Below are 113986 nucleotides of genomic sequence, written 5' to 3'. Positions count from 1 at the left end.
TCGATATTGAATTTGAACATTGCAGCTCACAGGATGTTAGGCGCTGATGGCGCGTTTAAACTTAAGCATATCGTGCCAAACAAGCGCTTTTTGCGCAGGCTTGTTCAGCAAATGAGAGGGATTCAATGTGGCGAAGGCTTGGGCACCGTGCCCATCAATCTCAACCGCATGGGCCTGACCACGCAGCCGCAAAATGCTGCCCTTTTGGTCGAGCACCAAATGGGCGGCCTGTTCGCCAAGGCAAAGGATAAATTTCGGCTTGATCAACCCAACCTGCCGCTGGAAGAAGGGCAGGCAAATGTCTCGCTCAATCGGGGAGGGGCGACGGTCGCCCGCCGGACGCCAAGGCAAAACATTGGTGCGATAGACTGTGCTATAATCCAACTGGATGGCGGCAAGGATACGTTCCAGCAATGCCCCTTCCGCTCCTTGGAAGGGCAGGCCTGCCATATCATCCTGTTTGCGCGGCGCACCGCCCACAACCATAATATTTGCGTCGGATGGGCCTTCGCCAAATACCAGCTTATCAGCATGACGTTTCAGGGGACAGGCATCAAAATTGGCCAATGCGTCGCGCAGCTCGTCTAAACTTGCAGCGGCTTGTGCAGTTTTTGCGGCCACTTCAATTTCCGCTTTGCCCACCATATTTTGCTGCCGCACAATAGGCTTATTCTCTTCCTGCTCCAGCAGTGGATTGGCAATCACATCTGGTCCGCCACTTGCCGGGCGAGAGGTGCCAGTGGCTGCGGGCGCAGCAACTGGTGAAGAAGATTGCGCACCTTGGGTAACTTGAGGCATGGGCGGCGATTTCGGCGCGGCGAAGCGATCAACCGCTTCCTCTTCAACCGCAAGATCAACCCCCATCGCATCATACCATTCCAGCAAGCCGGCAAGGCTGGCCATATCGGCATCCAAATAGGCAGCGCCGGGCACAGGCGCAAAAGCACCTTTTTCAGCGTCCTCATTTGGCGGTGGGGTTGTTTCACTCATGTTTTAGTCTTAGCGCATGATTGCATCTGCGCCTAGCGCCTCACACTGGAAATTGAACGAATTTTTTACGCGAAAAATTCTGCGCACATCCTTGCGCCGCAGCCATAAAATCGCCAATCTATGGTTTATATCTAGCTTTGACCGAATCCAAATCAATTAAGGGCTACCCCAAACGTGATGAATTGTTCAAAAAAACTACAACATCTTCTTTTGTCTTCCACAATGGTGTTGGGATTAACCGGTTTTGCCCAAGCTCAAGACACAACCAATGTCGAACAATTCTCGCTCTATCATCCCTCGATTTCCGGCAGCTATCTTGCAGGGCGAGGTGCATTTGAAGATCGGGAGAATGACCTTGCAGCGTCTTACTTTTTAGATGCGCTGGAGGCGGATTGGGGCAATATCGCACTGCTGGACCGCGCCTTTGTGGCGCTTGTTTCTGCCGGGCGCGTGGAAGAAGCCGAAATGGTGGCCAAGCAACTTTTGAGCGTTGAACCCGACAATGAGCTGGCGCGCATTGCTGTTGGCGTGGTGGCGCTGAAAGAGCGACGCTATGCCTCTGCCCGCAAAACACTGGAAGGCATGTCCAAAGATTCGCTGTTTGGCATTATGGGCAATGTGGTCTGGTCTTGGGCAGTGGAAGAAGAACTTGGCGGCAAAGCGGCTGTTGATAATTTGGAGCCAATCAGCCAACCCGGCTTTAAAAACTTCCTCACCTTCCAAGCGGCTTTGATGGCAGATTTGTCTGGTGACGTGAAACTGGCCGAAAATCTTTATGCCGAGGCTTATGAGGCGGATCCATTTGTGTTCCGTATTGTTGAAGCCTATGCCCGCTTCCTTGGCAATCAAGGCAAATATGATGAGGCGATGGACGTGATCCAACGCTATCATGATCGTGGCCTGACCCATGTGAACATTGATGAAGTTGAAGCGCTGATCACGCAAAAGAAACGCCCGGGCCGCATGGCCGACAATGTGCAGCAAGGGGCGGCGGAAACATTGCGCGGCCTTTCCTCTGCGCTGTCACGCGAGCAAGCGTCCGACATTTCAATTGTGCTTATGCGCCTTGCACGTTTCTTGCACCCAAAATCAGATTTGATCACATTCTCTATCGCGGATTTGATGGATCGGGCGGAGCGGTTTGAAACCGCCAACGCGCTTTATGGTCAGGTGCATCGCAACTCACCATTGCATGGCCAAGCCTTGGTGCGCACTGCTGAGAATTTGCAGGAAATTGGTGATATTGACGAAGCAATCCGCAAATTGTCGAACTTAGCCAACACCATGCCAGACAATTTGACCGCTGTAATTGCGTTGGGCGACGCATTGCGCCGCGACAAGCGCTACACAGAAGCGGCAGTGGCTTATGATAAGGCGCTGGAAATGACGGGCGGCACCCGTACCATCGATTGGCACCTATATTATGTGCGCGGCATTGCCCATGAACGCGATGGCGAATGGGAAAAAGCGGAAAGCGATTTCCTGAAAGCGCTGGAGCTGAACCCTGATCAACCGCAAGTGCTGAACTATCTCGGCTATAGCTGGGTGGACCAAAAGCTTGAACTTAAACGCGCGCTGGAAATGATTGAGAAAGCCGTGGCCCTGCGCCCGGAAGATGGATACATCGTCGACAGTCTCGGCTGGGCTTATTATCGTTTGGAGCGCTTCGAAGAAGCGACGGAAACACTTGAGCGTGCAGCACGATTGAGCCCGAGCGACCCAACCATCAACGACCATTTGGGCGACGCCTATTGGCAAGTTGATCGCAAGCGTGAAGCGCGTTTCCAATGGTCAATTGCCTTGGAATTGACGGATGAGGATGATGGTGATCTGGCAGAGAAAATTCAGCAAAAGCTGGATGGCAATTTGACTGATCTCAAGCGCGTGGCCGAATTGAGCAATTAAACCATGAATGCTGAATGGCAGGAGCCAGCGCCCGCCAAGATCAACTTGGCATTGCACATTGTTGGCCAGCGCACCAATGGCTATCACGAGTTGGAAAGCTTGTGCGTGTTCACCGAACTTTGCGATGAGCTGACGGCCACGCCATCAGATCATGATGAGTTGGTGCTGACGGGACCATTTGGCAAGGTGCTGCGTGGCGAACGGTCAAATATCGTATTAAAAGCGCTTTCGCTCTTCCGGCAAAATTATCCAAATGTGTTGCCTGATGGGCTGCGCATTGTGCTGGACAAAGCCCTGCCTGTTGCGGCGGGCATTGGCGGCGGCTCCGCTGATGCGGCGGCCATGTTGCGGTTGGCCAATCATATTTCCGGGCTTGAGTTAAAGCTGGAAGATATGATGGACATGGCGTTGGAGCTGGGCGCGGATGTGCCCATGTGCCTTCTGTCGCGCACATCTTTTGTAGACGGTGTGGGCGAAAATCTGGATCCGATGCCAGATTTCCCAAAGCTTCAATTGGTGCTCGCCAATCCCGGAAAACCTGTTTCCACCGCTGATATTTTCCGCAAATTGACGGAAAAAGAAAACCCGCCCTTAGTGCGCGATGCGGCAGATTACCGCCACATCACCGCAATCACCATGTGGCTGGAAGGCACACGGAACGATTTGCAAAAGCCTGCCATTCAGTTTTTGCCAGAAATTGGCGATATGTTGATGGACCTTGGCGAGCAAAAAGGGTGCTTGCTGTCGCGCATGTCTGGCTCAGGTGCAACAATTTTCGGCATGTTTGGCACAGCAGGCGAGGCGATGTTGGCCGCGCAAGCCTTTAGGAAGAAATGGCCGAATGCTTGGGTGGCTCAATCGGCCACGCTGTAAGGTCTAGTAAGCGCGTTCAACGCAATAATCAGCAACATCAATCAAAATGCGACAGCCGGGCAAATCGGCAAATGCACTCAAATGCGCTTTTGCGGCATCTGCATGCTCGCGGGCACGCATTAGCGCTTCTTCAAGCGCGTTGGTGCTGTGCAAAATTTCAACAACTTTCGCCACCGTTTCAGCGCTGGCATCTGCATCGCCCAAATGCTGCTTGATAAAGGCACAATCTGCCTCATCAGCATTTTTCAGCGCATGCAAAATCGGCAAGGTCATTTTGCCTTCGCGCAAATCATCGCCCACATTTTTGCCAATGGTACCGCTGGCACCGCCATAATCAAGCACATCGTCCACAAGCTGGAAGGCAATGCCCAATTCTGCGCCAAATTCTTTCAACGCCTTGCGTTGTTCTTCGCTCGCCCCGCCTGCCATCGCGCCAACTTCCGTGGCTGCTTCAAACAGGGCTGCAGTTTTGGCTTTGATCACCGCGAAATATTCATCGACTTGAGTGCTCAAGTCATTGGCTTTGGACAATTGGAACACTTCACCTTCCGCAATAATGGCAGCGGCTTGAGACAAGACGCCCAGCGCATCCACATCGCGGGTTTCAACCATCATCATAAAGGCTTGGCCGAGCAAAAAGTCGCCCACCAAAACAGAGGCTGCATTGCCCCACACCATGCGGGCGGCCAATTTGCCACGACGTTTGGAGCTTTCATCCACAACATCATCATGCAGCAAGGTGGCCGTGTGCATAAATTCAACAGCGGCGGCATAATTAATGTGGTGGGTGTTTTCAGGGCTGAACAAACGCGCTGCCGCAACAGTGAGCATGGGGCGCAAGCGCTTGCCGCCAGCATCAATCAGATATGATGCGATTTCAGGGACCATTTCAACGCGGCTGCCAACACGGGCCAACAACATTTCATTGACGGCTTCCATGTCTTTGCGGGTAAATTCGATCAGCTCTTCAACCACATCTTTTGGATTGATCTGATCAGCCATTGCCTGCGCACCACTCATTTTTCGCCCCATGGACAAATGTCCCAATTCGCTTAATCGAATTTTTGCTGTAATCTTGTGCCAAACTCAAGAAAGCTTGTTGCTCAACGTCGGACAAGATAACCCTATTCGATATCAAGATTCATTATATGTGCTTATGTCCGTAGACCACCCGCAAGGGAAAGTAAAACAACATTGTGTCACATCCGATGCTTTTTTAGGCGGTAAACTCAATGTTTGCCAACCCGAAAAAGGCTTTCGGGCGGGGGTAGATAGCGTATTATTGGGCGCTGCGGTGGATGATGCGCCGCGCACATTGCTTGAATTGGGCGCGGGCGTTGGCGTTGCCGCCATGACGGCGCTTACTTATTGCCCCGCACTATCCACAGCACTTTTAGCCGAATTTGACCCGGAAATCGTGTCCATCGGTCAGCAAAATCTGTTGGACAATCATTATATTGAACGGGCCAGATATGCGGTGATCGACATTATGTCGTCAGGCCCAGAGCGCGTGGCGCATGGTATGGTGCAAGACCATTTCGACAGCGTGATCGCCAATCCACCATATTTTGACGAAAAAACAGTTTCCTTACCTAACGACAATTATGGCAAGCGTGCCCACGCCCATGGCATAGATTGTTTGGAACGTTGGGTGAAAGCAGCGGTGAGCTGCGCGCGGGCAGGGGGCGAGGTGATCTTTATCCATCGCGCCGCCGAATTGCAGAAGCTGATGAAATATTATGATCGACGCTTGGGCAATATCACTATTTTGCCCATCGTTTCCCGGCCCGGTCAGCAGGCAAACCGCGTGCTGGTGCGTGGATATAAGGGCTCAAAAGCGCCTTGCAAACTCTTGTCGCCGCTCTCATTACATGGCAGCGAGGGGCGCGAATTTACGCCCCAATTGCAAGCCATTTTAATGGGAAAAGACAAATTGCACTGGTAGTTTGCAAAATTCATCCTACATTGTGTGCAAACATAGCGATTAATGCGCCTTCGCGCGAATAGGACTTATATGCACGACGACACATTCGACAAAATTAAAGCACCTTGGCACGCACGGCTTTTGGGCCGTGACAATGTGCAAATCCCTGTGGTGCGATTGTCTGGCACGATTGAAGCCAGTCAAAAGCCAGATCGGATCAATATCGCCAATGTCGCGCCTGTGCTCAAACGCGCCTTTAAAATCAAGCAAGCGCCTGCGGTGGCCATCATCATCAACTCGCCCGGCGGCTCGCCTGTTCAATCGCGTTTGGTGGCCAAATATATTCGTGACCTTGCCGCGGAAAAAGACAAGAAGGTCTTGGTTTTTATTGAAGATGTGGCCGCATCAGGTGGTTACTTTATCGCCTGTGCTGGCGATGAAATCATTGCCGATCCAAGTTCCATCGTTGGTTCAATCGGCGTGATTTCCGCAACATTTGGATTTGTGGACGCCATTGAAAAATTGGGCGTAAGTCGCCGCGTTTACACTGCGGGCGAGAACAAATCGACGCTCGACCCATTTTTGCCAGAAGATCCCAAAGATGTAGAGCGCCTCAAAAAGTTGCAGCTAGATGTGCATGAAGTGTTCAAGGACTATGTGAAAGAGCGCCGGGGCGACAAGCTGGACTTGGCAAAAGATGGTTTGTTCTCTGGCGAGTTTTGGACCGCCAAAAGCGCCATCGAATTTGGCCTGGTTGACGCGTTGGGCGACTTATATGAAACTTTGAAAAAGCGTTATGGCAAAAAGGTCAAGCTGGTCAAAATTGAAGAAAAGCGCGGACTTTTCTCTATGCCGCGTGTTCCCTTTCTGGGCGGGCAGATCGGTCAGCAATCTTTGAGCGATGACATGCTTTCTACGCTAAAGGCGCAGGCCCACTGGTCGCGCTTCGGACTATAGAGGTCAATCTTGTTTTTACGTGTTGCCGTTTTCGTTTTGCTGGTGGTGCTGGTCTATTACGGCATCAAATCCATCCGCAACAGCTTTAAACAGCATTTTGATGAAGTGGACGCCCAGAAGAAGGCGCGTGATCAATCTGATCGCGCGCGGGGCAACATTGTTGAACTTGAAAAAGACAAAAAAACCGGCGTCTATCGCCCGAAAGACAAAAAAGACTAACGCATTTGTGGGAACTGCACTTGTTTTGTAACTAACTTGCGCGCTCAATTTTGAAAAAGCCCCGTAATAGAGGCGAGAGCGCATGCACAGCAAACACCTGCAATTTACCGACCACCCAAATCGCGCCCAAGCATTGGGCGAAATTCACGCCCGACCAGTGCAACCCCTGGGGCCTGAAGGCCGATTGCGCCGCGTTGCGACATATTTCGGGCGGGAGCCAGGCCGCCATGATCAGATGCGCGAAGAATTCGCCTCATGGTGCCACAAAAATCAAATCAAACCGCAATTCATGACTGATCGCCAAGCGCGCTATCAGGTGGATGATTATGATGTGACATGGCAATTGCACTCTGAACATGTGTCGATTACTTGGATGCCCGAAAATGTGCCGGACGATCCATGGCCCCAAAATATTGGGCTGGAAGCGATCACCGCTGCCAAACTGCTGGTCACTACGCGGGTGGATTTGATCAATGCAGACACAATCCACCAAACCGCGCTGGAAGGGTTTCGCCGCGCCAGCCTGTCTTACGCCAAGGTGGAAGAGGGCATGGCCGAAATCGCGACTGATTTCCTGCCCGATCAGGACGGCTTTACCCGGATCGAATTTGCGGGCGCGGGCATCACAGATGTGCGGCGCGGCGTGATTGCACGCTATTTGCTGGAAGTGGAAACATTCAGGTCGTTGGCGTTGGTAGCGCTGCCCGTTGCGCAGGACATTGGGCCGCGTGTGGACAATGTTGAACGCGGTTTGGAAAACATCCTCAAGCGGCTCAACAGTGAAACCGACTCCCAAATCAACGAAGAATTATTGACTGAGTTGAACAAGCTGGCGCTGGAAACGGCTCATTTTCATGGCGAAACAAACACGCTATTCGCGGCCAGCTACTCCTACGATCAATTGGTGCGGCACAGGCTGGGGCTTTTGGAAGAAAAGCGAATGACGGGCCATACAAATATGGCGCGCTATCTGAGCAACAGAATGGACCCAGCAATGGCGACCTGCGCGGCGCTGCAAAATCGGCTGAATGCATTGACCGATCGGCTGACGCGCGCAACCGAATTGCTGAACACCAAAGTGTCCATCGAGATTCACAAGCAGAACCAAGATGCATTGAAGGCGATTTCAGATACGTCGGTGAGCCAATATAAGCTGCAAACCACAGTTGAGGGCCTGTCGACCATTGCGATCACCTATTATGCATTGGGCGTCATCGGCTATATTTTGGCGGGTCTGCACATTGAGGGTATGCCCTCAAAAACCATCATGCTGGCCATCGCGGCACCTTTTGTGCTGGCGCTGACATGGCTGGCCATGCGCCATATTCGCCAGCTGCACAGCAAGCATTAACCTGCGTGCGCAAAATTAGTTTGCCGCAACGGCCACCTGCCGCTTGATAAATCAGCAAGGCGCAATTAGGTTGCAGCCCGATTATACCTATTCAGCGATTAGATCGCGGTTCTGCCAAAGGTCAGTTTTATGAGCGAACAAAACGTGCCAGCCCATTTGGACCCAAAACAGTCTTTTCAAGGGCTGATTTTGACATTGCAAAATTTCTGGGCCGCCCAAGGCTGTGTGATTTTGCAACCTTATGACATGGAAATGGGGGCGGGTACGTTCCACCCGGCAACAACTTTGCGCTCTTTAGGGCCAAAGCCTTGGCGCGCAGCTTATGTGCAGCCATGTCGTCGCCCAACCGATGGCCGCTATGGTGAAAACCCAAACCGCTTGCAGCATTATTACCAGTTTCAAGTTTTGCTCAAGCCAAGCCCGGAAAATCTGCAAGAGCTTTATTTGCAATCGCTTTACGCCATCGGCATCGATCCTAAGCTACATGATTTGCGCTTTGTGGAAGATGACTGGGAAAGCCCAACGCTCGGTGCGTGGGGCCTTGGCTGGGAATGCTGGTGCGATGGCATGGAAGTAAGCCAATTCACCTATTTCCAACAAGTGGCAGGCTTCGAATGTTCACCTGTTTCTGGCGAGCTGACCTATGGCTTGGAGCGGATTGCCTGTTATTTGCAGGACGTAGACAGCATCATGGAATTGAACTTCAATGGTCGCCAAGGCGATGAAAAGGTCACTTATGCTGATGTGTTCCTGCAAGCAGAGCAGGAATTCTCGCGCTACAACTTTGAGCAGGCCAACACTGAAATGTTGTTCCAGCACTTTAAGGATGCGGAAGCGGAATGCCGCGCCATTCTTGAAGCGGGCGACAACGGCAATCAGCACCAAATGGCTATGCCAGCCTATGAACAATGCATCAAAGCTTCGCACGTCTTCAACTTGCTGGATGCGCGTGGTGTGATTTCGGTGACCGAACGGCAAAGCTACATCTTGCGCGTACGTGAGCTGGCGAAGGCGTGCGGTGGCGCTTGGTTGAACACTGAAGCGGGCGGTGCTTAAAGCTTGAACTGAGGGGCATTGCGCCCTATATCAAGGCGGCAAACTATAGGAGCCTTGATATGTCCAAGAAGTACAGCAAGGTGCCGATTAAGCCCAAAAATGTGGCCGCAAAGGCTTTGGGTGAAAAGCAATTTGGCGCCAAAGTGATTGAGCAAAAACAGAAATATTCACGCAAAGTGAAGTTTAAAAAAGGGCGATTTGAGAATGATCAGTCGCCCTTTTATTTTGCCCATATGGACGCATCTGGATTTTCGTGTAATGTTTGCGCTTAGATGTTGAAAGACATGAAAAATTTGGCAAATGCCAAGCGGTAAGGCGGGAGAGGGATATGGAAATTTTACTGGTAATCTTGGCGTTGGCAGCTGGCCTCGTTTTCTATGGCATCACGGCTTACAACAATTTGGTCAAGCTGCGCCAATTGGTGCGCGAAGGCTGGTCTGGCATTGATGTACAATTGAAGCGCCGTGCAGATTTGATCCCCAACTTGCTCGAAACCGTGAAGGGTTATGTGACCCATGAACGCGAAACGCTGGAAGCGGTAACCCAAGCCCGTGCAGCAGTGCAGGGCGCTGGAGACGCGTCGCCGCAAGAGCGCGGTCGGCTGGAAGGTATGCTTTCAGGCGCGCTGGGTCGTTTGTTTGCTGTGGCAGAGGATTATCCTGAGCTTAAAGCAGATAGCTCTTTCATCGAATTTCAAGAAGCATTGCAGCAGGTGGAAGAAGAAATCCAACTCGCCCGCCGCTACTATAATGGCACGGTGCGCAATTTGAATGTGAGCGTTGAAAGCTTCCCATCTAACATTGTCGCCAATATGTTCAGCTTCAGCCAAGAAGAGTATTTTGAGCTTGAAAATGAAACGGATCGCGCTGTCCCGAATGTTTCTTTCTAACCGACTTTTTGCTGACCTCAACAAGCTGTTGATGGTTGTGATGGCGAGCCTTGCGCTCGCCATGCCCGCTTTGGCGGCAGAGCGCATCACCTCCTACGCTGTGAATATAAATGTGCAGCAAAATGGTGAACTTGCGATCACCGAAAATATCACAGTGCGCGCCGAGGGCGACCAGATTAGACGCGGTATCTTCCGCGACATTCCAACCGTGCTGGTGGATGATCAGGGGCGCAAAGTGCGCAGCTCTATTTATGATTTGTCCGTAAAACGCGATGGCAATGCCGAGAACTTCTCCATCTCCGGCATTGATAATGGCAAGCGTATTTATATCGGCCATGAAGATGTATTTCTCAACACCGGTTTCTACACCTATGAGCTGAAATATAAGATGGATCGACAGATCCGTTTTAAGGAAGAGCATCAAGAACTTTATTTCAACGCCATCGGCCAGTTCTGGGCGTTTCCCATTGATCGCGCAGTGGTGCGCGTGCAACTGCCAAGCGGCACAAATGTGCTGAACACAACGGCCTTTAGCGGCCGTTATGGCGAAGATAAGCAGGATGTAGACATCCGAACAAATGAAGATGGCGACATCATTTTTAGCGCAACCCGTGCGCTTAGCTATTATGAAGGTTTGACCATCGCCGTTGCCATGGAAAATGGCACCATCGCCCGCCCAGAAGGTATGACAGCCTTTTTATATATGCTGTCTGATATGCGGGGCCAGATTTTCCCGCCCATCATTGCGATCTTTGTTCTTTTGTACAACGTGATTGCTTGGGCCCGCGTGGGTCGCGATCCGGCCAAGGGCACCATTGTGCCGCTCTTTTATCCGCCAAAGGGGTTCTCACCCGCGCTTGTGCATTATGTGCATCACTATGGGTGGCATAAGGCGGGATGGCCTGCCTATATCGCAGCGCTGATCTCGCTGGCCGTAAAAGGACTGGTCGTGATCGGTGAGAATGGCGAGAAAAACACGACCGTCACCGTGACCAATGCCACAACCCCATCTTTGCCGCCTGGCGAAATGCGCCTATTTAACTGGCTGCGGTCTAAAGGCGAAATCGAGATCGATAAAGACATTGGGGAAAGCCTGCACGACAATCATAATGAAGTGCTGGAGATTATCGAAGACGAAAACCGCCGCACTTATTTCAATCACAATGTCGGCTATATCGCTTTTGGCGTGGTATTCTCGGCCTTGTCGATCTTTGGCATGGTGTTCTTCGAAATCATCGACTTTATTTGGCTACCCATCGCCGTGGCGCTGGCTGCGTTGACCATGACAACAACCGCCGGCATTTCGCATCTGATCAAAGCGCGATCCATGTTTGCATGGGCGCGCGCTTTCGTGTTTGCGGCATTGGTGGGCAACTTTATTCCAATTCTGTTCACCACCACCGGGCTTTGGGCAACCTTGCAAGAAGCTTGGGGCAGCGGGAACCTGCAAGATGCACTCTTGGCTTGGCGCGGCGATGTGGCCGTGGTCGCGGTGCTGTCGATCGTGGCGGTCAACGCCATTTTCGCTGTGCTGATGCGCGCGCCTACAATCCAAGGACGCAAGGTGATGGACCAGATTGAAGGGTTCAAAATGTATTTGGAAACCGCTGAAAAAGAGCGGCTAAATCTGAATGATGAACCTGAGTTGGACAAGCGGCGATTTGAAGCCATTTTGCCCTATGCCATCGCCTTGGGCGTTGAAAAACCGTGGGCGGAGCACTTTCAAAATGAAATGCAACGCGTTGCTGCCAAAACAGGCGAAAAAGCCGATGTGCATTTGGGCTGGTATAGCGGCAGACGCTTCACGGCCAATCGCTTGGCCTCCAGCCTGTCTAAAACCACAGCCGCAATTAGCACAGCGATGATTGCTGCAAAGCCTCAATCATCGTCATCATCAGGCTTTTCGTCTGGCGGTGGCTTTTCCGGCGGCGGCGGCGGTGGCGGCGGTGGTGGCGGCTGGTAAGCCAGCCCCAACCACGGATTAGCCATGGACAAGGCTGGTTAAGCCCGTTATCAAGTCGACACATAAATCACCACCTAACTCACAAGCGATCATCAATATGCCTGAACTTTTGCTTGAACTGTTTTCAGAAGAAATCCCGGCTGGCCAACAGCGCCGCGCGGCTGAAAATTTGAAAAAACTGATCACCGACCAATTGGTGGAAAAGGGCGTGTTGTATGAAGGCGCAGTGGCCCACGCAACGCCACGCCGCTTGACCGTGCATATCGCTGGCCTGCCCAAGGCGTCGCAGGATGTGAAAACTGAACGCAAAGGCCCACGCACCGACGCGCCGGAAAAGGCCATTGAAGGCTTTTTGCGCGCCGCAGGCTTGAACTCAGTTGATGAAGCGCAAGTGCAAAGCGACCCGAAAAAGGGCGACTTTTATGTGGCTGTGATCGAGAAAAAGGGGGAGTTGACCACTGATATTCTTGCCGATTTGCTGCCTGGCACAATCGAGAAATTCCCTTGGCCAAAATCCATGCGCTGGGGTTCTGGCAAGTTGAACTGGATCCGCCCGCTGCGTGCGATTACGGCGACCTTTGGCCATGAAGGTGAAGACCCTGAAATCATCAGCTTTGAAGTTGATGGTTTGAAGTCAGGCGACACAACATATGGCCACCGCTTTATGGCGCCAGAAGCCATCAAAGTGCGCCGTTTCGATGATTACGCCCATGCGCTGGAACAGAATAAAGTTGTGCTGGACTTTGAGCGTCGGAAAGAAATGATCCGCGCCGATGCAGCCAATCTCGCCTTTGCGCAAAATCTCAATGTAATTGAAGATGAAGGCTTGTTGGACGAAGTGGCAGGGCTTGTGGAATGGCCACAAACCATGATGGGCCGCTTCGACGAGAAGTTTCTCTCGCTGCCAGAAGAAGTGGTGATCACCGCGATCCGCGCCCACCAAAAATGCTTCTGCTTGCGCGATGGCGCCACTGGCAAGCTGGCCAACCATTTCATTTTGGTGTCAAACCTTGAAGCAGAAGATGGCGGCAAAACCATTGTGGGCGGTAATGAGCGCGTGATCAAAGCGCGTTTGTCAGACGCGAAATTCTTCTACGACACCGATTTGAATGTGCCGCTAGAAAGCCGCTTGTCGAAACTCGACAATATGGTGTTCCACGAAAAGCTGGGCACCCAAAGCGCGCGCGTTGAGCGTTTGGTGACTTTGAGTGAGGCCATTGCCAAGCAAATCAATGCATCAACCACAGACGTAACGCGTGCGGCAAAATTGGCGAAGGCCGATTTGGTGACCGACATGGTGTTTGAATTCCCTGAATTGCAAGGCTTGATGGGCCGCTATTATGCTGAAGCACAGGGCGAAAAAGAAAACGTGGCTGCTGCGTTGCAAGACCATTATAAGCCAGTTGGCCCAAGCGACAGCGTGCCGGAAGATCTAACGGCCGCCGCCGTTGCGCTTGCAGATAAGCTGGATATGCTGACGGGTTTCTGGGCGATTGACGAAAAGCCAACAGGTTCTAAAGACCCGTTTGCACTGCGTCGGGCTGCCTTGGGCGTTATCCGCATTTGTTTGGAAAACAAACTCGACTTCGCTTTCGATCAGCTTTTGGCCGAGCATCTGAAAAACTTCAATCTTGTGGGCGAAGCTGACGAGATTTTGGCGTCGCTGTTTGGCTTTATTGAAGATCGGTTGACCGTGCAAATGCGCGAGCAGGGCATTGCCCATGATGTGTTGAGCGCAGTGCTTTACAAAAATGGACTGGCCAAAGGCGTAAGCCTTGTCAATCTGGTTGCGCGTGCAGTGGAGCTGAACGGCTTGGTGAAAAGCGAACAGGGCGAAAGCCTTGTGGCTGGCTACCGCCGTGCAGCCAACATTTTGCGGGCCGAGGAAAAGAAAGATGGTCGGCGCTATCAAGACGATGTGGACCATAAGCTCTTCAAAACCGACGACGAAGAAAAACTGGCCACCTCCATCGAAGTGGTGAACGAAGCCGTGGCGGCCAATATTGCTACGGACGACTTTGCCAATGCAATCAAAGAATTGTCGTCATTGCGCGGTCCAGTGGACGCGTTTTTCGAGAATGTTTTGGTGAATGATGAAGATCAGGCCGTGCGTGTGAACCGCCTCAACCTTTTGGCGAAACTGCGCGACACCATGCATTTGATCGCCAATTTCTCCAAACTTGAGGGCTGAAGGCAGCTCTAAATTTGGCCAAAATTCAGGTTTAGTAAACGCCGCAAGCCGTTGGTTTGCGGCGTTTTTTGTTCCATTTTGAACAAACATAAACTTTTCATTAACTATAAATAGCTAGACGCTCATATTCAAAGAGCCTAATCTGCTGGCCAAAATTGAGTAAGTGACATGAAAATGAAGCAGTTGCGTAAATGTGTGTTGGTGGCAATGTTGGCGTTTGTGCCAGCGGGTGCCATGGCGGCGCAATATGAAGTGCGTGCACAAAACGGCAATGAGCAGGGGTGGTCGATCAAGGGTGAATGCGAAACCCAATCCAGCACCAACTGCACCTCAGCCTATTTCTGTTCCAACGAAATCTGGATGGCCAGTGCATCCTTTGATGCGGTGCAGCAGCGTCGCTATGATGGGCAGCAATTGGTAATTGTGAAAGATGGTAACCCCATCTGCGCCGTGAACTAACCACAGCACCTCAAAGCCACTATCATTTAAATGGGGCCATGCCTTTATTGGCCAATTGGTCCGCGCGCTCATTACCCTCATGCCCCGCGTGACCCTTCACCCAGTGAAATTCCACATTATGGCGCTTTAGCGCCTCATCGAGGGCCCGCCACAAATCTTCATTCTTAACGGGTTTTTTCGCGGCTGTGCGCCAGCCATTGCGTTTCCAGTTGGCAATCCAGCCCGTAATGCCGCCTTTGACATATTGGCTGTCGGTATAAAGATCGACGGCACAATCGCGCTTCAACGCGGTAAGGGCCTGAATGGCTGCCATCAACTCCATACGGTTATTGGTGGTTTCAGCTTCGCCGCCGCAGAGTTCTTTTTCATTGCCATTAAAGCGCAGCAGGGCGCCCCAGCCGCCAGGGCCGGGATTGCCTGAACATGCGCCATCAGTGAAAATTGTTACGCGCTCAGCCATGCCACATATCCCGTGTATATTTATGGAAGGTCATTTCCTGACCTGTTTTTTCTTCAATCTCAGTGTGGGTAAACACCATGCCGATGGACCGAAGAATTTTGATCGATGGCTTGTTGGCCGAATAGGCAAAGCCCCAGCAAAAATCATGATCGGTTTCGCGAAATAGCCAATCCCGAATGGCGATAGCCGCTTCGGTGGCATAGCCCTTGCCCCATTCGCTTTGTAACAAGGCATAACCAAGTTCCGGCGTGTCTTCCGGCCCATGCACGCCAAAGCCAGCGCGGCCAACGAATGCGCCATCTGATTTGCGGGTTAGGCGAAATTTGCAAAAGCCATGCTTTGCATAATTTTCTGCCCACTCATCCATGCGAACCTGCGCATCCTCGCGGGTCTCTTCACGACCGGTGAGATAGCGCGACACTTCAATATTGTTGTGCAGGCGATAAACATCATCAAGCTGATCTGGCGTCCATGTGCTGAACACCAGCCGCTCACTCTCAAACAAAGGCTTGCCGTCCATAATTTAGGCTCTGAGTTCTCGCGGCACGTTAAAGGCGATGTTTTCCTCAGCCGTCACCTTGGTGGAAACGGTGATTTCATAGTGCTCGCCAAACTTCTCGATGATCTCATTGACGAGCTCTTCCGGCGCGGAAGCACCTGCGGAAATGCCGAGCTTGTTCACCCCTTCAAAATCAGACCAGACAATATCGCTGGCGCGTTGAATGAGACCTGACTTCGGGCAGCCCGCGCGGTCTGCAACTTCCACCAGACGCATGGAGTTTGACGAGTTGGGCGCACCTACGACAACCATGGCATCCACATGTGGCGCGACTTGTTTCACTGCCTCTTGCCGATTGGTGGTGGCGTAGCAAATGTCTTCTTTATGCGGCGCGCTGATGCTCGGGAAGCGTTTTTGCAACGCGGCAACAATCGCCGCCGTGTCGTCTACGGACAGGGTAGTTTGGGTGACGAACGCCAAATCATCGGGAGATTTGGGCTCGAACTTTTCCGCATCTTCAACCGTTTCAATCAGCGTGATCGCGCCGTCAGGCAGTTGGCCCATCGTGCCAATCACTTCCGGGTGCCCCGCGTGGCCGATCAAAACAATTTCTTTGCCTTCATCAAAATGGCGTTGCGCTTCCACATGCACTTTGGAGACCAGCGGACAGGTGGCATCCAGATAGAACATTTTGCGCTCTTTGGCATTGGCAGGCACAGATTTTGGCACGCCATGGGCAGAAAAGATCACAGGGGCGTCAGTGTCAGGAATTTCGTCCAATTCTTCAACAAAAACTGCCCCCTTTTCGCGCAGACCATCCACCACATATTTATTATGCACAATCTCGTGACGCACATAGACAGGCGCGCCATATTTTTCGAGCGCAAGCTCCACAATTTGAATGGCACGATCCACACCGGCACAAAAACCGCGCGGTGCACAAAGAATTATTTCCAAAGGTCGTTTTTTTGTCATAGTGGTGAGATGCGATCTATTTGTGGTGAAGTCAAGACTGGACAAATGTCGAGTTGCCCTGAACTGATTTGAACCGCATAGTAATAAATGTGAATCTGTTTGTCTTGGGTGAATATTGTGCCACGCTCCATCAACCAGCAAATCTTTGCGCTTGCGCCGGCAAATGAGCCGCCGCGCCTGACGAAAGATCAGGAGCGATTGGTTGTGGGTAAAGCAGCGTGGATTTATGCCATGGCGCAAACCGGCGTGCCAACCGCACCCACAATTTGTTTGACGCGCCAGGCTTGGGAAAGCCTGAAAACCGCCGACGTGGGCAGCCCGATGGCCGCCCATTGGGTGGCAACGCTGTTTAAGCTGGTGCAAAAAGGCCAATTGCCACCAAAGCTTGTGGTGCGCACCGCGGCACACACTCATCTGGCTGGATTGGCGCGGGTGCGTGGCGCCATAGAAGCTCCAGCAAAAGACATTGATGCCATTGATGTGAAAAAGCCACTTGGCCGCGCCATTCAACGGGCGTTTGATTCTTACCAAGTGGGATCACCCGTCTGGGCGGATGATAGTGGCGCGAACCCTAAGGACGATCAAATCGTGATCGTGCAGGCCGCATTTGATCAGCCAGTGGTGCAAATGCAAACCAGAGATACAAATAGCGGCCTGATGGGCCCAATTGCACCTTCTGGTGATCGCGCCTTGCCGGAGAGTTTCACCAGCGCAGCAGGTCAAGAGCTTTGCGCCGCAGTGGACCGCTTGGCGGGCACGCATATGATTTGTTTGGCCGCACTTGCGGGGCGCAAAGTGGTGTTCCTTTCCGCGCGACCAGTACAAGCGCCAATTTCAGCCATTTTGGAAGCCGCTTGCGATCGTGTGGCGCGGGGCGTGTGGACGCCACGGCAGGCTGTGGGGCAAGTTGACCCGGGGCGTCTGCCGCAATTGCTGCACGCGCGGTTGAAAAGCAAAAAACGCGCTTCGCCGCTTGCCGTGGGCATGGGCGTTTCGCCCGGTGCCGCCAGCGGTGCCATTGTGTTTACGGCGGAAGATGCCGCCCGCTATCAAGCGCGGGGCAAAGATTGCATTTTGGTGAGCCTAGAAACTGGCCCGGCAGACATTGAAGGTATGCAAGCCGCAAATGGTATTTTGACAGCACGCGGTGGCATCACCAGCCATGCGGCCGTGATTGCGCGGGTGACCGGGAAGCCTTGCGTGTCTGGCGTGCGGTCATTGGTGATCGACAGCGAAAAAGGCACAGTGCAACTGGGCGAACGGACACTGCCACAAGGTGCGGAACTCACCATCGATGGCAATTCTGGCGAAGTGTTTGCAGGCGCATTACCGCTGATGCAGCCAAATATTGGCGGTGCATTGGGCAAGCTGCTGGATTGGGCAGATGGCAGTCGCACCATTGAAGTGCGCACCAATGTGGAAACCATTGAAGGCGCCAAAACTGCGCTGTCCTTCGGGGCGGAAGGGATCGGCTTAGCCCGATCAGAGCATATGTTTTTTTCCGCCGAACGGATGGTGGCGCTACGCCGCATGATGTTTAGCCAAGATCTTGAAGATCGGGTGGAAGCGTTGCACGGTCTTGTTGAATATCAGGCCAATGATTACGCCCAATTGTTCACGCAAATGGAGGGGCGCCCCATCACGGTGCGGCTGTTTGACCCGCCTTTGCATGAATTTTTGCCACGTAGCCAAGATGAGGTGGAAGAAACCGCTGCATCATTGGGGTTGAAAATCAGCGATTTTGAGCGGCGCTTGGAGCGCTTGATCGAAGTGAACCCCATGTTGGGGCACCGCGGCTGTCGCTTGGCGATCTCCCATCCCGAAATTTTGGAGATGCAAATCAAAGCGCTGGTGGCGGGTGGCAACGCGGCCATCCAGACCAATGATGTGCCTGTTAATCTGGAGATTATGGTGCCCTTCGTTTCATCCTCACGCGAGGTGAGTTGGGTCCGCAGCCACATTCTGGCATTGATGGAACAATTGGGCATGTCGCCATCAGAAACATTCAAATATTCTGTCGGCACGATGATTGAACTGCCACGGGCGGCGATCCGCGCGGGAGAAATTGCCAAACATGTCGATTTCTTCTCCTTCGGCACCAATGATTTGACCCAAACCACCTTCGGTATCTCACGTGATGACGCGCCTGCCTTTTTGGCCGCTTATCAGCGCAAAAAGCTTTACGATGGTGACCCTTTTGTCACGATCGATAAAAAGGGGGTTGGCGAGCTGATCCGCACCGCCATTCGGCGGGGCCGTGCCTCCAACCCAGATTTGAAAATTGGCATCTGCGGTGAACATGCGGGCGACCCGGAAAGCTTGAAGTTTTTCGCGGGGTTAAATGTGGATTATGTAAGCTGTTCGCCATTCAGAATCCCCATCGCACGGCTGGCCTTGGCCCAAGCTGCAATTTAACTCAAACTTGATCTGTCAAATTTTGGCCAAATAAACACCTTTTTGGCGCTGCAAACCGATCACATTCAGAACGTGTTCGGCGTTTACTCCCCATAAACCAAGATTCGACATAATGAACTCACGGCGCGTTTATGCCGTTGAGTAGCATCGAGTATAGAATGAGTGTAAAAATGGCTGGCCCGAAAGGGCAGGGGCGCGCAAAGAAACGGCCTATTTTCAAGGGCTTTTGCGCGATAGTAAGCTTTGCAACCGTGATGATCGCTTTTACCAACGTTTCTTTGGAACGGATGGACGAAAGTGCTGAACTGTTTATCGATCCGCTTGAGATTGATACGCTGATTTCGTCACGCAAGGCCGAACCTTCAATCGAAAATTTCTCTGTTGCTGCGGCTTTTGTTGGCCCTAACCGCGATGCCAAACGGGATCGTCGTGTAGGCCCATCTGCAATCGACATTGCAAAAAGCTTTGAAACAACGCGCTTTCAGATCGCTGAAGCACGTGCGCCGAAAACCATGCCACTGCCTGATCCTGTTATGGTGGCTTCGGTCGGCGATGTGCCGAAAAAGACCAAAGCCCCAACTGCTGATGTTGAACTGGTGGCGAAATCACAAGATATGCCAAAAATGGCTGCCCTAGAGGCGATTGATGCGATTTCTGGCACATCCGGTGCTGATCCTGATGCGATTGAACGCGACCCGAAATTGCCTTTCCCAGTGGCGGTGCCAACCAAACTGGCCTATGCGCGCGACAATGCGCCAAAAACAAAAGATTTGAGCGCGCCGCTGACCCAAGCGTCTATGGAAGCAAATGATCGTGAAAAATGGTGCATGGCCACCGCGATTTATTTTGAAGCGCGCGGCGAAAAATATCGTGGCCAAGTTGCCGTGGCGCAAGTGGTGCGCAACCGGGTTAAGCACAAAGCTTATCCCAACTCGATCTGTGGTGTGGTGTTCCAAAACCAAACGTGGCGCAATCGCTGCCAGTTCTCATTTGCGTGTGACGGCATTCCAGAACATGTGAATGAAAAGGGGGCGTGGGCCACAGCTGAAGAAATCGCGGATAAAGTGATCCAAGGCGACATCTATTTGCCAGAAGTGGCCAACTCAACCCACTATCACGCCACCTATGTGAACCCACATTGGGCATCGCGCTTGAAGCGCATGACCAAAATCGGCACACACATCTTCTATCGCTTCAAGCGTGGCTAAAACCTAGTCCGTGGCGACTAATGCGCCATGGACTTATAATAATAGATGATGGATGACGGGTTGTGCGCGAGGCCAATCCGACGATGATGTAGCTCAGCCTTGTTGAAATAAATCATCGAACCGCTGACAAAGCCTGGCACCAGTGGGAACACTTCTTCAACGTGAATGCCCGGATATTGCACATTTGATGAGGCGAAGCCGTCTGTCGAATAGGTGCCAGTGCTGGTGTATGCAATGCGCACTTCAGATTCATTGCCATAGCCAATTTTGCGCACCGTATCGCTGGCATACGGCACCATATCTACATTTTCGCTGGCGGTGATCTTAAAGTGCCGATCGTCAATGCGCACAAATTGCGTCACATCAATCGGCTTCGGTTCGTCTTTGTTTTGAACTTCCTCAACGCCCGCTTGAACGCTGCGCACAAATTCTGGGCCCATTTCAGCAAGGGCAACGCCGCCCGTTACCGCAAGCAAAAAGGCCAGCGGGCCCGCATGAAACGACGAAAACAATGATGTGCGCATTTTGGAATCTCCTTAAAAATCTTAATTAAGGATTTATCAACCATAGCCCGTCAGCGTCAAAACAATGCTTAAGAAATGGTTAATTTCCGTGTCAAAACGAGACAATTTCTGCGTGTGTTTTTACCGTGTGGAAAGGGCGCTGTAAGAATTAGCGCGCGGCGGGGCCGGAAATCTTGGAGAAATGATGCATGAATTGCTCATGCGCCACATGAATGGGCCAAGGGCGAATAAGGCTTTCAAACTCAGGCATATCGAAGCTGGCAAGGCTAGGTTCGCCAAACAGCTTGCGCGCTTCAGCTGGTTCAAAGCCTGCCAAATTGACGGCTTCGAAATAGGCAGCTTGCTGATCCGCCTTCTTAATCTGCTTTACCACGGCACTGGCCGGGTTGGCAGGCAGCGAAAAGCGCACATGAATTGCGCCAAGTAACCGATTTTCAAGCTGCTTATACTCACCACCCATTGCGGCCTTGAGGGGCGAGATGATGTCGCCCATCACATATTCGGGTGCATCATGCAAAAGGGCATAAAGGCGCGACGAGCCATCAAACTTCGGGTTTGCAGCAGCGGCAAGGTGCATCACCAAAATGGAGTGCTGCGCCACTGAAAAGGCATAATCCCCATTGGTTTGCCCATTCCAGCGGGCCACCCGGGCCAGCCCATGGGCAATATCGCTCAACTCAATATCCAATGGCGATGGATCCAACAAATCCAAGCGACGGCCAGACAGCATACGCTGCCATGCACGGGGTTGAGATTTCGCCATGGGGGAGGGCTCTCCGAAGTCTAAAGTCGATGCAGGTTAAGAATCGCTCAAATCGTAGCTTGCCCAGTTTGGAGCCGCAAGTTGGATTGGTTGTCCGCCATGCAAAAATGTGTCGCCCAGCTTAGCTTTATCGGTGCGCACCAAGGCCAAGCCAACAGTGCCGCTGACATTGAGCATATCGCCAACCTTTTTCTCGTCCACCTCAATCGTGGTGGGCGCTTCAAGCGGCTGCTCTGCGGTGACTTGCATCACGCGCTTGCGGGCTGTGCCGCGATGCTGCATGCGGGAAACAACTTCCTGCCCGATATAACAACCCTTTTTGAAGTCGATGGCGCCGGGCAGCAAATCCATGCCGATATCATGGGCGAATAGGCTGTTGGGTTCAAAGTCTGCCGGGCAGGCGGCAATGCCATTCTCGAACCGAGTTTGCGTGTAGGCCGATGTGCCATCGGCCCAGCTAGAAAATTCTTCAGCTGGCGCATAATGCCGAAAGCCCATGCCGGGGCGGATGTCTTTAAAGGCGTCGTCAGTTGGCTCGCTTGACCAACCGACGACCATTTCATCGCCGAGTTGTGTCATCTCTACATCGGCGCGCATTTTATAAAGCCGCATCCGCTTGAAAAAGTCGTCCACCAAGGCCGAATCGAGATCAGCGTAAAAAGTGTCCTCTTTGCGGAAAATCTGCCCCTCGAACATAATCTTACCCTGCGGCGACAGCAGCGCGAACCACTGGCAGGTCTTCTCCTCAAGCGCGCGCACATTGGCGGTCAGCGTGTCATGCAGCAGTTTTTCGGCGTCTTTGCCGGAAAAGGAAATCAATTTGCGGTCAAGTTTGAAAATAGTTGGCATAGGGCCTCTCACTTGGCTTGCCCTTCATGGGGGCATCGCGTTAAACCGGATAAACCTTCTTATCATCTAAAAAAGAGCACACCACCATGAATGCGAAATTTGACAAAGTTTTTATCAATGCAACGCTGGTCAATCATGATGGGGTGCACAAAGCAGATGTTGGCGTTGTAAACGGCCGCATTGCCCAAATTGGTGATCTGCAACATGCAGATGCGGGCGAAAAGATCGACTGCACGGGGTTGCACATTCTGCCCGGCGTGATCGACACGCAAGTGCATTTCCGCGAGCCAGGTGCAGAGCATAAAGAGAATTTGGAAACCGGATCGCTGGCGGCGGTGATGGGGGGCGTGACGGGCGTTTTTGAAATGCCAAACACCAACCCGCTGACCATTGATCGCGCAAATTTTGAAGACAAAATCAAACGCGCAACTCACCGGATGCATTGTGATTTTGCCTTCTATATTGGCGGCACTCACGACAATGTGGACGAACTGCCGATTCTGGAAAAACTGCCGGGCTGCGCCGGGGTGAAAGTGTTTATGGGCTCTTCAACGGGCTCGCTGCTGGTGGAAGATGATGATGGCGTGGAGAAAATCCTATCGGCCATCACCCGCCGCGCAGCGTTCCACTCAGAAGATGAGCCACGTTTGAACGAGCGCAAACATTTGCGCGTGGAGAACGACCCATCGAGCCACCCCGTATGGCGTGACGTGGAAGCGGCGGTGAAATGCACCACGCGCTTGCTTTCCATTGCCCGCAAAACTGGCAAACGCATCCACGTACTGCACATCTCAACCGCAGAAGAAATGGATATTCTGGCGGCCAACAAAGATGTGGCAACCGTGGAAGTTACCCCGCATCACCTCACATTGGACGAAACGGCCTATGATCGCTTGGGCACCTATGTGCAAATGAATCCGCCTGTGCGCAACGCTGAACACCGCGCGGGCATTTGGCGGGGCGTTGATCTGGGCATTGTGGATGTGCTCGGCTCCGACCATGCGCCGCACACCCGCGAGGAAAAAGACCAGCCTTATCCAAACTCACCCTCCGGCATGACCGGGGTGCAAACCCTCGTGCCGATCATGCTGGACCATGTGAATGCAGGGCGCTTGAGCCTTGAGCGCTTTGTTGACCTCACCAGCCACGGCCCGAACCGCCTGTTCCAAATCAACAATAAAGGCCGTATCGCCGTAGGCTATGACGCCGATTTCACCATTGTCGACATGAACCGCGAACAGACCATCACCAACAACTGGATCGCCTCAAAACCAGGCTGGACCCCTTATGACGGCGTAACCGTTAAAGGCTGGCCCGTAGGCACCATCCTCCGCGGCCACCGCGTGATGTGGGAAGGCGAACTGGTCGACGCCCATAAGGGTGAGCCTATGCGCTTTGCGGAGAGCATGGCGGGGTAGTTGCGGTTTATGTGGCGGCGTATTTGCAGCAAACTTAGCGATTTGTGTTGGTGGGTGAAATGCGCTTTTTGAAAGATTCGCCGATGTTCTTCAAAGGCAGAATTTTATCGTAATGTAGTATTAATCTATTGAGAAGATTTTTAGTATTTAGTCTGACAAAATATCTATCCCAAGAACTACTTGCCAAATATTTACAAAATCATGTAAGACTTTCAATTTTTTCTAACCATGCAGAGAAAATTGGGCACTGTTTACGCATACAATCTAATGTAACGTCTATAGCGGCGATGTTACCGTGAAGTACCTTGTTATAACTTGGAACGAGTTTCTGTATTCTCTTTGATGGCGCAGTTTGTGGACTGTCGTTGATATGTTCTGGTGATTCAAAAGCATCCCGAATTGCCTGAAACTCATCTGTCATATCAATTTCGCCCATACCATGAGCCATTTGTCTAGGGTCACTGAAAAGGAGGCCTTCAAATTCGTACATGGCAACGAATGGTATGAATCTATTAGCTATCGCCTCCCCATGATGTCGTCTAAAATCATCTAGGAGAGAAGCTTGGATATGTTTAGCTTTTTCTGAAACGGTGAGATCTTCGCAATCTGCACGGCCAGGCCAACCTGTATTCTCGTCCGCAGGAAGAGCATAGTAATCGACGAGAGTAGTTCCAAACGCCTCTTGGTCGCCGGTGAGATGTCTGGCAATCTCTGTATGCGCAGAATGCCAAGCGCAAATGCCACCTCGCTTTTTTCGCATTCTGGCTCTGCCGACTAAACGGGCGGATACGGAGGTGAAGCCTCCGCCATAGAGGTGCGGTGCCAACACTTCCCTGACAAATTCTTCTTCAGTTTGACCCTCAACATGAACAAGGAGGCGAGTCATTCGTTCTCACACTCCAGGTTTGCCACCAATTTCATTTTTTTCCCAAAGCTCTCCGAGGCTGAACTCTTTAAGCCAATTTTCGAGAGCTGAGTTTTCTAGTCGTTTGAAGGTGGATGCACCGTCCGCATTGTGAACCACAACAACTTCCTCAGGCTCAAACATATCGAGAAGCATAGGTGATTGAGTAGATATTATCACTTGGGCATCTGCTGACGCTTGTCGAACCATTGCACCCAAAACAGTGATGGCAGACGGGTGAAGTCCCAATTCAGGTTCATCCAACAGTATTACAGAGGGTTTGTATTTATAGGGTTGCAATAGCAATACCGTCAAAGCAATGAACCGAAGTGTGCCGTCAGAGAAACTTGAAACATCAAAATAATCCTCAGTTCCTATGTGCCGCCATTCTAATCGTATACTTTCCTCATTCAACGATCTAGGCTCAAGTACGAAATCTTTAAAAAATGGTGCAATACGTCTGACCGTATTCCTGATTAAACGATACTCCTCTTCGTGCTTGGTCTTTAATAGGTAAAGGAAGCCTGCAAGGTTGGCACCATCAGCACGTAAGAACCTATTATCGTCAACTTTTGCAGTTTTCTTGAGAGGAGAGGTGTCACTGGTGTCATGGAAGTGATAAACTCTCCAACTTTGTAATGCTTCGCGAACGTGCGCTTTAACGGAAGCTGTGTCTTCCGAACTGATAGCTGCTTCTGTTCCTGCCCTAGTGAGGCTTTCACTGTATGGTTGTGGATAGGATTTGTTCCAATAATACGCAGTTTCAGAAATCGGCACCAACCCATCTTCCACCGTGGCAGACAATGAAATTTTATACTGATCCACTTTTTCATTTAGATAAACGTGAAATGTCACTTCGGATGTGCGTTTTGAGCCAAAGTGTAAAATTGAATCTGCACCGCCAGAAGTTTTAACATAAATTCCCAATCGGCCTTCGGTGATTTCGCGGAGAAATTTGAATACTCCGATGAAATTAGATTTCCCTGACCCATTGCCGCCTATTAGAACATTAATATCCTTAATATCGAGCTGCAGCTCAGCAATACTCTTAAAACCACTAACGCATATTTTATCAATTCGGTTCAAGTTTCATGCCTTCGTGCGCTGTAATTTTTTATGGTTGGATCCATGTTCAAACGTTCAACATACCTCAGCTACTTTCATTGCATAGCATCTGAAAATTAGCAACTTTCGTTTTCAATATGCGCACCTAAGTTAGCGTAAAATGAATTGGGACTAAGTTTCCATATTTGGCATAGGTCTGCTTCAATTCATATTCACATATTATTCGGATTTTTTTGGCGAATTTAAGGGGCGTCCGTACATACACTGCTCTATAGGATGTTAAAAACTCGCCACTCCACAAATTCTACCCATAAAAAAAGCCCCGGCAAAACCGAGGCTTTTGTCCTAATCGCCCGCTACGAAAAACCGCCAGACGCCGTTTTTGTCTATGCCGACGCGGAAGAAGTACCAGCCGCCATAGAGGCGCATTTCTTCTACGTCTAGGTGGCTGACGAGTTTATAGACTTCCACCAGTTCTTGATTGCTCAAATCCTGCAAATTGTGGGTGGCATAGGCGGGCCAGACGAACATTTTGGGTTCGCCTTCGCCCAAATCCTGAACCGCATAGGGCGCTTCGAGCAATTCGAGCATGATGCCCATCAGCTCGAGGCCTTCACCATCGTTTGAGCTTTCGCGCAAAAACTGGATCGGGTTATCCACTTCGCCAAAGCTAAGGCTGGGCACATTGGGTTGTGCGTCCAAAATGGGGCGGAAATTTTCGATGTCGCCAGAGCGGGCCGCGTTCATCAAGAGATCGCGCATTTTTGCCACTTCGCTGGGCAGAATAGACAGGTCGCGTTGCGGCTCCAAATTGTCATAATCTGCCGCGCGTTCTTGCGCATTTTCATTCGGTGGGATGATGATTTGATCATCAGTTGGATCAGCGGTGCCAAATTGTGAGGTGACTTCGCTGTTCGCGGTGCTGCTATTATCGCTTGTGGTGGCGAAAGCAGGTGCGGTGAGGGCACCTGCGAGGAGCAACATAGACAAGGCAGTTGGTGCAAGGAGCTTGGCCATTGGTCAGCCTTTATAATAGATCAAATTATTGAATTGTGCGGTCAACCGTATATTCGCCAAGTTGAACTTGGCCAGGCAGTTTTTCCAGCAATTTAGCAATTGGCTCTTCGCCATATTGTTCCACCAAAGTGGCAATGGCAGCAAACAAGGCAGCATGGGCCAACGCTTCTTTTTCAACGCCTTCCACATCGGCATTGCGCCATGCTTCAGCCAGATATTGCAGCGCCAATTGGCGCTCCTCATCATCGCGTTCAAAAAGCGATTGCGTGCGTGAATGTTCAAACATGTATTTCTCCTGACATCCAAGCTGTAGCATGGCTTTTTGGCGCGGACATCAAGGTTCTTTAATAAAGGTTAATTTCGGTGAGAAATCCACATTATTCGGCGTAGCGGATGTGGATATCATAGCTGATCTTGGCACCTTCATCGAGAAAGCGGCTGGTCAACAAGCTGGCCGAGTCGGTGCAGCGGCTATGGGATTGTTGGAAATCAGCATAATTGTCATTAAACGCACCCGCCAACCGCGCGCGCCGGTCATCATCAACTTCATCCAAATCCATCAGATCAGCCAATTGGCCGCGCCAATCAACGCCTGAGCGCAAGCACAAATCGTCTAGATGATAAAGCGCACCCATAATCTCCGCCAACCGCTCCATTTGCGGCTGATAAGCCGGATCAATGGCCTGCGCGGGCAGTTGGCTGCCAATGCACAGCAAAAGCGCGGATAAAGATGTGGCAATTTTTGCGCGCAAAATGGTCTCCAAAAAAGTGCGACATCGTCAGTCTTAAGACGATGCCGCTTTGGAGGCAAGTTTTATTGCAGGATGGTCAAATCGCTCATAAAGGCGCGGGCAGCAAAGGCAAATGTGACCTCATGCACCACGGGCTCTTCGCCAGAATCTGTTTGTCGCACAACTTCGATATTCCCCACATCGCGCCCCTGGCTGATCTCGCCGCGATCAAGCGCTGAGGCTTGGCCCGCAGACCAACGGAAGATCAAATCTTCATGAGTGACTTCGCCTTGTTGCTGCAACAGCGGCAGGGCAACGCCAACAGGCGTGGGCGATTGCACCAGCGCCACGCGCATCATCGGGTTGATGTCATCGGGGATTTCACCGCGAAACAGGAAGGGCTTAGCCGATTTGTCATATCCGACATAAGGATTGCGGCCCATTTGCTCGATGCGGCGCGGGTCAGGCACTAAAATGTCGCCATCGGGATAAGTTTCGCGAAAAAGTTTCAGGCTCATCAGACGCGAAGGATAGGCTTTCAATTTCTCGCCAGCACGCGCGCCAGCAATGGCCTCGCCCGTAAATTGCTGCCACCAATTTTGTTGCGCCCGATCATACATAATCAGGTCGGAATGGCGGAGTTTGCCTGACGTGCCAAACTCTACGGCTTTGCCATCGACCCGGCGATCAAAAACAATGGAGGTGTTGCACAGGGGGCAATAGGTGACCGCGATGGGCGTATCGCCGATCTGGTCATTCACAATTTCATGCCACATCATAATGCGCAAAGGGTAGGCGCGGGCGACACCATTCAGATCTAACCCGATGACAGGCTCATTGTCCGGAATGCTGGCCTCGCGCGCAACGGGCTTAAATTGGGGATCATCAATGGAGGGGATATTGTCGCGATCAATAACATCGACCACCTCATTGTAACGGATGGTCGCTTTGGAAAAATCCGTTTCCCAGCCTTCCAGCATCCAACGTTTCGGCACAGCCTGTTGAGGTTGCAATTCCTGCGCAAGCGCGGCTGAGCTGCCGTTAAATATGGCTATTGCAATCAATATATTGAGAATAATCTGTCGCATTTTGCCTCCCAAAACTGAGGGCAGTTTGGCGCAAAAATTGAGTGATCACCAATCAAATACACTCACAGATCAGTGAGCCGTTGGCGAGCCGCATGGATGATGGCCCATAAATCGGGCGTATAGTGCAGCTCTGGCACCTGATGCAGCGGGATGATTTGCACGGCGGCGGCATCGTCCAGCGCTTGAGCCGCGGCGATGTCGGCCTTGGCGGCAAACACTTGCAACGTGAACCCAGCTGAATTGTGCTTTTGTACCTTATGGAAATCGCTGACCTGCAATCCGGTCTCTTCCAGGATTTCGCGCCGGATCGCGTCGGTTGCGGATTCGCCTGAATTTATGCGCCCACCGGGCAAGGACCAATAATGCTGATAGGGCGGGTTTTTGCGCTGGACCAGCAGCACATTGTCGCCATCAAACAAGGCAGCGCTGACCACATCGACTTGTTCACTCATAGCGGCGGTAACCGACGTTTTACAGGCGAGCTTTTGATGATGGAGCTATTGGTGGCTGCATATTGGCTGATATTGTCGAGGATCAAATCCAACTGTTCAATCGATTTGAGATAGATTTTGCAGATAAAGCAATCCTCGCCAGTGACCTTGTCACATTCGGTGATTTCAGCGGTTTGCTGAATAAGCTTAGTGACGCGCTGCAGTTGGCCGGGCATAGGGCTGACCCGCACAATGGCACGCAATGGATATCCAATTTGCTCCGGTGCGACGGTCAGCGTATGGCCGCGGATCACCCCACGTTCCTCCAACCTTTTAAGCCGCTCTGAGGTGCTGGGAGCAGATAACCCAACTTTCGCCGCAAGCTCCTTGAGGGGCGTTTTGCCATTTTCAAAAAGAGTTTCAATCAATATTTTATCTGTGTTATCCATGTGAAATAGTGTCTTTGCCTAATTTCGTTCGGTAAAATTAGATTTTAGCCGAATTATTTATATGTGCAACTCTAGCGCTTGGGTTTAGCGTTGAACCAGATTACAAAGAGTTTGAAAGAGAAAAAAATGCAACGCAATTGGATTGGGGTGGTGGAACTGGTCACCGCCATGATGATTTCCGGCACCATCGGCTTTTTTGTGGTGGTGTCCAACCAACCCACATTTAACGTGGTCTTTTCCCGCTGCCTGATTGGTGCGGTGGGCCTTGGCATTGTTTGCGCGGCTTTGGGCATGTTCAAACGCGAATATTTCACCAAGCGCAACATCACACTGGCTGTGCTGAGCGGCGTGGCGGTGGTGACCAACTGGATATTGCTGTTCGGCTCTTTCTCCAAAGCCTCCATCACCATTTCCACCGTGGTCTATCACACACAGCCGATCATTCTGGCGATGATGGGCGTGGCGTTTTTGGGCGAAAAGCTGAACATTTCGAAGGTCTTTTGGCTGCTGTTCGCTTTTGTTGGCATGATTGCGGTGGTCAGCGCGCGCGATATTTCCACCGACACAGGCACCGACTATTTGATGGGCGTCATCATGGCCTTCGGCGCGGCGGTGCTTTATGCGGTGACCGTGTTGCTGGTGAAAAAGCTGACAGGCGTGCCGCCTCATCTGGTGGCGCTGACCCATGTGAGCGTAGGCACCATCATGCTTTTCCCTTTGATGCAATGGCAAATCATGCCCAACGGACAAGTGGAGTGGGGCGCCATTCTCGCGCTGGGCCTAATGTGCACGGTGCTGATGTATATTATTATGTATGATGGCATTCAGCGGCTGGAAACCAGCGTTACGGGCGCACTTGCCTTTATCTATCCTATCGCTGCGATTGTGGTGGATTATGTGGCCTTTGATCGGCAATTGACTTGGATGCAATGGGTTGGCTCGGCGGCGATTTTGCTGGGCGCGGCGGCCATGACGTTGCGCTGGCGCGTGCCCTTTATCGACCAGGCAAATCGCGATAAAGTTGCGGCCAAAACAAGTTAGGTAAAACCATGTGCGGGCGGCTCGATCTACATCATCCACGGGAAGAATTGATCAATCTGTTCAATTTGGATGCCCAGTTGAATGATTTTCCTGCCCGCTACAATATTCCGCCCACCCAACCTGTGTTGAGCATCGTCAATCATGGACGCGGCAACGAAGCGCATTTGATGCGCTGGGGGCTGGTGCCGCATTGGGTGAAAGACCCGCGCGAATTCACGGTGCTGGCCAATGCGCGAGTGGAAACCGTGGCCGAAAAGCCAGCGTTTAAAAGCTCGCTGAAAAACCAGCGCTGCCTGGTGCCAGCCAGCGGCTATTATGAATGGCTGCGCCAGAATGGCGAAAAGCAGCCCTTTCATATCCATAAAGAAGACGGCTCACTGTTGGCGCTGGCGGGCCTTTACGCCACATGGGAAGGGCCAAACGGGGAAGAGATCGACAGCTTCACCATTCTCACCCAAGAGGCGACAGGCGAACTGGCCGACATTCATCACCGCACGCCTGTTCATGTGCCTGAAGAGAACATGGATGAATGGCTCGACACCAAAAATGTGAATGCGCAAAACGCGCTGAAACTGGTGCGACCACTGATCAAATATAACGTGACCAGCTACCCTGTATCACAACGGGTGAACAATGCCCGCAATGAAGGCGAAGACTTGATTGTGGAAGTGGAGCTGGAGGCTAAGCCCAAAGAAAAAGCCGCGCCGAAGCCCAAAAAATCGACGCAGCTTGATTTGTTTTAAGGGCTGACAACTTTTCCCGGATTGAGAATGTTTTTAGGATCAAGCGCCAGCTTGATGCTTTTCATCATATCCAGTGCGGTTGGATCTTTCTTTTGCGCCAGCAAATCCCGTTTGAGTTGGCCAATCCCGTGTTCCGCTGAAATCGAGCCATTAAGCTTGGCCAAGATCTCATAGGTCGCATCGTGGATAGCGGGTGCGATTTCACGCAAATCGCCTTCAAAGTCTATCGGGGCCAAAAAGTCATAATGAATATTGCCGTCGCCCATATGGCCAAAAGCAATGGAGCGAATGCCCGGCAAAATTTCTTCAGCGACAGCGTCCACCTGTTCAATCAGCGTCGGAATGTCGCGAATGGCGACAGAAATGTCGTGCTTAATAGCCTGGGCTTCACGCTTTTGGCATTCCGCATAATTCTCGCGCATCAGCCACATCAATTGACGATCCGCCACCGAGTTGCAAAGAGAGGCGTCGGCGACCCACTCGCGCTCAAACAAATCTTCCAGAATGGCCAAAAGCGCACCATCATGGTCGCCTTCGAACAAGGAGAGTTCCAAAAGAATGTGCCACCCAGTAGGCGTTTCCGTTGCGCGCGGATCGCGATTGATTAGATTATGTTTTAACTGCAAATCCATGCCGATGGTGGGCAGTAATTCAAATGAGGTGAGGCGGTTGCCCGCGCGTTCGCGCACCAATTCAAAAATATCCACGCCAACTTGCGGCGAGGCGATGTTGAGCAGGGCGGTTTCAAAAGTGCGCGGGCGTGGGAACATTTTGAGCGATGCTGCGGTGATGATGCCCAGCGTGCCTTCGGCGCCCACCAGCAAATCTTTCAAATCATAGCCCGTATTGTCTTTGCGCAATTTCGATAGGCCATTGTAAATGCGCCCGTCGGCTAACACAGCCTCAACGCCCATGCACAAATCGCGGGAGTTGCCATAAGCCAAAACCGCGGTGCCCCCGGCGTTGGTGGACAGAATGCCGCCAATTTGGCACGTGCCTTCCGAACCAAGCGACAAGGGAAACAGCCGATTTGCCTCTTCCGCATGCTTTTGAGCGTCAAGCACCGTAACGCCTGCTTCAAGCGTCATCACATTGGTGGACGGGTCTACATCGCGCACTTGCTTCATTTTGACGAGGCTCAGCACAATCTCATTGCCCATGGCTGGCACTTGTCCGCCCACAAGCCCCGTATTGCCGCCCTGCGGCACCACAGAAATCTCGTTTTGATAGGCGAATTGCATTACTTTTTGCACCATCTCAACCGTAGTTGGCGTGACGGCACATTGGGCCCCTTTGGTGTATAGCCCGCGCGGCTCTTCCAGAAAGCGTGCCATTTGGTCTGGCACATCATGATAATTCGCGTCACCGACAATTTCTTTTAGTTTTGCAAATAGTTGCAGCTGCGCCATGAACTCTTTTCGCTCGCTAATCGTGGAAGGAATAGTAGAAAACTTACACAAAAACTTGCCCGTTTTCGCGTGCTGTGTCAAAACCCAATGCAAAGGTTTTACTCAAGGAGTTCATTTATGACCAGCGGCAACCTGATGCAAGGCAAACGGGGCGTGATCATGGGCGTGGCCAACAATCGGTCAATCGGTTGGGGCATCGCCAAAGCAGTTGCAGGCCAAGGCGCAGAGTTGGCGTTCACTTATCAAGGTGAAGCGTTGAAGCGTCGTGTGGAGCCGTTGGCGGCAGAAGTTGGATCAGAATTGGTGATCGAAGCTGATGTGACCGACGAAGCTGCGTTGGACAAAGCTTTCGCTGCCATCGAAGAAAAATGGGGCAAAATTGACTTCTTGGTGCATGCCATTGCCTATTCTGACAAGAATGAGCTTGAAGGTCGCTTTATCGACACCACACCAGGCAACTTCCAGAACTCTATGAACATTTCTGTATTCTCATTCGTTGCTGTGGCCAAACGTGCCCGCAAGATCATGAATGAAGGCGGTTCGTTGGTGACATTGACCTATTACGGGTCTGAAAAAGTAGTGCCAAACTACAATGTGATGGGCGTGGCTAAAGCAGCGCTGGAAGCATCTGTACGTTACTTGGCCGCTGATCTTGGCCCTGAAGGCATCCGCGTGAACGGCATTTCCGCTGGCGCCATCAAAACATTGGCTGCTTCTGGCATTGGTGACTTCCGCAAAATGCTGTCTTACGGCGAAGCCAACTCACCATTGCGTCGCAATGTGAGCATTGACGAAGTTGGCAATGCAGGGCTTTACCTCTTGTCTGACTTGTCTTCTGGCACCACAGGTGAAATTCACCACGTGGACAGCGGCTACAATGTGATGGGTATGCGCGTTCTCGACAGCGAAGAATAAGCACCAGCTCAAACACCACCCAGCAAAAAGAGTGATCTTGCGCTATGGCACATGCTGAATGGCCGTTGATTTATTTCGTACGGCACGGACAAACCGATTGGAACCGGGCAAGCCGGTTCCAAGGGCAGCGGGATGTGCCACTTAACGAGCATGGGCGCAACCAAGCAAAACTGAGCGGCGAAATTTTGCACGAGTTGGTGACTCGCGATGGCGGTGATCCGGCAGATTTCGACTGGTTTTGCTCACCATTAGGGCGCACGCGCGAAACGATGGATATCGTGCGGGCGCAATTTGACGATGAACTGCCCGACATTGCCTATGATGATCGCCTGCGCGAAATATCGTTTGGGCGGTTGGAAGGCATTTTGGCGAGTGACGTGGAAAAGCTTTTCCCAGAAGAGCACGCCCAGCGCGAGGCCAGCAAATGGCGGCACCGCCCAAAAGATGGCGAAAGCTATGCCGAAGTGATCGAGCGGGTGGACGCCTTTATGCAGGAGCATATTCAACGTCCCACTATTGTTGTGGCCCATGGCGGCGTGGCGCGGACCTTCCGGCACCTGCTCACGGGTGAGCCGGGCGACGTGCTCGACAAATGGGCCCCATCTCAAGAAGCTGTTTTTCGCTTTGAGAATGGACAATTTACCGAGTATGCAGCCTAGACAATTGCGGCGCTGTCTCGCAAAATTGTCTCCAGTACTTTCAAACCATTAGGACGCACCATGTCGCACAATAGCTTTGGCCAACTTTTCCGCTTCACCACTTGGGGCGAAAGCCATGGACCAGCCTTGGGCGTGGTGGTTGATGGGTGTCCTGCTGGCTTGGCGATTTCCGAAGCCATGATTCAGGAAAAGCTGGATCGCCGGAAGCCTGGCCAATCTAAATATACCACTCAGCGCCGTGAACCAGATCAGGTGAAAATCCTTTCCGGCACATTTGAAGATGAGCGTACTGATGGTTTGCGCACCACTGGCACGCCGATCTCGCTGATGATCGAGAATACCGACCAGCGGTCCAAGGATTATGGCGACATTCGCGACAAGTTCCGCCCTGGCCATGCGGATTTCACCTACGAACAGAAATATGGCATCCGCGACTATCGCGGCGGTGGCCGTTCATCTGCGCGGGAAACCGCGGCGCGTGTGGCCGCAGGAGCCGTGGCCCAATTGGTGGTGCCCGACATCAAAATCCGCGCCAGCTTGGTGCAGGTAGGCCCGCACAAAATCAATTATGATCGCTTCGATTGGGATCAGGTAGATCAAAATCCGTTCTTCTGCGCCGACCCTGTAGCGGCGGAAGAATGGGCAGCCTATCTTGATGGCATCCGCAAAGAAGGCTCGTCCGTCGGCGCGGTGATCGAAGTGGTGGCCGAAAACGTACCCGTGGGCCTTGGTGCCCCGATCTATGGCAAACTCGATCAAGATTTGGCGTCGGCCATGATGTCCATCAACGCGGTGAAAGCCGTTGAGATCGGCGCAGGTTTTGACGCAGCGGAACTGACAGGCATTGAAAATGCCGATGAGATGCGCGCCGGAGAGGGCGCACCTTATTTCAAGAGCAATAAAGCGGGCGGCATTTTAGGCGGCATTTCCAACGGCGACCCCGTTGTGGTGCGCTTTGCCGTGAAGCCAACCAGCTCAATCTTGGTGCCGCGCGAAACCGTGACCAAAACCAATGAGAATACTGACATCATCACTAAAGGCCGCCATGACCCTTGCGTCGGTATCCGCGCAGTACCTGTTGGCGAAGCAATGATGGCATTGGTGCTGGCAGACCATTTCCTCCGCCACCGCGGCCAAACTGGACGCGACGGCGGCGTTGGGTTTTAAGCGGCTGTAAGTGGCAGCTCGTTCAACCGCAGAAGCTGCTTGGATCCTCGGGGCAAGCCCGAGGATGACGGTGGTGTGGAGGTGAGGCCTGGAGAAACTAACGCATTTTCTTGCGTCATTACCGGACTTGATCCGGTAATCTATGCAGCGTCGGCGTTATTATTCTAACTTAGAGCTGTGAAGGCGCTACCCCTCTTTGCGATACCAGTGAATAAACTCCTGATTGCCATCGCTGCCCGAAATGGGTGAGGGCGCATCGCCCAGCTTTTGCCAGTTCTTTTCTGAGAGAAATTCATCTACACGGGCGCGTGCTGTTTCAATTGCTGTTTGGTCTTTGACAATGCCGCCCTTGCCGATGGCCGCGCGGCCAACTTCAAATTGTGGCTTGATAAGCAGCAGCGCATGGGCGCCTGCGGCGCATAAGTCCAAGGCAGGGCCAATCACTTTAATTAGTGAGACAAAGCTGATGTCGCTGACAAGGATGTCGATTGGATCGGCAATCAACTCAGCGGTGAGGGCCGTGGCGTTGGTTTGTTCTAAACTCACGACTTGAGGGGCGGATTTGATTTCATCGGCGAGCTGAGCTTGTCCCACATCCACCGCATAGATTTTCGCGGCATCGCCTTCGAGAAGCACTTGCGAGAAGCCGCCTGTCGAAGCCCCAAGATCGAGGCATGTTTTGCCTGCAACTTCGATCTGGCTTTCCGCTAAGCCCTTTAACAGCTTGAGTGCTGCACGGGACACATAGTTCGCGGACGGATCATCGATTTGGATATGATCGTCATCACTGACTTTGAAGCCGGGCTTTGTGATCTGTTTGCCATTTACGGTGACACAGCCCCGCACAATGGCGTCTCTGGCGCGGGCCCGAGACCGCACCAGATTTTGCACATCCAAAAATTGATCGAGTCGCATCAGCCTTCGATTTTAAGCAGGCGCTTAAGTTTGGCCACAGCGCTTTCTTTGCCTTCACCATAGGCAATGGTGCCAGCAAATTGACCGTCCTCATCCAACAGGAAGAGCGTGGCGGTGTGGTTCACCAAATAATCGGAGCTATCTTCATCGGTTACTTTTTCTGAGAAGATGCCATATTTAGCTTTGATGGCGTCAACCTGCGCTTGGGTACCGGTAAGGCCGATAATGTCTTCGCCAAATGAGCCCAGATAAGCGTCTAATTGTTCTGGTGTGTCGCGCTCGGGATCGACTGAGACAAACACGGTTTTGATGTCTTCGCTGTTCAAATCCAAAGCTTGCCGCCACACATTGCTTTCATAAAGCGTGGTCGGGCACACATCAGGGCAGAAGGTATAGCCGAAGAACATCATGGTCGGCTCGCCCTTCAAATCCGCTTGGGTAAAGGTTTCGCCTTTGGTGTTCACCATTTCAAAATCGCCACCAATGCGCACGCGATCTGAATCCGGCAGCGTTTGGCGATATAGGGTAAAAACCGTTGCGGCAAGACCAACGATTAAAACAAGGGCCCAAAGGATCAGGCGCACACGTGCGAGACTCATATTCATTCTCCAGCTCTGCTCGGATAGGTTGAAACCTAATTCTTAAGCAAAGTAAAGGCGATGCGACCCATCGTCCTTGCCGCGATTTATTGAATCAATGTGTGAAGTGCCAGAATCAATCTCTTAGCAACAAGCGCTAGCAGATTGAAGCTAAAGACCTTTTTCGATCATAGTTTTGATTTTTACGGCTTTTTCAAAGTGGTCGAGCTGATGTTTTTCAATCCACCACTGTGCCGCTTCCATCAAAATATCCGGCGCGTCATTTTTGTTTTTGAAGAAGGCATAAAAGGAAATGCCAACGCCTTCACCCTTTTGAGCAATCTTTTTGTCGCAGATTTCGATCGCCTTTTGGCGCAAACTTTCACGCATGGAGTTAGCCGTCGAGTGGCTCGGTGCCTTGCGGTTGGCCATTGCCATCCAGCGTAATTTTTTCAATCCGGGCTTCGGCTTGCTTGAGCAATTTTTCGCAATGCGCTTTGAGCAATCCACCGCGCTCGTAAACTTCAATGCTTTCTTGCAAAGGGGCGCGACCAGCTTCCAACTTGCCTACAATCTGTTCCAGTTCAGAAAGGGCTGTTTCAAAATCCATCGCTGCAATGTCGCTATGCTTGTTCTCGCTCACGCCAAATTCCTTCTATCTCTTTTGTCGCATCAAACGGCGCACCCATTTCCCCATGCTCTAGCATATTGATGTGCGCCGCAACACCTTCTGCCAGTGCATTTAAATGATATCCACCTTCTAATAGCGAGACGATTTTATTGTCACACCGCCGATCTGCAATATCCATGATTTTGCCGGTGACCCAAGCAAAGTCTCGCGGCTCCCAGCGCAAAGAGGCAAGCGGGTCGCGGCTGTCGGCATCAAAGCCAGCTGAAAGCAAAATCAGATCCGGATTAAACCGATCCAAGGCAGGCAGAATGCGGTCCATATAGGCTTCGCGCATCATCGCCCCGTCGCTGCCTTCAGTTAAAGGCGCATTGCAAATATTGCCTTCACCCGTTTCACGCTTCAGCCCGGTGCCGGGAAAAAGCGGCATTTCATGACTGGAGGCATAAAAAATGTTGCGGTCATTATAAAAAATGTCCTGCGTGCCATTGCCATGATGCACGTCGAAATCGACAATGGCCACGCGCTCCAACCCATAATGCTCACGCGCCCATAGGGCGGTAATCGCAATTGTGTTGAACAGGCAAAAGCCCATTGGCCGATCATGTTCTGCATGGTGTCCCGGCGGGCGAATGGCGCAAAATCCATTTTGATGATGGCCATTCATCACGCTTTCAACAGCATCCAACGCACCACCAATGCCGCTCATCACCGCTTCAAAGCTGGTGGCGGCAATAAAGGTGTCGCCATCAATCTCAGCAATGCTCTCAACTGGGCGGCGGGATTTTACAAACTGGATGTGCTCTTTTGAATGGGCCAATTCCACCAAGCCCAAATCTGCATATTTTGCTTCACGCTTCTCAAATTCGGCAAAGCGTTCATGGGCGAACAAATGATCAAGATAGTGCAAGCGATCAGGGCTTTCGGGGTGTCCCTTCGGCATTTGATGCTGCGCGCCTTGCGGATGTTGAATGAGCAAACATGCCATTTATTTGTGTCGCCTTTACTCGCATTTGCTGAACTTGATTCTTGACCTTCAGGCAAAGCCTTGTCAAACAGCAGCCATGAAAGAGCCGCGCGATAACACACAATTCGTTAAAATTGAACATGCTGCCCAAATTTTAAGGGCAGGTGATGTTGTCGCTATGCCCACCGAAACAGTTTACGGCCTTGCTGGCAATGCCCAAAGCGATGATGCGGTGGTGAAGATTTTTGAAACCAAATCGCGACCCCGCTTCAACCCGCTGATTGTGCACTGCGCAACAAGGGAAATGGTGGAAGCCATTGCGGAGTTCCCGCCTTTAGCAGATATTTTGGCAGATAAATTCTGGCCGGGGCCACTAACCATGGTGTTGCCCAAGCGTGACGATGCGGCTCTGTCCGATCTGGTGACAGCGGGGTTGGATACGGTCGCGATCCGCATGCCAAAACATGAAATGGCGCGCGAACTGATCCGGCAGGCAGGCTTTCCGGTAGCGGCGCCCTCTGCCAACCCATCTGGCAAATTGTCACCAACAACTGCCCAACACGTGCTGGACGGATTTGAAGGCAGAGTGCCGGTTATTGACGGCGGACCAGCAACAGAGGGTGTGGAGTCGACCATCGTAGCGGTGCACGATGATCAACTGATATTGCTGCGCCCGGGCACCATTTCGCGCGAGGCGCTGACCGAGGCGACGGGACGATCTGTGCTGGACCCGCAGGATAAAACCATCAAAGCGCCGGGCATGTTGTTGTCACACTATGCGCCAAACGCGGCAGTGCGGCTGAATGCTAGCGATTGTGTAGACGGCGAGGCGGCGCTGAACTTTGGGAACAGTGAGCTGACCAGCGCAAAGGCAAAGCTGAATCTCTCCGCCGAAGGTGACTTGGCGGAAGCGGCGCGCAATCTATTTAGCTATTTGCGAAAACTGGACCAAGCTGGTGTGCATACGATTGCGGTGGCCCCAATTCCTGAGTTGGGCTTGGGCGAAGCGATCAATGACCGCTTGCGCCGCGCCGCTGCTGATCGGAATTAGCTGTCTTCCCGCGGGGTATATGGTTTCTGATCGCGCCAGAACCGCATCAGGCTTTCCAAGTCGGGGTCTTTTTTCTCAGGCAAAACAATCCGCAAGTTCACATAAAGATCGCCTTCACCAAAAAGGCCTTTGCCTTTCAGGCGCAGCGATTTTGATGTGTCCATGCCCGGCTGCACTTTGAGTTCAACGGCGCCAGAAAGCGTTGGTACACGTACCTTCCCGCCCAACACAGCCTCATAAAGCGTGATTGGCACATCCACGCGCAGGTCATCACCATCCTTGCGGAAATGTTTGTGCTTTTTAATTTTCACCTGAACCAACACGTCGCCGCGCTTGCCGCCCATGGGGGCCGCTTCGCCTTGGCCTTTCAGTCGAACCTGCTGCCCGTCATTCAACGGGTAGGGCAGGTTCACTGAGAGCACTTTGCCGTTTGGCAAGGTCACAGGCACAGGTTCACGCGCATTGATCTCTTCCAAAGAGACATTCAGGCGCACCTTTGTGTCTTCGCCTTTTGGTCGATTGCGGGCGCCGGTGGAGAAATTGCGGGCGCTGCCCATACCCATAGGGCCAGCACCGCCGCCGCGACCACCAAAGCCGCCAAAACCGCCCATAAACTCTTTCAAAATGTCTTCAGGGTTCACGCCAGCGCTTTGCTGGCCACCACCACCCCGACCGCCACCAAAGCCGGAAAAATCAAATCCAGCCATTTTGGGGTTGCCATCAGCGTCTATTTCGCCGCGATCATATTGTTGGCGTTTTTGCTTATCTTGCAAAAAGTCATAGGCATTTGTGGCCTCGGAAAACTTTTCCTGAGCCTTCGGGTCATTCTTATTTTGGTCTGGGTGATAGGTCTTCGCCAGTTTACGATAGGCAGACTTGATCTCCTGATCGCTCGCCGAGCGCGCCACACCCAAAACGCTATAGGGATCACGCATAAAACGAGTCACTCCAAAAATTGGCGTGGGCAGACATATTCCACCAACGCGATTTCACATTTGTTTCATATATGGCGATGGGGCCGCGCAATGTCCAGTTTTTCAGCGGAAAAGATGGGATTTTATGCGCTTTTTTAGATCGGCAGCGGCCGTTGCTCTTCAATCGCTTCCATCGCGAAATAAGAGGTGACGGAATCCAACTCCACTTTCGAGATCAAGCGCTGATACACATCGTCATAGCTGGACATGTCTTGCGTGACCACTTTGAGAAAATAGTCGTAATCCCCGCCAATACGGAAAAAGTCGATCACTTCGGGAATGGTGGACACATGCGCGCGAAACTTCTCCAACCATTCGGCAGAATGGTGGCGCGTGCGCAGCATGACAAAGACCACAAGGCCAAAGCCTAAATCGTCGCGATCCATCAAAATCGTGGAGCCTTTGATCAGCCCAGCACTCTTTAAATTCTGCAATCGCCGCCAACAGGCATTTTGGCTCAAATGCACAAGCGAAGCCAAATCGCGCTGCGTTAAAGACGCGTCGCGCTGCATATGGCGGAGGATGGCACGATCATACTGATCTAATTTTATTCCCTTCATGTGGTCATTTGACCAAAAAAACGACATTTGTCCAACAAAAAATGAGAAATCAACACGAAGATTTGGTGCGATAATAGATTCTCACGTGATTATGAGGGTCAAAATGTGCCGCTGGATCGCTTATTTGGGTCAACCGACCCATATGGAAGATTATCTTTATGATGGCGAGCGCGCCCTGTGCGGGCAAGCGCTGAAATCCTATGAAGCGAAATTGGGCGTGCATGGGGATGGCGGCGGCCTTGGCTGGTATGATCGCAAACCATTTCCCGGCCTTTACCGAAATGCTGGTCCGGCCTGGGGTGACCCGAATTTGCGCGAGCTGACCGCGCAACTGGAAAGCCATCTATTCTTCGCCCATGTCCGCGCATCAACTGGCGCACCCAATATCTTTGTGAACTGTCACCCGTTCCGCTGCGACAATTGGCTGTTTATGCACAATGGCCAAATTGGTGATTTTGAACGGGTAAAACGGGTTCTGGCGCAAAAATTAGATGATGAAAGCTATCAAATGCGCCAAGGCGACACAGATAGTGAGCTGATTTTTGCGCTGCTGTGTACCAATGGCCTGAAGCGCGATCCGTTGCGCGCAATTGAAGCCACTATCGATCAAATCCTAACCCATATGCGCAAGGCCAAAATCAGTGATCCATTCCGGGCCACATTTGCCTTGGCCGATGGTGAGCATATTTGGGCGGTGCGCTGGTCAAGCGATGCCCATGCACCTTCGCTTTATCAACGTTTGCATTGTGATCATCTGTTGCTCGCATCCGAGCCATTAGATGAAGAAAAATCGAACTGGCTGGAAGTGCCTGCAAATGCGGTGGTGCATGCGGCGCGGCAAGCCAATGGCAAAATTTCTATTTCCCAATCATTTTTATTCGAGAAGGTAGCTTAAATGTTTGAAAGCCTAACGCAAAAACTCGCAGCACAATCTGATTTGCCTGCATTTTTGCGCAGTCAATTGATTGGTGAAAATGTAAATATTGAAGGACCATTTGGCCCGAAAAAACTGGTCTATGCCGACTATGTTGCCTCAGGCCGGGCGCTGTGTGTGATAGAAGATTTTGTGGCGGAGGAAGTGTTGCCCTTCTATGCCAATTCTCACACCCGCGCATCATATTGCGGGGAAAAAATGACCGCTATGCGCGAGGCGGGCAGGGCCGTGATTGCCAAGACCATCGGCGCGGGGCCAAATCACTCAGTCATTTTCACAGGCGCGGGCGCAACCGCTGCCGTGAACCGGTTGGTGAAATTGGTCGGTTTGGAAGAAGCTGTGCAGGCAGGGGAAAAACCAATCGTCTTTTTGGGGCCGTATGAACACCATTCTAACATTCTGCCGTGGGTCGAAACCGGGGCGAAAATCATCTATGTGCCAGAAGCTGCTGATGGTGGCTTGGATTTGGACTTTCTTGCAGAGCAGTTGGACCTTTATGCGGATCGCAGTTTGCGGATCGGTAGCTTTTCTGCGGCATCCAACGTTACAGGCATCACAACCGACATTGTGGAAACCACGCGGCTGCTGAAATCAAAGGGCGCCCTAAGCTTTTGGGATTTTGCAGGCGGCGCACCCTATTTGCCTGTGCATTTGGTACCAGAGGCAGGGTTGGAGATCGATGCGCTGTTCCTTTCTGCACACAAATTTGCTGGTGGCCCTGCGGCTTCAGGTATCTTGGCGATGAAGAATGACATTGTGCGGCGCAATGTACCTTCTTGGCCTGGTGGCGGCACAGTGACCTATGTGTCTGAATGGGATCGCGATTATGTCGAATCGATCGAAGAACGCGAAGAAGCAGGCACACCAAACATTGTTGGCGATATCCGCGCGGCCCTTTGCTTTTTGGTCAAAGAGGCAGTCGGTGCCGACTTTATGGCCAAACGGCAGGCGGAACTGGTGCAAATGGCCATGACGCGCTGGCAAGCTAACCCCAACATTCATTTGCTGGGCAATCTTGAGGCGCACCGCATACCGATTTTTTCTTTCATCGTGACTGATGATAAGGGCATGCCCGTGCCGCACAATTTCTTCACCCGCGCGCTCTCAGACCTTTATGGCATTCAAGCGCGTGGGGGCTGTGCGTGTGCCGGACCATACGGACATCATTTGCTAAACATTGATCAGCATCAATCTGAACGCGTGCGCAATCAGATAAAGCAGGGAGATGTGTTGGCAAAGCCCGGTTGGGTGCGGCTCAATTTCAGCTACCTTTTTGATGATCAAAAATCCCAATTCATCATTGATAAGGTTGACGAATTGGCCAATAGTGCGGGCACATATCTGGATCAATATAAGCTGGACCCGAAGTCAGGCATTTTTTGCCATCAGGCGGATCAGCTCAAAGCAGTCGGCTAGCACCACAATCATGATGCCGACTTCATGTTAAGGAGCGGCATATGGCGCAGGACAATATCGAAGCTTTGGTTCAATCTCGTAATGTTGAGCTGTTCGACCCGAACTTTTCGGGTGACATTGACCCCTATGAGCTGTTTGACCGCTGGTTAGAATTGGCTTGGGAAAAAGAACCAGACAACGCCAATGCCATGTCGCTCGCGACCATGGATAAGGACGGGCTGCCAAACATACGGATTGTGTTGTTGAAAGAACGCGAAGCCGACGGTTTCACATTCTATACCAACACAACAAGTGCCAAAGGCAATGAACTGGCCGACCATCCACAGGCCGCGCTTGGGTTCTATTGGAAATCCCTCGCTTGGCAAGTGCGCGTGCGCGGCAAGGTGCAACCTGTTACCGCAGAACGCGCAGATGCCTATTACGCGTCGCGGCCGCGTGGTTCGCAAATCGGTGCGCATGCTTCGCATCAATCACAACCGCTCAGCTCACGGCAGGAACTGATCGACCGGGTGGAAGAACTGAACCAAAAATATGAAGGGCAGGATGTGCCGCGTCCAAGCCATTGGTCTGGCTATACCGTGTTGCCAAGCGAAATTGAATTTTGGTGCGACGGTGAGTTTCGCCTGCACAACCGCGTGCGGTTTACCCGCAGCGCGGACGGCACATGGCAGCGCCAACGCTTGAACCCATAGGCAAAACGCACCAGTGCGCATTTTCATCAAAACTTCAGCTTGGGCAGTTTGGGCAGGGCGCTTAGCGCGCCTTGTGATCCCGATTTACATCGTTTCCATTGCTGCCCACCATATCGAGCTGATTGACGCCCTCGTTTTTGTGACCATGTTTGCTTTGGCCACTTTTTTGGGCGTTTCGGCATTATTTGTCGGGATATTGGCCTTCGTGCGCCTGTGGTACACAGGTGATCATGGCTGGGGCATGGCGAGTCGGGCAAATCTGATTGGCGTGGGGGCCACGGCTGTTTTGGCTTTGGCGATCCTTTTGGGCGCGCAATATCCATCAACCAACCAAATCACCACCAACATCAAAAATGTGCCCGCACTGGGTGTCGCTTCGCTGGAAACACCAGAAAAACGCGCCGAGCTTGAGCGTATGGCCAATGAAGTTGCTATCAGCTTTCCAACAGCGGTCACACGCGCTTACCCGTTGGGCGGTGATGAGATGTTGCCGCTACTGGAGCGGCAAATCGCTGCTGCGGGGTGGGGCGGACGCGTGACGCGCCAGTCGGCAACGGAAAGCGAAACCAATTATGCGGGCGATGTGAAAACCTGGTTGGGTTTTAAAGATCGCGTGGCCATCCGTGCCATATACGATGAAAGCCAAACCGAAATTGATATGCGCTCAGCGTCATATTTCGGCGAGTCGGATCTTGGTGCAAATGGGCGGCGGGTTCAGTCTTTTCTAGCAGATTTGGACGCTGCTGTGCGTCAGAAGCTCTTGGCCCTTAGTCGCCAAGCGCCAGTGGCCGAAGAGGCCATTTCAGAGGACGAAGAAGGCTAGGGCTTTCTGCTAGGCCGCAACGAATATCGGCTGACGCAGCAAGCGTCGTTGCTTCTTCAACGCGCCCTGTTCTGCAAGATAGTGCAAATGCGCTTTCACGGTCAGCAGGGCGGCGCCTCTAACAGCCATAGACACATCTGGATACATTTTGTCGGTCAATTGCCACGCGGTAAGTGAGCCATGCTTCGCCAACAGATCAAGAATTTGCTTGTTGCGTTGTAAGCGATGGCCTTTCAGCGCTCTGGCATAGGATTTACCTTGCACAATCCGATCGCCATGCGCGGGCAAATAGATTTGGCCCGGGCAAGACAAAATCAAATCCATCGAATCAAGGTAAGGACCGAGCGCGCCATCAGGATCGGCAATAAGGGTGGAGTTCCACCCCATAATATGATCGCCAGTTAAAATGTGGGCGCGGTCTGAAAGCGCGAAGCACACATGATTGGCGCAATGACCCGGCGTTTCAATCACTTCGATCTGCACTGCGCCGAATGAGAGAATGTCCCCCTGTCGCAAAGTGCGGTCAGGCTTAAGGCCGTAATGACCCGAGCGCTTCATAGGATCAATTTCAAACGCCCGCAAATTGCGGGCAGGGCGGTGCGGGCCGCCAAACATAAGCGGCACGCCATATTTTTCGGCAAGCTTGGGCGCCACCGCCGAATGATCGCGGTGGGTGTGCGTCAACAAAATTGCACTGACCTTGCGACCATTAATGGCGCGGTCCAAGGCATTAATGTGCACTTGCACGTCTGGTCCTGGATCGATGATGGCCAGCTCATCCTGCCCCACCAAAAAGCAGTTGGTGCCTGTAAAAGTATATGGCGATGCATTCGGCGCGACGATTCGCTCCACAAAGGGCGCAACACATTCCGCTTCGCCAATTTCCGGGGCAAAGTCAGTTTGATAGGCCGGCGCTGTTTGATGCTGCAAAGTCATAATCGCCTTGGGGCTAATGGGTGTGCTGAGAAAGCCCGAAATGTAGGGGCAAAACGCAAGCACCGCAACAATATGCATTTTAATCAAATTGTGTGTGAACTGTGTAGACCTGATTGAGATTTGGCAAAAATGAAGCAGGCAGACAGAGTTGATAGGTCAAATTTCCACTCTTTGGCGAAGCGAATGGGACGCTAAATACAAGTTTGTGCAAAAAGTTTGAAAAAGGTGGTTTTCAAAGGTTGCACATCGAAAATAAAACGCGTATAGACCGTCACCGTTCAGTCATATTTTTGACGAACATGCTGGGGCGTGGCCAAGTGGTAAGGCAGCGGTTTTTGGTATCGCCATTCGCAGGTTCGAATCCTGCCGCCCCAGCCATAATATTCCTAATTTCCCGCACATTTATCCTATTAGCGAAATGGCGCATTGGTGCGTTTGAACGCATGTGTTATTGATCGCCTAAAAAGCGGCGTTGCCGCAACAATAGGGGATCAAATATGCAGCAAACGGCTAATCCAGTACTTGTTGAATTCACGCGCGGCAATTGGGTGGAGAACCGTCACCGTGCCGCATTTTGCATTGCCGATTCGAGCGGACGAATCGTGGCCAGCGCTGGCGATATTGACCACCCCATTTTTCCACGCTCAGCAATTAAATCACTGCAAGCGCTGGCTCTGTTTGAAAGCGGCGCAGCGGAAAAATTTGATCTAGATGACCGTGACTTGGCGCTAGCCTGTGCCTCGCACAAGGGCGAGCCCATTCATGTGGAAGGTGTTTTGCGCTTTCTCGACAAAGTCGGCATGAGTGCTGACGACTTGGAATGTGGTGCCCATGTGCCCTCAGATGCGGCGGCACGCAAAGCTTTGCGCGAAAAAGGTGAAGAGCCGAGTGCATTGCACAATAACTGCTCTGGCAAGCACACAGGCATGTTGGCTGTGGCCAAAGCGCTAGGCGTTGATCCCAAAGGCTATATCGAGCAGGATCATGCGGTTCAAAAGCTTGTACGTGCCTGCGTAGAGCGCGCTGTGGGCGATACAATGAGCACAGACCGATGTGGCCGCGATGGCTGTTCTATCCCCACCTGGGCGTCACCACTGCGGGGTTTTGCCGTTGGGTTCGCGAAGCTAAGCGATCCGAACTCAGATTTGCCGGACCTTTATAAAACAGCTGGCCAGCGCCTTTTCGACGCGTGTGCGCAAAATGCCATGTTGGTGGCAGGCACGGATCGTATCGACACAAATGCGATGGATGCGTTTAAAGGCCAGTTGATGATGAAGGTGGGCGCAGATGGCGTGTTCTGTGGCGCACTACGCGGCAGCCACCTTGGCTTTGCCCTCAAAGTGGATGACGGCTCTGTGCCTGCTGCTGAAGCGATTGTTGCAGGCTTGGTGGCACGTTTGGCCGATGCATCGGAAGAGCAAAAGAAATTGCTGGCACAATGGTCACACAAAACCACGAAAAACTGGCGTGGCTTTGAAGTGGGCACAGCACATCTAAGCGGTGAATTCGCCTCGTTCTTCTAAGAAGTTGTGCGTTTAGCCAACGACATTGTTGGACACATAAATATGGTCTGGCGCGCGCTGCGTCAGATCATCAAAGGCAATATCTTGCCACTTGCCGCCCACAAGCGGTTGCTCGCACTCAAACAATGAATTGCCCGTAATGTTGATCGGCCCGTCACCTTCAACGGCAGAAGCGGCAACACCATATTTGCATTTGCGCACCAAATTGCCGTTGGCCAGCAAATTCCGATGATAAGGCCCCCAGCCGAGCAACAGACCAGCGCCGGGCACATTTTCCACCACATTGCCAGTGATGTTGCAATCTGCCTCCGCAGCGATGCCGAGCGGGATCGTGTCTGGATTGTTCGGGCTCTTTTCCCAAATATTGCGCACAATATTGTTGGAACATACGGCTAGGTAGCCACCATCATTATAGTTGGTGATTGAAATGCCAGTGGCAGCCTCATCAATCAGATTATTGCTGATCAGTGAGCCGGAAAACCCAAATTCGGAAAAAATGGCGACTTCGCCCAACCGCTGGCAGTTATTGCCAAGAATTTGGGTGTTGCGGGTGCCATTGGCGCGCACAGCGGTGAAGCCGCAATCGCTGATCACATTGTTGGCCACAATCACATTCTGGGCGCGAAATACATTGATGCCATTGCCATTTTGCCCATTGCCGCCGCTGCGCCATTCAATATTTTGAATTTGGTTGTTGGCAACAATTGTCCCATCAAAACCCGGCTCATCGCGCCAGATCAAAATGCCATTATTGCCACAGCCTTTGATGATGTTTCCGCGCACTTGCGACTGCACGCCATTATTGAGGAAAATCGCGGCACTGCCCATCTGCTCGAAGCGGTTGCTGTTGATCTGCACCTGCGCGTCATAGCCCCAAACGCCATGCTTAGCGCTGGCAAAGAAGCCACATTCTTCAATGTTCACATTGCGCACGGACTGCATGTAAAGAATGGCGTCTGCCGCCAAATCTTGCGCCCCGACCACATCAAACTGCTCAAGTGCAATATTTTGCGCTCCGATCAGTGAAAAGACCGGCTTGTCGGTCATCTGCACCAATTTTGTCGCGCTGCCCGCGCCAATAATTTGGGTGCCAGAGGGAAGGGCGACGTTGGAAATCTGATAGCTGCCAGCAGGCAAAAACAGTTTTTGCTTGGCACTATTAGCGGCATTCACTGCCGTGTTCAGTGCCTCGGCCTGATCATAAGGCGCTCCGGGCGTGAGGCCGAAATTACGGCCATCCAAAAGAGCGCCGCTGACTGGGCTTTGCGCAAATGCAGTTGCTGGCAGACCAGCCAAACTGGCTCCGCCCAAAATAGATGCACCACTTGAAAGCAAAAAGCGACGCCGGTTCAACATGCATTCCTCCCCGATCAATACGCCTATTGAGCGCGATCTTGCCGGGAAATGCAAGCCATGCACTGGGTTACTGGTTAACTTATGCCGAGATAATTCTAGGCGTGTGCCCTAGGTTTTGCGCAACTTCACTGCGGTGCCAGAGCAGGTGACCATCAACATCGCACCGCGTGAACCGACCGTTTCGTAATCCAAATCCACACCGATCACCGCATCTGCGCCGATGGCGCGTGCGCGATCACACATTTCTTCCAGAGCGGCTTTGCGCGACTTGCTGAGCGTTTCCTCATAAGCGCCGGAGCGGCCGCCAATATAGTCGGTGACGGTGGCCATCAAATCGCGAATGAAATTGGCACCAAGAATGGTTTCGCCCATCACGATGCCCATATATTCGGTGATCTCAAAGCCGTCTAATGTGTCGGTTGTGGTTGTTAGCATGTCCCAGCCCCCAAAAATTCATCTGCACGACAAATGGGGCAAGCCTGCCACAATTTCAAGTCAGGCCCGACGAAAGGCCCATCGGTTGGGCATATTTGTCAAAAAAATCAATGGTCCTATTGAGATTTCAGTGTTGCGCGGCTTATATGGATACTCAAATTTTTGGAAGGGCATATTGGATGTTTGTTGACGGCAAGGTCTATCTTGGCACCAGCACCCAAGCTGAATATCTTGATCTTAAACTGGCCAACCGCCACGGCCTGATCACCGGCGCAACCGGCACTGGCAAAACCGTTAGCCTCCAAATCATGGCCGAAGGGTTCTCACGCGCAGGTGTGCCCGTGTTCTGTGCGGACGTGAAAGGCGATCTTTCCGGCATCGCGGTGAGCGGCGAAAGCAAAGATTTTCTGGAAGAACGCGCCCAAAATATCGGTTTTGATGATTACGTCTATGAAGCCTTTCCGACCATTTTCTGGGATTTGTTTGGCCGCCAGGGCCATCCAATTCGCGCAACCATTTCTGATATGGGGCCGCTATTGCTGGCACGCTTGCTGGACCTGACCGAGGTACAGGAAGGTGTGCTCAACATCGCATTTGCTTACGCAGATGATGAAGGGCTTTTGCTGCTCGATCTGAAAGATCTACGGGCGATCTTGGCCGACATTGATGAGAATGACGATGTGATCTCACGGCGATATGGCCGAGTTTCTCGCTCATCCATCGGAGCCATTCAACGGTCTTTGTTGGTGTTGGAACAGCAAGGGGCAGAGCATTTCTTTGGCGAACGGGCGCTGGATATTCGCGACCTGATGCGCACAGACAAAGATGGACGCGGCATTGTGAGCGTTTTGGCTGCAGATGAGCTGATGCAATCGCCGCGTCTTTACGCGACATTCCTGCTGTGGCTGCTGTCCGAATTGTTTGAAGAGCTGCCCGAGGTGGGCAACCCGGATAAACCGCATTTGGTGTTCTTTTTTGATGAAGCGCATTTGCTGTTTGATGACGCGCCAGACGCCTTGATGGACAAGGTGGAGCAGGTGGTCAAGCTGGTGCGCTCAAAAGGGGTGGGCGTTTATTTCGTCACGCAAAATCCTTTGGACATTCCTGACCCGGTGCTGGCGCAATTGGGCAACCGCGTGCAACATGCACTGCGGGCCTATACCCCGCGAGAACAACGCGCGGTCAAAACGGCGGCAGATACATTCCGTCCGAACCCGGATTTCAACACAGCAGATGTGATCACCCAATTGGGCGTGGGCGAAGCCCTAGTCTCAACGCTGGAGAAAAAAGGTGTGCCCTCAATTGTTGGCCGCACTATGATGCGTCCGCCATCATCGCGCTTGGGGCCAATTTTGCCGGAAGAACGTGCCGCAATCATCAAGCAAAGCCCTGTTGCCTCGCTTTACACAGAAACGCTGGATCGCGATTCAGCATATGAAGAACTGCAGCGCCGAGCCGAAGCCAAATTGCGTGAAGAAGAATTACAACTTGAGCGGGAAAAGCAGGACGATTTTGGCGATCTGTGGGAAACCCGCACTGGCTATCGCGATAAGTACCGCGATGACCGGCCAAAAACTCAACGTAAAACCCGCCGTTCAACCCGGCAAACGCCTACTGAGGCTGCGGTGAAAACTTTTGCCCGCACAGTGGCGCGACAGTTGGGAAACCAACTTGTTCGTGGTATCTTGGGTTCACTGAAGCGGGGACGGTAGAATGAAGGGCAAGAAGCCAATTAAAACCGCAGGATTTTTGGTGCCGGCCGGACGGGCAGAACACCAAAAACAAATCACCACCGCCCATAATATGGGTGAGTTTCTTGCTCAAAAAAACGTCGATATTTGTTGTGGCATGCCCACAGGTGAAGTGGCATCTGCGTTTGCCTCTGGCGCGCTGACCAAGGGCGGTCGTGTGATCATCTATCACCAGCAAAATACGCCAAGTGTGAAGCTGCCTGAAGGCGGCGAAATCATTGAGATTGATGGCTCACCCATGAAGCCCGTGGCTGAATCGGTTTCCCATTTCTGGGTTTTGCCATGTGGCGTGAAAGATCTGGGCCGCTATTTGGAAACGTGGCTGGCGTCAGCTTGTCGGCCACTTGTTTGCTTGTCCAAAAATGACGAGTTCTTGTTGCTGCGCGGCTTTGTTGAAGAAATCGTCGCGGTCGATCGGCCAGATGCATTGGAAAAAATCATCTTCGCCAAAACGGTAGAAGAAGGTTGGGACCGCGTTGCCAATTTGCTCTCAGAGCAAGTCCGCTAATCATTGCATTTTGAGGAAACGGGAAAGTCGCTTAGTGCGGCTTGTCGGCGAGGCCCATCATTTTGGCGCGATAGGCGGCAAACTCGATCACATTATCATGCTGGCTGGCCACATCATTGTTGAGCGGGCGCCGTAAATTTTCATTTTGGTTTGTTTCTTCGCGCCAGTCTCGGCTAGAGGCGGCAGAAGTGGGGATGCGCACAAACTGCCCATCAGCGCCCAACCGTGCGCTCACGCGCTCTTTGATATAGGCGGGCGACATGGGTTTGACGATAATCTCATCAATGCCTGCATTCACCACACTGGCCTGCAACTCCCGATCAATATTTTTGATCATGGTGATGGTCTGCAACGCATCAATATCAATATTGGGATTAGAACGCAGGCTGTTCAGCACGTCCGGCGCTGAGCGGTCGGCAAGCTGATAATCAAGGATCAACAAGTCGAGCGGGGCAATATCGGCATAGCGAAGCAAATGCGCAGCGCTGGAAAATTCGCGCAGCCGCAATCCCGCAATGTCGCGCAACACCATGGCGAGAATCGAGCTGAGCGCCGAATTTTGCGTAAGAATCCCAACTACTTTGGTTTGAAACAAATCACCTCTCCCATGGTTAAAGAATGGTTAACACTTAGGAGGGGGCGTTGCCTAGAGATTCGTTTGTTTTTTCACAGCACAAAAAAACTCGCCAAACCCAAGGGCTTGGCGAGTTGATCATCAAAACAATCTGTTAGATTGCTTATTTCGCAGCTTCGTAAAGCTCCGCAACATATTCCCAGTTTACCAATGAGTCGAAGAATGCTTCGAGATATTTTGGACGGGCATTGCGGTAATCGATGTAATAAGAATGTTCCCAAACGTCACAGCCCAACAATGGTGTTTCGCCATGTACCAATGGGTTTTCGCCGTTAGGTGTTTTGGTGACGGCCAACTTGCCGTCTTTCATCACAAGCCATGCCCAGCCTGAACCAAACTGAGTTGCACCAGCGTTCAAAAACGCCTCACGGAACTCATCAACTGAACCCAAGTCAGACTTGATTTGAGCTTCCAAATCACCAGGAATAGAACCACCGCCATTTGGCTTCATCCATTTCCAGAAGTGGATGTGGTTATAGTGCTGTGCCGCATTGTTGAACAAGCCAGCATTTTTGCCGAAGCTTTCGCGCACAACATCTTCCAATGACTTGCCTTCAAGGCCGGAGCCTTCAAGCAATTTGTTGCCATTGGTCACATAAGCTTGGTGGTGCTTATCGTGGTGATATTCAAGCGTTTCAGCTGACATATATGGGTTCAATGCATCATATGCATAGGGGAGTTCTGGCAATTCAAAAGACATGATCGGCCTCCAATTTTGTTCGTTTGTCTCAAGGTGATAACACTTATAATCGGTTCTTTGTTCCGCAACAAGAGTTATGGAAAGAAAAAACTTTCTTTATTTTAAGCGCTTCGTGGTTCTAAGGGCAAATGCATAGGCAAGTGCGGTCTCTTTAATCTTCTCAAATCGACCCGACATGCCCGCATGACCAGCCCCCATATGGGTTTTGAAAATCAGCGGATTCGCATCTGTTTTCAAATCACGCAATTTGGCAACCCACTTGGCAGGCTCCCAATATGTCACGCGGGGATCCGTCAAACCGGCCATCACAAACATCGCCGGATAATCCTTCGCCTCAACATTGTCGTAAGGCGAATAGCTGGCGATGTAATCATAATCCTCTTTTGAGGTGATGGGGTTGCCCCATTCCGGCCATTCTGGCGGGGTGAGGGGAAGGGTGTCGTCCAACATCGTGTTCAGCACATCCACAAACGGCACCAGCGCGATGATCGAACCGAACAGTTCCGGCGCTTGGTTGGCCACAGCACCCATCAACATGCCGCCAGCCGAACCGCCCATCGCGGCGATATTGCCCTTAGAAGTGTAGCCTTGCTCAACCAACATTTCGCCGGCTGCGATAAAGTCGCTAAAGGTGTTCTTTTTATTGTGCTTTTTGCCTGCTTTGTACCAGTTGTACCCTTTCTCCATGCCGCCGCGAATATGGGCAATGGCATATACCATGCCGCGATCTACAAGAGAGAGGGTGGTGATGGAAAAGCCTGCACCCATAGACATGCCATAAGAGCCATAGCCATAAAGCATTAAGGGTGCGCTGCCATCGGGCTTGAAATCGGCGCGGTGCAAAATCGTCACGGGCACCTGGGCGCCATCAGGCGCCGTGGCAAACAAGCGACGGGTTACATAATCGGCAGGGTTGTGACCAGAAGGGATCTCCTGCGTTTTACGCAAGGTCCGCTCTTTGGTTTCGATTTTATAATCAAACACTTGTGGTGGCGTGGTGGGAGATGAGTAATAATAACGAATTTCGTCATTATCAAACTCATAACCGCCTGCAACGGAAAGCGTATAGGCTTCTTCTTTAAAGCTGATTTCTTCCTCTGTGCCGCTGTCTAACTCGCGCACGATAACACGCGGCAAGCCCTCAAACTCTTCCTTGCGGATCAAATAGCGTGATTTGAGGAAATAGCCTTTCAACAACACACCGGGCCGATGGGGCACCAAATCTTGCCAATTTTCCATGCCCGGCTCAGCAACCGGAGCGGTCACCAATTTATAATCCTCTGCACCATCCGTATTGGTGTGGATGTAGAACAGCCCATTGGCATCATCTACATGATATTCATGCCCATTTTTGCGCTCGGCAATCAGGGTAGGGGCATCCAACTTATGTGCATCAATAAAACGCACCTCGCTGGTTTCATGGTCGTGGCTATCGATCAGAATATAATTGCCTGAATTGGTTTTGCCGACGCCAAGAAAGAAACCGGAATCCGGTTCCTCATAAATCATTTTGTCATTGGCGGGGTCTTCACCCAAATAATGGTGAAACACCTTGTGGGGACGGTGATTTTCGTCCTGAACGGTATAGAAGAAGCTCTTGGAATCCGCAGCCCACGTCACGCCGCCCGTGGTGCTCTCAATTTTGTCTTCAAGCTCTTCGCCTGTGTTCAAGTCGCGCACAAAAATGGTGAAATATTCAGAGCCTTTGCGGTCGGCGGACCAAGCAAGCAATTTGTGGTCTGGCGAATGGCTTGTGCCGCCGGAGCGGAAATAGCCTTCGCCAGCTTCCTTATTCATATCGATCAACACATGCTCATTGCCGCCATCGCGATCTGATCGACAAATCTGCGGATATTGCTGCCCTTCAAGCGTGCGGGTGAAATAGGCAAAGTCGCCATCTTTAAATGGCACCGAGCTATCATCTTCTTTGATGCGGCCGCGGATTTCTGCGTAAATCTCTTCACGCAGCGCAGCGCTATCATCCATATGCGCTTCGAAAAATGCATTCTCAGCTTCAAGATAGGCGCGAATATCCTTGTCCAACACTTCAGGATCACGCATGACCTGCTGCCAATTATCATCGCGCAGCCAATGATAAGGGTCGTTCCGCTCAATCCCGTGGTGAGTGGTCAAATGATCCTTCTTGGCGGCTTTGGGGGGCGTTAAATCACTCATAATCTCACTCATCTTCCGGTTGCGGCACAAAGTTCAAAGCGGTTCCATTGGTGCAATATCGTTTTCCTGTGGGTTGTGGCCCATCTTCAAACACATGTCCAATATGTGATTTGCAATTGCCGCAAATTATTTCTGTTTTGCGCGAAAAAAAGGTGCGCTGGGCTTGTAGTTCGACTGCGCCACCTTGCGCCTCGTCATAAAAACTGGGCCAACCTGAGCCTGAATCATATTTATGCTGTGCGGCAAAAAGCAGCGCCCCACAAGCTTTGCACAAATATTGGCCGGGCGCACTTTGCTTGTCATATGCATGCGAAAAGGCACGCTCGGTGCCCTTTTTGCGCAGCACATAATATTCCAGCTCACTCAGCTCTTGCTGCCAGTCTTGCTCAGACTTTTGCTCGTTTGGTGGGTTTGACATACTCAATCAGGAAAGAATTGTGTTGGCAGTAACGCTTTAATTTGGGGAGCCTAAGCGAAACAATCAAGTCTTTGCAAAAAAGGTGACGGTGTTTATACCGTATTTTTGATTTCGCTGATCCGAAAACACTGCAAAACCGTTGTTTCAGCGGCACTTGCCCTTGTCGTTTTCCTACAGACCGGGTCAAATTGTTTAACTTTTTTCTGCGATTCGAAATAGTGCGGAATAAAAGACGCTAAATTGCAAGATTGCGCCAAACATATTGGCGCGCCGAATGGAGAGTGATCATTGTCCGACTTGCCAAATCACCATGCCTTGTTGCTGATTGCGCTGGCGCCGTTTGTGGCCGCCTTGTTCGCGCCATGGGTTAATCGGTTTGCCAAAGGAATCTCTGGCTGGATTTTGGCCACCGTGCCAGCTGCCATCTTTTTGGTGCTGACCACCTTTATCGGCGACATTGCAGAGGGGCAAACTAAGTCTTTCGCCATTTCGTGGGTGGATGGACGCTATTTCCACTTCCCCATCAATTTGAGTTTCTTTGTTGACGGCCTTTCGCTGCTCTTTGCGCTGCTTATTTCCGGCATCGGTACATTTATCGTCACCTATTCAGGTGGTTATTTGAACGGACACCGCCATCAGGGGCGGTTTTTCTCTTTCATTCTGATGTTCATGGGCTCCATGTTGGGCTTGGTGTTGGCAGACAACATCATCACCCTGTTCGTGTTTTGGGAACTCACATCCATCACATCATTTTTGCTGATTGGCTTTAATCACAATAAAGAGGCCTCGCGCCGCGCCGCTATTCAGGCGCTTGTGGTTACGGGCGGGGGCGGCTTGCTGCTCTTGTTCGGCCTATTGATGATTTTTGCTGTGAGCGGCCATAGCGAACTGAGCACATTGCTTACAGATCAAAATGTGCTGCGCGACAGCCCATTTTATCTGATGATTTTGCTGCTGGTGCTTGGCGGCGCCTTCACAAAATCAGCGCAAGTGCCTTTCCATTTCTGGTTGCCCAACGCAATGGAAGCGCCAACACCTGTTTCAGCCTATCTGCACTCTGCAACCATGGTGAAAGCGGGTGTGTATCTGCTGGCGCGGATGAGCCCTGTGCTCAACGGCACGGACCAGTGGAACCTGATCTTGCCAATATTTGGCGGCATCACCCTGATGACCGGCGCAATCATGGCGCTGCGGCAAACAGATATGAAGCAGATGTTGGCTTACACCACATTGGGCTCGCTCGGCATGCTGGTGATGCTGTTGGGTTTGAGCGAGAAGGTGGCTATTTTGGCGGCTATGCTGTTCTTGGTTGCGCACTCCTTTTATAAGGGCGGCTTGTTTATGGTGGTCGGCGCAATCGACCATGAAAGCGGTACGCGTGACCTGACAGAGGTCTCAGGCCTGCGTTACAAACTGCCATTCACCTTTATCGGCGCAGCACTTGCTGCTATCTCCATGGCGGGTTTCCCGGTTTCACTTGGCTATTTCGCAAAAGAAGAAATCTATTTGCTGTTTGGTCCAGAAAATATTTGGAGCATGGTGCTGGTTTTGGTGGCGCTTGTCGGCAATGGATTGATGATGGCCGCAGGTTTGGCCATTGCGATCAAACCATTCTTTGGTGAAAAGCTGGAAACGCCAAAATCACCTCATGAAGCGCCATTATCCATGATTTGGGGACCGATAATCCTTGGCGTGCTGGGCTTTGCTGCAGGATTTTACATCAGCGATGTTGGTGAAATCTTCTTCGCGCCTGCCGCAACGGCGGTCTACGCAAAGCTGGTTGAAACCCATCTGAAATTGCATTTCGACCCACTCTTGTTGGGCCTATCTGTTGGTACATGGATTGTGGGCGGCCTCGCATTTTATAAGCTCGACGCCATTCGCAGCTTCTTGCGTCGGGTGGCCAATGTTTGGCGCTGGGGGCCAGACCAAGGCTTCGATCAATTTATGTTCGGCCTGATCCGTTTCGCGGATGCCGTCACACGGTTCTTCCACCATGGTCGGTTGGAGTTTTATTTGATCCTTGTGTTTGTATGTTTGGCAGGGGCGTTGTTTGCGCCGCTGGTGATGCAAGATGCATTGCCAAACCTGCCAGCCTTCCCAAATCTGCGCTTCTATGAATGGGCGATCTTGGCCATCGCCGTAATCGGTTTGATCGCGGTGATCTTGGCAAAAACCCGCCTGGTGGCGATTGTGTCATTGGGCATTCAAGGCTTCGCGGTTGCCATCATCTTCTTGCTGTTTGGCGCACCCGATTTGGGCTTCACCCAGCTTATGGTGGAAACCTTGTCAGTGGTGATCTTGGCGTTGGTGATGACCCGCCTGCATCTGGATCAGCGCGACTCTCGGGTGTTGGAGGAAGCGGTGCGAGATGGGGCAATCGCCATTGTGTGTGGCTTTGGCTTCGTTGCGCTGTTGCTGGCGGTGCTCAGCGTCGAGCTGGACACAAGCCTGTCAGAATTCTTTATCGAAACAAGTGTGCCAATTGCGCATGGCCGCAACATCGTGAACGTCATTCTGGTGGATTATCGTGCACTTGATACGTTGGGCGAAATCTCTGTGGTGATGACAGCCGGGATTGCGATTTTGGCACTGATCGGCATCCGCGTCGGTGGCATAAAGCGTGGCATCGGGGCCGCCAAAAAGCGTGCGCCTAAACCACGTACGCCGAAAAAGACAATTGCCAGAAGCAAAGGAGCACGCGCATGAACACCGTGATCTTTAGAACCGTCGCGCCTTATCTGGCCGCACTGATGGTGCTCTTTTCCGTTTTCGTTTTGCTACGTGGCCACAATGAGCCGGGTGGGGGCTTTATTGGCGGTCTTATCGCCGCATCAGCCATCGCCATTTACGGCATCGCCGCTGGCGTGGATGAAGTGCGCAAAGCCTTGGTGTTCCACCCCATCGCTGTCGCGGGTCTTGGTGTTTTCCTCGCCGCTATCGCGGGCTTTATGTCGCTTTTCGTGGAAGCGCCATTTCTAAAAGGCCTGTGGCTGTTTCTCGAATTGAGCGACGGCAGCGAGCTCGCACTGTCCACCCCCATGCTGTTCGACATTGGGGTTTACCTCGTGGTGGTGGGAGCCATTTCCTCCATCGCGTTGGCGCTGGAAGAAGATGAGGAGACACGCTAATGGAAATCGCACTTTCGTTTCTCATCGGCCTGTTTTTTACCGTGGCCATTTATTTGCTGTTGTCCCGCTCTTTGATCCGCATGCTGTTGGGCATCGCGATCATCGGTAACGGCGTTAACTTGCTGATCTTCACCATTGGTCGCGTCACCCGCGAGGTGCCACCTATCGTGCCAAGTGGTGAATATGCGCCGCTGGAAACAATCGCCAATCCGTTGCCGCAAGCCTTGATCCTTACAGCGATTGTGATCGGCTTTTCACTATTTGCCTTCCTGCTGGTGCTGACCTATCGCGCCTATCAGGAATTGGACGCAGACAATACAGACACAATGCGTGTGGCAGAGCCTGAGGATAGCCCTCGGCCACCACTGAGCTATTAGGAGAGTTCGATGGCAGGAAGCGCGTCGACGCCAAAAAATTTAGATTTGCCACCCGCAATGATTGAGGGCGTCACCTCAGTTGCAGATTGGGTGATTGTGTGGCCCATCGCATTGCCTATGCTGGGCGCAGCGGTGCTGCTTATGGCGCGGAAGCGCCCCGAATGGCAGGCGCCTTTTGCCTTTGTGATTTTGCTGGCCACCTTGGTTGCCAATTTCATGCTCTATATGCGGGTGCAGGCTGAAGGCCCATTGACCATGACCATGGGTAACTGGCTACCCCCTTATGGCATCAGCCTCACAGCAGATGCGTTGAGCGCCTTGTTCTCCTTGGTCAGCGCCTTCATCTTGTTGATTGTGGTTCTGTTTGTGCAGTCAGAAGTGGAAACACGCGAAAACAAATATGGCTACCATTCTTTGTTATTGCTGTTGCTCACTGGCGTATCCGGCGGCTTCCTGACAGGCGATTTGTTCAACCTTTATGTTTGGTTCGAAGTGATGCTGATCGCATCATTCGGCCTATTGATCATCGGTGGACGCAAAATTCAGCTTGATGGTGCGGTTAAATATGGTTTCTTGAACTTCCTCGCGACCACATTTTTCCTGATCGCCATCGGCTTCCTATACGGCCTTGTAGGCACATTGAACATGGCTGATATCGCACTTAAAGCGCCGCAAGTGGAAAGCGGCGCGATCTATGCGGTGGCTGCTCTGTTCTTCCTCGCTTTTGCGATGAAAGGTGCTGCATTTCCGCTGAATGCCTGGTTGCCCGCATCTTACCACGCGCCCGACCCGGCAGTATCAGCTGTTTTTGCAGGCCTGCTCACCAAAGTAGGTGTGTATGCGCTGGTGCGGACGCACTTGCTGCTGATCCCACAATCACACGCGCAATTGCAATTGGTGATGGAGGTCGTAGCGGCCTTTACGCTGATCCTCGCACCACTTGGCGCCATGGCGCAAACCAATGCGCGCCGTGCACTTGGCTTTTTGGTCGTAGGCGGCATCGGCGCCATGTTGGCTGGCCTTGCCATTGGTTCGCCAACCGGTGTGTTTGGCCTCGCGGCATATGCAGTGAACTCTATGCTGGTGATGACCGCGCTATATTTGGTTGTTGGCCTTGTGGAGCGCATGGGCGGCACAAGCGATATTCGCAAGTTGGGCGGGCTTTATCGCGCCAATAGCTGGCTTTCCATTCTGTTTATCGTGCTGGTGTTTGCTGTGGCGGGCTTGCCGCCATTCCTCGGCTTCTGGCCAAAAATGATTTTGGTGCAAGCAGGTGTTGAAGTGGGCAATTTCTGGCTGGTAGCCTTTATCTTGCTCAACTCTATTCTCACCTCAATTGCAGGCACGCGCCTTTGGGCGCACATTTTCTGGCGTGATGGTCGCGAAGGGGCAAACTCCGAGCAGATTAACGAGCGGATACGTCCGCTCACAACGCGCGCCAAAGTTTGGGGGCTACTGCCCGCAGGTGCGTTGGTGGCCTTTATCGTGGTTGCTGGCCTTGTGCCTCAACCCTTGTTTAAAGCCGGGGCAACCGCCGCCTTTGCCATTTACGAGCCAGCCGAATATGTTGGCTCTGTGTTTGGTAGCCTTTCAGCGGCAGAGGAGTAAGCCATGACACTATTGCTTATATCAGTGCTTTTGGCCCTCACATGGGCCGCAATTACAGGCACATTCTCACTTGGAAACCTGATCCTAGGTTTTGTGATTGGTGGCATGTCCTTGTGGGTGATCCGCCTGCAAGTGGGACAAGCGCAATTGCTGCGCAAGATCCCGAAAATCTTGTCCCTCGCGGCATTGTTTTTGTATGAGTTGCTGATGAGTGCGATCAAAGTTTTGATCCTTGTGCTCTCACCCAACATGCATAAAAAGCTTCAGCCAGCCATCATCGCTTTCCCCTTGAAAGCTAAGTCAGATGCGGAAATCACCTTGCTCGCCAATTTGATTACCCTGACGCCGGGCACGTTGAGCGTGGATGTATCACCAGACCGCTCTAGCCTTTATGTGCATGCACTGGAAATGCCTGACAAAAAGAAGATGATCAAAGATATCGCCAATGGCTTTGAAGCCAAGATTATCGAGGTGTTTGAACAATGATTAGCGGCGTAGAATTCCTAGAACTCGCGATCAATATCGCCTTAGGATTGCTCAGCCTCGCTTTCCTATTTGTCTTGGTGCGCATCCTGCTTGGTCCCACCTTGCCAGATCGTATTTTGGCGCTTGATATGTTGCTCACCATTGGCATTGGTTACATCGCGGTGATCGCCATTAAAACGGGTTATGCCTTGTATCTCGACATTGCCATCTCGTTGGCACTTGTCGGCTTTTTGGCCACCGTGGCATTTGCCCGCTTTGTGTTGCAACGCTGGAAAATCCGTGCAGAGCGACTTGAGCATGAAACCTTGGAAGGGGAGGCGCAAAAATGATGCATGAAATTCTTTCTTATGCCGTTGGCATCTTTCTCATCATCGGCGGCATCTTCTCGCTTGCCGCGGCCATTGGCTTGCTGCGCCTGCCAGATCTTTACACCCGCATGCACGCCGCCTCAAAGGCTGGCACTTTAGGTGCGGGCTTCGGTTTTCTTGCTATTGCTTTGGCCTCTCTGGAAGGCTCAGTTGTGCTGCGGGCATTTGCCGGCTTTATCTTCTTGCTGCTCACCGCGCCAATATCTGCACATCTTTTGGCCCGTGCCGCATATTTTGCAGGCTATAAACCTGCGAAAGTTACGAAAATTGATGAAATGGACCCAAAATAAACTTGGCGAAATTTTGGCGAATTGTCGCAGTTTGTAAGAAAAAATATGCAACTTTAGCCAGTTTGTTGGTTGCATTTTCTACTTTTGCATAATATCAAAGTGTTAAATATTAGCATGTGCTAAGATAGAAGCAATCTGCAGGAAATGGTTAAATAATGAACGAGCAACAAGATAATAATCAAGTTGAGCTTAAATCTGAAATTATTGAACTAAGCACAGATATCGTAAGTGCTTACGTGTCAAACAATGCTGTGAGCCAAGCAGACTTGCCCAAATTGATTGCTGATGTGCATGCAACTTTGGCCGGATTGGCCACAAGCCCAACTGAAGCAGAGCAGGAAAACCGCAAGCCAGCGGTGCCAGTGAAGAAATCAATTACACCTGATTACATCATCTGCCTTGAAGATGGCAAGAAGTTCAAATCATTGAAGCGCCACTTGCGCACGCATTATGATTTGTCACCTGAAGAATATCGCGAAAAATGGGGCTTGCCGAGCGACTATCCAATGGTTGCGCCAAACTATGCGGCAGCACGTTCTCGCTTGGCCCGCGAAATGGGCTTGGGGCGTAAAGCAGGAAAATAATCTGTTTTTAGCGCAGAATTTTTAAGAGGCTGGCTTCGCGCCAGCCTTTTTTGTGCACTATTTTAGGTTGCATTTGCCTAATGGGTTAATCGGTTTAACGCATTGAAAATATTACGATAACACCGCTAATCGTTAATTTTGACTTAATAAACTTATCCCCGGTGGTTCCAACTCAGGTTATAGGAATATATACCTATAATTGGGAAAGATCATGCATATTTATCAAATTTACAGCTTTAACATGCGGGTCGAAACTGACCTAAACCCTACAACTCTAGAGCTTTTGAAAAAAGACTTCGAAGCACAATTTGTACTTAATCTCGTCGCGTCTGCGCGGCAGGTGCATATTTCTGAACTGCTCGGCCCGGCCCGTGGTGATTTTAACATTTGCCTTGCACGGCAAATGGCTATGTATCTCACCAATGTGGTGTTGCCACGCTCGCTTACCTATACCGGTGCACTTTTTGCGCGGGATCGGCGTACAGTCTCTTACGCCTGCGGCCGCATTGAGGATTTGCGAGAGCAAAAGAAGTTTGAGCGCGCAATGAGCTGCCTCGAACGAACATTATTGATTGCGCTTAACAATCAAGCTCAATTTGCGGAGTGCGGGTGATGCAACAGATCAAACGACAAGTGCGATTTGTCAGCCTGCTCCACAAGGGTGGGCAAGTTGAAGAATGTGGTCAGCTTCATAGAGTGCACCATCGCGCGCAAAAAGCCTCTTTAGAGGCCCATATTGTTGATGCGTTGGTCAGCCAAGGCGTGCTGCAGCGCAGAAAGCAAGTGTTGCAGACCACCAGCGACGCATCGAATTGGCTGCGACGTCAGAAATTATGGTTGGCACAGCCTGATCCCGGTGCACCGCAAATGGATGCAGTTCAATCTGATCTAACCAAACTGCCGCAAGTCGGCAATGGTCAACTCAACCGACTGTTTAGCCGCAATGCGAAAAAAGCGATATTGTCCGCCGACCACATTTTAGCCGCCCATAGACTGGAACGATTGATTGAGCGGGCCATGCTGATGCCGAAAATCACGCGGGATTATCGCGATTTAAGCATGAGCCTTGGGCAATCTAAGGGTAGTGGCCAACATGATATTAGCGATATGGCGGCTGACGCCCGCAAAGAACTGGCACGCTTGTACCAGCAATTGCCCCCTGATTGCATGAGTGCTTTGATGGATATTTGTGGGTTTGGCAAAGGTCTGCAAGAAATTGAAGCGACACGCAACTGGCCGCGCAGAAGCGCCAAATTGGTGGTCAAAATTGGCCTGGATCAATTAGGCGCCATTTGGGGCATCGGCGAGTTGGCTTCGCCACACTGGTCTAAACAGATCAGCTAGACGATTGGCGGTTGCGACTTAACCCGCTGCCGCCAATGATTCCACCCGTTTGATCATGGCTTTAAGCCCATTCGCGCGCTGGGTGGTCAAATGTTCTTGCAGCCCGATAGCAGCAAAATCGCGCTGTGCATCAAGTTCGGCAATCTCGCTGGCGCTGTGTCCAGAAAAATATGCGATAACAATTGCCACAAGACCCTTCACGATCATCGCATCGCTATCGCCATGTAAAACAAGTACATCTTTGCCATCGCGATTTTCAAATTCCGGCAACAGCCAAACCTGAGACACGCACCCTTCAACTTTGTTGGCAGGGACATAGGCGCTTTCATCTAGCGCGGGCAGGGACTGGCCTAGTTCAATGACATATTTATAGCGATCTTCCCAATCGTCCAAAAATTCAAGATTTTCTTTAATCTCATCAAATGTCATGGCGCACTCCTTGTCCTCGATTTGATAGCTAAATCAAACTGGTTTGGCCAGACGCACACATAAAAAAAGAGCCGTGGCACCCGGGGAAGGTGCACGGCTCAGAATAAGACCGCATTTTGGAGTAGCATCGGGGAAGTGATGCGGTCTTTTATTCAGTTAACCTGCCCAATCTGGACGTGGTGGCGGCACGGGAAATGTAGCCATTCCATCAAATTGTACAGGCTCAGTAACTGGCTTGGAGGCCAAAGCACTGGCAACAACAAGGGTCTTTACGCTGTTGCAACCAATATCGGTACAGTCGAGCTGATCTGCATTTTGAACCACAAATTCGGAGGCGCTATTCACAGCGGCACTCGCCAAAGCCTTCCCGGCCTGCTCGGGTTCAAAAGCAAAAGGTTTGATCACCAAAAATCCGATCACGAGCCAGAATGAACTGCGCAAGATAAACATTATGGCCCCCTTATTTTCCCGACTTAAAAACTCATTGAAGCCAATCTATCCAACAGCTGTAAAACCCAGATGCAGAATTTCGATAAAATTTTAATCAAATTTGATCGGTGCTGCGAAAGCTGCTTTGGAACTTACCTTTTTGTGTGTCGTTGCACCCTGAGCAGGGCAATATTTCATAGCTTTATCACTGGCATATTCGCCAAAAGCTTTGCGGCTAAACCGACGTCAAACTAGCGGAAGATGATTCATGCTCGATTGGATTTTCGCCCATAGCCAATTTATCAACTCGGCCATTAATTTGGCCATGCTACTGGTGTGGATTGGCTATCTGCAAATTTTCATCTCGAGCTATCAGCGCCAAACGCGCTCAAAAATTATGATCACGCGAAGTGGTGTCGATAATCTGCAGTCACGTTGCTTGGTCTGCAATATGAGCTCAGAAGCAATTTATCTTTTAAGTCTGATGATTGAACTGGAAACAGAAGATGAGCGAAAAAGTTATCCGATCACGGAAATAGAAGGGTTTGAGAAATGGGAAAAACCGTCTGACATTGATCTTTGGACACGGCAAGGTCCGCTGGATGCTGGCAAGGTGCGCGACATGGGCTCATTTGAAGAGATGATAATCCATGCGCTTGGCTATGCCAGTGATGAGGAGGCGCCAGATGAAAAAGACTGGCCTGCCATTGATCGTGTAGAAGTAAAGGTGATCGCCAGTTATGGCTCTGAAAACCTTCCAGTGGGAGCGGGACGAAGATTCGATGTGCAGCAAACTGATCGCGGACTAGTGCTGCGTCCACATGCGGCTGAAGCACGGCAAATCCGCTCTCGACGTGAGCGCAAGGAGCTCAGAACATTGCTGGAGGATATGCGTGCGTCATAGCCGCCCAACATATTGAAAGCATAGATTTTTTGTGCGGAGTAAAGCCACTTGCGTTTGTTTAGAAATGCTAAATGAGCAAACAACACTTTGTTTACCACACTAGATAAAAGTGTCTCTAATTCTGCTGATTTCCACTTCGTTTGATCATGCGTTTAAGACCCATTTAGATTCTTATGAGCATGGTGGAGCCAATCAAAAATTGGCATCAAGCGGAAATGTAATGCGTAATCCCTTGACCATGATACAAGAGGCGTATCGGTCACCCCAAAATGGGGCAGTTAATGGCAGTGTTGACGAGTTGCGACAGCGCGTCATCCAAACCAATGCGATATTCGGATTGGTTTTGGTGGCGTTAGCGATTCCTGTCGCGGCCATTATGTCTGTACGCTACGAAACGCAACTCATTTTACACGCAATCCCACTCGCCATTGGCTCTTTGCTGTCTTGGCAGCTGGCGCGCATGGGCAATTTGCGCTGGGCGCTTATCTTGCAGCTGTTGGCGCTCAACGGGCTTGGGCTTTGCGTAACCTTGTTGGACAGTGGCGCAAGTGCGACCGGTTTGATCATCAGCACCGTAACCGCGCTTTATGGTTTTCTGCTAGGTGAAAGCAAAACTAGCCGCCAAACAGTGATCATTTCTGCGGCGACAGTGGCAATTCAATTGCTTTGGATTGCAGCAAATTGGGGCGTCGTTACACAGGTTGCTGTACCTGTTGTTGATGTGACCATCTTTTATGTCATGATTCCACTGAGCTTTGTGGCCGTGGCTTTGGCGCGCTTGCGCCAAGCATATTATGCCCACTCAAAAGCGCAGATGCGTGCGTTCAAACATTTGGTTGAAAGTGTGCAGGATGCAGTTGCACGCTATTCCACCGAAGGTGAATTGACCTATCTATCACACACTGCTGAAAGCTTTTTCGGTTGCAAACGCTATGAGCTGGCGGGTAACCGCTTTGTTGAGCGTATTCACGTGTTGGATCGGCCAATTTATCTGAAGGCGCTTGATGAAGCGCGGGTGCATGGCACACCACGCAGCGTTGAAATGCGCATGCAATGTGTACGCAATGAGCAATATAACTTCATCTGGGTTGAAGCCTCTTTGTCTCCAGTTCAGGAAACTGAGCATGAAGAAGGTCGCTATGAGGTGATCGCAATTTTGCGGGACATCACTGAGCGCAAAGACCAAGAGGTCATCACGCAAAAAGCGCATTTGGCAGCCGAACAGGCCAACCAGTCCAAATCACGCTTTTTGGCGACCATTGGCCATGAGCTGCGCACACCGTTGAATGCCGTTGTGGGGTTCTCCGATATGATGCTGAGCGATATTGGTGGTGAACTGACCAAGGACCATAAGGAATATGTGTCTTTGATACGCCAAAGCGGCACGCACTTGCTAGATACAGTGAACATGCTGTTGGACATGTCCAAAATTGAAGCTGGCAAGTTTGAGCTGCAAACCAGCGCTTTGGAACCTGCTTCATTGATCGAGCCATGTTTCGCCATTGTCGCTAGTGCGGCGCAAGCCAAAAACATCACATTGGAAGCAGAAAAGGGCACGTACCTTCCGCCAATCATTGCGGATGAGCGGGCGTGTCGCCAAATTTTGATCAACCTGCTGTCTAACGCGATCAAGTTTAGCCCGGAAGGGGCGACCGTTAAACTGCGTGTGCGGCCAAAAGGAACACGCGTTGAATTCAGCGTGGTGGACCAAGGTATCGGGATTGCGCAATCTGACATTGAACGGATTGGCGAGCCCTTCTTCCAGGCGCATAACGGCTTGGCACGGCAATATGAAGGCACGGGCCTGGGCCTATCTATCGTGCAGGGCCTAACCGATCTGCATGGCGGTGAATTCAAGATCAAATCAACCTTGAATGAAGGCACCACCATGATTGTGCTGTTGCCATTGGATGGCACAAAAGCAGCCGTGGATGACGTGAGCAGCAATATTGAAGATCTGAGCGACTTGCAGTTCAAAGTGGAGGCGGAACGGGCCGCTGTTGAAGCTGAACAAGAAAAAGCCGCAAAAGTAAGCTAAGGGGACCGGGGAAATGAGCGCATATAGCGTAGGACATTCAGGAGACGAGCGAGATTTTCAAGGCATCAGCATGCAAGTTTTGAATGGCGCATGGACCTTTGTGCGCACCCATCCAACAAATACAATTTGCACAGTGCTTTTAACTGTTGGCATTGGCGTTTCTGCCTGGAACGCACTTTATGGCCAGCAAAACGTTCACCCTGCGCCATTTTGGGGGCAAACCGAAACATCAACTGCGCCTGCCGCGGTGAACCCGCCGGCAAGCGTGCCGCCATCACCTGTAGAGCGCGTGTCGCAGCAAACTCAGCCGCAACCTGCGCCAGTGACCGACAATGCCCCAACAAGCTCCATTTCGACGCAAACAAGTGTACCGCAACCAATTCCGGCAGAAGTGACGGGCAATCCAACAACGTTCCACATTCAAAAGAACTTGGCCAAGCTGGGCATTTTCAAAGAGAAAGTGGATGGCTATTACGGCCCGAAAACGGCAACCGCGATCCGTGCATTTGAAAGCCAATATGGGTTGGAATCAACTGGTGCAGTGAGCGAAGAATTGCTGACCAAGCTGGAAAATGTTGTTGCAGGCAATCGGAATGCAGCACCCGCTGCCACCGCCACACCAGCCACGAGCAATGATCCACTGGCGCAAATCGCCATGCGGGCTGCGGATGATGAACCGGCCAGCGCGCCGCAATCATTTTCCCGCGACTATGTGATCAAAATTCAAAAAGGGCTTTATTCGCTGGGCTTCCTTCAAGGCGCCATTGATGGGGTACCAGGGGCGCAAACGGAGCGCGCGATCCGCCAATTTGAAGTGTTCAATAATTACCGCGAAACAGGCCAAATCTCGCCTGAGCTATATGATATGCTGCTCGCGGCAAATGCCAGCTTCGACTAGATGAAGCGTTTACGTGCGGATCTTTGGGTGGCCGCCTTTGTGCGGCTACACACTCAACGCGGCAATATGTGCGTGATCCGCCAGCGTGGCGACGATATTGCAGGGCAGATTTGGATTGAAGTGGACCATCTCGATGGCACCACCAGCCTGTTTGTGCCTGCGATGCTGCTCGATTCCGACGGGCAGGAGCGCATGTTTGAACCGCGATTTGATCATGCAAGCCACCAAGAGGTGAATGCCCGCATCATGCAAGAGCAGGAGTTCGATCCCGACTTTTGGGTGATTAGCCTTGAAACCCGCGATCAAGACATTGGCCTAAACACGGGTGAGGCGAAAAGCTGAGCTTATTGCGCGTTGCGCAAGCGGCTAACTGCGTTGGCAGCCCGATCCAAAACATCTGAGCTCTGTGCGCGCTGTTTGGCGGCTGAAGCAGCAACCAATGTGCGGATGCTTTGGCGACCAGCAGGAATATGTTCTGCCTTTTTGTCCAAAGCATTTAGCTCCACATCGCCACGCCATAGTGACAGGATAAATACCATCGCCTCAGGCTTTAGATGTTGGAACAAATGCGCATATTGCTTCAAATCTTTTGAATTGTCGCGATCGCGCGAGCTGGCATGGATGAGAACCTTCAACCCGTCCTGTGCGCTACATCCAAATGCACGTAGCACCACAAACAAAGCCGCGCCACTCACATCATGGGCGATCTCACCGCATTTCAACTCGTCCAAACCAGTTACCTGCGTAAGCAAGCGTGTCACTTTGGGACGTTGATTCTTCGAAAGCAGCTTCATCATTGCCTGCGTGAACTCGCTGGTGGCGACTGAAATATGCTCGAAGGTACGGTGCATAGGTGTTTGGGGAATCTCGCGATTCTCAAACGCGGCCAAAACTTTGATGCGGTCGGCTTCTTTGAGATCAAAGAAAGCGTGGAGAAGATAAGCCTTATCAAAATCCTCACGCGCGGCGAGGGACCAGGCTACCTTTTGATCCATACCCGCAGCCTTGGAAATGGCGCGAAGGTAAGGGCCTTTGAATTCAATAGAAGGGTTTGCCGCCAAAGCCCGGTAAACTTTGCGGCTGTTGATTGGGAACAATGTTGCCACCAACCTGCTGCTCAGGTTCGGGCGTGCCGCGATTTTCGCAATCTGATCCGCATCATTCTTGGCAATAATGGACAGCAACACATCATCAGACACATCTTCGGCTTCCGCGAGGAATTGATCCACATCCTCACCAATATTGTCCATAACGAGTCGCTCAAGCATTGGCGAGAGGTAAGGTGCCTTTGTTAACTTCAAGGCAGCGCGGGTGCGGGCCTCCGATTCGGCCGATGGAAACAGCCGTTCTGCCAATGCTTCGAATTGTTGTAGCTCTGCATAATCGGGTTTTGGCCGTTGGGCAAAAGCGTCGCAAGCCGCCACCAGCAGGGTGTTTGCGCGTTCTATCCCGCCATTCTCGATTAACAATTTAAACGTTTCGTAGGGTTGGAAGCCGATCATTTCTTGCCTGATTTTACCAAAGTGGGTCAAAACAAATCACTTCCCCACTTTTTTCATTAATTCGTTAGCAGACTATTAACCTTGACGATTTCTTAATCATTTTTGCGCAAACATTAACATGTTCGTATTTCCGAAGGTGAATATCGAGAGCTTTATGACAACATAGACACAGTTTTTTTGAAGAGGCCCCCCATGGGGAAAGTATTATTTTTTCAACCGCAACGCAGAATTTCGCGCAACCATAAGATGGTCATGAACGCGGAAAATATCGTAATTTTTCCAGGTGTACGTTATGAACGAGCCAGCAGCGCAAGTGAGAAAAAACGCCGGAAAAACAAGGTGCGTAAGCCGCACTAAAGCAGCTGCGTTGTTTACATTGTTGGTGCCAGTTTTGGCGTTAGGCGCGTGCGCTCGCCCCGTGGGTGATTTTGGTCGTGCAGAAGACAGTGTAATTCATGATGAGATTTTGCCACGCGTTGGTGCCATGGCGGCAGACCAGCGCGGCGAGCCTGTTTCGCGGTTTATATTGACCGACGAAGAAAAACTGATGCGCAATCGCGTTTGGCGATTCTTAATTGCACCCCATGCAAATGATTGGATGTTTGATGCTGCGGTGGAGCTGCAGCGCACTCGGCTAACTGAGCCAACCGATCTGAATTATACGACTGACCGCTATTACACCCATCTGCGCTTGTCAGATTACCGTTCAACAAACACACGCTATGTAACCATCGCTGAAGACGCGACCACCGATTTGAAAACGGTGCCGGGCACCTTCCACGCAATTTGCGAGGTGATGGAAATTGAGCGCCGCCGTTCAGTGGCCTTGCAAGGGCTTTACCCGAACAATGACGCGGTGCGCAAAGAAGTCAAAGCGCGTGAGTTCGAAAATGCCAACGTGATCGCATGGTTCACGCGTGCTTTGGACTATCGCTACAAAAGCTATGATGTTGCGCTGAACCGTTTGCTGGTGGAAACACCACACCAAGAGGCAGGCTTATCCAACGTGGCATTGAACCGTTTGGCTGTGTTCGTTGACCGTGCAAAGCGCGGCGAGTTCTGTGATCCATTCACAGATCAAACCTATACAGCACATCAGGAATTGCCTGCACTGCAATCTCGCTATGAGAATATGGACTATGACCGTCCAGCAGAAGCTGAGATTCTTAAATAGCTGCGTCGTGCGTGCAGCTAATCTGTTCTAACGCTTCATTGTAACGTGGCCGCAAGGGTTCATGCTCAGGCCAAAGGCGCACAATTGCGGTGAGCTGATTGCTTGGCGCGTTCACAATGAGAAAACCTTGGCCGATTTCCAAACCTTCTTCAGCAAGCAAGCGAGACTGGGCAGGGTTAAATACGCCAATTTTAATCTCATCACCACTGCCTGCGCGGCTGGTGGTTGAATAGATCACCCGGCCATCACGCGCGGCAATGGCAATCGACCAGAAGCTATGTGGCAGCTTGCCGTCAATGAAGATGGGGCCGCGGGCCAAGTCAAACTGACAAACGCCATAGGCGAGGGCAGGGTCGAGCTGCAATGCGCTGGCCAAATCCTGCTCGTCCTGATCAAGAGCGACAAAAGCCTGATCGGGTGCAATGCTGGCCAATCGCGACCATGCATCGCGTTCTGCATAGCTGGGCAAAAGCAAAATCACGCTGAGGTGGATAATGCCACCTAAAATCAAACCTGCTAAAACCCAAAGTGCCAACCGAACCATCAACAGGCCTCCAAATTAAGTTGAGGCAGATCGATCTCCTCAGAACCTAAACTGGAGAAGGCGTTTGTGTCATAAAGTGTGAGCAGCAACTCAATGTTGCGCAATCCGTCAGTATTGATCCAATTGCCGGGCTGGACTTTTGGCGCAATGGCAAGGCGTAATTCGCCCAATGACCCATATTGCATGCTACCGCTATCCACATGGCCAAAAACTTGCTGATTTGCAGGGTCGCGTACCTGCAAGGTCCAAAGCGCATGATTGGGCATATTGCCGGATAGGACATATTGGCATTGACCATTCAGAGGCTCACCAGCTCCGTCTTTTTGCGCAAAAAACTGCACGCCTTCGCCTTTGCCGAGCGGCAACATGCCTTGGCGGGCAAGATGCGCGCGGGCATATGGATCAATTTGAGCAGTGCCCAAATCTGGCCAGCCAGACCATACGCCATATTGGGTGGCGGTTAGCTCGCGGCCATCCTCAAGGCTGAAATAGCTAAGGCCAAATCCAACGCCCAAGGCGGTGATCACCAGAATAATCGGATAAAGAATTTGCCTCACTGCCCAGACGCTCCTGACGCTGAACTGAGCGCAGCGTGACGTTGGCTGTTCGCGTCATTATCCGCTTCAATTGAATTGTGCAATTGATCAAACAACTGATTCAATTGACGCAGCTTTTCGCCCGCATCTGGTGTTAGCGATGGTGGCCGTTGCAACACCTGCTCCCCATCTTCACCTACGCCATCTGCAGGAATAACGGGATCTTCAATGCGGGTAAATTGTGCCCCCGGCAAATCTTTGATGTCGATATTGGAATGGGCATAAGCCATGAACTTTTGCCACGTCTGCGCGGGCAGGCGACCACCGGTCAAATTGTTGGTTCGGCTGTAATTGTCGTTGCCATACCAAACAGCAGCTACATAATTGCCCGTATATCCGCAGAACCAAGCATCGCGATAGGATTGCGTGGTGCCGGTTTTGCCAGAGGCAGGTGTGCCGGGTACTTCGGCGCGCCGACCAGTGCCCGAGGTGACCACAGAGCGCAACATATCATTCATGCCCATAACAGTACGCTCGCTCAAAATGCGCTCTGGTGGTGGCTTATTGCGGGCGTCATATACCGTTTTGCCGCGCAAAGTGGTGATGCGGCTAATGCCATAGGCCTTGGCACGATACCCACCATTGGCAAAAACGGCGTAAGATGACGCCATATCAATCACGCTTGTGGAAATCACACCCAATGGCAACGAACGGGTGACGGGGAAGTCATTTTCAATGCCCATCTTATGGGCCAGCTCGGCAATCGGAGCGCGGCCAGTGGACTGAGAAAGTCGCACCGGCACTGTATTGATGGAGCGCATCAAAGCGTTTTTCAAGGTGACGCGGCCAGCATATGAACGGCCATAATTTCGTGGGCACCAATCGCCAATGCAAATTGGTGCATCTGAAATCACCGTGTCTGGCGAAAAGCGGCCTGTTTCGAGCGCGGTTGCATAAACAAATGGTTTAAAGGACGAGCCGGGCTGGCGCTCCGGATTGGTGGCGCGGTTGAACTGGCTTTTGCCATAGTCTGTGCCGCCAACCATGGCACGCACTGCACCGTTCGGTTCCAAAACAACCATTGAGCCTTCAGTTACGCGATAGGCTTGACCTTCTTCGCGAAGAATTGAGGTGACACTATCTTCCGCATGGCTTTGCAAAACGGGATCAATAGTGGTGCGCACCACAAAGCTGACCGAGTCCCGCTCATTCGCAACGAGGCGTTTCACATCTTCAAAAGCCCAATCTAGGAAATAATTGGGTGAGTTAATTTCATTGGTGCGTTCAATTGGTGTGGCGGGTGCGCGGCGGGCGGCGGTGACTTGCCCTTCAGTCAAAAAGCCTGCTTGCACCATGTTGGTGAGCACTTCATTGGCGCGGCCGCGGGCTGCGGCCAAATCCACATGCGGTGCATATTTCGTGGGGGCTTTAAACAGACCAGCCAACATGGCCGCTTCCGCCAAAGAGATATCTTGCACCTTCTTGCCGAAATAATATTCGGAAGCCGCTGCAACGCCAAAGTTGCCGCCGCCCATATAGGCGCGGTCAAAATAGAGCTTGAGAATCTGATCTTTGGTGTAATGCGTTTCGAGCCAAAGCGCGAGAAACGCCTCCTTGATCTTCCGTTCAAATGTACGCTCAGAACTTAAGAACAGGTTTTTCGCCAATTGTTGGGTGATGGATGAACCACCTTCAACCACCGAATTCGCGCGCACATTGGTGATCATCGCCCGGGTGATGCCCATCAAATCGATGCCGAAATGGTCGTAAAACCGTCTATCTTCAGTCGCAAGAGCTGCTTGCACCATATAGGTGGGAAGCGTTTCGAGCGGCACTGAATCGTCCGTGCGGATGCCGCGGCGGCCAATTTCATTGCCAAAACGATCAAGGAAAATAACGGAATAATCTTCCGCTTGGTTGAACTCGCCACTGGCGGTGGCGTAAAACGAGGGCAGGGCAAGCGCTGTCATCAACACAAGGCCCATAGCGAAAAAGCTGAGGCCATCTGACACCAGCTCAACAATCAAACGGCGAAACCCGGTGACCCGGAATTTGGCCATGATGTCGCTGAAAGTTTGATAGCCACGGCCCAAGGATTGGAAAAAGTCGTACAGCGATGAATCCAGCCACGCGTCAAACCGAATAAATTGGGACGCCTTTTTACGCTTGGTTTTTGTATAAAACGGATCTTGCACTGATTCACCACTCAGTAAATTTGCTGCTTAGACCTCAAAAAGATGCTAAGCGCTTGCATACAAAGCACAGACATAACATATGTTGGCGCGTTTTGGAGTAAAAACACAGGTGAAATACCATGAATTTTTGGGAAGAAAAAACTCTAGATGAAATGAATGATCAAGAGTGGGAATCCCTGTGTGATGGCTGCGCACGCTGCTGTTTGATCAAATTAGAAGATGAAGATACGGGCCAAATCGTCACTTCTAATGTGCATTGCAAGCTGATGAACACCGATGATTGCAGCTGCACCCAATATATGGAGCGCCAAAAATTAGTGCCCGATTGCATTAAGCTTACACCGCAAAATGTGCGTGAAATCAAATGGATGCCCGTAACGTGCGCCTATCGTCGTTTGCTGGAAGGCAAGGGGCTGGCATGGTGGCATCCGCTAATTTCGGGCACACGCGAAACCGTACATCAAGCAGGTATTTCTGTGAGAGGTCGCGCGGTGAGCGAAGAGTTTGTGGCGGAACATGAATGGGAAGACCATATTGTGGGCTGGCCAGAATTTGACCCGACTGAGGAACCAGATAGCGGTCAATAGCGTATATACTGAAAGCCATAAGGGAGCCGACGACCATGTTAAAATCATTTGGAGATGAAATTTGGACCGTCGATGGCCCTCAAATCAAGGCAGCGGCCGGCTTTCACTATCCCACACGCATGATCATTATCCGCCTGGCGGATCAAAGCCTTTTTGTGTGGTCACCGATTGAGCTGACCCCTGAATTGCGGGAAGCGGTGAACGGCATTGGCGAAGTGCGATATCTGATCGCCCCAAACAGCTTGCACCATACCTATTTGATGGACTGGCACCACGCCTATCCACTCGCGAAAATCTATGCCGCGCCTGGCTTGCTGGCAAAGCGAAAAGATATTCGATTTGATGGCGTGCTGGCTGACACGCCAAATCCCGAATGGGCAGAACAGATCGATCAGGTTGTGATGGACGGCAATGCGATCACCAAAGAAGTGGTTTTCTTTCACCCGAAAAGCAGCACAGTGATTTTCACCGATCTTCTGCAGCAAATGCCAACAGACTTTTACAGCGGATGGCGCAAATTTGTCGCCAAACTGGACTTGATGACAGATGATCGACCGCAAGTGCCGCGCAAATTTCGTTTGGCTTTCACCAAAAAAGATTTAGCACGGCAGGCACTTAAGAAAATCCAATCTTGGCCAGCAGAGAAAGTGCTAATGGCGCACGGCACACCCGTGGAGCAAGACGGCAAAGCCTTTATCGAAAAAGCTTTTGCCTGGCTGAAATAAGAAAATATGCAGATTATAGGAAAATAGTCCTTGACTATGTGACGCTGATTTGATAGTGTTTGCATATGGTCGAAGAAGTGCGGCCAACAAGGTTGAAACAACCGAACATAATTGATGAGATTGTATACCCGCCCCGCAAAGGCGGGTTTTTTATTGGGAAATTGCATTGAAACTTAGCGAAGCTGAATGGGCTGCAATCAAAGAAGCCTATGAGGCCAGCAATGTGCGCGTTGTTGAGATTTGCGCCTCATACGATATCTCCCCTGCAACGTTTTACGCCTATGCCCGTCGCAACAATTGGGCGAAGCGTAATCATCACAAGCAGAAACCCAAAGAACGGGATTTTCGTGCACGCTTGGCTGCGCTTTTGGATTTGAAACTTGATGCTTTGGAAGCTGATCTAACCCATGTGAAGGCCGCCGACTTAACTGCAATTGCCAATTTGCTAAAGCTGTTCGACAAGTCGACGGAGAAGCCAGTAGCAGATGATGCTGGGCAGCACATGCAGCCAGAACAAGTTGCCGCGATGCGCCAACGCATTTTGAACCGGATCGACGCCCTGCGCGACAATGCAAAATAGCGACCTCATTGCCGAGCTGAGCGATGCAGAAGTGCAAGCGCTTTATCATGACTGGCGATTTTGGGCGCGGCCCGATCAAGTGGCGCCTGATGGCAATTGGCTGACCTGGCTGATGCTCGGCGGTCGCGGCGCGGGCAAAACCCGGGCCGGGGCCGAATGGGTGCGCGAAAAAGCGCTGGGCCTCAACCAAAAAGCGGCAAGCCCGATTGCCTTGGTGGGCGAAGACATTGCCGATGCGCGGGCCGTGATGATTGAAGGGGTATCTGGCTTGCTCGCCATTCACCCCACCGACCAACAGCCCGTTTTTCATAAGTCGCGCGGCGAATTGGAATGGCCGAATGGGGCGGTGGCGAAGCTGTTTTCAGCGCACGATCCAGACGCCTTGCGCGGCCCTCAATTTGCAGCGGCTTGGGCTGACGAGTATGCCAAATGGCCTAATCCGCAAATCTGTTGGGACATGTTGCAGTTCGCCTTGCGTCTGGGAGATGCGCCGCAACAAATGGTGACCACGACACCGCGACCGATCCCGGCGCTGAAAAAACTGATGCAAGACAAAAACTGTGTGGTGACCCGCGCCAGCACAAGCGATAATGCCGCCAATTTGGCCCCGAATTTCTTTTCAACGGTCACTGCCCATTATGCGGGGACGCGATTGGGACGGCAGGAACTGGATGGCGAAGTGCTGGAGGCGGCGGAAGGTGCTTTATGGCACCACGCGCAGTTCGATGAGCTGCGGGCAGCAAGTCCGGCACAATTTGATCGCGTGGTTATCGCGATCGACCCACCAGTGACCAGCCACAAGCACTCTGACCAGTGTGGCATTGTGGTGGCCGGGCAAGTGGGTGAAGTGACCTATGTGCTGGCCGATCTATCGTTTCAGCCGGCACCAGCGCTGCAATGGGCCCGCAAGGTGATCCACGCTTTTGACCAGTTTGATGCTGATCTGGTGGTTGCGGAAACCAATCAGGGTGGCGATTTGGTGGGGCTGAACCTTAAACAATTGGTGCTTAACCTGCCGATCAAGCAAGTGCGGGCGCACCGGAGTAAATATGCAAGGGCGGAACCCGTAGCTATGCTTTACGAGCGCGGTCTGGTGCGCCATGTGGGCGACCTGCGGCATTTAGAGGATGAAATGTGCGCCTTTGCGCCGGACCAAACTGGACAGGGGTCACCAGACCGGATGGACGCATTGGTGTGGGCCATCACAGAACTGGCTTTGGGCACAGACGCACGACCGCGCATTCGCAATTTTTAGAATTTAACGGAGACATTCCATGGCTTTATGGTTCGACCGCTTGCGCGGTCGAGGGCACGGTGCTGCGCCGGAACAAAAGGCGCAAGGCACTGGCTTTATCACGCTGATGCGGCAGCAATCAGCCAAATGGTCAGGCAGAAATTTTGCTGCTCACGCCAAGCTGGGCATGATGGCGAACCCGATCGCCTATCGGGCGGTGCGCCTGATTGCGGAAAGCGTGTCGCGTGTGCCGCTTGAACTGGTGCAACAGGACAAGAAACTGGCGGATCATCCCGCACTCACACTGCTCAAACGCCCAAATGGTGAGACAAGCTGGCCCGATTTTGTGGAAGAGCTGACCACCTATCTGATGTTGGCGGGCAGCGCGTATGTGGAGGTTGTGCGGGTGGACGATCACGCTCAACTCTTCGTGCTGCGACCCGACCGGGTGACGCCGCTGATCGGTAAGGATGGCTGGGTAAATGGCTACCTCTATGAAGTTGACGGTCATAAGCGCAAAATCAAGCTGGAGGGCGCGCAAGGGCGCACCGTGTTGCATTTGAAGCAGCTGCATCCGCTAAGTGATCATGGCGGCTTACCGCCAGCCGCGGCGGCAATGCAGGCAATTGAAACCCACAATACGGCGTGCGATTGGCACAAGGCGCTGCTGGACAATGCGGCGCGGCCCTCCGGGGCGCTGGTCTATAGCGCACAGAACGGCAATTTGAGTGATGAACAATTTGCGCGGCTCAAAAGTGAGTTGGCAGATGGCTTTCAGGGCGCGGCAAATGCCGGGCGCCCGATGGTACTGGAAGGCGGGTTGGACTGGAAGTCCATCGGCTATTCGCCCCGTGACATGGATTTTCTGGCCGCGAAAGACAGCGCGGCGCGGGACATCGCCACAGCCTTCGGCGTGCCGCCCATGATGCTGTGCCTGCCAGGCGACAACACCCACGCCAATTACCGCGAGGCCAACCGCGCCTTTTGGCGGCAAACCATTATCCCCTTGCTGACACGACTATGTGCGGCGATGGGGCCTTGTCTCAGTGAGCATTTTCAAGAGCCGTTCGAAATTATCCCGGATTTTGACTCTGTCGAGGCCATCGCCAATGAGCGTATGGCCCGCTGGACACAGATTGACGGGCTGAACGCGCTGACCGACCAGGAAAAGCGCGAACTGATGGGCTTTCGCCCACAAAAACATGAAGGGGAGGACAATGAGTGAACTCACATCAACCATCATTGAACGCGGTGATCTGGCGCATTTAGCGCTTTTTTTATGGGCAAGCGGTGCCTCGACATTGCTGGTGTGGAACATGCGGCAACTGGCCGATGCCCACCGGCGGTTCAACATGTTTGTGCAGGAAATCGCAGCCCTGAATCGACTTTTCAAAAACGGGAGCTAAACATGCATTTTTTAAAGACATTTTTTAATTCATTGCGTAGCCAGCGCGTCCATGGCGAAGAGGCGCAACAGATTTTCCGCCAGTTTGCGCAAACGCTGATGGTGATCAAATCGCGTCGCCAATCGCCCCGCTTGCGCAAGGTGGCGAGCCATTGAGCGCCAGCATTTTGATTGATGGCAATGGCCGATTTGAAGGCTATGCCAGCCTGTTTGGCAAAATCGATCAGGGCGGCGATGTGGTGATGCCGGGCGCATTTGCAAATAGCTTGAAAAAGCGACCCGCCAGCCAAATTCGCATGTTGTTTCAGCACGACTCTAAAGAGCCCATTGGGCGCTGGCTGGAAGTGCGCGAAACCGAAATCGGCCTAAAAGTACGTGGCGAACTTACCGCCACGGTACCGCGCTCTGATGCGCTAGCCGCACTGATTGAGCATGGCAGTCTGGACGGTCTCTCCATCGGATTTCGCACAATCAAAGCGGCACGATCCCAAGCGGCAAAGCCACGTCGATTGCTGGAAGTTGACCTTTGGGAGATTTCAATCGTGACCTTTCCCATGTTGGCCAGTGCCCGCATCCAGCCTCCAAAACTTGCGCGGCAATTGCGCCGGGCTAGTCAACTTTTTGCCTCCAATATCTAAAGGATGATCAATGAAGAACAATTCCATCCCGGAACTTGAAATCAAAGCCCATACGGGCGGCGCAGATGATGGATCTGTGAGCGCCATGTTTGATGAATTTATGGGTGCCTTTGAAGAGTTCAAATCAACGAATGACCAGCGGTTGAACGCGCTGGAAAAGCAACGCGAAGATGTGTTGCTTGACCAAAAGCTCGACCGATTGAACGCAGCGATGGATAGCCAGAAACAGGCCATGGATCGCATGGTTGCGAAAAACTTGCGTCCAGCATTGGGGCAAAAAGATATGCCGCTGGAGCGCGATGGCGAATATAAAGATGCCTTTGCCGCCTATGTACGCAAGGGCGAAGAAAAATCGCTTTCCATTGGCTCGAACCCAGATGGTGGTTATTTGGTGCCGGACGAGACCGATAGCGAAATCACGCGCCGTTTGACAGCTATTTCCCCGATCCGTGCCATTGCTAGTGTGCGGCAAGTTTCGTCAGCGATTTATAAAAAGCCGGTCTCCATCACTGGGCCAGCCGTTGGTTGGGTGGGCGAGAGCGATGCGCGGCCAGAAACCAACAGCCAGACTTTGGCCGAAATTGAGTTTCCGACAACCGAGCTTTATGCGATGCCTGCGGCCACCGCCAGCTTTTTGGATGACGCGGCGGTGGATGTCGAGCGCTGGATTGCCGACGAAGTGGAAACGGCTTTCGCTGAACAAGAAACCACAGCTTTTATCACTGGCGATGGCGTGAAAAAGCCCACAGGCTTTTTGTCTGTCCCGCAAGTGGCCGAGACCAGCTGGAGCTGGGGAAACATCGGCTACAATGTGACGGGCGTTTCGGGCGATTTGCCTGCTGCGGATGAAAGCGATGTGCTGATTGATCTCGTCTATACCCTCAAAGCTGGCTATCGCCAGAATGCAAGTTGGCTGATGAACCGTACAACACAGGCGGCCTTGCGCAAGCTTAAGGATGCCGATGGCAATTATTTGTGGCAACCCGCGACGCAGCCGGGCGGTAACGCCAACTTTATGGGGTTCAATCTGGTGGAAGCCGAAGACATGCCGGACATTGCCGCAGATTCCACCCCAATTGCTTTTGGCGATTTCCGACGTGGCTATCTAATTGTCGACCGACAAGGTGTGAACGTGATCCGCGATCCATTTTCCGCCAAGCCTTATGTGCTGTTCTACACCACAAAACGTGTCGGCGGCGGCGTGCATGATTTTGATGCCATCAAGCTGCTGAAATTCGGCACCGTGTAATCGACGCCTGATCTCTCCCTCCCAAACTGGCCGATCTTCGGATCGGCCTTTTTTATTCTCAACAGAAAGGGCGACATGACCTCCATTTTAGTTGCAGGCCCTGCGGTAGAGCCGCTTAGCTTGGCTGAAACAAAAGCCTATTTGCGGCTAGACCATGCCGATGATGATGCGCTGATTGCAACGCTAATTGCGGCGGCGCGGAGCCACATTGAAAGCGTGACCCGCAAAGCAATGATCACCCAGCAATGGAAATGGGTGGGTGATGTTTGGCCCGACAAAGGCATTTGCTTGCCCATTGGCCCGTTTCAAGCACTAGTGAACATCAGCTTATTTGACGCTGATGGTTCGGAGGTCAATTGGCCCTTGGCTGAAGTGAAGCAAGATAAGCGTAGTGGTAAATGCACAGTACTTCTGGCGCCGACCAGCACGTCGGTGCCGCGCTTGCGCGATTATGATGCGGTTGAAATCACCTATCAAACCGGGTTTGGCGACGCGGCAAGCGACGTGCCTGAAGATTTGCGTCTCGCCATGCTGCGGCTGATCGGCCATTGGTATGAGCATCGGGAAGCGGTTGTGACAGCAGGCAGTGGTGCGGTGATCCCGACCCAATTCGACCAGTTGATCGGTAAATATTGCGAGGTGCGCCTATGAGTGCTTTGCGCAAACAGCCGAGCCTTGCCAGCTTGCGCAATCGGGTGAACCTGTGGCGCATCATTGAAACAGATGACGGGGCAGGCGGGTCTGATTTTACCTTGAATAGCCTTGGCCAAAGCTGGGCGCGGGTTGGGGTGAAATCAAATCTCTTTGGCAGCGGCGCAGGCCATTCTCAAACAGCGCGTTTCGAATTTACCCTACGTTTTGACCCTCAACTCGCCAAAGGGGATTTAATCGAGTGGCAAGGGGCGCATTATCAGATTGAACTGATGGAAAATCTCAATATGCGCAATGCCTATCTGTTGTGCACGGCGAAGCACATTGAGATGGAGGGTGCGCAATATGGCTGATTTCGCCCTCGAATTGCAAACCGAGCTGGTGACGCTGCTGGACAATGATCCAACACTGATCAGCTTGATCGGCAGCGGAAAAATTATTGATGCCCCGCGGCGTGGACAGCGACCACCTTTTATCACCATCAAGAATCACGAGTTTGCGCCGCGCGATGCCATTGCGACATCGCTATTTGATCATGAAGTGGAGTTGGAGTTCTGGCACGCCAGAAGCGCTCGGCAGCTTGGCTTTCAGGCAGCCGAACAGGTGGTGGACCTGTTTCTAAACCATAATTTTGGCACCAGCTTTCGCGCGGTGCGGCAAAACCACCGCCACACCAAAACCAGCATCGAACCGCGCAGCGGATGGGCCAAAACCCTGATCGGCCTGCACATCACCCTAGAGCCATTAAGCTAGACATAAGAGGATATTATGGGCGCACAAAGCGGCAAGGACATGTTGCTGAAGCTGGATGAAACCGGCAGCGGCAGCTTTATCACCGTGGCGGGCATACGCTCGCGACAACTGGCATTTAATGCCCAAACGATCGACACCACAGACAGCCAATCTGCCGGACAATGGCGGGAATTGTTGCAAGGGGGCGGGGTGAAAACCGCAAGCCTTTCAGGCAGTGGCATCTTCAAAGATGCGCAAAGTGACGCGCGGATCCGCGAACTGTTTTTCGCGGGGCAGGTGCGCGATTGGCAGCTGGTGATTCCTGATTTCGGCACCATTGAGGGCAAATTTCAGATCACGGCATTGGAGTTTGCCGCCAATCACAATGGTGAGGTGACCTTTGACGTGGCGCTGGAACGCGCCGGTGAAATTTCATTCACGGTGCTCTAATGGCCAATCCGAGACGGGGTGAAATAGAGCTTACACTTAATGGGAAAACGCACACATTGTGCCTGACGCTCGGGGCGCTGGCTGAGTTGGAAGCTAAGCTGCAGCTTGATGATTTGAACGGGCTCGGGCACCGTTTCGAAGCCGGGCACATCAGTGCAAGAGATATAATAGTGATCCTCGGCGCAGGGCTGCGTGGCGCGGGTCATGTCATCAGCGATCGGGATTTGGAAACCGCACAGATTGCAGGTGGCGCGCTTGGTGCGGCCAAAGCGGTGGCGCAATTGCTGCACTTAACGTTTGCGGCGCCATTGGACCAATAATCGATGGTCAAATCACCATTTCCCTGGGCCGAGCTGGCGCAGATTGGGTTTGGCGAATTGCGTCTTTCTCCAGAAGCTTTTTGGGCGTCCAGCCCGCGCGAACTGACGCTTGCGGTGCAGGCGAAACAAAAGATGTTTGGCCATGCAGCGCCGCTGGAGCGGCAAAGAATGGCCGAACTGATGGCTGATTTTCCAGATGGAGACAAATATGAATCTTGATGAGCTTCAACAGCTGCCTGAGACTGGCGCGCTGGCGGAGATTGAGGCGGAACTGGCCCGCATTGATGATCTGGCCAAAAGTGTTGGCACCACCATCACCAATGCGTTCACCAACGCTTTGGTCAATGGCAAATCGCTCAAAAATATGTTGGTCGATATCGCCAAAGCCTTCGCCCAAATTGCGGTGAAAGCAGCGCTGCAACCGCTGGGCAATATGATCAGTGGATTTGTTGGCGACCTGTTTCAAGGCACGAACAGCGCAATTCCTGTCATCCAACCCTTTGCAAAAGGTGGTGTGCTGAACGCGCCGACCTATTTCCCCATGCAAAGCGGATTTGGCCTGGCAGGCGAAGCCGGGCCAGAAGCCATTTTGCCCCTGAAGCGCAATAGCCGCGGGCAATTGGGCGTGGCCAGCGGCTCAGGGCAAGCGCCGATCATGATTTCCATGACGGTAAACACCAATGATGCAAACAGTTTTGCGCAAGCAGAAGCCGAGATTTCTGCCGGATTGTTGAGCGCCATCAAACGGGGGCAAAGGGCAAGCTAATGGCATTTCACCAAATACGGTTTCCGATCAATATCGCGCTGGGTGCGCGGGGTGGGCCGCAATGGTCGACCGACATTGTGTCGCTTGTGTCTGGTGCTGAAGAACGCAACACACGGTGTGCTCAATCGCGGCGCAAATATAACGCCGGATATGGCGTGAAAAGCGCGGCAGATATGCGTCAGATCCTTAGCTTTTTTGAAGAGCGGCGCGGACGCTTTCATGGCTTCTTGTTTCGCGACCCGTTGGATCATCGTTCCAGCCAAGAAACGGTGACCCCCTATGATCAGGACTTGGGCTTTGGCGATGGCAGCCAGACCGAATTTCAATTGATCAAGCATTATGGCAGTGCGTTTGATCCCTATGCCCGGCAAATCAAAAAGCCCGTTGCGGCCAGCGTGCGCGTGGCCGTGAATGGCAGCGAACTGGCGGTTGGTGACGATTTCACGGTGGACGAAACGACAGGCATCCTTAGCTTCGCCAGCGCCCCATTGTCTGGCGCCAGCCTCACAGCTGGGTTTGAATTTGATGTCCCGGTACGCTTTGACACAGACCATTTGGATGTTGAGCTTTCTAGCTTTGATGCGGGGCTAATTCCATCCATTCCTTTGATTGAGATTTTGACGTGAGACAATTTTCACCTGCGTTTGACGCCCATTTGAAAAGTGGGGCCACGAGCCTGTGCAATTGCTGGTTGCTAACTCTGCGCAACGAACAGCAATTGGGCTTTACCGACCATGATCAACACATCACTTTCGATGGCCAAGTATTTGATCCCAAAGCGGGCTTTCAACCCAGCGCAATGACCGACAAGCGCAACGAAGCAGTGGACACTGCTGAAGTGCTGGGCTTTGTGGACGATGAACGCCTGACCGAGCCCATGCTGCGGGCAGGACTGCTGGCCAATGCCCAGATCGATTGGTGGTGGGTAAATTGGCGCAAGCCAGACGAACGCCATTTGATGCGGCGCGATTATATTGGTGAAATTAAGCAGGTGGACAATCGGTTTGAAGCTGAACTGCGCTCGCACCATGCGAAATTAAACCAAAAGCGCGGGCGCATCTATCAACGCCATTGCGACGCGCAATTTGGCGATGGGCGTTGTGGTATGGATGCCAATTCCGCGAGCTTTTCCAGCACGGTGACTGTGACAGCTGTTGGCGACGACGGCTCTATGACGATGACGGGGCTGGAGGCGCGTGCGGAAGGCTGGGCAAGCAAAGGCACACTGCACTGGCAGAGCGGGGCCTACAAAAATGATCACTTTAACATCGCGCTGCATCAGCGCGCGGCGGGGAGCGATCTTCTCACGCTGTCCAATTTCAAAACTGAGTTGATTGAAGTGGGTGACACAGCGCGGGCAATTGTTGGCTGCGACAAGCAATTTGCGACCTGCCGTGACAAGTTCAACAACAGTGTTAATTTTCAAGGCTTTCCGCATATTCCCGGTGATGATTTTGTGCTGCGCTATCCGCGCGCGGGCGACGATCTGAGTGGCGGAGTGCTATTCAAATGATTGAAGCTGAGCAAGTCGTGGCGGCCGCAAAAGAGTGGTTGGGTACGCCCTATTTGCATCAAGCTGCAAAGAAGAAACTGGGCTGCGATTGCCTTGGCTTGATTTTGGGGGTTGGTCGCGAACTGGGTGTCGACCTGCCTAGGACAGTGCCGCCTTATTCCGCCAGTTGGCGCGACCCGTTGGCGGGAACCTTATTGCAGGATCAGGCCGATTATTGCTTAAAGCGACAAAATAGCAGACCACCTTGCCCCGGCGATATTTTGCTGTTTCGGATGCGGCGCGATCTGCCTGCAAAACACTGTGCAATTTTGATTGCGCCGGACCAGATGATCCACGCGCAAGAAGGCGTGGGCACGATCCAGCTGGCCTTTGATGCGCCGTGGCGGCGGCGCTTGGCGGCGCACTACACATTCCCGAATTGAGGAAATTTCTTTGGCAACTCTATTACTTTCAGTTGGCGGTCAGGCCCTTGGCGCCGCGCTAGGCGGTCCGGTGGGCGCGACCATCGGCCGGGCACTGGGCGCCTTGGCGGGCAGCGCCATTGATAACCAGCTCTTCGGCGAAGAGACGCCAACGCCAAAAGGGGCAGTGCGTCTGCTTGGATCGCAAGAAGGAACCGCTATCTCAAGGCTGTATGGTTGGTCTCGACTGTCTGGAAACATCATCTGGGCCACAGAGCTAGAACGCCTGACCGTGGCAAGCAGTGGCGCAAAATCGACAGCAAGCCAAGACGATGACAGCACAATTGTGGTCAATCTGGCGGTAGCATTTTGTGAAGGTGAGGTGGCTCATTTGGGACGCATTTGGGCCGATGGTCAATTGCTCGACACGCGTAACCTGACTTATCGGTTTCACAAAGGCAGTTCAGACCAATCGCGAGACAGCCTTATTGCCGCAATGCAGGGAAGTAACAATTGCCCAGCCTATCGCGGACTTTGCTATATTGTTTTTGAAAATCTGGATATTGGCCAGTTTGGTAATCGCATTCCACAGATTTCGGTTGAATTGTGCCGCCCCGTTGGGGACTTAGAGCAAAACCTGCGTGCGGTTTGCGTCATCCCCGGATCAACCGAATTTGGCTATGACCCTTCACCACGTGTGCGCCTGCTCGGCTATGGGGAAACCAAAACAGAAAATGCGCACCATGTGGTGGGGCGATCTGATTGGGACGTATCCATCGATGAACTCACCGCGTTATGCCCAAATTTGAAACATGTTGCGCTGGTGGTGAGTTGGTTTGGCGATGATTTGCGCTGTGGCCAGTGCGAGATTGCCCCGCGTGTCATCGACCATGAACGACAACTGAAAGATGTTGAATGGCAGGTTGCGGGGCTTGATCGCAATGCCGCGCAGATCACCAGCGCAAACAATGGTGCGCCAGCCTATGGCGGCACCCCGTCTGATCAATCCATCATCGATGCCATACAAGACCTTCATACGAGAGGGATAAAGGTGACCCTTTATCCACTTATGATGATGGACGTTCCGGCGAGCAACAGTCTGCCGAACCCTTATGGCGGCAATAGCCAACCAGCATATCCATGGCGCGGTCGGGTGACGGTGCACCCGGCTATTGGACAAGCATCGAGCGCGGACAAGACTGCCGCCGCCGCTAGCCAAGTGACGCAATTTATGGGCGCTTGTCAGCCGAATGATTTCGCCGTGAGCGGCGGTCAAATGACCTATAGCGGTCCGAATGAATGGCGCTATCGCCGTTATATTATGCATTATGCAAATCTAGCTCGGGCAGCAGGCGGAGTGGATGCAATGATCATCGGGTCCGAAATGCCGGGCATGAGTTTTGTGCGCGATGGTGCGCAAAATTTCCCCTATGTGCAGGCCCTAAAGCAATTGGCGGCGGATGTGCGCCAGATTGTGGGGGCAACGTGCAAACTGACCTATGCGGCGGATTGGAGCGAATATCATGGCTACCAGCCTGCTGATGAGCCGGGTGGTAAATATTTTCACCTTGATCCGCTTTGGGCAGACCCGGAAATTGATGCGGTTGGCATCGATAATTACATGCCGCTCAGTGATTGGCGTGCAGATGGCGACCATGCTGATCAAACACTGGCGCGGCATGAAAAAGATACACACTATCTGGCCAACAATATTTATGCAGGCGAGGGGTATGACTGGTATTACGCTTCAGCGGAAGATCGCGAAGCGCAAATACGCACGCCAATTGGCGATGGAGCAGCGGGTGAAGCTTGGGTTTGGCGATTTAAAGACCTAAAGGCTTGGTGGGGCAATGCACACCACGATCGTCCCAATGGCGTGAGAAGCGCCACCGTTACGGCCTGGGTGCCTGAATCGAAGCCCCTTTGGCTGACGGAGTTAGGCTGCGGTGCCGTGCATTTGGGCGGCAATCAACCCAATGCCTTTTCTGATCCTAAAAGCGTGGAACACAAAGAACCTTACTTTTCTCAAGGTGTGCCTGACCCTGCGATGCAGCGGCAATTTCTACGGGCGCACCATAAGACTTGGCGTGATAATGCTGCAGCCAATCCCGTGTCCAGCCAATATGGCGCGCCCATGCTGGATATAGATCGCGTATATATCTGGGCGTGGGATGCACGCCCATTTCCCGCCTTTCCGATGCTGACCGATGAATGGTCGGATGGCTCCGCCTATTTCACCGGCCATTGGCTGAATGGACGTTTGGGCGGGGCCACGATCGATGAGCTCGCGCAGGCAATCGCCGCAGAAGCTGGCATTGCGCTGGAAGTTGCTGAAAGCTCCAAACTGTTTATTGAAGGGCAATTGACGGGCGGCAGCGCTAGTGTGCGGGACGAGCTGGCAGGATTGCTGGCCTGCGAAGACCTTTATGTTGACGATGCTGCTGGGCAGTTGACCCTCACCGCGCCAAGGACGCATACGCCACTACAAATCGAAGCCGAGAATTTGGCCTTCAACCAAAACGAAGCGCTGAACATCAAATATCCGGATGCGGAAGACGGTGTGCGGCGGTTGGATCTCAAATTTTTGGAACGGTTGGCCGATTACGGCACAGCGACCGCATTTTATGATCACCAAAAACAGAGCGGCGAACGGGCGTTTTTGAACTGGCCCTCAACGCTGGACCCGGCCACCGCAACACAAATTGCAGCAGCGCAATGGCGCAACGGCCAGGCGGCCAAGGCTCAATATCAGTTTGAGCTGCCGCCTTCCCTGTCCGCTTTGACAATTGGCGACATGCTTGAGGTTTCTGGCAAAACAGCGCCTGCAATTGTTGAAATGAGCCAATTGGCGCATAGCCAAAAAATGTCGTTGCGATTACCACAGGAACCAAATGGCAGTGCTGGCACAGAAACTTCGACGCGGACTGGAAAAACGTTGGAGCCAGCGCAGAGCGCACCGCTGATTGTGTTGGCGCAATTGCCGAACGGGGACGCGGATGAACTAAACACCCAAGTGTTCGCTGCTGCTTATGCCAAGCCCTGGCCCGGCAATATCCGCCTGACAGATAATCAAGGGCAGGGCATTGCCGAGATCGAGAAGCCCAATCCGCTCGGCATCGTGCAGGAGGATTTTGAGCCTGCAAATAGCCTTGGATTATGGGATCACAATCAAAGCCTTTTGGTTCGCATGCTTGAAGGACATCTTAGCTCGGCAACGCCAATGGCAGTTATGCAGGGTGTGAATCGCCTCTGGCTTGAAAAGACAGAGGGCAGTTGGGAGCAAATCGGCTTCGCAACAGCGGAACTGGTGGCCCCAAAAACCTATCGATTGTCGCAATTATTGCGGGGGCTGGGCAAAACTCAATTTGCAGCGGCGCAGCCTTGCCTTGCCGGGGCACGCGCATTGGTGCCGGGCGAAGGGAAAACGCTGGCAGTCTCAGGCGAGAAGGTGGGGGCAGACCTTGACCTATATGCTTATGCCGGCGCTGCCAGCGCCGAAGCCATAAGCATAAGCCTCACCCCAAGCACCACGCCACTGATGCCGTTGGCATCAGTTCATCTGCAAGCGGTGCGTGTGCCAACTACAGATGACATCCAGATAGATTGGGTGCGTTGCACTCGCGTTGGTGGCGATATGTGGCAGGGCCAAGATGTGCCGCTGGACACCGACAATTTACTGTTTGAGTTGTGCATAGGCTCAGGTGAAACCGCACTGCACACAGTCCAAATTTCCCAATCCTCATTTATCTACACAGCCGTTGCTCAGATCGCCGACTTTGGTGCGCTTGTGGAAAATGCCTGGATTGAAGTCAGCCAAATCAGCGCCATTTGGGGCGCTGGCCATCCAAAAAGGATCGATTTTAGTGACTAATACAGCAAAGTTGGGCCTGCCACTGATCCAACCGGATCAGGCTCTAAAACATATCACGCATAATGAAGCTCTTATGGGGTTGGACGCGCTGTGTCAGATACAGCTTGAAAGCATCGGCACCAACACCCCGCCAGACCCAGCCATTAGCGGCAAGGACTACGCCATTGGTGACACACCCACCGGGGAGTGGACTGGACAGGGCGGCATGATCGCTTCCTACACTGACGCAGGATGGCGCTACTACACGCCGCAAGAAGGGTGGCTGGCCTGGAACATGGCCGATGGTAAGCCCTATATGTTCAATGCAGGCGCCTGGGGCGCCTTTTTTGATCAATTATCCCAATTGCAAAATTTGCAACAATTGGGACTTGGGGCCGCTGCTGACAGTTACAACAAGATTTTGGCCAAAACGCCCTCAAGCCTCTTTTCTGCGGAATATCCCGCTGATGGCGGCTCAGGTGATACGCGGCTTTCGCTGAACAAAGCGACCAGCGGACACACAGCCCTTATCGGATGGCAGGACAATTGGTCCGTTCGCGCGGAGATGGGGTTGCTCAATGATGATGACCTTACACTGCGTGTGTCGGGAGATGGTAGTACTTGGCGCAATGTGCTGGTGGGCGACCGCACGACAGGCAAGCTTGCATTGCCGAATGGTGTTTCTGGCGAAGTGCAGGGCGTGGCGCAAAAGATCTCAATTTTACCGGATAGCGGTCGTTTTGCTGCGGAAAAGACCGGAACTATCACCAGTTTTGTCGCGCCAAGCTATTTGAAGAATGAGAATGGCTCCACATTTACCAGCCATGGCAAATTTCATTATGATAGCAGCACATATGGCGGGGCAGGGACTGCGCTAGATAGCGATGTGCAAGCATTGGCTGATTTGCTGCGCGAAAGTTGGGCAGCGCGTTATCATCCGGAATTCTGGGTGGCAAATTGCACCGCTGCGTCGAGCGGCTATTATGAAAATACCCAGAGCGGTAGCTCCAAATATCGGCAATTTTCTTACGATGGACTATTCGGTACCCGCCAGTCGGCATCACTCTATGTGAAGGTGGTCAGTGGCACATGGCTTATTTCGGCAAGTGAATGTGACGTGCAAATTGATGGTGTATCCGTGACGGACTATCAAACGCTCGCTGCGGCCGATGGGTGGGTACATGTCGGTGCTCAGTTCGCTGCTGCATCACGCACGGCGAAGCATCAATTTGTCGATTTGCTGCCGTTTTACGCAAACACAGGCGACGAGTTGCTGTTCGCGCTGCCAGCCATTTTTAATGACCGCATTCAGGTTGACCCTTTGGAAGGGTTTATCCCATCCATATTTTCCGTTTGATAGGCCTTTCATGAACAGTTTTCAAACTGCACTCGCGCATGTTTTTGCGCAGGAGGGCGGATATGTGGACCATCCGCACGACCCCGGAGGTGCAACAAAATTTGGCATCACACGTGCCACCTTGGCGAGATTTCGAGGCGTGAAACCCGCCACAAAACTGCCGAAGTCAGCCGTGCGTCGTTTGCGTAAAGCGGAAGCGGCTCAGATTTACTATCGCTATTATTGGGCGCCAATATGGGCGAACAGATTGCCCACTGGCATTGCATTTTGCCTTTTCGACTTTGCAGTTAACTCTGGTCCGCATCGCGCGGTAAAGATGCTGCAATCTATCGTGCAAGCACCACAAGATGGGCGAATGGGGCCGGTGACATTTGCGGCAATGAAGACATTTGTCGCAACACACAACGAAATCAAACTGATCGATAAATTATGTACTGCACGCCTGCAGTTTTTGAAGCGCCTGCGCCATTACCCAACCTTTGGTCGAGGCTGGCGACGACGTGTGCAGAGCACGCGCCATAACGCTCAAAAGCTGGCAAAACTGAATTCCACTAAAATGAATGGAGAAAGCCGAAAAATGACCTATTTTCAGGGCTATAAGACCTATATCACAGCTGCTTTGATGTTATTGATTGCTATCGCTCAGTTGGCGGGCGTTGAGGTGCCTGCATTTGACAACGCAAGCGCTGGACAATTGATGATGGAAGCATTCGCCATCATTTTCTTGCGCAAGGGCCTGAAAGACACTGCATCTAGCGTGGTTTAAAAACGTTCATTTTGTGTTCAGCTTATGGCTGCTAAAAACGGCACTATGACACAGAAACCTATTCTCAACCGATTGGTAGCGGCCATTTTATTGGCTGTTACATTGACAAATATACCTACGGCGCAGGCGCAAAATGCCGGCTGCACCGTGGACCGCATGGTCATCAACCAAGCGGTTCAAAAGGGTGAAATTCAATCATTTGTCCAAATCAAAAAACTGATTAAACTGAGACCGGGCGACCGGGTGCTGCGCGCTGAACTTTGCGTGCGGCCAGCAGGCCCTGTTTATGCGCTGACAATTGTGAACGACAATGGCGTAGAAAATCGGCTTCAGGTTGATGCCGTGACGGGAAGAATTATTCGGTAGTTGAGGACACGAATATGCGCATTTTGGTGGTCGAAGATGATCCGGACTTGAATCAACAGCTTTGTGAAGCGCTGGAAGAGGCGGGTTACGTGGTTGATAAGGCATTTGACGGGGAAGAAGGCCACTTTTTGGGCGATACGGAACCCTACGATGCTGTTGTGCTGGATATCGGCTTGCCAATCAAAGATGGCATATCGATCCTTGAAGAATGGCGCCGCGAAGGTCGGAACATGCCTGTATTGCTACTCACAGCGCGTGATCGCTGGAGCGACAAGGTGCAGGGCATCGACGCTGGCGCAGATGACTATGTGGCCAAACCGTTCCATATGGAAGAAGTGCTGGCGCGATTGCGCGCTTTGGTGCGCCGCGCCGCTGGCCATGCATCAAACGCGATTGAGATCGGACCTCTGCGCCTAGATATTGGCGCAAACAAGGTCACGTTAAACGGGGCGTCAGTGAAGCTGACATCGCATGAATATCGGCTTCTTTCTTATTTGATGCATCACAATGGCAAAGTGATTTCGCGTACTGAATTGACAGAGCACCTTTATGATCAGGACTTTGATCGGGATTCCAATACGATCGAAGTTTTTGTGGGGCGTCTGCGCAAAAAATTACCAGATGGCTTAATCGAAACGGTGCGCGGCCTCGGGTATAAATTGTCGGCTGAATGACCAAAAATCTTTCGATCTTCAACCGCATATTTTTGGCCACAGCTATTTGCTTGATTATCGGCCTAGGTGCCACCGCATGGGCACTTTCTCTCGTTTATGCGCGTGCGCTTGAACGCAATATCGACAATGTGATTGAAAGTCAGTCTGACCAGCTGATTGGCGCAATTCTGGATGAGGAAGATCCTGAAGAATGGTCCTTCCAAGACATTGACCCACGCTATCAAGAATTGGGCAGCGGTTGGTATTGGCAAATTACCAACCCAAATGGCGTGCCGCTTGCGACCTCTCAATCAACATTTGGCGTTGACTTGCCAGAATTAAACGTAGCCTTTGACGATCAAAACCGCCGTCGCGCAGACGTTAGAGATGCGGATGGCATTTTGCAGCGCGTGTCAGAACGCAAGCTTTTCACCCAAAATGGCAATTACCAAGTGCTGGTGACAGCCAATTGGGATGAGTTAAATGCAGACGTTTCCCTGTTTCGAAATCAAACCATCTTGGCATTAAGTGCGGTCGGTATCGTTTTGGCATTGCTGGCTGCGTTTATTGCGCGCCTATCACTCGGGCCAATGAAAGAATTGCGCCGTGAAATTGGGCGCGTGCGAGATGCAGAGGCAGAGCGAATTGTTGCGACCTACCCACCGGAAATGGAACCGGTGAAAGACGAATTGAACGCACTTTTGTCCACCAACCGCGAAATTGTGCGGCAAGCCCAAAATCATGTCGGCAACCTTGCCCATGGCCTAAAAACACCATTAGCTGTTTTGCGCAATGAATCCCGTGCGAAAACACAAATTGATAGCAACATGGTGCGGACGCAACTTCAGCGCATGGAAGAGATCGTGCAACGCTATCTACAGCGCGCTCAAATGGCTGCGCGTTCGCAAATTCAAACCAGCTTCACACCGCTAGAACCTGCGCTGAACCGCTTATTGAGCGCAATGCGCAAAATCCATCATCCGGTGGAATATGAGTGGGAGCCAATGCCCAGTAGCGAAAAAATAAGCGTGCGCATGGATGCTGGTGATTTGGATGAGGTGCTGGGCAATATTTTGGACAATGCTGGCAAATGGGCAAGTGGCCATGTTTGCATAGAGACCAAAATTGTTGGTGATATGTTGGAAATCACTATCCAGGATGACGGCGATGGCGTGCCAAAGCAAAAGCTTGAAAAGATTGCACAAAGGGGCCATCGCCTTGATGAAAATATTCAGGGAAGTGGGCTTGGTCTTGATATTGTTAAAGAACTTGTTCAATTAAGCGCAGGACAAGTGAAATTTGACTGCCCGCGAGATTCGGGACTAGCAGTATGTGTCACACTTCCCTATCGTTTAGGGTAATGAGCCAAATTTGGCCGCAATTGGAAGTCAATGGTGAGGGCTATGGAAAAGCAAGCTAAGAACATCGCAAAACTCGCAGTCATTTTGGGCGCTACAGCATTGGTTGCTGGTTGTGCCCGAATGGACATTGGAACAAGCCGCACAACATATGCGAGCAACAATTCTGCAAGTGCTGCAGTGTCGACAAGCACGCCGACCGTGCGCGCTGCACCAAGCGATGAATTTCAGTCTGGCGAGATTCTGGCATTTTTGAAGCCGGAAGCAGCTAGCCTATTGAGTGCCAAAGAGACGAGTGAAGCGGCAAGTGCACAATATTATGCTCTTCAATTTGGTCGTGTTGGCGCCTTCCGTACATGGCAAGGCGATAGCGAGGCGACTGGCGAAGTAACCGTTGGTCCATACATCAAAGTAAATGGTCGTGATTGCCGTGAGTTCACGCACACTGTGATCATCAGCGGCAAGCGTTATGTTTCCACAGGCACTGCGTGTCGCGTCAACAATGGCGAGTGGAAAGTAGAAACCGTCTAAGCTGCTGGCAGAAAGCGTTTATTTACTAAAATCGCCTATCTTTGAGGTGTTGAATTAGTAAAGTTGCGTGATATGCCATTAGCCTCGTCCTCTCGGTTTGCGACAGACGGCCTCGATCAAATGGGATCGGGGCTTGGTTCGCTAGGCGCGTTTGGCGAGCAAAATTCTTACGAAAATATAGCTAAATTTGGCGTTCAGGGCGCAGCATTTGAATTGCTGCAGCCTATTTCAATGCGCTCATCGCCTCTGATTTTCGGCATGGCGATTGAGAAAAAACATCTCGAAAAGTTTTGGGTGTGGCTAGAGCGTGATGGTGCGCCAGAATATATCGGGCAGCTAAAAGAGAAAATTCTCAAAGATCCAAAGAAAGCCGATCAATTGATCGCTATGGCTTTCAAAGAACTTGTAAAACCGCTTCAAGATCAATTGGAAGCCGCGCACGCGAGTAGCGAGTTTCAACGACGGCTCACCATCCAGCTTGGCGGCTTTGATGTGTTTGAGGCTTTCCCGCTTATCATCACAGCATTTAAAAACATTGATAAGCTTCGTGCCGCAAAAGATTTGGCCGCTCACGTAAAACAATATGAAACTGAAGAAGAGTTCTCGGATCTAGTCGAGGCAATTGAATTGCCTTCTGGATCAGTGCAAAAACTCTGGTGCACCGCATTTGTTTATCACATGGCGTGGCCCGGAAAATTTATGCTCGGCGTCTTAGACCATTGCTTTGGCGACACAGAATCTGCGGTGCGCAAGTCGGGCTATGGCCCCTATGGCGATGCCATGATCATCAATTTGCAGCAACTTGTTGATACGATTGAGGAACAGGCGGGGGTTTTTAGCGACATCGACCTTATGTGTTTGGCGATCGACCGCTATCACCGTATTGCCCGTGTCATGCATTATTATTTGGAGCTTGGAAAAACGAGCCAGTGGAACCACTGCCTTGAGGTTTTGACTTCACGGGTTTCTAAAGTGCTAGAAAAACGGCTTTCGCAAGTGGTCCCCAACGTCACAAATGTTTTGCGGACTCCAACGCAAAACGCACAAATTCTGTTCACCACCGACAAAGTGCTACAAGCCTATAACAGCGTCTATTTGCTGGATGCAGCGCGTAATGCCAAAGAATCGTTGGCCGTAAACAACGTTGTTGAACGCACTTGGAACGAGTTGGGTAAATCCCTTGAAATTTTACTGGAGCGGGCGCTAGAAGACCAAAAGGCTGCGGCATTTGGCGACAGTTTGGCAATCGCCAAAGTCGATATTGCGATCAAGCTTTGCGCCATTCGATTTGGTGCGGAATATGCGCAAATTATGTCGAAAAACAAAGACAATATTGAACGCCGGAAACTCAACAACAGCGTCAGTCAATAGAATTACAGAATTTCGCCAATTGTTGCAGGGGAGCTCAAGCCGTTCCTGCGCTCGACAGAAATCTTTAATCCTGTAGACACTAATTCGCCATTACAGATTGCCACGATCCTACCCTGTTCGATAGTGACAATGGTTCCGATGGCCCCGTCAGACTTATCTTGCCCGGCCACAAAGATTTTCTGACCAACGCGCAAACGCTCATTATTTTGCAGATGAATGAGAAACTCTTGGGCGTTTGGAACGGTCGACTTGATGTGCGCCGGCACGCTGGCAGGCAGATTGGTTAGTTCATGAGTGTCAGCGAAATACCCATTGGCAAAATATTGCCGTAGCGTTTGATCTGTATGCGGCAACGCCTTCAAATAATAGTTGGTTGCTTCAGGATAATCATAAAATCGGGTGTTATTTCTTCCGATATTTTCAGGGAGATTGTGTTTGTAGGCGGCGGGGCTTTCATAAACCTGCGAATTATGAACTTGCGATGCACCGCGTGTGAGCCCTCGTTGACCGAGTTGCGACATCGCTTCGGCAACGCTGGTAAGGCAATCTATCTGTGAGCTGTATCCCGCTGCTGTGCCGACAATGGCGATATGATCGGGGCCTGCATCTGGCATAATCCGGCCAGATCGCTCATCCAATGCGCAGCTTCCGCCTGCTTTAACCCAAAAGCCATTGTCCGGTTGTGGCGGGTAGCCCACAATCAGCGCATCGCTCTCGGTTTGAAAATGCTGGTGGGCAGCATCCATATGAGTTGGACTGAAATGACATTGGATCTGCTTAGCGAGCGGAACAGCCGATTGCAGACGAAGCGCAAATCCCATTTGAACGCCTACCGCTTTCGCGAAATCGATATGCCGAGAGGAGGGCGCCGGACGACCATCATAAGCCTTGATGAGATCAAGGCCAGCTTCCTTCATATGCATTGCCAGGCGGTAGGCCCCGTTTTCAACGGTATATAATAGATTTTTTTGGAAACGATTGAGACCATATGCCCACAAATCGTGGAATACTTCTTTGCTGTCGAGCACGCGATGGGGCAAATGATTATCGAGCGTAAACCCATTATGCTCCCCACCAGTGGCAATCACCAATTGATCAAAATTGACCCAGCTAAGCTCAGTGCGTTGGCGCTCTTCGTGAAAAAGGCTGTGTTGAACCAGAATTGACTTTTCTTTGATATCGAGTGCTTTGCTGCTGGTGAAGATGCGGATGTTCTCCTTTGCTTCAACTTCAGCGATCAGCGTATTGATCAGGTCTTCCGGCTCAGTTTCATCTGCTGATTTGCCATAATAGGCGCACATGCCACCAAGCAATTGATCCTTCTCAAGCAAGAGAACCTTCTTACCAGACTTTGTCGCCTCTAAGGCAGCTTGCATGCCAGCGATGCCCCCGCCAATAACGACGATTTTTTGAGTGAGGCTAGACGCATGGGGGAGATCGAAATGGACGTTTTGCCTCCAATTGAGCGCAATAGGGGCATGTCGCTGACCTCGCGCAAGCCTCATAAGGCGGGGCACGAGATTTATTCGTGCCATGTCTAATTCGAGATTATCCCCGTTTTGGATAACCAGATCAGAAATCAAAACCTTCGCATGAGCAGAAGTTTCGGTTTGATGGCGCGCAAATAGAGGCAGAGATTTGCTCAGCGAAAGGCTTTCGCCATTTGGCCCTTCGACTTCGAATATGCCATTGGCAATAAGCGCTGAATAAAGAGTGTCGCCAAAACATGCGGTAAACCGCTTCTTGTTAAGCGTGAACTCGATCTGGCGGTCCGCTTTTATTAGGTGGCCAAACTTTTGATTGCCAATTTGTTGAATACGCTTTGACATCTAAGAAGCCACCGCCATTTGCAAAAGTGTGCCGGCACCTGCCTGACGGTTTTGAACTCGTGCGCTTCGCCAAAGTGGAGAATCTGTGTTCATCTCGTTCGAGAGGCTTTCCGCCAATAGCGGCATCAAGGCCACTTCAAAATGCTGCGCTCCACAAAAACACATTACATTTCGGTCGCCAATAACATCAAAAAGCGGGTAGCCGTCAGTTGTGGTGACAAACCGTTTCTGATCCATTTGACGAATTCGTCGATCAGCAATGTCGGGGAAATGTTTAAACAAATAGGTCGCCAATTGATCCACGCTGCCAACAGAGCTGAACAAAATGTCGGCTTCTGCAAATCCATATTGCCAAAGGCCCGTGCTGATGTCTTGCTGCGCCGCGTAGGCAAAGTTTTTTTGTTGATGAAAGCGGAGAACCTGATGCGGAAAACTCTGCAGCGGTATGCGTTTAGTCTGTGTTTCCAGCTCAAACTCGATCAAATCATGATCCATCAATAAAACACGGTCAGCTTTATAAGTGGATGTATTGGATTTGCCGGAGAAACGTCCGTCTTTCGTGATATGAGACCGTTCAAATTCATGCCGTTGTAAAAAACTCAATCCTTTGATGTCGATCGGGCTTGGACCAACAAATTGGCGGATATTGTGCTCGTCGAAGCTCACCGCCTCCGGGAAAATCAATTGTTCGCTATGGGTTGCGCTGTGCACGCGTCTTTCACACACAATATTGGCATGAATTGCGGCACCTTCAGTAAACTCAATGAGTTGGCCATGTTGGGGCAGGCGTGCAAAAATTGCGTTTGGGCGCGCGGAAACCAACTCGACATCTTTATATGGCGACAGCAAACGCTGAATCGTTTCAGCGCCTTCCGCAGCGGCTTCAAAAAAATCAGGAGATGTGCAATAGCCAGCGGACAATTGCGGGGAGGTGGGCAAATGGTGAATCTGTTCAGAATCAGAAATATGCAACACCTTCATCCCACCATTTTGGGCGAGGCTTAAAGCCAAAAGGCGCGAAGCTGCATTGCTTCCAAAAATGGCCAAATCGTAATTATCTGTCATATCAACTAATTGTGTTTCGCCCCAACCTGTTGAGTTGCACCATGTCCAGCGCGATGCGTCAATCCGCCTGATCATATTTGCTTAAGATTTTTGTCATTTTGCGCTAAGTAGGTCCACATTATTTAAATTCGGTAGAAGGACGGCACATTGAATTCGTTTTGGGTATCTGCGGTTTTGCTCGCTCTTATTGTTGCGATGGTGCTGTTTTTAACCACACATTTCCGCGCGAAAAGCCGTGAGGAAAACGGTGCCGAAGATCTTTCGCGGCCAAATGCGGACGACGCATTTTATAAGAGCCAGTTGCAGGCGCTGGAAAAAGACAAAGAAAATGGCCTTCTGGATGATGAGCAGTTTCGTGTTGCTCAAGCTGAGTTGGCACGCGAGGCCTTGGCCGCAAAAAAGGCTAATGAAACCAGCACAACTGCTGGAAAATGGCCACTCACTTATAGCCTAACCGCATTAATCAGTTTTCTGGCCATTGGCTTGGGTACATATTATTTCCTCGGCTCGCCTGGCTTTAACAATCAGCCTTTGGCAACCCGGCTGGCCGCCATCGAAAATCTCGATGTAGATGACGCGGTGGCCCAAATTGAGGCTCAATTAGAGATTACACCTGACGATATTCGCGGCTGGCGGGTGCTGGTGCCAGTTTATGTGCGTCAAGGCAATGTAGACAAAGCCGTTACTGCATTTGAAAACATTATTCGCATCGAAGGCGAAAATGCTGAAAACGTAACGGATCTCGCAGAAGCCTATTTGATGAAGTCTCAAGGTAAACCCACTCCAGAAGCTATCGAGTTGCTACAAAAAGCAGTGCAGCTTGATCCACGTCACATCCGTTCGCGTTTTTATTTGGCAAATATCGCGTTGAACAATGAAGAATATGACGTTGCGAAACAGGAGTGGGAAGATATTTTGGCACTGGCACAAGGTGACGAACCTTGGGTTGAGTCAGCGCAGAATGGCCTAGCTGCTGCAAAAGCTGGCTTAGGCGAGGGCGGCCCAACGCCTGATGAAGTGGAAGCGGCATCACAAATGGATGAAGCTGACCGCAATGAAATGATCGCGCAGATGGTGAGCGGCTTGGCAGAACGTCTTTATGCTGATGGCGGCAGCGCAGGCGAGTGGGCCCAGCTGATCAGATCGCGGATGGTGCTAGATCAAATTGAGCAGGCGCGCGCCGATATGGAAAAGGCACGTGAAGCCTTTGAAGACAAAGCAGCGGAAAAAGAAGCCTTGGAAGAGGCGATTGCCCCATTTGTAGACCAATTGAAGAAGGAGCAAAATCAGTGACACGCAAGCAAAAGCGTTTGGCCATTATTGGCAGTTTATCAGCTATTGTGCTGACGGCCGTTGTATTTATCGCGATCGCGATGCGTGGCACGGCATCTTTCTTCGTTGTGCCCAGCGAGATTAAGTCGCAAAGCATTGCTTTAAATCAGGCCGTGCGCCTTGGCGGGATTGTGAAATCAGAAAGCTGGGTGAAGGACGGAACCTCCCACAACTTCTTGGTGACCGACTGTCAGGTCGATATCCCAGTTCATTATAGCGGCATTGTGCCTGACCTCTTCCGTGAAGGCCAAGAAGTGATCGTTGAAGGCTCTTTGGTGAACAATGATCTGTTCGAAGCCACCAACGTGTTGGCCAAGCACGATGAAAACTACGTGCCAAAGGACATGGTCGATAAGTTTGAAGAGAAGGGGCTGTGCCCCGGCCATACAGATCAAGCGTCAGGATAAGCCCTATGTTGAGCATTGAACTCGGTCACTTTGCCCTAATTCTGGCGTTCGCCCTTTCTGTTGTGCAGGTCGGCGTGGCGACCTATGCGTGGCAGCGGCCAAATGAAGGCAGCTTTCAATTTGTGCGCCAAGCCAGCATGCTGCAATTCTTGCTCGTGTTGCTCTCTTTTGCAGCGCTAAGCGTCGCGTTCGTGACTTCGGATTTCTCATTGAAACTCGCTTACGAGCATTCCCATTCTTTGCAACCAACGCTTTATAAATTCACCTCAGTGTGGGGCAACCATGAAGGTTCGATGCTGCTTTGGGTGTTAATTTTGACCTTGTTTGGGGCAGCAGTTGCCATTGGCGGCTCAAACTTGCCCAAGCCAACGCTTAATCTGGTTTTGGGCAATCAGGGCTTCCTTGCATTTGCCTTTATCGGCTTCACTTTGTTCACATCAAATCCCTTTGAACGGCTGCCTGAAATGCCTTTGGAAGGGCGGGATTTGAACCCAATCTTGCAAGATGTTGGTTTGGCCATTCACCCTCCATTGCTCTACATCGGCTATGTGGGCTTTTCAGTGTGTTTCTCATTTGCGGTGGCCGCGCTGATCTCCGGCAAAATTGACGGCGCGTGGGCCCGTTGGGTGCGCCCGTGGACTATGGCCAGCTGGATTTTCCTCACCCTCGGCATCGCGATGGGGTCTTATTGGGCTTATTACGAACTTGGCTGGGGCGGCTGGTGGTTCTGGGACCCAGTTGAGAACGCATCCTTTATGCCATGGTTGACCGGTACGGCTTTGCTGCATTCCGCACTCGTGATGGAAAAACGCGGCGCGTTGAAAATCTGGACGGTCCTTTTAGCCATCATCACCTTCTCATTGAGCCTGCTGGGCACATTCCTTGTGCGGTCGGGCATTTTGACGTCGGTCCACTCATTCGCCACAGACCCATCTCGCGGGTTGGTGATTTTGGGCATGCTCACCTTCTTTATTTGCGGCGCATTCCTGCTATTTGCTTGGCGGGCGCCAACATTGAAAGCAGGCGGTCTGTTCGCGCCAGTTTCGCGGGAAGCGGCGTTGGTGTTCAACAATCTCTTTTTGGCGACAGCAACAATCGCGGTTTTGGTGGGCACGCTTTATCCGCTGGTTTTGGATGCCTTCACTGGCATCAAGATATCCGTCGGCGCTCCATTCTTTGATCTCACATTCGGGGCGTTAATGGTTCCACTATTGCTGGTTGTGCCGTTCGGTCCCTTCCTACCGTGGAAGCGCGCAAGCATCGCGCAGGCGAGTAAGCGTTTGTTTGGTGCCATCGTGATCAGTTTTGTCCTTACAGTGATTGTTTCCGCCTATTTGTGGGAAGGCTTTAGCCTTACTCCACTTGGTCTTTTGCTGGGCTTCTGGGTTATCATCGGATCACTTACTGATCTCGTTGAGCGCAGCAAATTATTCAAGGTTGCGCCGTCCGTTTCGCTGCGCCGTTTGGCCGGATTGCCGAAAAATGTATGGTCAACCAGCTTGGCGCATATGGGCTTGGGCATGACCGTGCTGGGCGTTGTGTTCGTCATGACTTATGAGACCGAAACCATCACCACCATGGAACCTGGCCAACAGCTCGAGACATACGGATATTCAGTACGTTTCATCGACGAAATTGACACAGCTGGTCCCAACTTTACCTCGGAACGGGCAACCTTCGCAGTGGCGCCAATCGGCAGCACAGAGAAAACACTGTCATCCGAAAAACGCAATTATCCGGCACGCCAAATGCCAACCACTGAGGCTGGCATCAAAACTTTTGGTCTGTCGCAAATCTATATTTCGATTGGCGACCGCGTGGGTGAAAATGGCCGCGTGGTGCGTATTTGGACCAAGCCTTGGATCTTGCTCATTTGGCTGGGTGCTGTGGTGATGTCGCTTGCTGGTGCCTATTCGCTTACTGATCGGAAATATCGCATCGCCGCGCCAAATCTGGCTAAAAAACAACAGCTTGGAGCAGCAAGATGAATCGATTTCTGATGGTCTTGATTCTTCTTGTGAGCTTTGTGCCTGCATCATTTGCGGTGCAGCCAGATGAAGTACTGGACGATCCTGCCTTAGAGCAACGCGCCCGCGATATCTCCGCGGGTCTGCGCTGTCTTGTGTGCCAAAACCAGTCAATCGATGATAGCGATGCGGATCTGGCACGCGATCTGCGCATTGTTGTGCGCGAGAGGTTGGTTGCTGGTGACAGCAATGACGAAGTGGTTGAGTTTGTCGTTGCGCGATATGGTGAGTTTGTTTTGCTCAAACCCACTTTCTCAGGTCACAATCTAATCCTGTGGATTGCGGCACCTCTTGTTTTTGTGATTGGCCTCGTGATCGTTTTTGCTGTTTCACTGCGTCAAAAGCGTGTGACAAGTGATGCGACTCTCACCTCGGAAGAGGCGAAGATGTTGGCCGAATTAGCAGAAAGTGAGCCTGACCATGGCAACGAAAATCAAACCAGCGGCAAGCCAACGGATTGAATTTGAAAACAGCCGCGGCGTAAAAATCGCCGCGGCACTCGACCTGCCCAAATCGAGTATTCGGGCTTTCGCGGTTTTCGCACACTGCTTCTCCTGCTCAAAAGATTTTGCCGCCAGCCGCCACATCGCCAACGCCCTTCAAAATGAAGGTATTGCGGTGCTCCGTATCGATTTTACGGGCCTTGGCCACTCTGATGGCGAGTTTTCCAACTCCAATTTCTCCACCAATCTTGAAGACTTGCAAGCGGCTTGCGCTTGGTTGTCCGCCCATCATCGCCCACCTGAATTGTTGATCGGGCATTCGCTTGGCGGCGCAGCTGTGCTGATGGCAGCGCTGGACATGCCAAATGTAAAGGCTGTGGCCACCATCGGTGCGCCTGCCGCACCCGATCATGTTTTGCATTTGCTGGGCGAAAAGCGTGAGGAGATTGCGCAGAACGGCGAGGCTGAAGTGTTGCTTGCCGGGCGGCCATTCCACATTCGCAAGCAATTTATCGAAGATGTTAGTGCGTTTAATTTAACCAACCGCCTGAAAGAGTTGAGGGCTGATCTTTTGGTCTGTCACAGTCCTATTGATACGGTGGTGGGGATCGAAAATGCACAAGAAATTTTCCTGGCCGCGCGCCATCCAAAAAGCTTTGTGTCGTTGGATCAGGCCGATCACCTGCTGTCCAAACGCGAAGATGCTGCTTATCTCGCTGGCGTGATTTCGGCTTGGGCAGCACGGCATTTCCCCAGCACCGAGAAGTTTTATGAAGATGCCGGTCATGTTATCGCGGCTGAAAGCGGCGAGGGGCCGCTGCACCTTAATGTCAATGCGGCAGGGCACGCGCTACAAATTGACGAGCCTGAGTCGGTTGGCGGCACAAATCGAGGGCCTTCGCCTTATGATTTATTGGCTGCTGCGCTTGGTGGTTGCACCACATTGACCCTGCGGCTCTATGCAAACCGCAAAAAGCTCGATGTCGAACATATCGAAACGTACGTTGATCACGAAAAGCGTCATGTAAATGATTGTGAACAATGTGAAGACGGCAAGAAGCGTGTGGACCATTTTGATCGCCGGATTAAGATTGTCGGCAACATCACCGATGCTCAGCGTCAACGCATGCTAGAAATTGCAGACATGTGCCCCGTGCACAAAACGCTAGAGCAAAAATCTCACATCAGCACAGCACTCATGGACAATTGATCCACTTGCCAGTCCACTGGCTTAGGTCTAATAAAGCGCCATGGACATTTTCTTGGCGCTTCTGCCTGCTGATCTCGCCCCATCATTCTCGCTGCTTCTTATCTTGGCGAGCTTTTTCACTTCCGCAACCACGGCCGCATTTGGCTTAGGTGGAGGCGCGATGCTGATCGCGCTTATGACCAGCGTGATGAATCCGCTGATCGCCATTCCTGTGCACGGGGCCGTGCAATTGGGCAGCAATGGTGGCCGCGCAATTGTGCGGTTCAAACATATTGTTTGGCCGTTCTTCTTGTGGTTTGGCATCGGCAGTGCGGTGGGTGTGGCAGTTGGTGGTCAAATCGCACACCTCCTGCCTGAAAACCTGTTCCGCGCGCTGATCGGCTTGTTTCTGATTTACACAGCTTGGGGTCCTAAGCTGAAATCTGTCATCAAATCGCCATTCGTCACTGCCTTCACCGGGTTTTTCGCTGCTGCCATCTCAATGGTGGTGGGCGTTTCCGGTCCTTTGGTTATGGGCTTTTTGCAGGGCTTGAAAGATCGCCGTGAGATGATCGCCACTCACGCCGCTTTGATGACCGCACAGAATATTCTGAAAGTCGTGACCTTCACATTATTGGGCTTTCAATTCGCTGCATATCTACCGCTAATCCTGATGATGGTCGCCACCGGATTTTTGGGCACCTTGCTCGGATCAAAAATGTTGGACGGTTTGTCGGAACCTTTGTTCCGCAAAATCTTTAGGCTTTTATTGACCTTGCTCGCCCTGTGGCTGCTTGTCCAAACCTTTTGGGCTTAAGGCAGCTCTTTGCGAGATTGAGACAAAAATTTGCCAATAGCTGCCATAGTTTGGCCCTCAACATTACAAAAGTTTAATCTACATGTAATCATGTTGAAAGGCACGCTTCTCCATATTGGCAGTCATAGAATTCGTTCCAATAAGGAGGACTTGATGCGACCTGTATCAAAGATAAACCGTAACCGTTTCAAAGCAATTGCTGCTGCGGCGTTGATTTCCACCAGCGCGATTGCCACTGGCGTCTTGTCGACTGCGCCAGCTAACGCACAAATTTCTATTGAAAATGTCGCACCATTTAGCTTTGCTGATTTGGTGGAGGCGGTCAGCCCTGCTGTTGTATCCATTCGGGTGAAAACCCGCATTGAAGAGGCACGTAATCCGTTCAGCAACCGCGATGGTTTCCGCATGCCAGACCTGCCAGAAGGGCACCCTTTCGAAGATTTCTTCAAACAGTTTGAAGACCGCCGTGGCGACCGTGATCGCCCGCGTGAGCGTTTTGGCCAAGCTGTAGGCTCTGGCTTCATCATTTCATCTGATGGTTTTGTGGTCACAAACAACCACGTGATCGAAGATGCAGATGAAGTGATGGTGGTGATGGAAAATGGCGACGAGATGGCCGCCCAAATCATCGGCACTGATCCACGCACAGACCTTGCTTTGCTCAAGCTCGAGGCGGCAAGTGATTTGCCTTATGTTGAATTTTCTGATGCAGAAGCTCGCGTAGGTGACTGGGTTGTTGCCATCGGTAACCCATTTGGCCTTGGCGGCACCGTAACGGCAGGTATCGTGTCTGCCCGCGGTCGCGACATCAATGCCAACGCCTATGATGATTTTATCCAGATCGACGCAGCTGTGAACCGCGGCAACTCCGGCGGCCCAGCCTTCGACACTACTGGTAAAGTGGTTGGCGTGAACACGGCCATCTTCTCACCTAGTGGCGGCAATGTGGGCATCGCCTTCGCTATTCCGGCCTCAACCGTGAAGCAAGTTGTGTTCGATTTGATGGACGATGGTAACGTGACACGCGGTTATCTCGGCGTCTCCATCCAAAATGTATCGAAAGACATTGCGGATAGCGTTGGCCTAGATAAAGCACGCGGTGCATTGGTGACTGAACCTGCACCAGATAGCCCAGCCCAGAAAGCTGGCGTTAAATCTGGCGACATCATCACCTCTGTAAACGGTGAAGAGATGGACGATGCACGCGATCTATCGCGCACCATTGCTGAGTTCTCACCGGGTACAACGGTTGAAATTGGCATCTGGCGCAATGGCGAATCTCTAGAACTTCGTGTTGAGTTGGCCCGCTTGGAAGACGAGCAGGCGATTAACGAAGACGAAGAGACACCGCAAGTTGAGCCAGGTGAGCCGCAAGAAACAGCAACTGGCCTCACATTGGTGCCAAACGACACAGGCGATGGCCTGTTGATCGTGGACATTGATCCAGAAAGCCGCGCCATCGAAAAGGGCTTCGCCCCAGGTGATGTGGTGCTGGAAGCCAATGGCGAGCCAGTAAACACCATCGCAGAGTTCGAACAGCAGATCGAAAAGGTGAAAGAAGCTGGCCGCTCAACCATTTTGATTAAAGCTGCACGTGAAGGCGTATCACGCTTCGTGGGCCTTGCGATTGAGTAAAGTTTAAGCCAACATCTGTCGCGCCCCATTGGGCGCGGCAGAATAATTTGAGTGTCGGGTAAAACGCATATGAAAGTTTTGTTGATTGAAGATGATCGCGACGCAGCGAACTATCTGATTCAGGCACTCGACGAGGTGGGACATGTAGCCCACCACGCCGCAGACGGCGAAACGGGTTACGCCATGGCATCCTCCATGGATTATGATGTGATGATCATCGACCGCATGCTGCCCCGACGTGACGGTCTATCCATCATCGAAAGTCTACGCGCAGAAAACAACAGCACACCTGCCTTGATCCTCTCTGCGCTCGGTGCCGTGGACGACCGCGTGCAGGGCCTTCGTTCCGGCGGCGATGATTACCTCACCAAGCCCTATGCCTTCTCTGAACTTCTAGCGCGCATTGAAGTGCTGGCGCGCCGGGCATCGCCAGCAGAAGGCGCAACCACCTATCAGGTGGGCGACCTCACGCTAGATCGATTGTCGCGCAATGTGGAGCGGGAGGGCGAAAAAATCAGCCTGCAACCCCGTGAATTTCGCTTGCTCGAATATTTGATGAAACATGCCGGGCAGGTGGTCACCCGCACCATGTTGCTGGAAAATGTGTGGGATTATCATTTTGATCCGCAAACCAACGTGATCGATGTGCACATGTCGCGGTTACGCACCAAAATTGACAAGGGCAAATCCAAGCAATTGCTGCAAACGGTGCGCGGCGCAGGGTATATGATCCGTGAGTAGAATTTGGCGCATTTGGAAAACAACGACCTTCCGGCAGAGCGGCTTTTTTGTGCTGCTCTTCGTGCTGTTTTCTGTCACCATTCTTGGCTACATCGCTTACCAAACCAGCATTCTCATTCAGCGCCAGCAAGTCTCCGCCATCAATCGTGAAATTGGCCAACTCAACCGCACCTATCAGCGTGCGGGCACTCCCGGCTTAGTGCAGGGCGTGCAGCGCTTTGCTGATCGGCCGGGGCCAGGCATTTATTATGTGGCCGACCCGACGGGACAAGTCTTGGCGGGCAATGTCAAAGAAATCCCGACTTTCGTGCTGCAAAATCCCGGCGTGCATAGCTTCCGCTATGAGGTTGAGGAGAACTGGCATGATGAGGACGATAATGAGCGTCCAGACCGAGGCTTGGCGCTCGTCAAGAGCTTCCAGTTGCCCTCTGGCTTTTATCTGGTCGTCGGGCGCGACATTGTTGAACGTCGCGGCTTCAGCGCCATTATCTTCGAAGCCTTTGGTTGGGGTGTTTTCTGGATTATCATTCTGTCGGTGCTGCTGGGCACCATCTTGGCGCGCAATATCATGCGACGCTTGGATTTGATTTCCGCTGCCTCAAAGAAGATCATGTCTGGCGACTTGTCCGAGCGTTTGCCGATCACCAAGCGCAATGACGAATATGACCGCGTATCCGAAAATCTCAACGAGATGTTGGAGCGCATCGAAAATCTGATGGCCGGTCTTAAAGAAGTCACCGACAATGTGGCACACGATCTAAAAACACCGCTCACCAGATTGCGCAACAAAGTTGAGCGAGCACTCAACCGCAATGATGACCCGGAGCAAATGCGCCAAGCGCTACAGGCCACGATCGAGGAAAGCGATCAACTCATCCGCACCTTCAACGCGCTATTGTTGATTGCGCGGGTCGAAGCCGGGGCACCGGATGGCAGTTTCGAACTGGTCGCGGTTGACGAAATTATCGAAGATATTGTCGATCTTTATCAACCGGTTGCAGAAGATTCCGGAATCGAATTGTCTACCAATCTCACAAATGTGCCAAAGGTCAAAGGCAGCCGCGAACTGATCGGGCAGGCCATTGTGAACCTCGTTGAAAATGCCATCAAATATGCGAAAGCGGCTGAGGGTGTGCCCAAAATTGAAATTGGGTTGGAACAGCAGCCAAACCAAATTCGCATTTGCGTTAGCGACAATGGGGAAGGCATTCCGGAAAAAGATCGGGAGCGCGTGTTGGAGCGCTTTGTGCGACTTGAGGAAAGTCGGTCAGAAGCGGGTTCAGGTTTGGGTCTTTCTTTGGTTTCTGCCGTTGCCAGACTGCATAAAGGCAAGCTAGAAATATTGGATAATGAACCGGGCACCAAAGTGCTGATCACCTTGCCAAAGGAAAGCTAATTTATGACCGCTGAGCTAATTGCTGAATTGAAACCAGTTTCGTTCAATGTTGGCACGGCGGAAGATTTCCAAACTTGGCACCGTGACTTTGCCCCCAATGCACCAGCCGCTCTAGAGCCAATATTTGCGCCCATCTTCGCGGCATCGCCATTCCTGTTGGATTGTGCCAGCAAAGAAGCTGATTGGCTGTTAGAGGCACTCAATCAGCCCTTTGATGCCATCATTGAAAATCTGTTGGCAGAAACCGATCAACTCGGGCAACTTGATGACGAAGCGGAGATGGCACAGGCCTTGCGGCAGAATAAACGGCGCCTTGCCCTTGTCTCTGCCATCGCCGAAATTGGCCAGGCTACGCCGCCCGCCGCCACAACAAGCGCATTGGCGCTTTTTGCTGACCGGGCGCTCGACGCCATCCTAGATTTCCTGTCGCGCGATTTGGCTGCTCAAGGCAAGTTTGAGTTAAAAGAAGGCGTGCGTCCAAGTGCCCAATTGGGCGTTTGCGTTTTCGCGCTTGGCAAACATGGCGGCCTCGAACTTAATTACTCCTCTGACATTGATATTGTCATCTTTTTCGATCCGGATCGCTCGCCGCTGATCGATGATCCGCGCCACGCGCGCATCTATGAAAAGCTGGTGCGCCAATTGGTGGCGCTCATGCAGGATCGTGATGCCCATGGCTATGTGTTCCGCACAGATTTGCGCCTGCGCCCGGACCCTGGTTCAACACCCGCGATCATCTCCACCCGTGCCGCCATGACTTATTATGAAAGCCGGGGGCAAAATTGGGAACGCGCCGCGTGGATCAAAGCGCGGCCTTGCGCTGGCGATATGGAAGCGGGCGCAGCTTTCCTGAAAGAGCTAACGCCCTTTATCTGGCGCAAACATCTGGACTATGCCACCATCGACGATATCCGCGCCATCAAGCGGCAGATCAATGTCGCTAAAAATATTGTGGGCCGCGAAGTCTATGGTCACAATGTTAAGTTGGGCTTTGGCGGCATTCGCGAAATTGAGTTCTTCGCCCAAACTCAACAATTGATCGCCGGCGGGCGAGAGCCAGGCCTGCGCACCCGGTCCACCGCCGACACGCTCGATGCACTGGCCGATTGCAATTGGATTTCCAGCAAAATTGCCGATGAGTTGGAAGAGAATTACTGGTTCTTGCGTGCAGTTGAAAACCGCGTGCAAATGTTGCGAGATGAGCAGACACACAAGTTGGGCGATAATGATGCTGCGATTGCACCCATCGCATCTCTGATGAATTTTGAAGATGTGGAGAGCTTCAAGCGTGCTTACCAAAGCTGCCTTGTGCGGGTTGTGGGGCATTATGGGGAACTGTTCTCAGATGATGGTGACGAACAGTTGGCACATAAGCTGGTGTTCACGGGCAGCGACGACGATCCCGACACATGGCAAGCCCTGTCCGATATGGGCTTTCGCGACCCAAGCAGCGCCATCACCACCATCAAAAAGTGGCATTATGCCAGCTATCCCGCCACGCGGGCGGATAAAGCAAGGCAAAACCTAACGGCACTCGTGCCACATCTGCTCCATTCGCTGGCCAATGCCCGCAATGCGGATGAAGCGCTGAAACTGTTCGACATTTTCTTGTCTAAACTGCCTGCTGGCGTGCAGCTCTTCGCTTTGCTGCGCAATAATGAACGGCTGCGCCACTTGCTGGTCGACTTCATGGCCTCAGCCCCTCGCATGACTGACGCAATCTTGCGCCGTGTGCACATTGTGGACGGGCTGATTGATCCGGCTTTCTACGATGAAATTCCAACTGTGGCGGCGCTCACCCAAAAGGCCAATGATTTTCTGGGCGAAGCTCGAAACTATGAAGATTTGATCGATCGCTCACGCATCTTTGGTCAGGAACAAATTTTCCTCACCAGCGCGGGCCTTATTGCGGGCACCGTGAAGCCAGAGCAGGCAACCGAGCAATTCTCCGCCCTTGCGCAGAATCTGATGGAATGGCTGTTTGAAGGGGTGCGCAGCGAGTTTGAAAAGAAACATGGCAAAGTGCCCGGCGCGCAGGTTGCGCTTTTGGCCTTTGGCAAGCTCGCCAGCGCCGAAATGTCGGCGACATCTGATTTGGATTTCATCTTGCTCTATGACGCGCCTGAGGGCAGTGATGGGTCAGATGGACCACGCCCATTGGAAACGCCGCATTATTTCACGCGTTTGACCCAGCGCTTGGTGGCAGCCTTGTCCGCGCCCACGGCGGAGGGCGTGCTCTATGATACAGACATGCGCCTGCGTCCGTCAGGCAATGCAGGGCCGCTTGCGACAAGCTTTAAGGGCTTTGATCGCTATCAGCACAAAGAGGCGTGGACATGGGAGCATATGGCGCTCTCGCGTGCCCGCGCCGTGTTTGCGGATGGGGATTTGGGTGAACGTGTACACACGGTCATCTCCGATGCGCTAAACGCGCCACGCGACAAGCAAAAGCTGGTCGACGATGTTTGGGATATGCGCACCCGCATTGAAAAGGATCGTCAGGCCAAATCCGTTTGGGACTTAAAGCTCGCTATTGGCGGCGTGATCGATTTAGAATTTATCGCTCAGTTCGCACAATTGGCATATGGCGATCAGCTGCAAGTACCGCAAGCGCCCCCCAAACAGGTGTTTGAGCGATTGGCCGAAACTGATTTGCTGCCCGAAGCCACGGAGCTAAAGGAAATTCACGAAGAGTTTTCAGCCGTGCTGCAATTGATGAGCGCATGCCTCAACGATCCGTTGAAAATTGAAAGCTGGAGCGAAGGCTTTAAGGAGCTCTTGATCCGGGTGACCCATTTTCCTTCGCTTGATGCGTTGGAAACGGATTTGAAATCTAAGCAGCAGCGGGTGCGGGCGTTGATGGAGAAGTTTATCGTAGTCTAAGGCTTGCCTATGCCACGTGATCCAACGCAACGTCTATCGCTGCTTCTGCCTCATGCTTCGGCAAGGTGATTAAAACGGTGGTGCCAATCCCAACTGCGCTGTCGATATGGATGCGTCCGCCATTCAACTCAGCGATAGCGCGGGCAGTGGCAATGCCGAGGCCCAGTGTATTTTGTTCTTTTGCAAAGGCCGCTTCGCCTAGCACAAATGGTTGGTTCAAAAGCGCCATGCGTTCTTGTGGAATGCCGATACCTGTGTCGGTGATTTCGATAATAACGCCATCCGCGGCATCCCATGAATTCACAGCGATCTTGCCGCCTTTCGGGGTGAACTTCACCGCATTGTCCAAAATATTGTCTAACATGCGTTGCATCAGGCTCTTATCGGCAAACACATCGCCAATCGCATTTGAGAAGTCGACAAATTCCACGCCAATCCGTTCTGCACGCGCTTTATATTTAGCGGTTTGAGATTTCAACAGATCATCGATACGTAGCGCTTCTTCATTCTGCGCCTTGTTGCCAGCTTCAAGTTCAGAAAGCTCCAGGATCGCAGCAAAAGAGTTCAGCAGCGCTTCGCCAGATTTCTTGATGTCACCCAAATAGCCGATATAGCGCTTGTCGCCCAAGGGGCCGAATGGTTCATGCTGCACCAAGTCAGCAAAGCCGATAATGTGGTTGAGCGGGGTGCGCATGTCGTGGCTCAAATGCGCAAGGAAAGAGGTTTTGGAGCGGCTTGCAGCTTCAGCGGCCAATTTGTCAGCAGTGCATTGGCGAAGCAGGGTCTGGCGTTCTTTTTCAAGCGTATCATTGTCGCGCTTTGCCCGCACTTCTTCCGAAATATCTGTGATGATGGTCACGAAATTGCGTTTGGTTTTCGCAATATCTTCAATCCGGATATGGCGACCATCCAAACAAGCGGCAGTTGCCACGCGGTGATTGTCTGCATCATGCACCGTTTCAAAGCGATGCGGATTTGCGGCGAGAGACATAATGTTGGTGAATGGGCGGCCACGCAGCTTGGTGCCGCCTGAAAGGCCCATCATGTCGCGATAGGCATGGTTGTGCCACAGCATGTTGCCCTCTTTGTCCCAATAGGCGATGCCATGGGGCAGGTCGGTGAGGGCACGCAGCAACTCTTTATCTTCTTTGTTTTCATTCAAGCGCAGCAAATAGTCGAGCTGTTGGCGCTCGTCCTGTGCGCTCATGCGGATCAGGGCAACGCCACCAATGGCGCTTAAAATGCCGGTGGAAACAAGCTGTGCCCAAACGCCCAATTCTGCGGTGAAAAAAACCGCGCCCAGCACGGCGATCAGCCATGCCAGCGCCAGTTTTCTCGTCGTTGGAACGAGGGGTTTTGGAGGCTGAATTGCGCTGTGAGGGGAGGGCGCAACCACTTTTTTGTTGTTGGCGTCAACAAGCAAGGAGCGGAGAGGTTTTTTGCGTTGTCCAAACAAGTTGGAAGACTTTTGTTTCAGTGTTCTCAAACGCTTATAAAGCTTTTTAAAGAATCCTGTCCCGACTGCGTCGGATGTCTCCATCGACAACATTTGAACTCTCCAAATTGTCTAAAAAAGTGCCCCCAAAGAGCTATTGTTGCCCTTTGATATGATCAATTTGAATCAAAAAAAGGGGGCTTGTCGACCCCCTTTAAATAGGCAAATTTTGCCCCTGCAAAAACCGTGAGTCTTTTGAATCACTTACCGATCAAAAAAATTTAACCCTCTAAGGTTTTGTTCACCATTTCCGACAGGTTTGGCGAAATGTTCTCCATGTCGCGTATGCGCTCAAGCGCCGTGCGTGCTGCATTTTGGCGTTTTGATTCGAAATTTTTCCAAATGCGGAACGCCACAGCAAAACGCCCGGCCACTTGCGGATTGAACTTATCAATATGCATAATAATGTCGGCAATCAAATCAAAGCCAGCACCATCCTCGCGGGCAAACTGTGTGGGATTGCCCTGCGTGAAGCTGCCAAACAAGGCGTAAACCCGGTTTGGTGTTTCCAGCGAAAAGCGATCATCGGCCATCAGCGAGTGAATGCGATCAATGGTGCGATCATCATCAATTGAGGCATTGAGCGATAGCCACTTGTCGAACACTGTCATAGGTTCGGCGAAGTTTTCTTTGAAATGTGCCAACAGCGGCTCTGCCCGATCAGGGGCATAAGCGCACATAATGGCTAACGCAGCCTGACGATCCGTCATGTTCTGCGCCTCGTTATAATGGGTTTCCACCATTTCAAAGATTTGCTTGTCGTTCAGCGCGGCCAAAAGGCTCAAGCTCTGGTTGCGCAACGACCGCATGCCTGATTGCTCTGCATTCGGCTCATATTCGTCCGGCAAATGTAATGCCGAATATAGCGATACCAATTGCCCGCGCAGCCGCTCTGCAATCGCCCGG

At 51.9% G+C, this 113986-nt stretch carries 120 protein-coding genes, 1 tRNA gene and 2 pseudogenes (2 of these 123 cut by a window edge); 81 read left to right on the top strand and 42 right to left on the bottom strand.

The annotated features are described in order from the left end of the window. Positions 1 to 20, bottom strand: partial view of a molybdenum cofactor biosynthesis protein B gene (gene moaB, locus ATL17_RS09465; RefSeq protein WP_133572565.1) — the 5' portion only. The gene continues 529 nt to the left of window position 1, outside the view; 20 of the gene's 549 nt are visible here — the first part of the coding sequence; its start codon is at positions 18 to 20; its stop codon lies beyond the left edge, outside the window. Between the two features lie 16 nt (positions 21 to 36). Continuing rightward, positions 37 to 990, bottom strand: coding sequence for a uracil-DNA glycosylase (locus ATL17_RS09460; RefSeq protein ID WP_133572564.1), 954 nt, complete (start codon positions 988 to 990; stop codon positions 37 to 39). A gap of 222 nt (positions 991 to 1212) precedes the next feature. Here ATL17_RS09460 and ATL17_RS09455 point away from each other — a divergent pair, with 222 nt between their 5' ends. Both ATL17_RS09455 and ATL17_RS09450 read left to right on the top strand, forming a co-directional pair. Next, entirely contained in the window at positions 1213 to 2895 is a 1683-nt protein-coding gene (locus ATL17_RS09455; RefSeq protein WP_166638983.1) for a tetratricopeptide repeat protein, read from the top strand. A gap of 3 nt (positions 2896 to 2898) precedes the next feature. After that, complete coding sequence (locus tag ATL17_RS09450; RefSeq protein ID WP_133572562.1) at positions 2899 to 3768, top strand: 4-(cytidine 5'-diphospho)-2-C-methyl-D-erythritol kinase; 870 nt, start codon at positions 2899 to 2901, stop codon at positions 3766 to 3768. Positions 3769 to 3771: 3 nt separating this feature from the next. On the opposite strand, the gene ATL17_RS09445 is transcribed toward ATL17_RS09450, so the two are convergent. Then, entirely contained in the window at positions 3772 to 4788 is a 1017-nt protein-coding gene (locus ATL17_RS09445; RefSeq protein ID WP_133572561.1) for a polyprenyl synthetase family protein, read from the bottom strand. 274 nt (positions 4789 to 5062) lie between these two features. Between ATL17_RS09445 and ATL17_RS09440 the strand changes: the two genes are divergently transcribed. From ATL17_RS09440 to ATL17_RS09395, 10 genes are all read left to right on the top strand, one after another. Next, entirely contained in the window at positions 5063 to 5713 is a 651-nt protein-coding gene (locus ATL17_RS09440; RefSeq protein WP_166638982.1) for a tRNA1(Val) (adenine(37)-N6)-methyltransferase, read from the top strand. A gap of 69 nt (positions 5714 to 5782) precedes the next feature. Continuing rightward, positions 5783 to 6649, top strand: coding sequence for a S49 family peptidase (locus tag ATL17_RS09435; RefSeq protein WP_133572559.1), 867 nt, complete (start codon positions 5783 to 5785; stop codon positions 6647 to 6649). Positions 6650 to 6658: 9 nt separating this feature from the next. After that, complete coding sequence (locus ATL17_RS09430) at positions 6659 to 6868, top strand: hypothetical protein (protein ID WP_133572558.1); 210 nt, start codon at positions 6659 to 6661, stop codon at positions 6866 to 6868. 82 nt (positions 6869 to 6950) lie between these two features. Beyond that, positions 6951 to 8219, top strand: a complete 1269-nt coding sequence (locus tag ATL17_RS09425) for a DUF3422 family protein (RefSeq protein ID WP_133572557.1) — start codon at positions 6951 to 6953, stop codon at positions 8217 to 8219. Between the two features lie 129 nt (positions 8220 to 8348). Beyond that, entirely contained in the window at positions 8349 to 9275 is a 927-nt protein-coding gene (locus ATL17_RS09420; RefSeq protein ID WP_133572556.1) for a glycine--tRNA ligase subunit alpha, read from the top strand. Positions 9276 to 9334: 59 nt separating this feature from the next. Continuing rightward, positions 9335 to 9547, top strand: a complete 213-nt coding sequence (locus ATL17_RS09415) for a hypothetical protein (RefSeq protein ID WP_133572555.1) — start codon at positions 9335 to 9337, stop codon at positions 9545 to 9547. A 56-nt stretch (positions 9548 to 9603) separates the two neighbouring features. Further along, the gene (locus ATL17_RS09410) at positions 9604 to 10164 is read left to right on the top strand and encodes a LemA family protein (protein ID WP_133572554.1); all 561 of its coding nucleotides are present in this window, start codon (positions 9604 to 9606) and stop codon (positions 10162 to 10164) included. Continuing rightward, complete coding sequence (locus ATL17_RS09405; protein WP_133572553.1) at positions 10127 to 12127, top strand: DUF2207 domain-containing protein; 2001 nt, start codon at positions 10127 to 10129, stop codon at positions 12125 to 12127. The genes ATL17_RS09410 and ATL17_RS09405 overlap by 38 nt, the downstream gene beginning before the upstream one ends. Positions 12128 to 12224: 97 nt before the next feature. Next, a complete protein-coding gene (gene glyS, locus ATL17_RS09400; protein ID WP_133572552.1) occupies positions 12225 to 14318 on the top strand; it encodes a glycine--tRNA ligase subunit beta in 2094 nt (697 codons plus the stop codon). Between the two features lie 174 nt (positions 14319 to 14492). Beyond that, positions 14493 to 14777, top strand: a complete 285-nt coding sequence (locus ATL17_RS09395; RefSeq protein ID WP_133572551.1) for a hypothetical protein — start codon at positions 14493 to 14495, stop codon at positions 14775 to 14777. Between the two features lie 22 nt (positions 14778 to 14799). Here ATL17_RS09395 and rnhA read toward each other — a convergent pair whose 3' ends face one another. From rnhA to ispH, 3 genes are read right to left on the bottom strand one after another with little or no spacing between them, the layout of a single operon-like run. Next, positions 14800 to 15237, bottom strand: a complete 438-nt coding sequence (gene rnhA / locus ATL17_RS09390; RefSeq protein ID WP_133572550.1) for a ribonuclease HI — start codon at positions 15235 to 15237, stop codon at positions 14800 to 14802. Then, the gene (locus tag ATL17_RS09385) at positions 15230 to 15757 is read right to left on the bottom strand and encodes a GNAT family N-acetyltransferase (protein WP_133572549.1); all 528 of its coding nucleotides are present in this window, start codon (positions 15755 to 15757) and stop codon (positions 15230 to 15232) included. The genes rnhA and ATL17_RS09385 overlap by 8 nt, the downstream gene beginning before the upstream one ends. A 3-nt stretch (positions 15758 to 15760) precedes the next feature. Beyond that, on the bottom strand, positions 15761 to 16711 hold the full coding sequence (ispH, locus tag ATL17_RS09380) for a 4-hydroxy-3-methylbut-2-enyl diphosphate reductase (RefSeq protein ID WP_133572548.1): 951 nt from the start codon (positions 16709 to 16711) through the stop codon (positions 15761 to 15763). A gap of 117 nt (positions 16712 to 16828) precedes the next feature. Here ispH and ATL17_RS09375 point away from each other — a divergent pair, with 117 nt between their 5' ends. Further along, on the top strand, positions 16829 to 19126 hold the full coding sequence (locus ATL17_RS09375; protein WP_166638981.1) for a putative PEP-binding protein: 2298 nt from the start codon (positions 16829 to 16831) through the stop codon (positions 19124 to 19126). 812 nt (positions 19127 to 19938) lie between these two features. Then, a pseudogene (locus ATL17_RS17180) lies at positions 19939 to 20334 on the top strand (cell wall hydrolase); the annotation flags it as partial. A 17-nt stretch (positions 20335 to 20351) separates the two neighbouring features. On the opposite strand, the gene ATL17_RS09365 reads toward ATL17_RS17180, so the two are convergent. The 3 genes from ATL17_RS09365 to ygfZ form a co-directional block, all read right to left on the bottom strand. Next, positions 20352 to 20858, bottom strand: a complete 507-nt coding sequence (locus ATL17_RS09365; protein WP_133572545.1) for a hypothetical protein — start codon at positions 20856 to 20858, stop codon at positions 20352 to 20354. Between the two features lie 148 nt (positions 20859 to 21006). After that, on the bottom strand, positions 21007 to 21621 hold the full coding sequence (locus ATL17_RS09360; RefSeq protein WP_133572544.1) for an HD domain-containing protein: 615 nt from the start codon (positions 21619 to 21621) through the stop codon (positions 21007 to 21009). Positions 21622 to 21657: 36 nt separating this feature from the next. Continuing rightward, entirely contained in the window at positions 21658 to 22470 is an 813-nt protein-coding gene (gene ygfZ / locus ATL17_RS09355; protein WP_133572543.1) for a CAF17-like 4Fe-4S cluster assembly/insertion protein YgfZ, read from the bottom strand. Between the two features lie 83 nt (positions 22471 to 22553). Between ygfZ and ATL17_RS09350 the strand changes: the two are divergent. Beyond that, a pseudogene (locus tag ATL17_RS09350) lies at positions 22554 to 23888 on the top strand (dihydroorotase); the annotation flags it as partial. Between the two features lie 199 nt (positions 23889 to 24087). Here the strand turns inward: ATL17_RS09350 and ATL17_RS09345 are convergent. The 8 genes from ATL17_RS09345 to ATL17_RS09310 form a co-directional block, all read right to left on the bottom strand. Further along, positions 24088 to 24774, bottom strand: coding sequence for a DUF4276 family protein (locus ATL17_RS09345; protein ID WP_133572541.1), 687 nt, complete (start codon positions 24772 to 24774; stop codon positions 24088 to 24090). A 6-nt stretch (positions 24775 to 24780) separates the two neighbouring features. Next, positions 24781 to 25878, bottom strand: a complete 1098-nt coding sequence (locus tag ATL17_RS09340; RefSeq protein ID WP_133572540.1) for an AAA family ATPase — start codon at positions 25876 to 25878, stop codon at positions 24781 to 24783. A 324-nt stretch (positions 25879 to 26202) separates the two neighbouring features. After that, the gene (locus ATL17_RS09335; RefSeq protein ID WP_133572539.1) at positions 26203 to 26874 is read right to left on the bottom strand and encodes a hypothetical protein; all 672 of its coding nucleotides are present in this window, start codon (positions 26872 to 26874) and stop codon (positions 26203 to 26205) included. A 25-nt stretch (positions 26875 to 26899) separates the two neighbouring features. Beyond that, a complete protein-coding gene (locus ATL17_RS09330; RefSeq protein WP_133572538.1) occupies positions 26900 to 27160 on the bottom strand; it encodes a hypothetical protein in 261 nt (86 codons plus the stop codon). Positions 27161 to 27251: 91 nt separating this feature from the next. Beyond that, complete coding sequence (locus tag ATL17_RS09325; protein ID WP_166638980.1) at positions 27252 to 27626, bottom strand: TIGR02301 family protein; 375 nt, start codon at positions 27624 to 27626, stop codon at positions 27252 to 27254. A gap of 62 nt (positions 27627 to 27688) precedes the next feature. Then, entirely contained in the window at positions 27689 to 28693 is a 1005-nt protein-coding gene (locus tag ATL17_RS09320; RefSeq protein ID WP_133572536.1) for a DUF3179 domain-containing protein, read from the bottom strand. A gap of 62 nt (positions 28694 to 28755) precedes the next feature. Then, positions 28756 to 29145 (bottom strand): NUDIX hydrolase, encoded by a 390-nt coding sequence (locus ATL17_RS09315; protein WP_133572535.1) that lies wholly within the window; start codon positions 29143 to 29145, stop codon positions 28756 to 28758. Beyond that, positions 29142 to 29573 (bottom strand): Lrp/AsnC family transcriptional regulator, encoded by a 432-nt coding sequence (locus ATL17_RS09310; protein WP_133572534.1) that lies wholly within the window; start codon positions 29571 to 29573, stop codon positions 29142 to 29144. Before ATL17_RS09310 ends, ATL17_RS09315 begins: the two co-directional genes overlap by 4 nt. Positions 29574 to 29699: 126 nt before the next feature. Here ATL17_RS09310 and ATL17_RS09305 point away from each other — a divergent pair, with 126 nt between their 5' ends. Beyond that, the gene (locus ATL17_RS09305) at positions 29700 to 30614 is read left to right on the top strand and encodes a DMT family transporter (protein WP_133572533.1); all 915 of its coding nucleotides are present in this window, start codon (positions 29700 to 29702) and stop codon (positions 30612 to 30614) included. An 8-nt stretch (positions 30615 to 30622) separates the two neighbouring features. Beyond that, complete coding sequence (locus ATL17_RS09300; protein ID WP_133572532.1) at positions 30623 to 31357, top strand: SOS response-associated peptidase; 735 nt, start codon at positions 30623 to 30625, stop codon at positions 31355 to 31357. On the opposite strand, the gene ATL17_RS09295 is transcribed toward ATL17_RS09300, so the two are convergent. Continuing rightward, entirely contained in the window at positions 31354 to 32766 is a 1413-nt protein-coding gene (locus ATL17_RS09295; protein WP_133572531.1) for an FAD-binding oxidoreductase, read from the bottom strand. The genes ATL17_RS09300 and ATL17_RS09295 overlap by 4 nt on opposite strands. Before the next feature lie 117 nt (positions 32767 to 32883). On the opposite strand from ATL17_RS09295, the gene fabI reads away from it, so the two are divergent. The 3 genes from fabI to aroC are packed head-to-tail and all read left to right on the top strand — an operon-like array spanning position 32884 to position 35507. Then, on the top strand, positions 32884 to 33681 hold the full coding sequence (fabI, locus tag ATL17_RS09290) for an enoyl-ACP reductase FabI (RefSeq protein ID WP_166638979.1): 798 nt from the start codon (positions 32884 to 32886) through the stop codon (positions 33679 to 33681). A 44-nt stretch (positions 33682 to 33725) separates the two neighbouring features. Continuing rightward, positions 33726 to 34340 (top strand): histidine phosphatase family protein, encoded by a 615-nt coding sequence (locus tag ATL17_RS09285; RefSeq protein WP_133572530.1) that lies wholly within the window; start codon positions 33726 to 33728, stop codon positions 34338 to 34340. Between the two features lie 60 nt (positions 34341 to 34400). Beyond that, positions 34401 to 35507 carry a chorismate synthase gene (gene aroC, locus ATL17_RS09280; protein ID WP_133572529.1) on the top strand — a complete coding sequence of 369 codons (1107 nt, stop codon included), beginning with the start codon at positions 34401 to 34403 and terminating at the stop codon, positions 35505 to 35507. 186 nt (positions 35508 to 35693) lie between these two features. On the opposite strand, the gene ATL17_RS09275 is transcribed toward aroC, so the two are convergent. The 5 genes from ATL17_RS09275 to ATL17_RS09255 form a co-directional block, all read right to left on the bottom strand. Then, entirely contained in the window at positions 35694 to 36422 is a 729-nt protein-coding gene (locus ATL17_RS09275) for a TlyA family RNA methyltransferase (RefSeq protein ID WP_133572528.1), read from the bottom strand. After that, the gene (locus ATL17_RS09270) at positions 36422 to 37021 is read right to left on the bottom strand and encodes an SCO family protein (RefSeq protein WP_166638978.1); all 600 of its coding nucleotides are present in this window, start codon (positions 37019 to 37021) and stop codon (positions 36422 to 36424) included. The genes ATL17_RS09275 and ATL17_RS09270 overlap by 1 nt, the downstream gene beginning before the upstream one ends. 150 nt (positions 37022 to 37171) lie before the next feature. Next, positions 37172 to 37390 (bottom strand): DUF6500 family protein, encoded by a 219-nt coding sequence (locus ATL17_RS09265; protein WP_133572526.1) that lies wholly within the window; start codon positions 37388 to 37390, stop codon positions 37172 to 37174. Positions 37391 to 37394: 4 nt separating this feature from the next. After that, the gene (locus ATL17_RS09260; protein WP_425462427.1) at positions 37395 to 37610 is read right to left on the bottom strand and encodes an exodeoxyribonuclease VII small subunit; all 216 of its coding nucleotides are present in this window, start codon (positions 37608 to 37610) and stop codon (positions 37395 to 37397) included. 13 nt (positions 37611 to 37623) lie between these two features. After that, entirely contained in the window at positions 37624 to 38616 is a 993-nt protein-coding gene (locus ATL17_RS09255) for a histone deacetylase family protein (protein ID WP_133572524.1), read from the bottom strand. Between the two features lie 76 nt (positions 38617 to 38692). Here ATL17_RS09255 and ATL17_RS09250 point away from each other — a divergent pair, with 76 nt between their 5' ends. After that, the gene (locus ATL17_RS09250) at positions 38693 to 39646 is read left to right on the top strand and encodes an L-threonylcarbamoyladenylate synthase (protein ID WP_133572523.1); all 954 of its coding nucleotides are present in this window, start codon (positions 38693 to 38695) and stop codon (positions 39644 to 39646) included. Here ATL17_RS09250 and ATL17_RS09245 read toward each other — a convergent pair. Together ATL17_RS09245 and ATL17_RS09240 are read right to left on the bottom strand one after the other, a co-directional pair. Continuing rightward, positions 39643 to 40581, bottom strand: coding sequence for a DnaJ C-terminal domain-containing protein (locus ATL17_RS09245; protein WP_133572522.1), 939 nt, complete (start codon positions 40579 to 40581; stop codon positions 39643 to 39645). The genes ATL17_RS09250 and ATL17_RS09245 overlap by 4 nt on opposite strands. Before the next feature lie 134 nt (positions 40582 to 40715). Next, on the bottom strand, positions 40716 to 41180 hold the full coding sequence (locus ATL17_RS09240) for an Lrp/AsnC family transcriptional regulator (RefSeq protein WP_133572521.1): 465 nt from the start codon (positions 41178 to 41180) through the stop codon (positions 40716 to 40718). Between the two features lie 103 nt (positions 41181 to 41283). Here ATL17_RS09240 and ATL17_RS09235 point away from each other — a divergent pair, with 103 nt between their 5' ends. From ATL17_RS09235 to ATL17_RS09220, 4 genes are read left to right on the top strand one after another with little or no spacing between them, the layout of a single operon-like run. Continuing rightward, positions 41284 to 42075 carry a class II glutamine amidotransferase gene (locus ATL17_RS09235; protein WP_166638977.1) on the top strand — a complete coding sequence of 264 codons (792 nt, stop codon included), beginning with the start codon at positions 41284 to 41286 and terminating at the stop codon, positions 42073 to 42075. Next, on the top strand, positions 42076 to 43530 hold the full coding sequence (locus tag ATL17_RS09230) for an aminotransferase class V-fold PLP-dependent enzyme (protein ID WP_133572519.1): 1455 nt from the start codon (positions 42076 to 42078) through the stop codon (positions 43528 to 43530). It abuts the gene before it with no gap. Between the two features lie 41 nt (positions 43531 to 43571). Then, on the top strand, positions 43572 to 44222 hold the full coding sequence (gene pdxH / locus ATL17_RS09225; RefSeq protein WP_133572518.1) for a pyridoxamine 5'-phosphate oxidase: 651 nt from the start codon (positions 43572 to 43574) through the stop codon (positions 44220 to 44222). Between the two features lie 13 nt (positions 44223 to 44235). After that, positions 44236 to 45045: a DUF1499 domain-containing protein gene (locus ATL17_RS09220; RefSeq protein WP_133572517.1), complete on the top strand. Its 810-nt coding sequence runs from the start codon at positions 44236 to 44238 to the stop codon at positions 45043 to 45045. Positions 45046 to 45054: 9 nt separating this feature from the next. On the opposite strand, the gene ATL17_RS09215 is transcribed toward ATL17_RS09220, so the two are convergent. Then, positions 45055 to 45981 carry an MBL fold metallo-hydrolase gene (locus ATL17_RS09215; protein WP_166638976.1) on the bottom strand — a complete coding sequence of 309 codons (927 nt, stop codon included), beginning with the start codon at positions 45979 to 45981 and terminating at the stop codon, positions 45055 to 45057. Positions 45982 to 46284: 303 nt separating this feature from the next. On the opposite strand from ATL17_RS09215, the gene ATL17_RS09210 reads away from it, so the two are divergent. Together ATL17_RS09210 and ATL17_RS09205 are read left to right on the top strand one after the other, a co-directional pair. Beyond that, positions 46285 to 46359 (top strand) — tRNA-Gln (locus ATL17_RS09210). Positions 46360 to 46478: 119 nt separating this feature from the next. Then, positions 46479 to 47504, top strand: a complete 1026-nt coding sequence (locus ATL17_RS09205; protein ID WP_133572515.1) for an asparaginase — start codon at positions 46479 to 46481, stop codon at positions 47502 to 47504. Between the two features lie 12 nt (positions 47505 to 47516). Here ATL17_RS09205 and ATL17_RS09200 read toward each other — a convergent pair whose 3' ends face one another. Further along, entirely contained in the window at positions 47517 to 48860 is a 1344-nt protein-coding gene (locus ATL17_RS09200) for a TIGR03808 family TAT-translocated repetitive protein (protein ID WP_133572514.1), read from the bottom strand. Between the two features lie 108 nt (positions 48861 to 48968). Further along, positions 48969 to 49295 carry a YbjQ family protein gene (locus ATL17_RS09195; RefSeq protein ID WP_133572513.1) on the bottom strand — a complete coding sequence of 109 codons (327 nt, stop codon included), beginning with the start codon at positions 49293 to 49295 and terminating at the stop codon, positions 48969 to 48971. Positions 49296 to 49474: 179 nt separating this feature from the next. Between ATL17_RS09195 and ATL17_RS09190 the strand changes: the two genes are divergently transcribed. Further along, entirely contained in the window at positions 49475 to 51007 is a 1533-nt protein-coding gene (locus ATL17_RS09190; protein WP_133572512.1) for a helicase HerA-like domain-containing protein, read from the top strand. Position 51008: 1 nt separating this feature from the next. Further along, a complete protein-coding gene (locus ATL17_RS09185) occupies positions 51009 to 51554 on the top strand; it encodes a hypothetical protein (protein WP_133572511.1) in 546 nt (181 codons plus the stop codon). 31 nt (positions 51555 to 51585) lie between these two features. Here ATL17_RS09185 and ATL17_RS09180 read toward each other — a convergent pair whose 3' ends face one another. The 4 genes from ATL17_RS09180 to msrB form a co-directional block, all read right to left on the bottom strand. Then, on the bottom strand, positions 51586 to 52149 hold the full coding sequence (locus tag ATL17_RS09180; protein WP_133572510.1) for a response regulator: 564 nt from the start codon (positions 52147 to 52149) through the stop codon (positions 51586 to 51588). Between the two features lie 142 nt (positions 52150 to 52291). Continuing rightward, positions 52292 to 52888, bottom strand: a complete 597-nt coding sequence (locus tag ATL17_RS09175; protein ID WP_133572509.1) for a superoxide dismutase — start codon at positions 52886 to 52888, stop codon at positions 52292 to 52294. A 96-nt stretch (positions 52889 to 52984) separates the two neighbouring features. After that, entirely contained in the window at positions 52985 to 55063 is a 2079-nt protein-coding gene (locus ATL17_RS09170) for a S9 family peptidase (protein WP_133572508.1), read from the bottom strand. A 4-nt stretch (positions 55064 to 55067) separates the two neighbouring features. Next, the gene (msrB, locus tag ATL17_RS09165; RefSeq protein ID WP_133572507.1) at positions 55068 to 55481 is read right to left on the bottom strand and encodes a peptide-methionine (R)-S-oxide reductase MsrB; all 414 of its coding nucleotides are present in this window, start codon (positions 55479 to 55481) and stop codon (positions 55068 to 55070) included. Positions 55482 to 55769: 288 nt separating this feature from the next. Here msrB and ATL17_RS09160 point away from each other — a divergent pair, with 288 nt between their 5' ends. From ATL17_RS09160 to ATL17_RS09115, 10 genes are all read left to right on the top strand, one after another. Next, positions 55770 to 58190 carry a putative monovalent cation/H+ antiporter subunit A gene (locus ATL17_RS09160; RefSeq protein WP_246028674.1) on the top strand — a complete coding sequence of 807 codons (2421 nt, stop codon included), beginning with the start codon at positions 55770 to 55772 and terminating at the stop codon, positions 58188 to 58190. Next, complete coding sequence (locus ATL17_RS09155) at positions 58187 to 58612, top strand: Na+/H+ antiporter subunit B (RefSeq protein WP_133572506.1); 426 nt, start codon at positions 58187 to 58189, stop codon at positions 58610 to 58612. The genes ATL17_RS09160 and ATL17_RS09155 overlap by 4 nt, the downstream gene beginning before the upstream one ends. Beyond that, entirely contained in the window at positions 58612 to 58989 is a 378-nt protein-coding gene (locus tag ATL17_RS09150; protein ID WP_133572505.1) for a Na+/H+ antiporter subunit C, read from the top strand. Before ATL17_RS09155 ends, ATL17_RS09150 begins: the two co-directional genes overlap by 1 nt. 9 nt (positions 58990 to 58998) lie before the next feature. Next, a complete protein-coding gene (locus tag ATL17_RS09145) occupies positions 58999 to 60597 on the top strand; it encodes a Na+/H+ antiporter subunit D (protein ID WP_133572504.1) in 1599 nt (532 codons plus the stop codon). 3 nt (positions 60598 to 60600) lie between these two features. Continuing rightward, complete coding sequence (locus tag ATL17_RS09140) at positions 60601 to 61083, top strand: Na+/H+ antiporter subunit E (protein WP_133572503.1); 483 nt, start codon at positions 60601 to 60603, stop codon at positions 61081 to 61083. Further along, positions 61080 to 61412 (top strand): cation:proton antiporter, encoded by a 333-nt coding sequence (locus ATL17_RS09135; protein ID WP_133572502.1) that lies wholly within the window; start codon positions 61080 to 61082, stop codon positions 61410 to 61412. Before ATL17_RS09140 ends, ATL17_RS09135 begins: the two co-directional genes overlap by 4 nt. Beyond that, on the top strand, positions 61409 to 61741 hold the full coding sequence (gene mnhG / locus ATL17_RS09130) for a monovalent cation/H(+) antiporter subunit G (RefSeq protein ID WP_133572501.1): 333 nt from the start codon (positions 61409 to 61411) through the stop codon (positions 61739 to 61741). Before ATL17_RS09135 ends, mnhG begins: the two co-directional genes overlap by 4 nt. A gap of 155 nt (positions 61742 to 61896) precedes the next feature. Next, positions 61897 to 62325: a Ros/MucR family transcriptional regulator gene (locus ATL17_RS09125; protein ID WP_133572500.1), complete on the top strand. Its 429-nt coding sequence runs from the start codon at positions 61897 to 61899 to the stop codon at positions 62323 to 62325. 211 nt (positions 62326 to 62536) lie between these two features. Further along, positions 62537 to 62938, top strand: a complete 402-nt coding sequence (locus ATL17_RS09120; RefSeq protein ID WP_133572499.1) for a helix-turn-helix domain-containing protein — start codon at positions 62537 to 62539, stop codon at positions 62936 to 62938. Further along, positions 62938 to 63669 carry a DUF6456 domain-containing protein gene (locus ATL17_RS09115; protein WP_133572498.1) on the top strand — a complete coding sequence of 244 codons (732 nt, stop codon included), beginning with the start codon at positions 62938 to 62940 and terminating at the stop codon, positions 63667 to 63669. Before ATL17_RS09120 ends, ATL17_RS09115 begins: the two co-directional genes overlap by 1 nt. An 18-nt stretch (positions 63670 to 63687) precedes the next feature. On the opposite strand, the gene ATL17_RS09110 is transcribed toward ATL17_RS09115, so the two are convergent. Beyond that, a complete protein-coding gene (locus ATL17_RS09110) occupies positions 63688 to 64098 on the bottom strand; it encodes a SufE family protein (RefSeq protein WP_133572497.1) in 411 nt (136 codons plus the stop codon). A gap of 156 nt (positions 64099 to 64254) precedes the next feature. After that, positions 64255 to 64548, bottom strand: coding sequence for a hypothetical protein (locus ATL17_RS09105; protein ID WP_133572496.1), 294 nt, complete (start codon positions 64546 to 64548; stop codon positions 64255 to 64257). A gap of 247 nt (positions 64549 to 64795) precedes the next feature. Here ATL17_RS09105 and ATL17_RS09100 point away from each other — a divergent pair, with 247 nt between their 5' ends. The 4 genes from ATL17_RS09100 to ATL17_RS09085 all read left to right on the top strand — a co-directional run bounded on the left by ATL17_RS09100 (position 64796) and on the right by ATL17_RS09085 (position 68709). Continuing rightward, positions 64796 to 65431 carry a hypothetical protein gene (locus tag ATL17_RS09100; RefSeq protein WP_133572495.1) on the top strand — a complete coding sequence of 212 codons (636 nt, stop codon included), beginning with the start codon at positions 64796 to 64798 and terminating at the stop codon, positions 65429 to 65431. A gap of 220 nt (positions 65432 to 65651) precedes the next feature. Further along, on the top strand, positions 65652 to 67469 hold the full coding sequence (locus tag ATL17_RS09095) for a PAS domain-containing sensor histidine kinase (protein ID WP_133572494.1): 1818 nt from the start codon (positions 65652 to 65654) through the stop codon (positions 67467 to 67469). Positions 67470 to 67482: 13 nt separating this feature from the next. Beyond that, positions 67483 to 68367, top strand: a complete 885-nt coding sequence (locus tag ATL17_RS09090) for a peptidoglycan-binding domain-containing protein (protein WP_133572493.1) — start codon at positions 67483 to 67485, stop codon at positions 68365 to 68367. Continuing rightward, positions 68368 to 68709 (top strand): DUF1491 family protein, encoded by a 342-nt coding sequence (locus ATL17_RS09085; RefSeq protein ID WP_133572492.1) that lies wholly within the window; start codon positions 68368 to 68370, stop codon positions 68707 to 68709. Between the two features lie 2 nt (positions 68710 to 68711). On the opposite strand, the gene ATL17_RS09080 is transcribed toward ATL17_RS09085, so the two are convergent. Further along, on the bottom strand, positions 68712 to 69869 hold the full coding sequence (locus ATL17_RS09080) for a DUF2336 domain-containing protein (RefSeq protein WP_133572491.1): 1158 nt from the start codon (positions 69867 to 69869) through the stop codon (positions 68712 to 68714). Positions 69870 to 70161: 292 nt separating this feature from the next. Here ATL17_RS09080 and ATL17_RS09075 point away from each other — a divergent pair, with 292 nt between their 5' ends. Beyond that, on the top strand, positions 70162 to 71043 hold the full coding sequence (locus ATL17_RS09075) for a hypothetical protein (protein WP_133572490.1): 882 nt from the start codon (positions 70162 to 70164) through the stop codon (positions 71041 to 71043). Here ATL17_RS09075 and ATL17_RS09070 read toward each other — a convergent pair. Genes ATL17_RS09070 through ATL17_RS09060 form a run of 3 tightly spaced genes read right to left on the bottom strand, consistent with a single transcriptional unit; the run spans position 71036 to position 74318 of the window. Then, positions 71036 to 71587, bottom strand: coding sequence for a DUF1254 domain-containing protein (locus tag ATL17_RS09070; RefSeq protein ID WP_133572489.1), 552 nt, complete (start codon positions 71585 to 71587; stop codon positions 71036 to 71038). The two genes, ATL17_RS09075 and ATL17_RS09070, sit on opposite strands and share 8 nt — an antisense overlap. Further along, positions 71587 to 72144, bottom strand: a complete 558-nt coding sequence (locus ATL17_RS09065) for a DUF1214 domain-containing protein (protein ID WP_133572488.1) — start codon at positions 72142 to 72144, stop codon at positions 71587 to 71589. The genes ATL17_RS09070 and ATL17_RS09065 overlap by 1 nt, the downstream gene beginning before the upstream one ends. Further along, positions 72141 to 74318, bottom strand: a complete 2178-nt coding sequence (locus ATL17_RS09060) for a transglycosylase domain-containing protein (RefSeq protein WP_133572487.1) — start codon at positions 74316 to 74318, stop codon at positions 72141 to 72143. Before ATL17_RS09060 ends, ATL17_RS09065 begins: the two co-directional genes overlap by 4 nt. 119 nt (positions 74319 to 74437) lie before the next feature. Between ATL17_RS09060 and ATL17_RS09055 the strand changes: the two genes are divergently transcribed. The 27 genes from ATL17_RS09055 to ATL17_RS08930 all read left to right on the top strand — a co-directional run bounded on the left by ATL17_RS09055 (position 74438) and on the right by ATL17_RS08930 (position 95821). After that, positions 74438 to 74905 carry a YcgN family cysteine cluster protein gene (locus tag ATL17_RS09055; protein WP_133572486.1) on the top strand — a complete coding sequence of 156 codons (468 nt, stop codon included), beginning with the start codon at positions 74438 to 74440 and terminating at the stop codon, positions 74903 to 74905. 35 nt (positions 74906 to 74940) lie between these two features. Then, a complete protein-coding gene (locus ATL17_RS09050; RefSeq protein ID WP_133572485.1) occupies positions 74941 to 75630 on the top strand; it encodes a DUF4336 domain-containing protein in 690 nt (229 codons plus the stop codon). Between the two features lie 166 nt (positions 75631 to 75796). Next, a complete protein-coding gene (locus tag ATL17_RS09045) occupies positions 75797 to 76210 on the top strand; it encodes a hypothetical protein (protein WP_133572484.1) in 414 nt (137 codons plus the stop codon). Next, positions 76200 to 77465, top strand: coding sequence for a DNA-packaging protein (locus ATL17_RS09040; protein ID WP_133572483.1), 1266 nt, complete (start codon positions 76200 to 76202; stop codon positions 77463 to 77465). The genes ATL17_RS09045 and ATL17_RS09040 overlap by 11 nt, the downstream gene beginning before the upstream one ends. 19 nt (positions 77466 to 77484) lie before the next feature. Next, entirely contained in the window at positions 77485 to 78669 is a 1185-nt protein-coding gene (locus tag ATL17_RS09035) for a phage portal protein (RefSeq protein ID WP_133572482.1), read from the top strand. Continuing rightward, positions 78662 to 78850: a hypothetical protein gene (locus ATL17_RS09030; RefSeq protein ID WP_133572481.1), complete on the top strand. Its 189-nt coding sequence runs from the start codon at positions 78662 to 78664 to the stop codon at positions 78848 to 78850. Before ATL17_RS09035 ends, ATL17_RS09030 begins: the two co-directional genes overlap by 8 nt. Positions 78851 to 78852: 2 nt before the next feature. Continuing rightward, positions 78853 to 79005, top strand: a complete 153-nt coding sequence (locus tag ATL17_RS16920; RefSeq protein WP_166638974.1) for a hypothetical protein — start codon at positions 78853 to 78855, stop codon at positions 79003 to 79005. Further along, a complete protein-coding gene (locus tag ATL17_RS09025; RefSeq protein ID WP_246028673.1) occupies positions 79002 to 79487 on the top strand; it encodes an HK97 family phage prohead protease in 486 nt (161 codons plus the stop codon). Before ATL17_RS16920 ends, ATL17_RS09025 begins: the two co-directional genes overlap by 4 nt. A 10-nt stretch (positions 79488 to 79497) precedes the next feature. Next, positions 79498 to 80736, top strand: a complete 1239-nt coding sequence (locus ATL17_RS09020; protein WP_133572479.1) for a phage major capsid protein — start codon at positions 79498 to 79500, stop codon at positions 80734 to 80736. Positions 80737 to 80811: 75 nt separating this feature from the next. Continuing rightward, on the top strand, positions 80812 to 81387 hold the full coding sequence (locus ATL17_RS09015) for a head-tail connector protein (RefSeq protein ID WP_133572478.1): 576 nt from the start codon (positions 80812 to 80814) through the stop codon (positions 81385 to 81387). After that, positions 81384 to 81740 carry a head-tail adaptor protein gene (locus ATL17_RS09010; protein WP_133572477.1) on the top strand — a complete coding sequence of 119 codons (357 nt, stop codon included), beginning with the start codon at positions 81384 to 81386 and terminating at the stop codon, positions 81738 to 81740. The genes ATL17_RS09015 and ATL17_RS09010 overlap by 4 nt, the downstream gene beginning before the upstream one ends. Next, positions 81733 to 82140 carry a tail completion protein gp17 gene (gp17, locus tag ATL17_RS09005; RefSeq protein ID WP_166638973.1) on the top strand — a complete coding sequence of 136 codons (408 nt, stop codon included), beginning with the start codon at positions 81733 to 81735 and terminating at the stop codon, positions 82138 to 82140. The genes ATL17_RS09010 and gp17 overlap by 8 nt, the downstream gene beginning before the upstream one ends. Positions 82141 to 82155: 15 nt before the next feature. Then, entirely contained in the window at positions 82156 to 82569 is a 414-nt protein-coding gene (locus ATL17_RS09000; protein ID WP_133572475.1) for a phage major tail protein, TP901-1 family, read from the top strand. Beyond that, entirely contained in the window at positions 82569 to 82889 is a 321-nt protein-coding gene (locus ATL17_RS08995; protein WP_133572474.1) for a gene transfer agent family protein, read from the top strand. Before ATL17_RS09000 ends, ATL17_RS08995 begins: the two co-directional genes overlap by 1 nt. A gap of 3 nt (positions 82890 to 82892) precedes the next feature. Then, positions 82893 to 83108: a rcc01693 family protein gene (locus ATL17_RS08990; RefSeq protein ID WP_133572473.1), complete on the top strand. Its 216-nt coding sequence runs from the start codon at positions 82893 to 82895 to the stop codon at positions 83106 to 83108. Then, positions 83098 to 83655 (top strand): phage tail tape measure protein, encoded by a 558-nt coding sequence (locus ATL17_RS08985; protein WP_133572472.1) that lies wholly within the window; start codon positions 83098 to 83100, stop codon positions 83653 to 83655. Before ATL17_RS08990 ends, ATL17_RS08985 begins: the two co-directional genes overlap by 11 nt. After that, positions 83655 to 84281 carry a DUF2460 domain-containing protein gene (locus ATL17_RS08980; RefSeq protein ID WP_133572471.1) on the top strand — a complete coding sequence of 209 codons (627 nt, stop codon included), beginning with the start codon at positions 83655 to 83657 and terminating at the stop codon, positions 84279 to 84281. The genes ATL17_RS08985 and ATL17_RS08980 overlap by 1 nt, the downstream gene beginning before the upstream one ends. Next, the gene (locus tag ATL17_RS08975) at positions 84278 to 85168 is read left to right on the top strand and encodes a DUF2163 domain-containing protein (protein WP_133572470.1); all 891 of its coding nucleotides are present in this window, start codon (positions 84278 to 84280) and stop codon (positions 85166 to 85168) included. Before ATL17_RS08980 ends, ATL17_RS08975 begins: the two co-directional genes overlap by 4 nt. Next, positions 85165 to 85590, top strand: a complete 426-nt coding sequence (locus tag ATL17_RS08970) for an NlpC/P60 family protein (protein WP_133572469.1) — start codon at positions 85165 to 85167, stop codon at positions 85588 to 85590. Before ATL17_RS08975 ends, ATL17_RS08970 begins: the two co-directional genes overlap by 4 nt. Positions 85591 to 85600: 10 nt before the next feature. Further along, positions 85601 to 89440: a baseplate multidomain protein megatron gene (locus ATL17_RS08965; RefSeq protein ID WP_166638972.1), complete on the top strand. Its 3840-nt coding sequence runs from the start codon at positions 85601 to 85603 to the stop codon at positions 89438 to 89440. Then, the gene (locus ATL17_RS08960) at positions 89433 to 90776 is read left to right on the top strand and encodes a DUF2793 domain-containing protein (protein ID WP_166638971.1); all 1344 of its coding nucleotides are present in this window, start codon (positions 89433 to 89435) and stop codon (positions 90774 to 90776) included. The genes ATL17_RS08965 and ATL17_RS08960 overlap by 8 nt, the downstream gene beginning before the upstream one ends. Before the next feature lie 10 nt (positions 90777 to 90786). Continuing rightward, entirely contained in the window at positions 90787 to 91542 is a 756-nt protein-coding gene (locus ATL17_RS08955; protein WP_166638970.1) for a glycoside hydrolase family 108 protein, read from the top strand. Between the two features lie 45 nt (positions 91543 to 91587). Then, positions 91588 to 91908 carry a PepSY domain-containing protein gene (locus ATL17_RS08950; protein ID WP_133572465.1) on the top strand — a complete coding sequence of 107 codons (321 nt, stop codon included), beginning with the start codon at positions 91588 to 91590 and terminating at the stop codon, positions 91906 to 91908. Positions 91909 to 91922: 14 nt separating this feature from the next. Further along, complete coding sequence (locus ATL17_RS08945; protein WP_208111174.1) at positions 91923 to 92582, top strand: response regulator transcription factor; 660 nt, start codon at positions 91923 to 91925, stop codon at positions 92580 to 92582. Further along, the gene (locus ATL17_RS08940) at positions 92579 to 93922 is read left to right on the top strand and encodes a sensor histidine kinase (protein WP_133572464.1); all 1344 of its coding nucleotides are present in this window, start codon (positions 92579 to 92581) and stop codon (positions 93920 to 93922) included. The genes ATL17_RS08945 and ATL17_RS08940 overlap by 4 nt, the downstream gene beginning before the upstream one ends. Positions 93923 to 93964: 42 nt before the next feature. Beyond that, the gene (locus ATL17_RS08935) at positions 93965 to 94450 is read left to right on the top strand and encodes a hypothetical protein (RefSeq protein ID WP_133572463.1); all 486 of its coding nucleotides are present in this window, start codon (positions 93965 to 93967) and stop codon (positions 94448 to 94450) included. Positions 94451 to 94522: 72 nt separating this feature from the next. Further along, on the top strand, positions 94523 to 95821 hold the full coding sequence (locus tag ATL17_RS08930) for a hypothetical protein (protein ID WP_133572462.1): 1299 nt from the start codon (positions 94523 to 94525) through the stop codon (positions 95819 to 95821). A gap of 2 nt (positions 95822 to 95823) precedes the next feature. Here ATL17_RS08930 and ATL17_RS08925 read toward each other — a convergent pair whose 3' ends face one another. Both ATL17_RS08925 and ATL17_RS08920 read right to left on the bottom strand, forming a co-directional pair. Continuing rightward, positions 95824 to 97404 carry an FAD-dependent oxidoreductase gene (locus tag ATL17_RS08925; protein WP_166638969.1) on the bottom strand — a complete coding sequence of 527 codons (1581 nt, stop codon included), beginning with the start codon at positions 97402 to 97404 and terminating at the stop codon, positions 95824 to 95826. A gap of 246 nt (positions 97405 to 97650) precedes the next feature. Beyond that, positions 97651 to 98790 (bottom strand): hypothetical protein, encoded by a 1140-nt coding sequence (locus tag ATL17_RS08920; RefSeq protein WP_133572460.1) that lies wholly within the window; start codon positions 98788 to 98790, stop codon positions 97651 to 97653. 72 nt (positions 98791 to 98862) lie between these two features. Between ATL17_RS08920 and ccmI the strand changes: the two genes are divergently transcribed. The 10 genes from ccmI to ATL17_RS08870 all read left to right on the top strand — a co-directional run bounded on the left by ccmI (position 98863) and on the right by ATL17_RS08870 (position 111585). Beyond that, the gene (gene ccmI, locus ATL17_RS08915) at positions 98863 to 100008 is read left to right on the top strand and encodes a c-type cytochrome biogenesis protein CcmI (protein ID WP_133572459.1); all 1146 of its coding nucleotides are present in this window, start codon (positions 98863 to 98865) and stop codon (positions 100006 to 100008) included. Continuing rightward, positions 100005 to 100454 (top strand): cytochrome c maturation protein CcmE, encoded by a 450-nt coding sequence (gene ccmE, locus ATL17_RS08910; RefSeq protein WP_166638968.1) that lies wholly within the window; start codon positions 100005 to 100007, stop codon positions 100452 to 100454. The genes ccmI and ccmE overlap by 4 nt, the downstream gene beginning before the upstream one ends. 8 nt (positions 100455 to 100462) lie before the next feature. Next, a complete protein-coding gene (locus ATL17_RS08905; RefSeq protein WP_133573145.1) occupies positions 100463 to 102442 on the top strand; it encodes a heme lyase CcmF/NrfE family subunit in 1980 nt (659 codons plus the stop codon). Next, positions 102439 to 102942, top strand: coding sequence for a cytochrome c-type biogenesis protein (locus tag ATL17_RS08900; RefSeq protein WP_133572457.1), 504 nt, complete (start codon positions 102439 to 102441; stop codon positions 102940 to 102942). Before ATL17_RS08905 ends, ATL17_RS08900 begins: the two co-directional genes overlap by 4 nt. Continuing rightward, positions 102902 to 104134, top strand: coding sequence for a bifunctional alpha/beta hydrolase/OsmC family protein (locus ATL17_RS08895; RefSeq protein ID WP_133572456.1), 1233 nt, complete (start codon positions 102902 to 102904; stop codon positions 104132 to 104134). The genes ATL17_RS08900 and ATL17_RS08895 overlap by 41 nt, the downstream gene beginning before the upstream one ends. A 40-nt stretch (positions 104135 to 104174) precedes the next feature. Beyond that, complete coding sequence (locus tag ATL17_RS08890; RefSeq protein WP_133572455.1) at positions 104175 to 104930, top strand: sulfite exporter TauE/SafE family protein; 756 nt, start codon at positions 104175 to 104177, stop codon at positions 104928 to 104930. Positions 104931 to 105083: 153 nt separating this feature from the next. After that, positions 105084 to 106565 carry a Do family serine endopeptidase gene (locus tag ATL17_RS08885; RefSeq protein ID WP_133572454.1) on the top strand — a complete coding sequence of 494 codons (1482 nt, stop codon included), beginning with the start codon at positions 105084 to 105086 and terminating at the stop codon, positions 106563 to 106565. A 69-nt stretch (positions 106566 to 106634) separates the two neighbouring features. After that, the gene (locus ATL17_RS08880; protein ID WP_133572453.1) at positions 106635 to 107306 is read left to right on the top strand and encodes a response regulator transcription factor; all 672 of its coding nucleotides are present in this window, start codon (positions 106635 to 106637) and stop codon (positions 107304 to 107306) included. Next, positions 107299 to 108702 carry a sensor histidine kinase gene (locus tag ATL17_RS08875; protein ID WP_133572452.1) on the top strand — a complete coding sequence of 468 codons (1404 nt, stop codon included), beginning with the start codon at positions 107299 to 107301 and terminating at the stop codon, positions 108700 to 108702. Before ATL17_RS08880 ends, ATL17_RS08875 begins: the two co-directional genes overlap by 8 nt. Positions 108703 to 108705: 3 nt before the next feature. Then, positions 108706 to 111585 (top strand): bifunctional [glutamine synthetase] adenylyltransferase/[glutamine synthetase]-adenylyl-L-tyrosine phosphorylase, encoded by a 2880-nt coding sequence (locus tag ATL17_RS08870; protein ID WP_133572451.1) that lies wholly within the window; start codon positions 108706 to 108708, stop codon positions 111583 to 111585. A 7-nt stretch (positions 111586 to 111592) separates the two neighbouring features. Here ATL17_RS08870 and ATL17_RS08865 read toward each other — a convergent pair whose 3' ends face one another. Both ATL17_RS08865 and pepN read right to left on the bottom strand, forming a co-directional pair. Continuing rightward, positions 111593 to 112891 carry a PAS domain-containing sensor histidine kinase gene (locus ATL17_RS08865; protein ID WP_166638967.1) on the bottom strand — a complete coding sequence of 433 codons (1299 nt, stop codon included), beginning with the start codon at positions 112889 to 112891 and terminating at the stop codon, positions 111593 to 111595. A 410-nt stretch (positions 112892 to 113301) separates the two neighbouring features. Continuing rightward, positions 113302 to 113986 carry the end of an aminopeptidase N gene (gene pepN / locus ATL17_RS08860; protein ID WP_133572449.1) on the bottom strand. 1958 nt of this gene lie beyond the right edge of the window, so 685 of the gene's 2643 nt are visible here — the last part of the coding sequence; its start codon lies off the right edge, out of view; the stop codon is at positions 113302 to 113304.

It is taken from the genome of Maritalea mobilis (assembly GCF_004363175.1).
GTDB classification, from domain to species: domain Bacteria; phylum Pseudomonadota; class Alphaproteobacteria; order Rhizobiales; family Devosiaceae; genus Maritalea; species Maritalea mobilis.
This window is presented reverse-complemented; position numbering and strand designations above follow the sequence as displayed.

Bases quoted from the DNA above. Each gene is read 5' to 3' on its own strand.
- ATL17_RS09460 (WP_133572564.1), bottom strand. From the start codon at position 990: ATGAGTGAAACAACCCCACCGCCAAATGAGGACGCTGAAAAAGGTGCT.
- ATL17_RS09455 (WP_166638983.1), top strand. From the start codon at position 1,213: ATGGTGTTGGGATTAACCGGTTTTGCCCAAGCTCAAGACACAACCAAT.
- ATL17_RS09450 (WP_133572562.1), top strand. From the start codon at position 2,899: ATGAATGCTGAATGGCAGGAGCCAGCGCCCGCCAAGATCAACTTGGCA.
- ATL17_RS09445 (WP_133572561.1), bottom strand. From the start codon at position 4,788: ATGAGTGGTGCGCAGGCAATGGCTGATCAGATCAATCCAAAAGATGTG.
- ATL17_RS09435 (WP_133572559.1), top strand. From the start codon at position 5,783: ATGCACGACGACACATTCGACAAAATTAAAGCACCTTGGCACGCACGG.
- ATL17_RS09425 (WP_133572557.1), top strand. From the start codon at position 6,951: ATGCACAGCAAACACCTGCAATTTACCGACCACCCAAATCGCGCCCAA.
- ATL17_RS09420 (WP_133572556.1), top strand. From the start codon at position 8,349: ATGAGCGAACAAAACGTGCCAGCCCATTTGGACCCAAAACAGTCTTTT.
- ATL17_RS09415 (WP_133572555.1), top strand. From the start codon at position 9,335: ATGTCCAAGAAGTACAGCAAGGTGCCGATTAAGCCCAAAAATGTGGCC.
- ATL17_RS09410 (WP_133572554.1), top strand. From the start codon at position 9,604: ATGGAAATTTTACTGGTAATCTTGGCGTTGGCAGCTGGCCTCGTTTTC.
- ATL17_RS09405 (WP_133572553.1), top strand. From the start codon at position 10,127: ATGAAACGGATCGCGCTGTCCCGAATGTTTCTTTCTAACCGACTTTTT.
- glyS (WP_133572552.1), top strand. From the start codon at position 12,225: ATGCCTGAACTTTTGCTTGAACTGTTTTCAGAAGAAATCCCGGCTGGC.
- ATL17_RS09395 (WP_133572551.1), top strand. From the start codon at position 14,493: ATGAAGCAGTTGCGTAAATGTGTGTTGGTGGCAATGTTGGCGTTTGTG.
- rnhA (WP_133572550.1), bottom strand. From the start codon at position 15,237: ATGGCTGAGCGCGTAACAATTTTCACTGATGGCGCATGTTCAGGCAAT.
- ATL17_RS09385 (WP_133572549.1), bottom strand. From the start codon at position 15,757: ATGGACGGCAAGCCTTTGTTTGAGAGTGAGCGGCTGGTGTTCAGCACA.
- ispH (WP_133572548.1), bottom strand. From the start codon at position 16,711: ATGACAAAAAAACGACCTTTGGAAATAATTCTTTGTGCACCGCGCGGT.
- ATL17_RS09365 (WP_133572545.1), bottom strand. From the start codon at position 20,858: ATGCGCACATCATTGTTTTCGTCGTTTCATGCGGGCCCGCTGGCCTTT.
- ATL17_RS09360 (WP_133572544.1), bottom strand. From the start codon at position 21,621: ATGGCGAAATCTCAACCCCGTGCATGGCAGCGTATGCTGTCTGGCCGT.
- ygfZ (WP_133572543.1), bottom strand. From the start codon at position 22,470: ATGCCAACTATTTTCAAACTTGACCGCAAATTGATTTCCTTTTCCGGC.
- ATL17_RS09345 (WP_133572541.1), bottom strand. From the start codon at position 24,774: ATGACTCGCCTCCTTGTTCATGTTGAGGGTCAAACTGAAGAAGAATTT.
- ATL17_RS09335 (WP_133572539.1), bottom strand. From the start codon at position 26,874: ATGGCCAAGCTCCTTGCACCAACTGCCTTGTCTATGTTGCTCCTCGCA.
- ATL17_RS09330 (WP_133572538.1), bottom strand. From the start codon at position 27,160: ATGTTTGAACATTCACGCACGCAATCGCTTTTTGAACGCGATGATGAG.
- ATL17_RS09320 (WP_133572536.1), bottom strand. From the start codon at position 28,693: ATGCGACAGATTATTCTCAATATATTGATTGCAATAGCCATATTTAAC.
- ATL17_RS09315 (WP_133572535.1), bottom strand. From the start codon at position 29,145: ATGAGTGAACAAGTCGATGTGGTCAGCGCTGCCTTGTTTGATGGCGAC.
- ATL17_RS09310 (WP_133572534.1), bottom strand. From the start codon at position 29,573: ATGGATAACACAGATAAAATATTGATTGAAACTCTTTTTGAAAATGGC.
- ATL17_RS09305 (WP_133572533.1), top strand. From the start codon at position 29,700: ATGCAACGCAATTGGATTGGGGTGGTGGAACTGGTCACCGCCATGATG.
- ATL17_RS09300 (WP_133572532.1), top strand. From the start codon at position 30,623: ATGTGCGGGCGGCTCGATCTACATCATCCACGGGAAGAATTGATCAAT.
- ATL17_RS09295 (WP_133572531.1), bottom strand. From the start codon at position 32,766: ATGGCGCAGCTGCAACTATTTGCAAAACTAAAAGAAATTGTCGGTGAC.
- fabI (WP_166638979.1), top strand. From the start codon at position 32,884: ATGACCAGCGGCAACCTGATGCAAGGCAAACGGGGCGTGATCATGGGC.
- ATL17_RS09285 (WP_133572530.1), top strand. From the start codon at position 33,726: ATGGCACATGCTGAATGGCCGTTGATTTATTTCGTACGGCACGGACAA.
- aroC (WP_133572529.1), top strand. From the start codon at position 34,401: ATGTCGCACAATAGCTTTGGCCAACTTTTCCGCTTCACCACTTGGGGC.
- ATL17_RS09275 (WP_133572528.1), bottom strand. From the start codon at position 36,422: ATGCGACTCGATCAATTTTTGGATGTGCAAAATCTGGTGCGGTCTCGG.
- ATL17_RS09270 (WP_166638978.1), bottom strand. From the start codon at position 37,021: ATGAGTCTCGCACGTGTGCGCCTGATCCTTTGGGCCCTTGTTTTAATC.
- ATL17_RS09265 (WP_133572526.1), bottom strand. From the start codon at position 37,390: ATGCGTGAAAGTTTGCGCCAAAAGGCGATCGAAATCTGCGACAAAAAG.
- ATL17_RS09260 (WP_425462427.1), bottom strand. From the start codon at position 37,610: ATGGATTTTGAAACAGCCCTTTCTGAACTGGAACAGATTGTAGGCAAG.
- ATL17_RS09255 (WP_133572524.1), bottom strand. From the start codon at position 38,616: ATGGCATGTTTGCTCATTCAACATCCGCAAGGCGCGCAGCATCAAATG.
- ATL17_RS09250 (WP_133572523.1), top strand. From the start codon at position 38,693: ATGAAAGAGCCGCGCGATAACACACAATTCGTTAAAATTGAACATGCT.
- ATL17_RS09245 (WP_133572522.1), bottom strand. From the start codon at position 40,581: ATGCGTGATCCCTATAGCGTTTTGGGTGTGGCGCGCTCGGCGAGCGAT.
- ATL17_RS09240 (WP_133572521.1), bottom strand. From the start codon at position 41,180: ATGAAGGGAATAAAATTAGATCAGTATGATCGTGCCATCCTCCGCCAT.
- ATL17_RS09235 (WP_166638977.1), top strand. From the start codon at position 41,284: ATGTGCCGCTGGATCGCTTATTTGGGTCAACCGACCCATATGGAAGAT.
- ATL17_RS09230 (WP_133572519.1), top strand. From the start codon at position 42,076: ATGTTTGAAAGCCTAACGCAAAAACTCGCAGCACAATCTGATTTGCCT.
- pdxH (WP_133572518.1), top strand. From the start codon at position 43,572: ATGGCGCAGGACAATATCGAAGCTTTGGTTCAATCTCGTAATGTTGAG.
- ATL17_RS09215 (WP_166638976.1), bottom strand. From the start codon at position 45,981: ATGACTTTGCAGCATCAAACAGCGCCGGCCTATCAAACTGACTTTGCC.
- ATL17_RS09205 (WP_133572515.1), top strand. From the start codon at position 46,479: ATGCAGCAAACGGCTAATCCAGTACTTGTTGAATTCACGCGCGGCAAT.
- ATL17_RS09200 (WP_133572514.1), bottom strand. From the start codon at position 48,860: ATGTTGAACCGGCGTCGCTTTTTGCTTTCAAGTGGTGCATCTATTTTG.
- ATL17_RS09195 (WP_133572513.1), bottom strand. From the start codon at position 49,295: ATGCTAACAACCACAACCGACACATTAGACGGCTTTGAGATCACCGAA.
- ATL17_RS09190 (WP_133572512.1), top strand. From the start codon at position 49,475: ATGTTTGTTGACGGCAAGGTCTATCTTGGCACCAGCACCCAAGCTGAA.
- ATL17_RS09185 (WP_133572511.1), top strand. From the start codon at position 51,009: ATGAAGGGCAAGAAGCCAATTAAAACCGCAGGATTTTTGGTGCCGGCC.
- ATL17_RS09175 (WP_133572509.1), bottom strand. From the start codon at position 52,888: ATGTCTTTTGAATTGCCAGAACTCCCCTATGCATATGATGCATTGAAC.
- ATL17_RS09170 (WP_133572508.1), bottom strand. From the start codon at position 55,063: ATGAGTGATTTAACGCCCCCCAAAGCCGCCAAGAAGGATCATTTGACC.
- msrB (WP_133572507.1), bottom strand. From the start codon at position 55,481: ATGTCAAACCCACCAAACGAGCAAAAGTCTGAGCAAGACTGGCAGCAA.
- ATL17_RS09155 (WP_133572506.1), top strand. From the start codon at position 58,187: ATGAACACCGTGATCTTTAGAACCGTCGCGCCTTATCTGGCCGCACTG.
- ATL17_RS09150 (WP_133572505.1), top strand. From the start codon at position 58,612: ATGGAAATCGCACTTTCGTTTCTCATCGGCCTGTTTTTTACCGTGGCC.
- ATL17_RS09145 (WP_133572504.1), top strand. From the start codon at position 58,999: ATGGCAGGAAGCGCGTCGACGCCAAAAAATTTAGATTTGCCACCCGCA.
- ATL17_RS09140 (WP_133572503.1), top strand. From the start codon at position 60,601: ATGACACTATTGCTTATATCAGTGCTTTTGGCCCTCACATGGGCCGCA.
- ATL17_RS09135 (WP_133572502.1), top strand. From the start codon at position 61,080: ATGATTAGCGGCGTAGAATTCCTAGAACTCGCGATCAATATCGCCTTA.
- mnhG (WP_133572501.1), top strand. From the start codon at position 61,409: ATGATGCATGAAATTCTTTCTTATGCCGTTGGCATCTTTCTCATCATC.
- ATL17_RS09125 (WP_133572500.1), top strand. From the start codon at position 61,897: ATGAACGAGCAACAAGATAATAATCAAGTTGAGCTTAAATCTGAAATT.
- ATL17_RS09120 (WP_133572499.1), top strand. From the start codon at position 62,537: ATGCATATTTATCAAATTTACAGCTTTAACATGCGGGTCGAAACTGAC.
- ATL17_RS09115 (WP_133572498.1), top strand. From the start codon at position 62,938: ATGCAACAGATCAAACGACAAGTGCGATTTGTCAGCCTGCTCCACAAG.
- ATL17_RS09110 (WP_133572497.1), bottom strand. From the start codon at position 64,098: ATGACATTTGATGAGATTAAAGAAAATCTTGAATTTTTGGACGATTGG.
- ATL17_RS09105 (WP_133572496.1), bottom strand. From the start codon at position 64,548: ATGTTTATCTTGCGCAGTTCATTCTGGCTCGTGATCGGATTTTTGGTG.
- ATL17_RS09100 (WP_133572495.1), top strand. From the start codon at position 64,796: ATGCTCGATTGGATTTTCGCCCATAGCCAATTTATCAACTCGGCCATT.
- ATL17_RS09095 (WP_133572494.1), top strand. From the start codon at position 65,652: ATGCGTAATCCCTTGACCATGATACAAGAGGCGTATCGGTCACCCCAA.
- ATL17_RS09090 (WP_133572493.1), top strand. From the start codon at position 67,483: ATGAGCGCATATAGCGTAGGACATTCAGGAGACGAGCGAGATTTTCAA.
- ATL17_RS09085 (WP_133572492.1), top strand. From the start codon at position 68,368: ATGAAGCGTTTACGTGCGGATCTTTGGGTGGCCGCCTTTGTGCGGCTA.
- ATL17_RS09080 (WP_133572491.1), bottom strand. From the start codon at position 69,869: ATGATCGGCTTCCAACCCTACGAAACGTTTAAATTGTTAATCGAGAAT.
- ATL17_RS09075 (WP_133572490.1), top strand. From the start codon at position 70,162: ATGAACGAGCCAGCAGCGCAAGTGAGAAAAAACGCCGGAAAAACAAGG.
- ATL17_RS09070 (WP_133572489.1), bottom strand. From the start codon at position 71,587: ATGGTTCGGTTGGCACTTTGGGTTTTAGCAGGTTTGATTTTAGGTGGC.
- ATL17_RS09055 (WP_133572486.1), top strand. From the start codon at position 74,438: ATGAATTTTTGGGAAGAAAAAACTCTAGATGAAATGAATGATCAAGAG.
- ATL17_RS09050 (WP_133572485.1), top strand. From the start codon at position 74,941: ATGTTAAAATCATTTGGAGATGAAATTTGGACCGTCGATGGCCCTCAA.
- ATL17_RS09040 (WP_133572483.1), top strand. From the start codon at position 76,200: ATGCAAAATAGCGACCTCATTGCCGAGCTGAGCGATGCAGAAGTGCAA.
- ATL17_RS09035 (WP_133572482.1), top strand. From the start codon at position 77,485: ATGGCTTTATGGTTCGACCGCTTGCGCGGTCGAGGGCACGGTGCTGCG.
- ATL17_RS09030 (WP_133572481.1), top strand. From the start codon at position 78,662: ATGAGTGAACTCACATCAACCATCATTGAACGCGGTGATCTGGCGCAT.
- ATL17_RS16920 (WP_166638974.1), top strand. From the start codon at position 78,853: ATGCATTTTTTAAAGACATTTTTTAATTCATTGCGTAGCCAGCGCGTC.
- ATL17_RS09020 (WP_133572479.1), top strand. From the start codon at position 79,498: ATGAAGAACAATTCCATCCCGGAACTTGAAATCAAAGCCCATACGGGC.
- ATL17_RS09015 (WP_133572478.1), top strand. From the start codon at position 80,812: ATGACCTCCATTTTAGTTGCAGGCCCTGCGGTAGAGCCGCTTAGCTTG.
- ATL17_RS09010 (WP_133572477.1), top strand. From the start codon at position 81,384: ATGAGTGCTTTGCGCAAACAGCCGAGCCTTGCCAGCTTGCGCAATCGG.
- gp17 (WP_166638973.1), top strand. From the start codon at position 81,733: ATGGCTGATTTCGCCCTCGAATTGCAAACCGAGCTGGTGACGCTGCTG.
- ATL17_RS09000 (WP_133572475.1), top strand. From the start codon at position 82,156: ATGGGCGCACAAAGCGGCAAGGACATGTTGCTGAAGCTGGATGAAACC.
- ATL17_RS08995 (WP_133572474.1), top strand. From the start codon at position 82,569: ATGGCCAATCCGAGACGGGGTGAAATAGAGCTTACACTTAATGGGAAA.
- ATL17_RS08990 (WP_133572473.1), top strand. From the start codon at position 82,893: ATGGTCAAATCACCATTTCCCTGGGCCGAGCTGGCGCAGATTGGGTTT.
- ATL17_RS08985 (WP_133572472.1), top strand. From the start codon at position 83,098: ATGAATCTTGATGAGCTTCAACAGCTGCCTGAGACTGGCGCGCTGGCG.
- ATL17_RS08980 (WP_133572471.1), top strand. From the start codon at position 83,655: ATGGCATTTCACCAAATACGGTTTCCGATCAATATCGCGCTGGGTGCG.
- ATL17_RS08970 (WP_133572469.1), top strand. From the start codon at position 85,165: ATGATTGAAGCTGAGCAAGTCGTGGCGGCCGCAAAAGAGTGGTTGGGT.
- ATL17_RS08955 (WP_166638970.1), top strand. From the start codon at position 90,787: ATGAACAGTTTTCAAACTGCACTCGCGCATGTTTTTGCGCAGGAGGGC.
- ATL17_RS08950 (WP_133572465.1), top strand. From the start codon at position 91,588: ATGACACAGAAACCTATTCTCAACCGATTGGTAGCGGCCATTTTATTG.
- ATL17_RS08945 (WP_208111174.1), top strand. From the start codon at position 91,923: ATGCGCATTTTGGTGGTCGAAGATGATCCGGACTTGAATCAACAGCTT.
- ATL17_RS08940 (WP_133572464.1), top strand. From the start codon at position 92,579: ATGACCAAAAATCTTTCGATCTTCAACCGCATATTTTTGGCCACAGCT.
- ATL17_RS08935 (WP_133572463.1), top strand. From the start codon at position 93,965: ATGGAAAAGCAAGCTAAGAACATCGCAAAACTCGCAGTCATTTTGGGC.
- ATL17_RS08930 (WP_133572462.1), top strand. From the start codon at position 94,523: ATGCCATTAGCCTCGTCCTCTCGGTTTGCGACAGACGGCCTCGATCAA.
- ATL17_RS08920 (WP_133572460.1), bottom strand. From the start codon at position 98,790: ATGATCAGGCGGATTGACGCATCGCGCTGGACATGGTGCAACTCAACA.
- ATL17_RS08900 (WP_133572457.1), top strand. From the start codon at position 102,439: ATGAATCGATTTCTGATGGTCTTGATTCTTCTTGTGAGCTTTGTGCCT.
- ATL17_RS08895 (WP_133572456.1), top strand. From the start codon at position 102,902: ATGGCAACGAAAATCAAACCAGCGGCAAGCCAACGGATTGAATTTGAA.
- ATL17_RS08890 (WP_133572455.1), top strand. From the start codon at position 104,175: ATGGACATTTTCTTGGCGCTTCTGCCTGCTGATCTCGCCCCATCATTC.
- ATL17_RS08885 (WP_133572454.1), top strand. From the start codon at position 105,084: ATGCGACCTGTATCAAAGATAAACCGTAACCGTTTCAAAGCAATTGCT.
- ATL17_RS08880 (WP_133572453.1), top strand. From the start codon at position 106,635: ATGAAAGTTTTGTTGATTGAAGATGATCGCGACGCAGCGAACTATCTG.
- ATL17_RS08870 (WP_133572451.1), top strand. From the start codon at position 108,706: ATGACCGCTGAGCTAATTGCTGAATTGAAACCAGTTTCGTTCAATGTT.